The 103538-nt window shown below is 39.3% G+C and carries 87 protein-coding genes, 2 tRNA genes, 2 other RNA genes, 2 pseudogenes and 1 riboswitch (1 of these 94 only partly in view); of the genes and pseudogenes, 67 read left to right on the top strand and 26 right to left on the bottom strand.

The window, feature by feature from the left end:
* Positions 1-1788: the 5' portion of a cellulase family glycosylhydrolase gene (locus EFD62_RS07755; protein ID WP_069195237.1), read on the bottom strand. Its footprint begins 195 nt before the window's first position; 1788 of the gene's 1983 nt are visible here — the first part of the coding sequence; it begins with the start codon at positions 1786-1788; its stop codon lies off the left edge, out of view.
* A 778-nt stretch (positions 1789-2566) separates the two neighbouring features.
* On the opposite strand from EFD62_RS07755, the gene EFD62_RS07760 reads away from it, so the two are divergent.
* The 7 genes from EFD62_RS07760 to EFD62_RS07790 all read left to right on the top strand — a co-directional run bounded on the left by EFD62_RS07760 (position 2567) and on the right by EFD62_RS07790 (position 8640).
* Positions 2567-3085: an RNA polymerase sigma factor gene (locus tag EFD62_RS07760; RefSeq protein WP_069195236.1), complete on the top strand. Its 519-nt coding sequence runs from the start codon at positions 2567-2569 to the stop codon at positions 3083-3085.
* Between the two features lies 1 nt (position 3086).
* Positions 3087-3908, top strand: a complete 822-nt coding sequence (locus EFD62_RS07765; RefSeq protein WP_194087088.1) for a hypothetical protein — start codon at positions 3087-3089, stop codon at positions 3906-3908.
* Between the two features lie 180 nt (positions 3909-4088).
* An RNA gene (gene ffs, locus EFD62_RS07770) (signal recognition particle sRNA large type) lies at positions 4089-4352 on the top strand.
* Positions 4353-4469: 117 nt separating this feature from the next.
* Positions 4470-6110, top strand: coding sequence for a DNA polymerase III subunit gamma/tau (gene dnaX, locus EFD62_RS07775; RefSeq protein ID WP_069195235.1), 1641 nt, complete (start codon positions 4470-4472; stop codon positions 6108-6110).
* 118 nt (positions 6111-6228) lie between these two features.
* Positions 6229-6570: a YbaB/EbfC family nucleoid-associated protein gene (locus EFD62_RS07780; RefSeq protein WP_069195234.1), complete on the top strand. Its 342-nt coding sequence runs from the start codon at positions 6229-6231 to the stop codon at positions 6568-6570.
* A gap of 32 nt (positions 6571-6602) precedes the next feature.
* Positions 6603-7202 carry a recombination mediator RecR gene (gene recR, locus EFD62_RS07785; RefSeq protein WP_069195233.1) on the top strand — a complete coding sequence of 200 codons (600 nt, stop codon included), beginning with the start codon at positions 6603-6605 and terminating at the stop codon, positions 7200-7202.
* 241 nt (positions 7203-7443) lie between these two features.
* The gene (locus EFD62_RS07790) at positions 7444-8640 is read left to right on the top strand and encodes a deoxyguanosinetriphosphate triphosphohydrolase family protein (RefSeq protein ID WP_088262885.1); all 1197 of its coding nucleotides are present in this window, start codon (positions 7444-7446) and stop codon (positions 8638-8640) included.
* Positions 8641-8884: 244 nt separating this feature from the next.
* On the opposite strand, the gene EFD62_RS07795 is transcribed toward EFD62_RS07790, so the two are convergent.
* The 3 genes from EFD62_RS07795 to EFD62_RS07805 all read right to left on the bottom strand — a co-directional run bounded on the left by EFD62_RS07795 (position 8885) and on the right by EFD62_RS07805 (position 16468).
* Positions 8885-11833 (bottom strand): AbfB domain-containing protein, encoded by a 2949-nt coding sequence (locus EFD62_RS07795; RefSeq protein WP_069195125.1) that lies wholly within the window; start codon positions 11831-11833, stop codon positions 8885-8887.
* A 71-nt stretch (positions 11834-11904) separates the two neighbouring features.
* Positions 11905-13683, bottom strand: coding sequence for a family 43 glycosylhydrolase (locus EFD62_RS07800; RefSeq protein ID WP_170176850.1), 1779 nt, complete (start codon positions 13681-13683; stop codon positions 11905-11907).
* A 370-nt stretch (positions 13684-14053) separates the two neighbouring features.
* Positions 14054-16468 (bottom strand): dockerin type I domain-containing protein, encoded by a 2415-nt coding sequence (locus EFD62_RS07805; protein WP_128705935.1) that lies wholly within the window; start codon positions 16466-16468, stop codon positions 14054-14056.
* Between the two features lie 641 nt (positions 16469-17109).
* On the opposite strand from EFD62_RS07805, the gene EFD62_RS07810 reads away from it, so the two are divergent.
* The 7 genes from EFD62_RS07810 (at position 17110) to EFD62_RS07840 (ending at position 25514) form a co-directional block, all read left to right on the top strand.
* The gene (locus tag EFD62_RS07810) at positions 17110-17754 is read left to right on the top strand and encodes a DNA alkylation repair protein (protein WP_069195123.1); all 645 of its coding nucleotides are present in this window, start codon (positions 17110-17112) and stop codon (positions 17752-17754) included.
* Positions 17755-18005: 251 nt separating this feature from the next.
* Positions 18006-18899: an ADP-ribosylglycohydrolase family protein gene (locus EFD62_RS07815; protein ID WP_128705936.1), complete on the top strand. Its 894-nt coding sequence runs from the start codon at positions 18006-18008 to the stop codon at positions 18897-18899.
* A 490-nt stretch (positions 18900-19389) separates the two neighbouring features.
* On the top strand, positions 19390-19758 hold the full coding sequence (locus EFD62_RS07820) for a DUF2089 domain-containing protein (RefSeq protein ID WP_069195120.1): 369 nt from the start codon (positions 19390-19392) through the stop codon (positions 19756-19758).
* Positions 19759-19889: 131 nt separating this feature from the next.
* Positions 19890-21092 carry a DUF4097 family beta strand repeat-containing protein gene (locus EFD62_RS07825; RefSeq protein ID WP_128705937.1) on the top strand — a complete coding sequence of 401 codons (1203 nt, stop codon included), beginning with the start codon at positions 19890-19892 and terminating at the stop codon, positions 21090-21092.
* Positions 21093-21471: 379 nt separating this feature from the next.
* Positions 21472-22335, top strand: a complete 864-nt coding sequence (locus tag EFD62_RS07830; RefSeq protein ID WP_069195118.1) for a hypothetical protein — start codon at positions 21472-21474, stop codon at positions 22333-22335.
* 177 nt (positions 22336-22512) lie between these two features.
* The gene (sigI, locus tag EFD62_RS07835) at positions 22513-23274 is read left to right on the top strand and encodes an RNA polymerase sigma-I factor (protein WP_069195117.1); all 762 of its coding nucleotides are present in this window, start codon (positions 22513-22515) and stop codon (positions 23272-23274) included.
* Entirely contained in the window at positions 23271-25514 is a 2244-nt protein-coding gene (locus tag EFD62_RS07840; protein ID WP_069195116.1) for an endo-1,4-beta-xylanase, read from the top strand. Before sigI ends, EFD62_RS07840 begins: the two co-directional genes overlap by 4 nt.
* An 11-nt stretch (positions 25515-25525) precedes the next feature.
* Here the strand turns inward: EFD62_RS07840 and EFD62_RS07845 are convergent, their stop codons facing one another.
* The 4 genes from EFD62_RS07845 to EFD62_RS07860 are packed head-to-tail and all read right to left on the bottom strand — an operon-like array spanning position 25526 to position 28358.
* Positions 25526-26272, bottom strand: coding sequence for an ABC transporter ATP-binding protein (locus EFD62_RS07845; RefSeq protein WP_128705938.1), 747 nt, complete (start codon positions 26270-26272; stop codon positions 25526-25528).
* A gap of 27 nt (positions 26273-26299) precedes the next feature.
* Positions 26300-27328 (bottom strand): ABC transporter substrate-binding protein, encoded by a 1029-nt coding sequence (locus tag EFD62_RS07850; protein ID WP_069195114.1) that lies wholly within the window; start codon positions 27326-27328, stop codon positions 26300-26302.
* A 6-nt stretch (positions 27329-27334) separates the two neighbouring features.
* A complete protein-coding gene (locus tag EFD62_RS07855; RefSeq protein ID WP_069195113.1) occupies positions 27335-28096 on the bottom strand; it encodes an ABC transporter permease in 762 nt (253 codons plus the stop codon).
* Positions 28071-28358, bottom strand: coding sequence for a thiamine-binding protein (locus tag EFD62_RS07860; RefSeq protein WP_128705939.1), 288 nt, complete (start codon positions 28356-28358; stop codon positions 28071-28073). Before EFD62_RS07860 ends, EFD62_RS07855 begins: the two co-directional genes overlap by 26 nt.
* A gap of 75 nt (positions 28359-28433) precedes the next feature.
* Positions 28434-28540: riboswitch (TPP riboswitch) on the bottom strand.
* A 185-nt stretch (positions 28541-28725) separates the two neighbouring features.
* Here EFD62_RS07860 and EFD62_RS07865 point away from each other — a divergent pair.
* Positions 28726-29274, top strand: coding sequence for an NADH peroxidase (locus EFD62_RS07865; RefSeq protein ID WP_069195111.1), 549 nt, complete (start codon positions 28726-28728; stop codon positions 29272-29274).
* 196 nt (positions 29275-29470) lie between these two features.
* On the opposite strand, the gene EFD62_RS07875 is transcribed toward EFD62_RS07865, so the two are convergent.
* The 4 genes from EFD62_RS07875 to EFD62_RS07890 are packed head-to-tail and all read right to left on the bottom strand — an operon-like array spanning position 29471 to position 34029.
* Positions 29471-30499 carry a sensor histidine kinase gene (locus EFD62_RS07875; RefSeq protein WP_069195110.1) on the bottom strand — a complete coding sequence of 343 codons (1029 nt, stop codon included), beginning with the start codon at positions 30497-30499 and terminating at the stop codon, positions 29471-29473.
* Positions 30474-31175 (bottom strand): response regulator transcription factor, encoded by a 702-nt coding sequence (locus EFD62_RS07880; protein ID WP_069195109.1) that lies wholly within the window; start codon positions 31173-31175, stop codon positions 30474-30476. Before EFD62_RS07880 ends, EFD62_RS07875 begins: the two co-directional genes overlap by 26 nt.
* Before the next feature lie 33 nt (positions 31176-31208).
* Complete coding sequence (locus tag EFD62_RS07885) at positions 31209-33266, bottom strand: FtsX-like permease family protein (protein ID WP_069195108.1); 2058 nt, start codon at positions 33264-33266, stop codon at positions 31209-31211.
* Positions 33256-34029: an ABC transporter ATP-binding protein gene (locus tag EFD62_RS07890; RefSeq protein ID WP_069195107.1), complete on the bottom strand. Its 774-nt coding sequence runs from the start codon at positions 34027-34029 to the stop codon at positions 33256-33258. Before EFD62_RS07890 ends, EFD62_RS07885 begins: the two co-directional genes overlap by 11 nt.
* Positions 34030-34340: 311 nt before the next feature.
* Here EFD62_RS07890 and EFD62_RS07895 point away from each other — a divergent pair, with 311 nt between their 5' ends.
* From EFD62_RS07895 to rsmI, 12 genes are all read left to right on the top strand, one after another.
* Complete coding sequence (locus EFD62_RS07895) at positions 34341-34823, top strand: RNA polymerase sigma factor (RefSeq protein WP_069195106.1); 483 nt, start codon at positions 34341-34343, stop codon at positions 34821-34823.
* Positions 34820-35899: a hypothetical protein gene (locus tag EFD62_RS07900; RefSeq protein WP_235832599.1), complete on the top strand. Its 1080-nt coding sequence runs from the start codon at positions 34820-34822 to the stop codon at positions 35897-35899. Before EFD62_RS07895 ends, EFD62_RS07900 begins: the two co-directional genes overlap by 4 nt.
* A 281-nt stretch (positions 35900-36180) precedes the next feature.
* Positions 36181-38679, top strand: a complete 2499-nt coding sequence (locus EFD62_RS07905; protein WP_128705940.1) for a beta-propeller domain-containing protein — start codon at positions 36181-36183, stop codon at positions 38677-38679.
* Positions 38680-38862: 183 nt separating this feature from the next.
* Positions 38863-39045, top strand: coding sequence for a hypothetical protein (locus EFD62_RS07910; protein WP_069195103.1), 183 nt, complete (start codon positions 38863-38865; stop codon positions 39043-39045).
* Positions 39045-40472, top strand: a complete 1428-nt coding sequence (locus EFD62_RS07915) for an aminotransferase class I/II-fold pyridoxal phosphate-dependent enzyme (RefSeq protein ID WP_128705957.1) — start codon at positions 39045-39047, stop codon at positions 40470-40472. Before EFD62_RS07910 ends, EFD62_RS07915 begins: the two co-directional genes overlap by 1 nt.
* A gap of 24 nt (positions 40473-40496) precedes the next feature.
* The gene (locus EFD62_RS07920; protein WP_069195102.1) at positions 40497-41180 is read left to right on the top strand and encodes a dTMP kinase; all 684 of its coding nucleotides are present in this window, start codon (positions 40497-40499) and stop codon (positions 41178-41180) included.
* A 143-nt stretch (positions 41181-41323) separates the two neighbouring features.
* The gene (locus EFD62_RS07925) at positions 41324-41776 is read left to right on the top strand and encodes a YaaR family protein (RefSeq protein ID WP_069195101.1); all 453 of its coding nucleotides are present in this window, start codon (positions 41324-41326) and stop codon (positions 41774-41776) included.
* 121 nt (positions 41777-41897) lie between these two features.
* Positions 41898-42887 (top strand): DNA polymerase III subunit delta', encoded by a 990-nt coding sequence (gene holB, locus EFD62_RS07930; RefSeq protein WP_069195100.1) that lies wholly within the window; start codon positions 41898-41900, stop codon positions 42885-42887.
* The gene (locus tag EFD62_RS07935; RefSeq protein WP_069195099.1) at positions 42887-43759 is read left to right on the top strand and encodes a PSP1 domain-containing protein; all 873 of its coding nucleotides are present in this window, start codon (positions 42887-42889) and stop codon (positions 43757-43759) included. Before holB ends, EFD62_RS07935 begins: the two co-directional genes overlap by 1 nt.
* 142 nt (positions 43760-43901) lie before the next feature.
* Complete coding sequence (locus tag EFD62_RS07940; RefSeq protein ID WP_069195098.1) at positions 43902-44072, top strand: 4Fe-4S binding protein; 171 nt, start codon at positions 43902-43904, stop codon at positions 44070-44072.
* A 123-nt stretch (positions 44073-44195) separates the two neighbouring features.
* Entirely contained in the window at positions 44196-44945 is a 750-nt protein-coding gene (locus EFD62_RS07945; RefSeq protein WP_128705941.1) for a tRNA1(Val) (adenine(37)-N6)-methyltransferase, read from the top strand.
* A complete protein-coding gene (gene rsmI / locus EFD62_RS07950) occupies positions 44938-45780 on the top strand; it encodes a 16S rRNA (cytidine(1402)-2'-O)-methyltransferase (RefSeq protein ID WP_128705942.1) in 843 nt (280 codons plus the stop codon). The genes EFD62_RS07945 and rsmI overlap by 8 nt, the downstream gene beginning before the upstream one ends.
* A gap of 129 nt (positions 45781-45909) precedes the next feature.
* Here the strand turns inward: rsmI and EFD62_RS07955 are convergent, their stop codons facing one another.
* Complete coding sequence (locus EFD62_RS07955) at positions 45910-46149, bottom strand: AbrB/MazE/SpoVT family DNA-binding domain-containing protein (protein ID WP_069195095.1); 240 nt, start codon at positions 46147-46149, stop codon at positions 45910-45912.
* Positions 46150-46578: 429 nt separating this feature from the next.
* On the opposite strand from EFD62_RS07955, the gene EFD62_RS07960 reads away from it, so the two are divergent.
* Both EFD62_RS07960 and EFD62_RS07965 read left to right on the top strand, forming a co-directional pair.
* Positions 46579-47211 (top strand): nucleoside recognition domain-containing protein, encoded by a 633-nt coding sequence (locus EFD62_RS07960; protein WP_069195094.1) that lies wholly within the window; start codon positions 46579-46581, stop codon positions 47209-47211.
* Entirely contained in the window at positions 47208-47741 is a 534-nt protein-coding gene (locus EFD62_RS07965) for a spore maturation protein (RefSeq protein ID WP_128705943.1), read from the top strand. The genes EFD62_RS07960 and EFD62_RS07965 overlap by 4 nt, the downstream gene beginning before the upstream one ends.
* A 4-nt stretch (positions 47742-47745) precedes the next feature.
* Here EFD62_RS07965 and EFD62_RS07970 read toward each other — a convergent pair whose 3' ends face one another.
* Positions 47746-48795: a DUF2600 family protein gene (locus EFD62_RS07970; protein WP_069195092.1), complete on the bottom strand. Its 1050-nt coding sequence runs from the start codon at positions 48793-48795 to the stop codon at positions 47746-47748.
* Between the two features lie 277 nt (positions 48796-49072).
* Here EFD62_RS07970 and metG point away from each other — a divergent pair, with 277 nt between their 5' ends.
* The 12 genes from metG to dut all read left to right on the top strand — a co-directional run bounded on the left by metG (position 49073) and on the right by dut (position 64907).
* Positions 49073-51031 (top strand): methionine--tRNA ligase, encoded by a 1959-nt coding sequence (metG, locus tag EFD62_RS07975; RefSeq protein WP_069195091.1) that lies wholly within the window; start codon positions 49073-49075, stop codon positions 51029-51031.
* Between the two features lie 34 nt (positions 51032-51065).
* A complete protein-coding gene (locus EFD62_RS07980; RefSeq protein ID WP_128705944.1) occupies positions 51066-51833 on the top strand; it encodes a TatD family hydrolase in 768 nt (255 codons plus the stop codon).
* 95 nt (positions 51834-51928) lie between these two features.
* Positions 51929-52462: a hypothetical protein gene (locus EFD62_RS07985; protein WP_128705945.1), complete on the top strand. Its 534-nt coding sequence runs from the start codon at positions 51929-51931 to the stop codon at positions 52460-52462.
* 301 nt (positions 52463-52763) lie between these two features.
* Complete coding sequence (locus EFD62_RS07990) at positions 52764-53822, top strand: 3D domain-containing protein (protein ID WP_069195088.1); 1059 nt, start codon at positions 52764-52766, stop codon at positions 53820-53822.
* A 134-nt stretch (positions 53823-53956) separates the two neighbouring features.
* Positions 53957-54805, top strand: a complete 849-nt coding sequence (gene rsmA, locus EFD62_RS07995) for a 16S rRNA (adenine(1518)-N(6)/adenine(1519)-N(6))-dimethyltransferase RsmA (protein WP_128705946.1) — start codon at positions 53957-53959, stop codon at positions 54803-54805.
* Positions 54806-55049: 244 nt separating this feature from the next.
* Positions 55050-56408, top strand: coding sequence for a DUF7922 domain-containing protein (locus EFD62_RS08000; RefSeq protein WP_128705947.1), 1359 nt, complete (start codon positions 55050-55052; stop codon positions 56406-56408).
* A gap of 146 nt (positions 56409-56554) precedes the next feature.
* Positions 56555-57100: a zinc ribbon domain-containing protein gene (locus EFD62_RS08005; protein ID WP_069195085.1), complete on the top strand. Its 546-nt coding sequence runs from the start codon at positions 56555-56557 to the stop codon at positions 57098-57100.
* A 901-nt stretch (positions 57101-58001) separates the two neighbouring features.
* The gene (gene celS / locus EFD62_RS08010) at positions 58002-60227 is read left to right on the top strand and encodes a cellulose 1,4-beta-cellobiosidase CelS (protein ID WP_128705948.1); all 2226 of its coding nucleotides are present in this window, start codon (positions 58002-58004) and stop codon (positions 60225-60227) included.
* A gap of 223 nt (positions 60228-60450) precedes the next feature.
* Positions 60451-60861 carry a cell division protein ZapA gene (locus tag EFD62_RS08015; protein ID WP_069196357.1) on the top strand — a complete coding sequence of 137 codons (411 nt, stop codon included), beginning with the start codon at positions 60451-60453 and terminating at the stop codon, positions 60859-60861.
* A 99-nt stretch (positions 60862-60960) separates the two neighbouring features.
* Positions 60961-61845 carry an alkaline phosphatase family protein gene (locus EFD62_RS08020; RefSeq protein WP_069195083.1) on the top strand — a complete coding sequence of 295 codons (885 nt, stop codon included), beginning with the start codon at positions 60961-60963 and terminating at the stop codon, positions 61843-61845.
* The gene (locus EFD62_RS08025) at positions 61842-64355 is read left to right on the top strand and encodes a DUF3656 domain-containing U32 family peptidase (protein WP_128705949.1); all 2514 of its coding nucleotides are present in this window, start codon (positions 61842-61844) and stop codon (positions 64353-64355) included. Before EFD62_RS08020 ends, EFD62_RS08025 begins: the two co-directional genes overlap by 4 nt.
* A 33-nt stretch (positions 64356-64388) precedes the next feature.
* Positions 64389-64907: a dUTP diphosphatase gene (gene dut / locus EFD62_RS08030; protein ID WP_069195081.1), complete on the top strand. Its 519-nt coding sequence runs from the start codon at positions 64389-64391 to the stop codon at positions 64905-64907.
* A gap of 167 nt (positions 64908-65074) precedes the next feature.
* Here the strand turns inward: dut and EFD62_RS17875 are convergent, their stop codons facing one another.
* A complete protein-coding gene (locus EFD62_RS17875; RefSeq protein WP_206659753.1) occupies positions 65075-66370 on the bottom strand; it encodes a copper amine oxidase N-terminal domain-containing protein in 1296 nt (431 codons plus the stop codon).
* 285 nt (positions 66371-66655) lie between these two features.
* Here EFD62_RS17875 and dinB point away from each other — a divergent pair.
* The 4 genes and pseudogenes from dinB to EFD62_RS08055 all read left to right on the top strand — a co-directional run bounded on the left by dinB (position 66656) and on the right by EFD62_RS08055 (position 70652).
* Positions 66656-67854: pseudogene (gene dinB / locus EFD62_RS08040) on the top strand (DNA polymerase IV).
* A 28-nt stretch (positions 67855-67882) separates the two neighbouring features.
* Positions 67883-68122 (top strand): hypothetical protein, encoded by a 240-nt coding sequence (locus EFD62_RS08045; RefSeq protein WP_069195078.1) that lies wholly within the window; start codon positions 67883-67885, stop codon positions 68120-68122.
* A 213-nt stretch (positions 68123-68335) separates the two neighbouring features.
* Positions 68336-70045: a GTPase HflX gene (gene hflX, locus EFD62_RS08050; RefSeq protein WP_456236577.1), complete on the top strand. Its 1710-nt coding sequence runs from the start codon at positions 68336-68338 to the stop codon at positions 70043-70045.
* Between the two features lie 166 nt (positions 70046-70211).
* Entirely contained in the window at positions 70212-70652 is a 441-nt protein-coding gene (locus tag EFD62_RS08055) for an NUDIX domain-containing protein (RefSeq protein ID WP_069195076.1), read from the top strand.
* Positions 70653-70696: 44 nt separating this feature from the next.
* Here EFD62_RS08055 and lepB read toward each other — a convergent pair whose 3' ends face one another.
* A complete protein-coding gene (lepB, locus tag EFD62_RS08060) occupies positions 70697-71263 on the bottom strand; it encodes a signal peptidase I (protein ID WP_069195075.1) in 567 nt (188 codons plus the stop codon).
* Positions 71264-71488: 225 nt separating this feature from the next.
* Between lepB and EFD62_RS08065 the strand changes: the two genes are divergently transcribed.
* Together EFD62_RS08065 and EFD62_RS08070 are read left to right on the top strand one after the other, a co-directional pair.
* Positions 71489-72142 (top strand): YigZ family protein, encoded by a 654-nt coding sequence (locus EFD62_RS08065; protein WP_069195074.1) that lies wholly within the window; start codon positions 71489-71491, stop codon positions 72140-72142.
* A gap of 17 nt (positions 72143-72159) precedes the next feature.
* A complete protein-coding gene (locus EFD62_RS08070) occupies positions 72160-72534 on the top strand; it encodes a CoA-binding protein (RefSeq protein ID WP_069195073.1) in 375 nt (124 codons plus the stop codon).
* A gap of 65 nt (positions 72535-72599) precedes the next feature.
* On the opposite strand, the gene EFD62_RS08075 is transcribed toward EFD62_RS08070, so the two are convergent.
* Positions 72600-73763 carry a sensor histidine kinase gene (locus EFD62_RS08075; protein WP_069195072.1) on the bottom strand — a complete coding sequence of 388 codons (1164 nt, stop codon included), beginning with the start codon at positions 73761-73763 and terminating at the stop codon, positions 72600-72602.
* 261 nt (positions 73764-74024) lie between these two features.
* Here EFD62_RS08075 and EFD62_RS08080 point away from each other — a divergent pair, with 261 nt between their 5' ends.
* Together EFD62_RS08080 and EFD62_RS17770 are read left to right on the top strand one after the other, a co-directional pair.
* Positions 74025-74753, top strand: a complete 729-nt coding sequence (locus EFD62_RS08080) for a YebC/PmpR family DNA-binding transcriptional regulator (protein WP_069195071.1) — start codon at positions 74025-74027, stop codon at positions 74751-74753.
* Between the two features lie 186 nt (positions 74754-74939).
* Positions 74940-75110: a hypothetical protein gene (locus tag EFD62_RS17770; RefSeq protein ID WP_170176851.1), complete on the top strand. Its 171-nt coding sequence runs from the start codon at positions 74940-74942 to the stop codon at positions 75108-75110.
* A gap of 82 nt (positions 75111-75192) precedes the next feature.
* Here the strand turns inward: EFD62_RS17770 and EFD62_RS08085 are convergent, their stop codons facing one another.
* Both EFD62_RS08085 and EFD62_RS08090 read right to left on the bottom strand, forming a co-directional pair.
* A complete protein-coding gene (locus tag EFD62_RS08085; protein ID WP_069195070.1) occupies positions 75193-75411 on the bottom strand; it encodes a DUF378 domain-containing protein in 219 nt (72 codons plus the stop codon).
* Positions 75412-75534: 123 nt separating this feature from the next.
* Entirely contained in the window at positions 75535-76728 is a 1194-nt protein-coding gene (locus EFD62_RS08090; protein WP_069195069.1) for a M20 metallopeptidase family protein, read from the bottom strand.
* A 760-nt stretch (positions 76729-77488) separates the two neighbouring features.
* On the opposite strand from EFD62_RS08090, the gene EFD62_RS08100 reads away from it, so the two are divergent.
* The 3 genes from EFD62_RS08100 (at position 77489) to EFD62_RS08110 (ending at position 80869) form a co-directional block, all read left to right on the top strand.
* Complete coding sequence (locus EFD62_RS08100) at positions 77489-78241, top strand: DUF6873 family GME fold protein (protein WP_069195068.1); 753 nt, start codon at positions 77489-77491, stop codon at positions 78239-78241.
* Positions 78242-78475: 234 nt separating this feature from the next.
* Positions 78476-79393, top strand: a complete 918-nt coding sequence (gene ytxC / locus EFD62_RS08105; protein WP_069195067.1) for a putative sporulation protein YtxC — start codon at positions 78476-78478, stop codon at positions 79391-79393.
* 618 nt (positions 79394-80011) lie between these two features.
* Positions 80012-80869 carry an Asp23/Gls24 family envelope stress response protein gene (locus tag EFD62_RS08110; RefSeq protein ID WP_069195066.1) on the top strand — a complete coding sequence of 286 codons (858 nt, stop codon included), beginning with the start codon at positions 80012-80014 and terminating at the stop codon, positions 80867-80869.
* Here the strand turns inward: EFD62_RS08110 and EFD62_RS08115 are convergent.
* Positions 80862-81638, bottom strand: coding sequence for a DUF6062 family protein (locus tag EFD62_RS08115; protein ID WP_069195065.1), 777 nt, complete (start codon positions 81636-81638; stop codon positions 80862-80864). The two genes, EFD62_RS08110 and EFD62_RS08115, sit on opposite strands and share 8 nt — an antisense overlap.
* 112 nt (positions 81639-81750) lie before the next feature.
* Here EFD62_RS08115 and EFD62_RS08120 point away from each other — a divergent pair, with 112 nt between their 5' ends.
* A complete protein-coding gene (locus tag EFD62_RS08120; protein WP_128705959.1) occupies positions 81751-82638 on the top strand; it encodes a DNA-3-methyladenine glycosylase family protein in 888 nt (295 codons plus the stop codon).
* A gap of 176 nt (positions 82639-82814) precedes the next feature.
* Positions 82815-83030: non-coding RNA, 6S RNA (ssrS, locus tag EFD62_RS08125), on the top strand.
* 64 nt (positions 83031-83094) lie between these two features.
* On the opposite strand, the gene EFD62_RS08130 is transcribed toward ssrS, so the two are convergent.
* Positions 83095-83460, bottom strand: coding sequence for a phage holin family protein (locus EFD62_RS08130; protein WP_069195064.1), 366 nt, complete (start codon positions 83458-83460; stop codon positions 83095-83097).
* Between the two features lie 601 nt (positions 83461-84061).
* On the opposite strand from EFD62_RS08130, the gene epsC reads away from it, so the two are divergent.
* Both epsC and cysS read left to right on the top strand, forming a co-directional pair.
* Entirely contained in the window at positions 84062-84754 is a 693-nt protein-coding gene (gene epsC / locus EFD62_RS08135) for a serine O-acetyltransferase EpsC (RefSeq protein ID WP_069195063.1), read from the top strand.
* 34 nt (positions 84755-84788) lie between these two features.
* Entirely contained in the window at positions 84789-86195 is a 1407-nt protein-coding gene (cysS, locus tag EFD62_RS08140) for a cysteine--tRNA ligase (protein ID WP_069196355.1), read from the top strand.
* Between the two features lie 54 nt (positions 86196-86249).
* On the opposite strand, the gene EFD62_RS08145 is transcribed toward cysS, so the two are convergent.
* The 3 genes from EFD62_RS08145 to EFD62_RS08155 are packed head-to-tail and all read right to left on the bottom strand — an operon-like array spanning position 86250 to position 90115.
* Positions 86250-87500 (bottom strand): Ger(x)C family spore germination protein, encoded by a 1251-nt coding sequence (locus EFD62_RS08145; protein WP_069195062.1) that lies wholly within the window; start codon positions 87498-87500, stop codon positions 86250-86252.
* Positions 87484-88593 carry a GerAB/ArcD/ProY family transporter gene (locus EFD62_RS08150; protein WP_128705951.1) on the bottom strand — a complete coding sequence of 370 codons (1110 nt, stop codon included), beginning with the start codon at positions 88591-88593 and terminating at the stop codon, positions 87484-87486. The genes EFD62_RS08145 and EFD62_RS08150 overlap by 17 nt, the downstream gene beginning before the upstream one ends.
* Positions 88583-90115 (bottom strand): spore germination protein, encoded by a 1533-nt coding sequence (locus EFD62_RS08155; protein ID WP_128705952.1) that lies wholly within the window; start codon positions 90113-90115, stop codon positions 88583-88585. Before EFD62_RS08155 ends, EFD62_RS08150 begins: the two co-directional genes overlap by 11 nt.
* Before the next feature lie 175 nt (positions 90116-90290).
* Here EFD62_RS08155 and EFD62_RS08160 point away from each other — a divergent pair, with 175 nt between their 5' ends.
* The 5 genes from EFD62_RS08160 (at position 90291) to EFD62_RS08180 (ending at position 92935) form a co-directional block, all read left to right on the top strand.
* A complete protein-coding gene (locus EFD62_RS08160) occupies positions 90291-90710 on the top strand; it encodes a Mini-ribonuclease 3 (RefSeq protein ID WP_069195059.1) in 420 nt (139 codons plus the stop codon).
* 152 nt (positions 90711-90862) lie between these two features.
* Complete coding sequence (rlmB, locus tag EFD62_RS08165; protein ID WP_069195058.1) at positions 90863-91705, top strand: 23S rRNA (guanosine(2251)-2'-O)-methyltransferase RlmB; 843 nt, start codon at positions 90863-90865, stop codon at positions 91703-91705.
* Positions 91706-92037: 332 nt separating this feature from the next.
* Positions 92038-92682, top strand: coding sequence for an RNA polymerase sporulation sigma factor SigH (sigH, locus tag EFD62_RS08170; RefSeq protein WP_069195057.1), 645 nt, complete (start codon positions 92038-92040; stop codon positions 92680-92682).
* A gap of 85 nt (positions 92683-92767) precedes the next feature.
* Positions 92768-92841: transfer RNA gene (locus EFD62_RS08175), tRNA-Gly, on the top strand.
* Between the two features lie 18 nt (positions 92842-92859).
* Positions 92860-92935, top strand: a tRNA-Thr gene (locus EFD62_RS08180).
* Between the two features lie 134 nt (positions 92936-93069).
* Here the strand turns inward: EFD62_RS08180 and EFD62_RS08185 are convergent.
* Both EFD62_RS08185 and EFD62_RS17460 read right to left on the bottom strand, forming a co-directional pair.
* Positions 93070-93435: a hypothetical protein gene (locus EFD62_RS08185; RefSeq protein WP_128705953.1), complete on the bottom strand. Its 366-nt coding sequence runs from the start codon at positions 93433-93435 to the stop codon at positions 93070-93072.
* Between the two features lie 46 nt (positions 93436-93481).
* Complete coding sequence (locus EFD62_RS17460) at positions 93482-93631, bottom strand: hypothetical protein (RefSeq protein WP_155522887.1); 150 nt, start codon at positions 93629-93631, stop codon at positions 93482-93484.
* 271 nt (positions 93632-93902) lie between these two features.
* Between EFD62_RS17460 and EFD62_RS08190 the strand changes: the two genes are divergently transcribed.
* The 6 genes and pseudogenes from EFD62_RS08190 (at position 93903) to EFD62_RS18040 (ending at position 103191) form a co-directional block, all read left to right on the top strand.
* Complete coding sequence (locus tag EFD62_RS08190; protein ID WP_069195055.1) at positions 93903-94205, top strand: AbrB/MazE/SpoVT family DNA-binding domain-containing protein; 303 nt, start codon at positions 93903-93905, stop codon at positions 94203-94205.
* Positions 94205-94585, top strand: coding sequence for a type II toxin-antitoxin system PemK/MazF family toxin (locus EFD62_RS08195; protein WP_069195054.1), 381 nt, complete (start codon positions 94205-94207; stop codon positions 94583-94585). The genes EFD62_RS08190 and EFD62_RS08195 overlap by 1 nt, the downstream gene beginning before the upstream one ends.
* 443 nt (positions 94586-95028) lie before the next feature.
* Positions 95029-98469: a helicase-exonuclease AddAB subunit AddB gene (addB, locus tag EFD62_RS08200; protein WP_128705954.1), complete on the top strand. Its 3441-nt coding sequence runs from the start codon at positions 95029-95031 to the stop codon at positions 98467-98469.
* Positions 98470-98497: 28 nt separating this feature from the next.
* Entirely contained in the window at positions 98498-102262 is a 3765-nt protein-coding gene (addA, locus tag EFD62_RS08205) for a helicase-exonuclease AddAB subunit AddA (protein WP_128705955.1), read from the top strand.
* 49 nt (positions 102263-102311) lie between these two features.
* A pseudogene (tnpB, locus tag EFD62_RS18035) lies at positions 102312-102668 on the top strand (IS66 family insertion sequence element accessory protein TnpB).
* A 61-nt stretch (positions 102669-102729) separates the two neighbouring features.
* On the top strand, positions 102730-103191 hold the full coding sequence (locus EFD62_RS18040) for an IS66 family transposase (protein ID WP_235832600.1): 462 nt from the start codon (positions 102730-102732) through the stop codon (positions 103189-103191).
* Positions 103192-103538 lie beyond the last annotated feature (347 nt).

A 103538-nucleotide genomic window follows, 5' to 3' on the forward strand; every position in this document is an offset into this window, starting at 1 on the left:
TTTGAAGTCACCGTTAACATCACCATACTTGAAGGTTTCCGGTGTTACTCCTCCCAGTGGTATTACATGGTCCAGCCCTCTCTTCCACAATGTCGGCTCAATTATTGCGTATTTCTCCTCGTCTACTGTTTTCCAATCTTCAAGCATCAAACCGCCGGTATCGGCAGAATTAGGATTAAAGGCCCAGAAGGTATGATGCAGTTTTTTGTCTGCAATAAAGCTTCCCAAGCATTCAAGCCATTTCACGTTGTTATCGTTGATAAGCTTACCGCCCCACTCTCCGATTAACATAGGTGCAATATTTTCATCAACAATATAATACCAGTTTGGGTACCAGCATTCTTCATAAAGAGTATTAATATCAAAATCTTTTTTAAACCATGGCTGCATATATATGTCCGGCCCGTAATCATGTACAGAATATACAAGCTTGTCTTGGGCAGATAGGGTGACAGGGTGGTGGGCGACTCCTCTTAAGTTCCCGCCCCACCAGTTACAGTATGTAGTAAACTCACCACAGTTGGTGTAATCATATCCGTCCATTGGGTATGCCTCGACACCTTCTACGACGATCAAAAGGTTCGGATTAATTGCGAGTATTTCTTCGGCAATAATTTCGGCAGCTCTTTTCCAATTGTTTGGATCCTCCGAATCATCCCATTTTGCAATGTTCGGACCTGAGTACTTTCCATGGGGCTCATTTTTAAGATCCATTGCAATAACCGTATCATCATCCTTGTACCTTTCGGTAATCCATTTCCAAGCCTCAATAAAATCCTCCATGGTCACATCTTTGTTGTACCAGAGGTTGTCTTGGTATGAATCCTTAGTAGCACCATGCATGTCAAACATAACCTTCATACCGTTTTTCTTCATATGATTTATTGTATAGTCCAGTATGTCGAGACTGCTCAGACCGTCAAGACGTGGGTTCTCGTATGTGCTTACAAAGGAAGTTTCTACATATTCACCGTTTTTCCATTCAAGAATAAGTTCAGCACTGAGGGGGATTCTAAGAAGATTAAAACCTAAGTTCGCCATTAAATCAAGAGAGTCTTCCAGATTGCATTTATTAAGACCGTAAAAACCATTTGCTCCATCAGTTTCGAATCCAAACCAGTTGATGCCTGTAAGGTAAACTGTATTCCCTTTTGAATCCTTAATTAAATTTCCTTCTACATGAAGCCAGTCATCATCGTTTGGCGGCGGTGTCGGTTCCGGCGGTGGTGGTGGTCCCTCTACTCCCCATACCAGTGTGTCCTTATAGTAGAGTGTCATTTTATCATATTCTGCATAATCGGTGAAACTGGGGTCATAAGAATAATCATTGGTTTGATCATAATAGCCGTTTGATATTTTTTTCAGTACCAACTGCATTTGACCGCTGTTGCCACCATCCTTTATGACTCCAGCTCCGCTGGTAAAGCCAATCTCCGCATATCCCAACTCGGGGTGAAATTCTGCAAATATGTTGCTTGACCCTATTGCAGTGTAAAAGCATAAAAGGGTTTCCTCGGTAGCACCTTCTTTTGTGTAATAATACCTCACTTTGAGATCGGCCATATCCACACTTTGACCGCTGTTGTTGTGAATAATTATGTAAGGACGCATGCTTTGATACCTTTCATCTAGCGAACCATCCATATAGTGGATCGATAGGCCTTCTAAAGCAGTTTCTTCAGTAGTGTTACCAGCATTAACGGTAATGAGGCCAAAAAGGCATGAAATAACGAAGACAGAAATTGTTAATACAGATAACAGGCTTTTCTCAGAATGTTTTTGAGCCATTAAAATTAACCCCCCTCACTCCATTCGTTATGGAAAATAAAAAATAAAAATTATGTAAATAGAAATATACGTACTATCTTAATTATATCATTAATATAGTGCTTTAATATAGTGTTTTCAAAACGAATAAATGAGTACTAAATATTATACAAATGATAAGTCCATAGTTATCAGTATGTTGGCTTACGGTATGGTGTAATTAATATAAAAAGTGGGAAATTCTGTGAAGAATTACGAGGATTATTGCGGATTTTTATGAATCAAACTCGTATAATGAATTGGGATATAGGGGTGAGTATAATTAAAAAAGAAAAGCATTAGAGTCAACGGCATTCAACGTGATTTTATTGACTTCCACATGTTGCTATTCGAATTGCATTTTAGTTTTTATCACAATCACGCTTTTTGGCGGCAATAATACTGCGAAAGTCATCTTAAATTTAGCACAAATCATCTATTTATTATAAATAAATCCTTAAATTTTATGGTCTACATTTTTATATAATTTTATCATACATATAGGCGATTTTATATTGAAGTCGTATTTATTTTTATTTTCTTTAGCAGAATGAAAAAGGGATAAGAAGGTGTTCCAACGAAAGTAATCAAATTAATAAATTTTTTCATACCAAAATGAACCGAACAACCATTAAGAGACAATATATTATTGGAGTAGCTATTCCAGATGAAAATTCATCTCTATTGCAATATTGCATTGCAAAATGCTGTAGAAGGAAGAGTTAAAATAAGTTTATGCCATGTGGAGAGGGGATAAACATTGGACAATATAGATATTGATAGCCTGGTGACGTTATACGGTAAAACTGTTTATGGATTCTGCATTAGGCTTGCGAAAGACAGAGATAATGCTGATGACCTGTACCAGGAAACTTTCTTAAAAGCGATGGAACTGAGTACTAAAATTGATGAGAGCAAAAATCCGAAAGGATTTCTTATTTCCATTGCAGTCGGGTTATGGAAGAACAATCGTCGAAAATTTGCCAGAAGGCAAAGAATAGCACCCGAGGGAGAACTGAATGAGGAGGTTGTCAGCAGCGTCATGTGTGCCGATGGTACAACACCGGAAGAGATTGCGATATTAAGAGAACGTTGTGCACAAATACGGGCTGCAGCGGATAAACTTAATGACAAGCTTAGAATACCTCTGTACATGTATTACACTGCGCAAATGTCAGTTGAAGATATAGCAGCAGCGCTTAGGATTCCGCAGGGGACTGTAAAAAGCAGGCTCCATAAGGCACGTGAAAATCTAAAAAATGTCTTGGAGGGTTATTAGTATGGATAGATATGAAGAACTGGAACAATTGCTGACACAAGCTCTTTCTTCGACAGCTGAACCTGATGAAGCTTTAAATCAAAAAATTAAGTACAGAATAAAGGAGAGTAAAACTATGAAACCAGCACGTAAAAGGATAGCAGTTGCTTTTGTTGCCGCCGTAATCTTTATAATGTCGGGCTCCGCATTTGCTGCTTGGAGGCTTTTAAGCCCGAAACAGATTGCCGAAAACCTGGGAGATAAAGCCTTGGCTAAAGCTTTCGATAGTGAAAATGCAGTTTTGATTAACAAATCTGTAACTTCCGGTGATTATATCTTTACACTGTATGGAATCACCTCCGGCACAAACTTAAGTGATTTCAGAAGTTCAATAGAGGATATTCATCCTGACAGGACCTATGCTGTAGTTTCAATTGAAAGGGAAGACGGAAGTCCAATGCCTGAAGTCAGTGATGAAAGTTACGATGAGACTACATTTATTGTTTCACCACTTATAAAGGGGCAAAAACCTTGGCAGGTGAACATATGCACAATGAATGGCGGATACATCGAACGAGTTGTGGACGGAGTCCATTACAGAATAATTGAGTGCGACAGTATAGAGATGTTTGCCGACAGAGGAGTGTACCTTTACGCGGGAACTGGAAGCTTCATAGACAATCAAAAAGTAAGCTACAATGAAGAAACCGGTGAAATTACAATTAATGCGGACAATAAAGAAGCTGGTGTACTTTTTGATTTGCCCCTTGATGTAGAAAAAGCGAACCATGAGAAGGCTGAAAGGTACCTTGAAGAAATATTAAATCCCGCATCTAATCCATAACAAGCAATGACAACGTGGCCGACTGGGAAGGTTAATTACAATAATAGGTAATAGAGTAATAAATATATAGTAATTAAATAAAATAAATGTCTTGAAGTATTATGAATTATTAAGTATAATATATAAGGTCTCCTCTTAATGATTGTCCTTTAAGAGGAATATTGATAAGTTAATATTTGGTCGTGCTAGATGGGGAGGTAGCGGTGCCCTGTACCTGCAATCCGCTATAGCAGGGTTGAATTCCTATAATAGGCTTGCTTCTGTAGGGTCTGCCCTTTGTAAGTGGCAATGAAAATTGGGTCCTGCGCAATGAAAATCTATGAATCCCGTCAGGTTCGGAAGAAAGCAGCGGTAAGTAGTCTCTTTCGTGTGCCGTAGGATTGCCTGATTCGAGCTAACTGCATTGGTTACGCTTATATATGCATGTCGAAAATAGGTGCACGACCAATTATATAATAAAATTTAAGTATATCGAGTTGTCCTAAAAAGCTATTTAAAATTATTAAATAGCTTATTTTATATTAGTCAGCTTTTCGATATGAGGGAGTAGGAGGATGTATTGTGTCGTATCTGGCTTTATATAGAAAATGGAGACCTATGGTCTTTGAAGATGTAGTTGAACAGGAACATGTTGTAAAGACGTTAAGGAACAGCATTTGCTCCGGGCGTATAGCTCATGCGTATCTCTTTTGTGGGACAAGGGGTACGGGTAAAACCACCATGGCAAAAATATTTTCCAGAGCTGTAAACTGTACCGATTCAAAAAACGGTGATCCCTGCAATCAATGTGAGGTTTGCCTGGGAATACTGAACGGAAGTCTTTTGGATGTCATTGAAATAGATGCTGCCTCAAACAACAGCGTGGATAATATAAGGGATCTGAGGGACGAAGTCATATACACTCCTTCAAAAGCCAGATATAAGGTTTATATTATCGACGAGGTTCATATGCTTTCAACAGGGGCATTTAATGCGCTCCTAAAGACTCTTGAAGAGCCTCCTGCCCATGTTATATTTATTCTTGCCACTACTGAGCCACACAAGCTCCCTGCAACTATACTGTCCCGATGCCAAAGGTTTGATTTCAGGAGAATTCCGGTTGAAAGTATTGTAAAGAGGGTTGAGTACATCTCCAAAGAAAGTGGAGTAGAAATACAAAAGGAAGCATCGAAACTGATAGCAAAGCTTTCCGATGGAGCCTTAAGGGATGCCATAAGCATACTGGATCAATGCATATCCCTTGGAAATAAGGAACTGACTTATGAAGATGTCTTATCTGTAGTGGGTCTTGTGACGGATACCTTTATCTCCGAAGTGGTTGATGCCATAAAGAATAAAGAGATAGACAGGGTGTTGCAGGCTGTCGATAAGCTGGTGATGGAGGGCAAGAATATCGGCCAGTTTGTTTCGGAAATGGTGATGTACTATAGAAATCTAATGATTTGTAGCTCGGTATCAAATCCGGAAGATATAATTGACGCTTCCATGGATTCAATTCAAAAGATGAAGCAGCAATGTAAAGGGTTAGAGCGTTTTGAAATTGTGGCCGTGATAAAAGAGCTTTCTTCTTTAGAGGCAGCATTAAAATGGTCCTCACATCCAAGGGTTCTTCTGGAAACGGCGCTTATAAAGCTTTGTGAAAGCAGGGTAGATTTGGGAGATGCCGGCATTTTAGAGAGAATTCAATCGCTGGAAAAGAGTGTTAATGATATCGTTGAAAAGGGTATTGCTGTCCCTAAGAGTGGTTCGGGCGGTTCCAAAAGGGGTGCAGAGTCTGTGAATTCCGATAAAGGGAATTCGGCATCCGGAGCGGAGGAACGTATTGAAAAAAAGAATATTGCCAAAAATGCCAAGGGCATTGAGGCGTGGCAGGAGGTATTAAACGAGTTGAAGGGCAGAGGTAGAATGGCTATATATACCAACCTCCTAGACACCAAACTTGTAGAGCTGAACCCAACTCAAGTGGGGATAGTATTTAAGAATGGCTGCAGCTTCAATAAGATGATTGTTGCAAAGCATGAGAACCTTGAAGTTGTGGAGTCGTGCCTTTGTGAATGCCTTGGTAAAGAGGTTCGGGTAAAATGTCTTGACGAAGAAGATACTGTTGATAACGGCAAAAAAGAGGAAAAAGATGAGCTGATTGAGAAGGCTCAGGATATTGCCGAAAAGTTGGATGTTAAACTGAATATAATTGACGAGTGAATTTGAAAAATTTTACTGGTGTTTTTAGCATATATTAATATATAATGATGATTAGGTATTTTAAAATTCGGATATATGTAATCTGAAGATATAACATAAAATTTGGAGGTAGATTGTAATGGCAAAAGGCGGTTTCCCGGGATTCGGCGGTAATATGAACAACTTGGTAAAGCAGGCTCAGAAGATGCAAAGGGATATGGAGAGAGTTCAGGAAGAGCTTAAGGAAAAAACTGTTGAAGCATCTGCTGGAGGAGGAGCAATTACTGTAGTTGCCACAGGAAAGAAGGATATTAAGGAAATTAGCATCAAACCGGAGGTTGTTGACCCTGATGATGTTGAAATGCTTCAGGACCTCATCCTTGCAGCGGTCAATGAGGCTTTAAGAAAAGCAGATGAAATGGTTTCTAACGAGATTGGCAAGGTTACAGGCGGATTAGGTGGAATTCCCGGTTTGTTTTAGTTGATGTTTACAATGGTAAAGGGTGAATATACATGAGCTTTTATGCTGCACCAATTGCAAGGCTTATAGAAGAATTTGAAAAGCTTCCCGGCATAGGTCACAAGACTGCACAAAGGTTGGCTTTTCATGTGTTGGATATGCCTCAGGAAAAAGTGGATAAGCTTGCAAACGCTATAAGTGAAGCAAAGCAAAAAACAAAATTTTGCTCAGTATGCGGCAATTTGACCGATTCAGATGTTTGCTCCCTATGCAATTCGGAGAAAAGGGACAGTTCTGTAATTTGTGTCGTAGAAGACGCAAGGGATGTTGTTGCAATGGAGAAGATACGAGAGTTTAAAGGGCTTTATCATGTGTTGCATGGGGCGATATCACCGATGCAGGGGATTGGGCCTGAGGATATTAAAATTAAGGAGCTCTTAGCTAGGATAAGGGACGGAAATATCAGTGAGGTCATTATTGCTACAAATCCCAATATTGAGGGTGAAGCTACTGCTATGTATATTTCAAAGCTCGTTAAGCCTTTGGGGATTAAGACCACAAGGATAGCCCATGGAATACCTGTGGGGGGAGACCTTGAATATGCAGATGAGGTTACTTTGGCAAAGGCTTTGGAGGGAAGACGCGAGATTTAGTTGTCTTGTAGATTCGAAAATAAAAATGTTGCAGAGAACATGGTTTATAGGGTTAAGGAATTCCTATAGACCATGTTTTTTATGGTTTTAAGGGTATAATTTATATTACGAAATAATACCGCTTGTTTTGAAAATGGAGTAAGGAATAAATTGAATATTTGAAAAATTCCCACATTCAAAAATATATGTTATATTATGTTGTATAGGACAGACAAGTTATTTTAATCGTGAGGTGATCTATGTGGACCCTGTTATTCATAATGAAGTTTATAATGAGATAATTAAAAATAATTTAAAAAGGGAAAGGATATTATCAAAATATGCTTGCAAAAGTAATAAAGGAATTCGCCGTGACCCGGAACGGGAAAAAATAGAGGACAGGATTAATATTAGGCCTTCTTTTTTCCGTGATGCGGACAGGATAATACATTCCCTTTCCTATACAAGGTATATTGACAAGACCCAAGCGTTTTTTCTTTTTGAAAATGACCATATTACTCATAGAGTTCTGCATGTCCAATTTGTTTCAAAAATAGCAAGGGTTATCGGTCGGTGTTTAAAATTAAATGAAGATTTGATTGAAGCAATTTCCCTTGGTCATGATTTGGGACATGTTCCATACGGACATGATGGGGAAAGATATTTGGACAAAATCTTTAACGAAAAGGCACAAATGTTTTTCAACCATAATGCTCAAAGTGTAAGGTCCTTGATGGAATTGGAAAATGGAGGGCAAGGATTAAATCTAACATTGCAGGTGCTTGATGGTATCCTTTGCCATAACGGTGAAATTCTCGAGAAGGAATATGCACCGGAAACGAATAAAGGTTGGGATAAATTTTTAGAGGATTATGAGAAGTGCTGGACGGAAGCGGACTACAGCAAAAAGTTGCGGCCGATGACGTTGGAGGGTTGCTTGGTACGAATATGCGATATAATCGCATATATAGGACGGGATATTGAAGATGCAATAGCAGTAAAGCTTATAGATAGAAAAGATATTCCTGATGAAGCTGCAAGGGTATTGGGAAATACCAACCGGGTTATTATTGACACACTTGCGAGAGATATAATAGAAAATAGTTATGATAAGCCTTATATTATGTTCTCCGAAGATATATACAAGGCCTTGAGGTTGCTATTGCATTTTAATTATGAAAACATCTATAAAAACCCCGTAAAAATGACTGAAGACGAGAAGATAGAAAGAATGTTTAGGGACCTGTTTGAGTTATATTTGAAGGATTTGGAAACGGAAAATAAAGAATCTTCTATATATAAGTGGTTTCTAAATAGTATGAATGAAGAATATTTAGATAACAATAGCAAGCCAAGGATTGTACTTGATTATATTGCAGGAATGACGGATGACTTTTTTAACAATGAGTTTAAGAGATACGTATTGCCAAGGAGCTATGGGTATTGTATAGAGGGATGAGGGGTTTTTACAGATTGCAATAAAAGTATTGTGATTTTGGAGAAACAGAGAAAATAGAATGTATTTGCTGACAAGCTGTTTTTATCTATCACAAAGGATAATTGCTATTGTGGACAACTGATGATCCAAGTCTTGTAGACGTTACATATAAGAATATTGAAAATACGTGCTGCAAACATAAGAAAGCCTGTTGGAAACTGCTTCAAAGTCTCTAACAGGCTCAGCTTATACCGAAGCATTATTGTTATACCGGGAAAGAATCTATTCTACGCAAAATATACCGTTTTAGCAATGTAAGGTCTGAAGAGTTTACCGAGCCGTCTCCATTGGTATCCGCATTTAAAATCATCTCTCCTGTAAGCGTTAGTCTTCTTAACAAATACCTTTTTAATACTGTTATGTCCAGCGAGTTAATCGCCCCGTCGGCATTTACATCACCTCTAAGTATCGGTGGCGGTGTTGGAGTAGGTGGGGTAACTACTTTTCGGGAAACGGCAGTTTCCAATTCCCATCGGTTCACACTTATAACGCTTCCATGTCTTACTCCCGACGGTACACTGATTCCGGTAACTTTCGTCCAGTTTAAAGCATTTAAATCGTTTGTCTTCCAGCATTCAAAATTACCGTTGTTGGCAAAAAGGTCAACGTACATGTACCAAGAGTCGGAATTATTGTCTTTGAAAACAAAGGGTCCCTCTGTATTGGCCGATGTTATAAAATTGGGGGTAAATACACTAAAGCTCTTGGGAGTCAAGGAGCTTGACTTAGCCGCCTTAATGGATTTTCCCGAAGCCCTCTCGTCCTTGAAAAACAAATAATTCATTCCTTTGTCACTGACAATATGAGCGTCAATTACATCATAGCCGGGGTCAAAAAACACTTCACAGTCACTCACTGTCTTAAAATCTGTTGTATAGTTCACATATATCCGGTTATAATCCGTATTACCCGCCCAGTATATCCCATACTGCTTCCTGCTCTCGTCATAGAATACCTCCGGAGCCCAGGCGTGCATGTTGCTTCTGTTATGTACTTTTATTAAACGCTCGGTAAAGTTTATCAAATCCTCGGATTCCCAATAATGAATATACTGGCTCGTATCTCCCCAATTAGTCCCCAGCATGTCGGTTGCAACTATTCCAAACTTTCCGTCCTGTTTTCTGAAAATATACGGATCCCTAATACCCTTTGTTCCCATTTGTGCATACAAGACTGGCTTTCCGTCGTTTATATTTCTCCAGTGGAGTCCATCTGTACTATAGCAAAGATTGAGCCCATACTCGCCCGGTGCCTGTTTGAAATAAGCCATTATATACCCTGAATCTGTTATAGGCGCAGGAGTATCATCGCTGATTATTATAAAGGTTGCATCCTGCCTGTCCAGATCGGTTGAAATTTTCTCCAGCTTCAACAAGTATCCATAGTGCCTAATATATCTGTCGGGATAATTGTACGACTGAAAAGAAACACAGGAAGGGTCCGCAAGTCCCGAAATCAGTTTAAAGGTTGCATCTTCAGCAAAAATTGCAGTCCCGTCGTTCTTATCCAACCGGAAATCATAATCCCAGTGTCTTAAGTAATATCCCGGATTGTTTACCGATTGAATGGAAACATACCCTTCGCTACTGTTGGCAAGGCCCGGAACCAGCTTCCATTGCGAATCTTCTTCAGGGGTAACATTTTCATCTATCCTTGCATCAAAATCTGCATGTCTTACATATTTATTGGGATAATTATAAGATTGAAGCCTTACCTCCGATACTGATTCAACACCGCCGTCAAGGGATATAACATATGTATTTATCGAATACGGGGGCAAGGTGTCGGAAACAGTTTTATTTGACGCTGTTATATTGCTTTTTGCAAGGCTTAAGCTTGGAGATGTTCTGTAAACCTCCACAGTGCTGTTTACACCTGCAAACCTTGACAGGTTAAATACATAATTTTCGCTGGAGGATTTATTGTCGTTGGTTGCTACAATAACAAGATTCTTTTTATCCGGGCTTATTGCCGCAATTGTTTTTTCATTATTGGCACCTATAATTGTATAACCGGGCCTTATAAACCTGCTGTAATTTGCATGCATATAGAATTTTTCGGTAAGGGTAAAGGTCTGGGCCGCATCATCTACATATATACTACCCCAATTACCCCCGTCTATTATTTGCCAATCCAACCACGCCACACACTGTAATTCTTTCAAGTCGGTAACAATACGCTTTGACAGCATGGTACACGAGTCTGCCATATCGCCGTCAAAATTCAACGGACCGGATTCCGACTGCCAAATTCTAAGCCCTTTGGATTTTGCAAGGTCTCTGAACTGGGCTCTTTTCGAGCCGTGATAAGAATGTACGTTGAGTTGGGACATATAGGACAAAGTGGTTGCATCATAGGATTGAAGCCCTGAAAGACCCGTGTCAATACTGTTTTCATCGGCAGCACTGACAGTTGTCTCGGTCAACCCTTTGGCTCTTAATTTCTCTCCCACCTCTTTTATAATTCTCTGTTGATTGGCGTATGAAAAGGAACAGCCTTCCTGTCTACCACCCGCCGTCCACCAGTTTGCATTGGGTTCATTCATGGGCTCTAAAGTCCTGAATGTAATGCCCCATGAATCTCTGAAATGTTTTACAACCTCAGTAAGGTAATCGGCAAAATCATCATAATAATCGTCTTTTAAGTTATTGGAACCATCGGCGGTTCCGGAAGCACAGCCGCTTTTTGTCATCCAGTAGGGTGGAGAATTGGAAAATGCTTCAAGTATCATTTCCGATTCATAATATTTCCCTCTTTCTATCAGCCGGCTAAGTACGGCCCTTTGAGAGGCATCGGCATTCCAGTTCCACGAACGGTCAGCATTCTGATATCCTTGAATATCCGCATAATCCCTCATATGATTATGACCGGGATCATCTCCGCCGCCGATATTATACCTGAATATATTATAGCCCAGGCCATCGGTCGGACTGACAATTTTCTCAATCAGTTCGTTTCTGTTATCGGCAGACCACCGGCCAATCTGATTTCCCCACCAGCATAGGCTTGCCCCCCAGCCTTCAATGGTTTGATAGGTTGCGTCAGGGTCTATAGTAACAGTTGTTGCAGCACTGGTTATTTGCGGATGCTGAAAACATACTGCCGTTAGGAAAACAAATACGACCACCAATGTAGACTTTTTCAAATTATTCATGACGTCCCTCCCAAAAATTTATTTCAAAATAAATAATAATCTTTTTGACTTTCCAATCTATGCTTCTATATCTAATTTACCCAAGGCAGTGCTTTAATTCTACCTAAAATGTATCTCTTAAGTATTGTCAAATCCGTTGAGTTTATATTTCCGTCCAAATTAAGGTCGCTGACCATTCTCCAGTTTGGTGCCATCGGGACAGTTCTTCCAAGCAAATGTCTTTTTAAAATTGTCAAATCCGTCGAATTGACAGAATTATCTCCGTTTATATCGCCGTAGATTAAGTCATTGGGCGTAGCAGTATTTGTAGGTATTGGTGTTGGTGTTTGGGGCGGGATATATATCACATTTGTTCCGTCAGCAACCGGTATTCCAAAATCCGGTGTACCGTCAGCATTCCAGTTAACTATTTGTGCGCGGGTATGTCTGTTCGGGTCATACAAAGGATCTCCCGTAATATCCCGGTAGTTCCTCGCATGATATACCATAATATCCACTTTCCCATCGGGTGAAGTGGTAAAGGAATTATGCCCGGGTCCGTACTGCCCTGTGGATATATTACTCTGAAATACAGGATTCGGCGATTTGTGCCATGATTTCGGATCCAATAAGTTATCGGTATCGGAGGCAGTCAGCAATCCCATACAATAGTTTGAGTCTGTAGCGCTTGCCGAATAAGTCATAAATATTTTTCCGTTCTTCTTTAAAACAGCAGGGCCTTCATTAACAGCATAACCCACCTTTTCCCATGAATATTGAGGTGACGCAATCATAACCTGGCTTCCGGTTATGGCAAGAGGCCCATTCATTTTGGCAATATAAATATTGCTGTTACTTGCTATTTTAGGGTCTTTCTGAGCCCATACAAGATACCTTGTACCGTTATGTTCAAAGGTGGTTGCATCGAGGGTGAAAGACTCCCAATTGGTCTTTAATTGGCCTTTTTCCACCCAAGTTCCGGTAACAGGATTTGAATCTGAGCATTCAAGGACATACAAGCGTATATCGAAGTAATTAGTGGATGTTCCCGCTGAAAAATAAATATACCATTTTCCGTCAATGAAATGAATCTCCGGAGCCCAGATATGTCCTCCCATAATTCCACTGGAGTGTCTCCGCCAGACTGTAACAGGTGTAGCTGTTGAAAGTCCTTGCAAAGTTTTCGCCCGTCTTAGCTCTATTCTGTCATATTCCGGTACAGATGCCGTCATATAATAATAACCGTCGGTATGCCTGTAAACCCAAGGATCTGCCCGCCGCCTGACTATTGGATTTGTTACAATGACAGAATCATCGGGTTTGTCGGGATCTACAGATGAACCGTCAATCACTCTGAATGTAGCATCCTCTCTGTCAAGACTCGTTACAATTTCATCTAACTTCAATAGGTATTCATAATGTCTAATATATCTGGTAGGATAATTATAGGACTGAAAAGAAGTATATGAAGAATCCGCAAGTCCCGGAACCAGTTTAAATGTCGCATCTTCAGCAAAAATTGCGGTCCCGTCGTTTTTCTCCAACCGGAAATCATAATCCCAGTGTCTTAAGTAGTATCCCGGATGATTAACAGATTGAATAGACACATATTCCTCTTTGCTATTGGCAAGGCCAGGGACCAGCACCCATTGGGAATCTGTTTCGGGAGTGACATTATCATCTATCCTTACATCAAAGTTTGCATTTCTTATGTACATATGCGAATAATTATATGATTGAAGCTTTGCTTTAACACCATCCACACCCGCTGAAGTCAGCGTTATCGAAGGATTACTTGAGTAACACACTGAGGTAGCTAATAGTATCATAACCAAAGCCAATACAATAAATTTTAGAGCCCTCTTTATCATAATTAATCCCTCCCCATTATCTATTTTTCTATATTTAAAGTTTATAATCCCTTCTTTGTCTTCAATCTCACCTAAAAGTCACATTCTCACATTTCTTCCCTCTCCTTCAAAATACGGTCCAATATATGTAATATATAATGATTTGAGAAAAACCCAGAACTACTTTATTAATTAGTTCGTTCTGGGTTTTGGTTTGTGACGTATCCTTGTTATCTGTTGATATTTAATACGTAATAAGACTTTTATTTGGGGGCATGAAAATGCGGATCTATGTACATCCGGATCAACATACCTTAATATATCGGCTATTTCATGACAGTGTTAGCAACTTTCTATGAATTAAGAGTAGGTGTTTTTTACCCGGACAGAGTTAGTTAACATCTGCTGGAAATGCCGATATAATTTTTAATATATACTTTCTCAAATAAGTTAAGTCAGTTGAATTAATCATGCCGTTCCCATCTACATCTCCTGCAATTAAACCTTTTTCATAGGGAAACTCTTTAATATGCTTTAGCAAGTACCGTTTCATATAAGTTATGTCTGTTGAATTAACGAAGCCGTCCCCATTTAAATCTCCATATACAAAATCATTTGGTGGAGTGGGGGTTGGTACTATTCCTCCTTCAAAGGGGGCAGCGATTGTTATCTTATCAATATTCGGTGCATACCCCGATGAGCTGTTATAAAATTTAATTGTATTGTTTCCAGCATCCAAATATACGTCTATTATATCTGTACGATATACATTCCATCCACGGGTGTTGAAGAAATAATGCCCTTTTTCAGGTCCTCCGTTTACACTAATACTTGCATACCTGTCAACCACATTATTATTATAAGAGTGATCACCAAATACTTCAGCGTTTGCAAATTGAACCACCATCCTGTATGTACCTTCTTCCGGAACATTAACGTTGTTAAATTGGAGATAATTATTAGGACCATTTCCAATCCAGCCTACATTTTGTCCACCCGATGCAGCATTATCTTTTTGCCTTACAGCCGCTCCAGACAGTGTATTTGCAGAATCCTCGGCTTCATAGCTTTTAGTGGTACCGGATGTGGATTCAACATCAATATAGTCTATATTTACACAGTCCGATTCATCCGAAGTAAAAGCCTTGAAGTCCAGACGGTTGATACCTGCCTGCAGAAATACCTTGGTAGTAACATTTGCCCATGTATCCCAATTGGGAGTCTGGTTACAAGCTATATCCCTATGGAGCCCGCCGTTCACAACCATCCTTAAATATCTAGTGTTGGGTGATCCTGCGTAAGGACCTGCAGAATATCTCAAGGTTACATTGTAGTATCCGTCTTTTTCAGCAGTTACTACAAAATTGGTGCTTGCATTATTGCTTCCGGCATATCCTTCAACAAAACCTGTCCCGGAATAACCGGTATGGTTACCGTAAGCAACGGTTGCCGTTCCCAAAATCCTCGCATACTCCGCCTCATAACGGTTTTTATTGTTGGTGGGCGACAGATCTGTATTAGGAGTTATTATCATATGGTATGCAGATAACGCTTTCATATTATTGACAGGTACCGTAATCTGCCCGTTGGAAATGGTGTAGTCGGCTTCCTGTATGAAGTATGGCCCACCGGAAGGATTAGTACCGGTATTGTCAACTCCCCAAACAGTTACATGAACCGAGTTTCCAAAGAAGGGGAGCGAATTGAAACCTTTAACAACTACATCGGTACCAAATACGTCAGTGCTTCTCAGTGACCCACCGAAAATAACCCGGGCCTGTTTTTTGTCTGTGTCCAGAGTAGCCAATCCCTGAAGCGATCCGTTCAAGCTGGGTGGAGTTACCTTCACGGTATTTCCTGTAAGCTCTCCATACCATTTATACAGCCACCATGCACCGGTTGCTTTATTGTTCTGAGTTGCAAGGTCATTCAAGGTTCCTGCTGTTGTCCAATAGGCAAGACAAGCATCCACTTTGCTATTTTCAAAGCGTGCTACCCACTGCACGAGATTTCCGGGAATACCTCCATCTACGTTGATCCTACCATATTCGTTTATGTTTATCGGTCTTGGCGAGATTCCGAGGCTTGACTCAATGCTTCTGTAATCATTATAGTGGTTATACCAGTTTGAAAAGAATCCATCATCCAATTCATGCCATGTAACTATATCCGGCAAACAGTTGTTGTTTTTGCAAAAGGTCATAAATTGACGGTAAACCGAGCTGTTGTATACTGCATAGTTAGGTCCTGCAATCTTGGCTGTGGGATCAATGGAACGGATCTTTTGGTACATCATTTTCCACTCGTTACACAATCTATTCATGTTTCCTCTGTACCAAATCCATTCAGGTTCATTAATCGGAACATATACATAGCTGCTGCGGTGTGGATCTGCAACTACCTTTCTGCATATTGTCTCAATTTTTGCAAGATAGTCATTAATACCAAGATCTTCATAGGGCCAGTTCTTGTATATGTCCTGCATCATTATCATAACATACTCTCCACCGGCTCTCAAAAACTGTGGGGCAACATTAAGTGCATCACCGGTAGGATGTTGAAGCCCTTCGGGAGGCTTTTGCGAAATAGATTTCATTCTTAAAGGAACAATCACGTTATCTGAAGGTACGCCTTCGCTACCCATTGCATAAAGCCCGCCAATGGCACCATAATGAATTTTCCCTGTATCTGCTGCCAGGTCTACGGTCATAACTTGGTTTGCAGCATAACTCTTAGGTAAAGATATGCCGCTCATGAGCAGCATGACGGTTAAGAAAATTACACACCACTTTTTTAAATTCCTCATTTTATTCCCCTTCCTTTTTCACTAACTATCCTTATATTTTTAACTTTTAATGCCGCGTTGCACAATTTTACCTAACATTTTCTCTTTCTCTGCGTGCACAAACAGTTCTTATAATGAGTTTTGGTTTATTATGGCAAAATCTCCTGTTATCCCTCCCCCCTTGATTGTATCTTTATAGATGCTAAATAATCTCAATGCTTTATCAAGCCTCCTCTCTGGTCTTTATAATTGTTTTAAACGAATTAACAAACATGAAATGTCCTTATAAATTTATCCCTCCCCCTTTTTTAGCAAAGCACTCATATACTCTTTTTAGGCACTTGTAATTTTGCAGGTAGCAGCAATAAACATATCTTTACTGCCGTAATATTATTTTTATCTAATATTTTTTACCTTTTTAGTTACATATACGAAATGAATATATTTTTTAAGTTGAGAATTTGTACGCCTATTGGACTTTTATTTGAATTGGATAAAAATCAGCAGTATTGTGCATATGTACCTAAAAACGCAATGCTCGATTCATTATATGAAGTAAAATTGGCGGACAAAATAGATAAATATAAATCTAATTTAGTCTACACCTTAAAATACTTTTTTTGGTATAATAATATCAAAAAAGAAATGAAAGTAGGCCTACCATGGATATATTTAAAACTTTCTATGATTCACAGGATGATGAAAATGCTGCAAAAATGTCAGCATATATGAAAAACAAGTTTCCTTTTTTGGGCATACCAAAGCCAATAAGGGCAAAACTCTCCAAGAATTTTTTGAAGCAAAAGAAAAAAGATAAAGAAGTTGACTGGGAGTTTATATTTCAATGCTACGATATGCCGGAAAGGGAGTTTCATTATTTGGCACTGGATTACTTAACCGCCGTTAAAGCTTTGTTGGTTTCTAATGATATAGACAAAATCGAAAAACTTATAATCACAAATTCCTGGTGGGATAGTGTGGACTGCATTGACTCCATTGTTGGACACCTTTGCCTTAAATACCCCCAATTAAAAGATAGTGTTATTCCCAAATGGATTGACAGTGAAAATATATGGCTAAAGAGGATAGCTATCAATTTTCAGTTGGAATACAAAGAAAAGACCGACACAGACATTTTAAGTAGGGCGATACTTAAAAATTGCGATACAGGAGAGTTTTTCATAAACAAAGCCATTGGCTGGGCGTTGAGGGAGTATTCAAAAACAGACAAAGAGTGGGTAAAGCAGTTCATTGCCCATAATAAACTACATTCTTTAAGTGTAAGAGAAGCAAGCAAATATCTTTGAGATTTAGCAAATGTTTGTCGAATTTCACAGAAAAAATATAAGACGGATTTTTGAAAATTCAATAATGGGAAAAGTTGCAGCAAAATAAATGTGTGGTCGTTGGATTGCTTTATGGATTAATATCGGGCATTTGAAGCGGGGAAGGATATAAGTTGTACATAAGGTGTTTAATAAGAGGAAACTAATTTTTGCATATGCTTAAGTAAGGATTGGTATTTCTGTTGAAAGAATTTCAGTATTGGAGGAATCAAATGGATATATATGAACGTATACTAGGAGGACTTTTTGGCGTTGCCTGCGGTGATGCTCTAGGTGGAACGCTTGAGTTTATGTCAGAGGACGAGATTCAAAGAAAACATGGATACTTAAAAGATATTATCGGCGGAGGCTGTTGGGATCTGGAACCTGGGGAAGTAACAGACGATACTATGATGACTATTGCTGTCGCAGAAGGGATCCTGGACAATCCGGAGAATCCTATCGAAGATATCGGAAACCATTTTATTGGATGGTATGATAGTAGCCCCAAAGACATTGGCAACATCATACGAATTGCACTAAGTGAGTATAAACGAAGTGACGACTGGACAAAAACAGCCTATTATGCGCATCAGACAACAGGTGGTAAGAGTGCTGGGAATGGTTCACTTATGAGGTGTTTGCCAGTTGCACTATATTATAGTGATGTTAAGAAAATGCTTGAGATAACTGCTTCCCAAAGCCTGCTTACTCATTATGACCGAAAAGCAACGGATGCTTGCCAGTTCTATAATCTGTTGGTTTATGATTATCTAAATGGAAAGCCAAAAGTACCTGCCATAAGAGAGCATATCGATAATTACCCGGAGTATAAAAAAGTATTCCTAATGTTAAAGAATGAACTGGAGCCTTCAGGGTATGTATTTGATACGCTGATATGTGCATTATGGTGTTTTGTTAACACTTCTTCTTTTGAAGAGGCTGTATGTGAAGCTGCCAATCTTGGAGGAGATGCGGACACTGTAGCTGCTATTACAGGAGGGTTGGCTGGAGTGTATTATGGTTATGATGCCATACCTGATAGATGGAAGGAAAAGATATTGGTAAAAGATCAATTGGTTTCTATTGCAAAGAGGATAATAGTTAAGTATAGGAGTCAAGGGTAATTCGAGGGTATATTAAGGGGAGAATTATTATTTTATCTGTAGAAGATGTAAGTAGCTTTTCATTTTCTTTTGGTTCAATAAAAGACCCGTTACAAGTTGTTGTCATTAAAGAATTCGGCTCTGCGATAGGTGCTTTAATAATTGCACTAATATTAGGTGAAAAAGTAAATAATATTTCTTATACAATAGCAGCATTGATAATTTTCAGGAAAATTAAAATATAAGCCCATGCAACAAAAACTCTTTCATTTTGCCAATTCTTTTTGGATGCGAATGGAGTTTCATTCAAAAATTCAATTAAATATTCTCAAATAATTATTTAAATAAAATAAATATGCAGCAATCTTGATTAAAAAAATTAATCTTTAAATTAATAATATTTATTAAAAGATTGACAATACTAAATATATGTATTAATATATTAAATATACGATGGTAAATTGATGATAAAGCAAACAGGTTCCACATCAATAAAATAAGGAGTGATAATATGGGTAGGGAAGCACTTGGAAAATGCCCGGTTTGCAACAGCGATACAACAATAACAAGGATTACCTGCGATAAATGCCATACGACGATAGAGGGACGTTTTGATTTATGCAAGTTTTGTAGACTAACACCGGAGCAAAAATTGTTCATAGATGTATTTATTAAGTGCAGAGGAAACATCAAAGAAGTAGAGAAGGAACTGGGAGTTTCATACCCCACAGTTAAGAATAAACTTGAAGACGTAGCAAATGCATTAGGTTATAAATCAGAAGAAGAGCCTGTTGAAGAAACAAAGAGAAAGGAAGTTCTTGACAAACTGTACGGCGGAGAAATATCTGTTGATGAAGCATTGGATTTGCTAAAAGGCTAACAGCATAGCAGATTCAAGATATAGATTGGATTGAAGTAGGTCGGACAAAAATAAGATTTGATAGAATGGCGAAAATTAATGTTTGTAAGCTGCAAATATCAGCTTATAAGGAAGAGGAGGCGGTAAGCACTATGTCAATTAGTGAAGAAAAAATGTTTATACTTAAGATGTTGGAAGAGGGGAAAATTTCAAGCGAGGAAGCAGCAAGACTTATAGAAGCTATTGAGCCTCAGAGAGGGACAGCGGACAGTTACAGCAGTTCTAAGCATCAGCAAAAGAAAGCAAATTTTACCGATGAGGTGTCCAAGGTAAAGGATAAATTGAACGAATGGAAGAATGACTTCAAAAAGAATTACAACCAGAAGGACTTTGATAGGGCAGTGGATGAATTCAGCACTAAGGTGGAAAAGTTGGGTAAGGGCCTTGCATATACTACTATTGGGGTGGCTGACAAACTTGTGGATTTTGTAAGTAGCTTTGTGGAAACAAATTCTTTTAATGTGTTTGGGAAATACAAAGCAACAAATAGAGTTTTTGAGACAGCTAACGTAAATGAAGGAATGGAGCTCAGCGTTGAAGCAATTAACGGACATATTCTTGTGAAAAAACATATGGAAAATAAAGTTATCATAAGAACCACAGTAAAAAGCCCGGTGGATAATGCTGATGAAATACTTGACTTTAGCCAGGATGAGAATGGAGTGGCTTTAAAGTGCAATAAAATCGGTAATATCAGTGTATCTCATGAGATATTTCTTCCGGCAGTGAAGTTTAAAAACATCAATCTGGTTACCAAAAACGGCAAGGTATATGTGGAGGATTCAACATCCGAGAATTTTGAGGCGGTTACCAGCAACAGCAATATTGATTTGATGGGTGTTACCAGCGATAAAATTAATGTTTCCACCAAGAACGGAAGAATTAATTTTGGTTATATTATTGGAAAGGACATTAATGTTAACACCATCAACTCCGTAATAGAGATTAGGCAATTAAAGACTACCAACATTAATGCCGTTACGAAAAACGGAAGAATATTTATAGAAAATGTTTATAATCACAATGACGACCCGAATATAAACATGAATTTGAAGACATCGTCCGCAGGTATTAAGGTGAATATGAACGATATGGAAAAGAAAGGGTACAGAGTCAAGGCGCAGACTACCAACGCGGAAATTAACCTTCTTATTCCCGAGATGACCTACCGCAATATAAGCAAGCAGATGGCATCAAATTTTGTGGAGGCAGACAGCAATGGGTATGACGAGTATGTAAACAAGGTAAACATTGTTGCAGAAACGACTAGCGGCAATATTGAGATTGTGAAATAAGCTCTATAAAATATAACTATTATATAAATAAGAATGTTGCAGTAATGGCATGGGAGAGCCTGAATTTGGGCAGCTCCCATGTTTTTTAGCTTTACATAGCAGAAGTCGTCATAAGCAAGCATTGTTCCATCTTTGGCGTTATATCTAGAAAGGGAAATGGGACAATGATATAATAAGGCTAACAGTTGTTGGAAAAGTTTTGTAGGGAGGATAATTTGTGAAGACGGTGGCAATTAAAAAATTGCCATTTCAACCTTCAAATTTTACCTAGAACAAAAAATAAACAGGGTATTTAAACAATAATCAGATAAGCAATAACTTAATAAGTGATATGCAGTTTTGCTTTTTTATGGTAGAATGTTATAAGGGGGGAGAGTTCATGAGGAAAAATACTATAACAAGGTTTTTACATGTGCAGTTGCTGATAATCATATTGTTGATGATATTTTTACCTCTAACAGCTTCGGCAGATATAGGGCCAAAGCCTTCTTTGCATATTATTGCTGAAAATATGCCCGATGGTGTTTGTTATCTTGACTTGCTTGTAAATTATACATTGGAACATGGACGTCCAAACATTTCAGATGAGGCGAAATATGATCCGAAGATGCTGGATATATTGAAAAAATATAATGTTGACGGTTGGCGTCCTGCAATGGTTACAGGCACGAGAGTACCTATGTTTGGTGATATCATATGTGATGTGAAAGACGGGAAATGCACCATGAATTTTACATATGTAGGGGTACCTGACGAATTCAAAATCATAGTAGTAACTGCTGATGGCAGGACTGTCGTTTCCAACGTGGTAAACAGGAAAGCGTTTGATAGTACTGTAAACTTTGATTTTATGACAGGAGAAGCAGCGGAACATTCTGCAATCTTGTCCTACTTCCTTCAATTTCTTTTTACATGCTCAGGAACATTGGTTATTGAAGGAATTGTATTATTGCTGTTTCGATTTAACCTAAAGCGTAACTACAAGCCATTTGTGGCAATTAATGTATTTACTCAAATCCTACTAGGTCTTGCGATATTTACAATGATGTATAGGGAAGGGATAATGGCAGCGTTATGGGTGTATGTGCCTTTTGAATTAATTATATTGATGATTGAAGCCTGTCTATTTGTAAAATTCTTGAAGCAGCATTCCGAAACAAGACGGGTACTGTTTGCCGTAGTAGCCAATATTGTGAGCTTCGCTGTAGGAATTGCATTAATGTTGAATCCGGCATTGTGGTAATTATTTTTACAGTTGTAGAAGGCATTCGACATCACATATCCAATTCACTGACTAAGGAGCACAGACAATATGCAAAATCAGACAGTAAAAGACTAATCATCCTCTGAATGCTGATAATGCGACATAAAACTATTCCGGTTTACGAATCAATATAGGAATAAGGGGTGAAATTAACCAGTGGATTGGCATTCTCAGAGTACAAACGATGACAGGGAACGTACAAAAAAGATTATTATAGAGTTCCTGATGAAAATAAAAACCGGGGATGATTCTGCAAGAGATGAGTTTATCCTGAGGTTTAAGCCGTTTATACTAAAACAGGTATATAAGGCAACTGATAAATATATTGAACCTGAAAACAGCGAAGAGTACAGCGTTGCTCTAATGGCTTTCAATGAAGCTATTAATACCTATGATGAGGGGAAGCATCCTAACTTCCTGGTTTTCTCAGAACAGGTTATTAGTAGAAGGCTTATCGACTATAAGAGGAAGAATTATAAAAATAAGATGGTATATCCCTTTTCTTACTTCGAGAGCGAAGATATCAGGCTAGAAAGGACATTGTCGGATGTCGATGGCACAAGTGCAATTGAAAGAGTGGAATTTACAGATGAAATCAGGCTTTTCAAAACTGAGCTGGCTTCTTTCAACATATCCCTTAAGGATTTACTGTCTTGCACTCCCAAACACAGAGATTCGAGAGAATTATTGATAAATATCGCAAAAAAAGTTGCTGGCAATGAGGGGTTGTATGAGAAGCTTAAAAAGACCAAAAAGCTACCTACATTGGACATTTTAAAGCTGGCAAAAGTCAGCAGACGAACTATAGAAAGAAACAAAAAATACATAATTGCAGTAAGCTTGATATTAAGAAGCAACCTCGAAATCTTCAAGGAATACGCTGGGTGCAGCAAGGAGAAGGAGGTGGATTTGCTGTGATCATAGGAAAAGTAATTGATTTGGATGATAAAACAGCCATTATAATGACTGATGACTTTGCTTTCTTAAATGTGATAAAGACGCCTAAAATGGAAATTGGACTAAAAGTACAGGTTCTGGAGTCGGATATAATTGAGCCCAAACGTTTGCAGCGCAGATATTTGTCGGTTGCTGCCGTTGCTGCGTGCTTTGTGATGGTATTGTCTTTGGTACTGATGTTTATTAATGGCAATACTGCAAGGAAGGATATATATGCGTATGTTAGCGTTGATATAAACCCAAGCATTGAGCTTTCTATAGACTATAATAATAAAATAGCTGAGGCTATGGCATTGAATCAGGATGCCACTACAGTGCTCCAAGAGCTTGAGTTAAAAGGGAAAACGGTAGCAGAAGCTTTGGAGGAAGTTGTACAAAAGAGCAAAGAGTATGGATTTATTGCAAAGGAGAAAGAAAACATAGTTCTCATATCTGCAGCCTGCGATTCTAAAGCGGAAACAGGTTCGGACAGTGAGGATAAAATCGACAAGCTTTTAAATGATGTGAATAAAGTGGTCATTGACTTGAAAGACAGCGGTATAACAGCCAAAGTTTTAAAGCTTACCTCCGAGGAAAGGGAAGTGTCTAAAGAGAAGGATATTTCCATGGGAAGGTATGCGGTATATTTAAAAGCGAAGGAACAGAATGTTGATTTAACTATTGAGACAATAAAGGATGCAGATCTTTTGGATATTATCTCTAAGGTTAGCATTGATGACGAAAATATTGTAGTAGAAAATAATGGAAGGGTAGATACAACAAGTACCGCACCTACAGTGAGTACTGTGCCTTCAGTGGCTGAGACTCCGCTGGCTACACCGGCGAGTGAAAGGGCCGAAGGTCCTGCAGCGACTGAATTTACCGGCAACACACCTACTGCATCTTCGGGTGCGACAGCAGACAAAACAGGCGGTATACCGGTAAAATCGCCACCCGAACAATCTTCGCCACGCGAGTCGGTATTGCCTGATCCAACAGCAACGGTGACGAAACAGAAGGCAACTCCGACACCGAAGACTTCTCCGACACCGATAATGCCGTCATCCGGTATTCCATGGGTTGACAAGTCCAACGAGAAGATAAATCAAATTCGAAAGAGAAATGTGCAGATAAAGATTGTGGACTCTAGCAATAAACCGATAGAAGGAGCTTATGTGGAGGTAACCCAGACCAACCATGCCTTTGCATTTGGCACAGCCATTACTAGAAAAGCAATGTATGATCCAAATTATTCAAAGTTTATAAAAGATCATTTTAACTGGGCTGTGTTTGAAAATGAGTCCAAGTGGTATTCAAATGAAGCTAATATGGGAATGGTGAACTATGCGGATGCGGATTATCTGTATGAATTCTGCCGGAGCAATGGAATAAAGGTGAGAGGACACTGTATTTTCTGGGAGACTGAGGAGTGGCAGCCTCTATGGGTAAGAGGGCTTGATCCGTTATCCCTGCGTTCAGCTCTGGATAATCGTCTGAATAGTGTTGTCGGTCATTTTAAAGGCAGATTCGTTCACTGGGATGTAAACAATGAAATGATCCATGGCAACTTCTTCAAGAGTCGATTAGGTGACTCCATCTGGCCTTATATGTTCAATAAAGCAAGAGAAATTGACCCGGATGCAAAGTATTTTGTAAACAACAATATAACCACCTTGCAGGAAGCAGATGATTGCATAGCTCAGGTAAACTGGCTTAAGTCGCAAGGGGTTCGCATAGATGGCATAGGAGTGCACGGTCACTTTGGTGAGACAGTAGACCGTAATGTTGTTCAGGGGATACTTGACAGACTATCTACCTTGAATATTCCGATATGGATTACCGAATACGACTCGTTTACATCGGATGAATATAAAAGGGCGGACAACTTGGAAAACCTTTATCGTACGGCTTTCAGTCATCCTTCCGTTGAGGGAATTATAATGTGGGGCTTCTGGGAAAGAGTGCACTGGAGGGGAAAAGAGGCGGCAATAGTAAACGACAACTGGACATTGAATGAGGCCGGCAGAAGGTTTGAGTCCTTGATGGAGGAATGGACTACCAAGGCCTACGGAAGCACAGATAGCTTAGGCAGCTTTGGCTTCAGAGGATTTTACGGAACATATAAAGTAACTGTGACGGTACCTGGAAAAGGCAAATTTGACTATACTTTAAATTTGAATCAAGGCAACGGAGCATTTCAGTATACCTATAGAATTCCATAAAGGTATTTTGATTAGAGAAGAGCTTTGAGGAGAATATCTTTATATTCGAGAAATTCCCGGGATGAAAGCATTTCTCTGTTTCTTGGCCGAGGAAATCCTATATCCAGAGTTTTTATGACATGGGCAGGTCTATCGGATAGTACATATACTCTATCCGATAGGAAAACTGCCTCTTCAATGTCGTGGGTTATAAACAGGACGGTCTTTTTATGCTCAATCAGGACCTTCAACAACCATTCCTGCATTTTTATCCGAGTTATTGCGTCCAGGGCTCCAAAGGGCTCATCAAGAAGCATTATATCGCTGTCCATTAAAAAGGTGCGAAGAATACCTGCCCTTTGCTTCATTCCTCCGGATATTTCTCCCGGATAAAAATTTTCAAAGCCTTGAAGACCAAACTCCTTTATGAGATTTTCAACTTCCAATTTTCTGTCCTGTGTGCCGTTTATTTCAAGGGGTAGAATGATGTTTTTGTATACTGTACGCCAAGGCATCAGGAGATCCTTCTGGGGCATGTAACCGAATTGGAAGGAGGAAGCTTTTATGCTTTCTCCATTTACAGTTATGTCCCCTGAAAAGTCCTTTTCAAGGCCTGCCAGAATTCGCAGAATAGTGCTTTTGCCACAGCCGCTGGGTCCTATCAGAGATACAAACTGGTTCTCATAAAGCTCAATATTTAAATTTTTTAAGACCTCAAGGGATTTTTTCTTAGCTTTAAAAGTTTTGCTTAAATTTTCAATTTTTATTTTAGTCCTCATTATCCACCCAAAATATACATAAAATTATTATTTAGCTGTTTGCAGAAAATCATTTGTAAAAGCCTTTTCCACATCTATTGGAGCATCTATAAATTTGTTCTCATACAGCCAATTCATGTACCTTTCCCAGACTTCCTTTTTCTGCATTCCCCAATAGGGAGCATCATCCTGATACTTTGAGGCCAGAAATTGCTGGCTTTTTATCACAAGCTCCCGATCAAGCTCCGGTGCCAATTGAAGAAGGCATTCTGCCGCCTCATCAGGATTTTCTATAGCAAATCTATAACCCTTTTCCGCAGCTCTCATGAATTTTTGTACAAGCTCCGGATTATTATTAATATTATCTTCATTTGTAACGATTACAGGGGTATAGTAGTCAAATACATCGGATAGCTTTCCTAAATCAATATAGTTTAGCTCGACTCCCTTGTTGGTAGCATTAATATAATCCCAGCCTTCAAAAATCCAGGCAAAATCTATTTGGCCGGTTTCGCTTGCTTGAAGGAAATCTGCTGTGCCGGTGGTGAGGATTTGTACCTTGTCCGGGTCTCCGCCTGCATCCCTGACGACCTGCTTTACCATAGCCGCTTCAACCTCTGAACCCCATCCGCCATACTTTTTGCCCTCGAAATCCATTGGAGATACAATTCCCTTATCCTTAAATGACCCAAAGCCGGAGGTATTGTGTTGTATAACTGCTGCCAGGGATACCAGAGGTGCTCCCGAAGAGCGGGCAAAGGTAACGCCCTCCTGATAGCTGATTCCGAACTGTGCTGTGTTGGAGGCTACCAACTGATCGGCAGATGACTCTCCGGGCTGAATTATATCGACATCCAAACCCTCTTCGGAAAAATACCCTTTTATTTTTGCAACATAGATTCCCGTGTGGTTTGTGTTGGGAACCCAATCAAGAACAAAATTGATTTTCTGTTTTCCAGCTCCGGAAGAAGTTCCGTCCGGAGAGGGCGACGGGGTGTTTTCAATGCCACATCCTGTGACCGTAAAGGCAAATATAATTATCAGACATATTGCTGTTAAAATACTTCTTCTTTTCAAAAGCGTTCATCCTTTCACATTCCATTTAATGAATTTCTTTTCAATAAGGCTTATCAATAAAAATAGTAAAATGCTGAAGATTGAAATAATTGCGATGTCTGCAAACATTGCGGCAGTTCTAAAGGATTTCATGGATCTTGTAAGGAAAATGCCAAGCCCGCTTTCAGCCCCGGTCCATTCTGACATAATTGCACCCATAACCGCATAAGCCGCTGCAATTTTTAAGCCGGAAAAAAAGTGAACCAACGCCGATGGAAGTTTTAATTTCATAAATATCTGCAGCTTGCTGGCATTCATGCACATCAGCAATTCTTCAAGGTCTTTGTCATAAGAGCTCAATCCCTCTGTCAGGTTTAAAGCTATCGGGAAAAATACCACAAGAACGCAGACAATCAGTTTTGGTATTAGTCCGATTCCAAACCAAACCGTAATCAAAGGTGCAATAACAATTATGGGTACGGTTTGGGACAAAATCATAAAAGGGTAAAATATGCTGCGAAACAGTTTGAAACTGCTCATAAGCAAAGAAAGTAGGATCGCAAACACTAAACCCAATATAAAGCCTAAAACGGTTTCTGTTATAGTCACCATTGAATGATGAAGCAGAAGATCGCCAGAGGTTATAAATTCATTCAAGATGGCTGACGGAGCCGGAAGTATGTATTCTTTTATATCTCTCGCTCTTGTAAATATTTCCCATATAATAATAAAAACAACAACGGCAATGGATGAATAAAGGGGATTACCGATATTTCGAAATCTTTTCATCCATCGTCACGCCTTCCTTTTTGTAATCGATTTTAACTACAGACAGAACTCTGCTTGCACCCTCCGAAATACATATATCCTGCGCCTTTCTGACAATTTCCAAAAGAGGCTCGATTTCGCCTTCCATGGTAGTCTCCATTGGGCCCACTTCATATTTGACACCACTTTTGGCTATCAAATCAATAGCTTTATCTACAACAGAATATACCTCATTTTCGGGTACACATGGAATAACCTGCAGTGATACATTAACAATTGCCATATCAATACCCTCCTTTCCGATATTTCAATACCCATACGGGTCAAAAACGGCAAAAACCGCCCAACATAGGCGGTTAATACAAATCTACTCATTCCCTACGCTGGCATTACCCAGATCAGGTTATGGGTTGAGGGAAAATCCCTTCTCTCAGCCGGCAAGCGCCAGCACCCCTATGCGGTATTTTATTTTGTCTTTAATAATAACACATAAATCAATGGAATACAACAAGTTGACTAATATATAATTAATTAGTTTTTGTTTAACGTCCAATTGTAAGGGTATATATTAACAAGTGTTAATAGCGCTACCAAAGTACTTTGGTATTTAATAATAAAATTATTGTTTGATTTTATGGAGGTAATAATTCATGAAGAAATTTGTTTGTTCAATTTGTGGCTATGTACATGAGGGAAATGACGCACCGGAGCAATGTCCGCAATGTAAGGCAGCAAAGGAGAAGTTTATTGAGAAGAAAGAAGATGGCTTGCAATGGGCCGATGAACACAAAATCGGTGTTGCTTCAGGTGTTGACCCTGAAATTTTGGAGGGGCTAAGGGCGAATTTTATGGGCGAATGTACCGAAGTGGGTATGTATCTTGCTATGAGCCGTCAGGCAGACCGCGAGGGCTATCCGGAGGTTGCTGAAGCCTATAAGAGGATTGCGTTTGAAGAGGCAGAACATGCGGCTAAATTCGCGGAGCTACTTGGTGAGGTTGTGCATGCTGACACAAAGAAGAACCTGCAACTTAGGGTAGAGGCTGAATATGGTGCTTGCAGCGGCAAAAAGGAGCTTGCTACAAAGGCAAAGCAGTTGAATTATGATGCCATTCACGATACAGTACACGAAATGTGTAAGGACGAAGCAAGACATGGCCAAGCATTTAAAGGACTTTTAGAGAGATATTTCGGGAAATAATAATATAAGCGAAATACAGCCCTTGACAGTTGCTAATCAGCTGTCAGGGGCTTTTACATGTTAAAAGAATGAAATTTCTTGATGAAATAAGCGAAGTGATTAATGATAACGAAGGTATTATTAATCTGCATGATACAATAGATTTACAACTTGCAAGTAAACTATGAATAGACATATAGAATTTGCAATAAATCGCCTAAGAATGTGGGTCGTCTACAATCGGAAAAGCAATTTCCATTGTAAAACCTTTTCCCCATTCGGATTCAACATTCAAAATAATATTGAGATCCTTTGCAATTTCTTTTGCAAGATATAGCCCCATACCCGTAGCTTTTTTTCGCCCATCACCGGAATCGCCTGTAAAACCTTTCTCAAAAATATACGGCAAGTCACAGCTATGTACTCCAATTCCATTATCACCAATAGACAAAACGTAGCTGTGATCGGTCTTAAACGCTTTTATACTTAATTCCGGGATGTTGGTAGTACAGCTATACTTGATAGAATTGCTGATGATCTGACTAATCAAAAAATTCAGTCCTCTTTTATCGGAATATACGAATATGTCGGGAACCTGCATCATAATCTGAAATTGCTTTTCTTCCAGCAAAGGCAGATAATCCTCCAATACTTCCTTGATAAACGTAGAAAGATTTATATGTTCAAACAGATAATCTTTTTGGCTTCCTTTCAATCTGGAATAAAATAGCATTTGATTAATAAACTCCTGCATTCTATTTCGTATATAATCCAGCTTAAACGCAAAATTTTCAGGCAGTTCCTCCCTTCGATTATCCAACAGCATTGTAAGAAGAGAAAGGGGAGTCTTAGTCTCATGAGCCCAAGCCTCTACATATTCCTCATAATCCAATACGCGAGTCAATAGTTGTTCAATGGAATCATTTTTTTCCCGTAGTACCCGTCCTAATAAGAGAATCATTTCCCTCTCTGCATCACTAGATAATTTTAGGAGTGTCTTTTCGTTAAGTTCGTCCGGATTGCTCAAGAAGCTTTCAAAAGCCTGCTCCTTTCTATGTTCATGATAGCAGACCACTACAAACACCACAGAAAACAGAAGGATCGTCGCAAGGATAATAAAGGCCATTAATGAGTAAAATGCCTGTATATCCGCAAGCCATAGGAGGACTGCAGCAAGCCCGTCTACGCATAGCAGCAACAACAGCCAAGGAGCATATCGTTTAAAAATCTTCCAACTTTGATTCATCGGATTTTCCCTCCATGATGAGCTTATACCCGACTCCACGTATAGGAACTATTTTTTGGCGCATTTTCAAACTCATCATTGTCTTTTTCAATCGGGTCAAATTAACTTGCAGAGCATTTTCGTCGATAAACTCGGTTGTTCCCCAAATAGCCAGGCACAAGTCATCCTTGGTAACAATATCCTGCCCTCGCATTAAAAACACTTCCAATAGTTTTCCCTGATTTTTAGGAAGAACAACAGATTGGTTATGAATATACAGTGTATATGTCTGACGGTCCAGCAGGAAATCAGCACCCTCCAAAAGATTGGTACGACCCTCATATCGCTTCAGAACATTTGTTACTCGGGCAAGCAAGCGCTCTTTTCTGCACGGTTTTGTCAAATATTCATCGGCACCCAAATCCAGTGCATGAAGCTCATCCCTCATCTGATCACGGGAAGTCAAAACAAGCACAGGGATTGAACTTTTCTGCTTTATCTCCCTGCAAATCTGAAAACCGCTAACACAGGGAAGATTTAAGTCCAACAAAATGAGATCGGGAGAAAGTGAAAGCAATTGCTCTGTTACATTTTCAAAGGACTTAATGACATCAACTTTGTATCCGGCTTTACACAGCATATCTTCCAATTCCTCTCGCATAAATACTTCGTCTTCGACAATCACAATATACTTCATGCTTTCTCTCCTTTCATCAAAATTGTAGCTTTTTTATTCTTCCCGTTCCGGTACCATGAGTGTTAGAATATAGCGATTGCTGGATTTCTTAACTGCAACCATATAAATATATTCTACCACACAAAGCAACAACATCATAACTGCGGAAATCATCATCATTGTAGAAAGATTACTTTTAGTCCTTGAGGATAATAGTCCGCTGAACAGAGCCCGGACACCGAAAACACTGCTAATTGCCGCAACAACAGTCGGAATACCGAAATACCACTTAATCTGCTTTCCGGCTGAATAGCATAATGTTTCATAGGGAGCTCCCAACCGAACCAAAGTCTTATATCGCCTGCTGGTTTTTTGCTGCCATGTAAGGAATTGAACTCCAATGATAGTATTGGCGATTATTAGAAAAATAATAGCCAAATAGATTGTTATATAGCTAGCAGCAACCACATAAAAGAGTTGCCTACCCATATTTTGTAAATAACTTTCATAGATTAAACCTGCCGCATCCAGCTTTTGATTTGTGTCAGATATAGCATTCAAAAGACTTTTACCGGCAATTTGCTCTGGATCTAAGACAGCATTTAAATAAATATCGTAATCATTTTCTGTAAAACGTTCAAACTCTGCGTCCGGCACAATCAGAGCGAAGGATAATGTGATAGAACGGTCTGTTACAAGGCTGGTACTTTGAACTGTACCGGTCAGCTGATAATTCTCCCCGGAGATTTGTACTTTAGGATTTGCAGATAAAATTCGATTGAGCATTTCTAATTTGGTCGAGGAGATAAACTCGGTATCCATGTAAACGGCTGCCTCGTTCTCCGCCAGTTCAATAGTGTTTTTCCCTGCAATAGACAGCAAACGGTTATAACTTGACTGGGAAATCAAATGTGGATATGTCTGATAACCAAGATTATTCAGGAGAACATTTCTATCATCACTCTCCGGCAGTTGGGCTAAATATTCCATTACAGAATTCATCTGAAACGCATTGTTGCGATCCTCTGCTGATCGGATATATCCCACTCTCATCTCAAACAGCTCGGAAAATAATGAATCTAACCCATGGGATGCTAATGTTTCCTTTACAATAGTGATATCTTGTGAATCACCATCAAATGTATAATCTAAAACATGTTGTTGTGACCCACCATAAAACTGTGCAATGGCCACACCTGCACCAAAGCAGCACAGCCCGGCTAAAATCAACAGGGAGCTAATAGCCAATGTAGTGGAGCGGCGAATGATATTTTCCTGAAGTTGACGGAAGGTAAAGGCCTGCAGCTTTTTATTACTCCCGCTATGCTTTGCTAAAAACCCCATAATTGAACGAAAGCCAAAAAACACTAACAATGTACCTGTAAACCCAAGGATAAGAGTAAGCCCCATTTTACCAACTCCATCCCAAGCCAAGCCTTTGATTGCCATAATATATGCAGCCACTAAGAAGATAACACCAACCGACAAGGCTAAGGCATAAACAATAGAGGGCAAGGCTTTTTTTGTACCTTCCGGCGTTTCCACAAGCAAGGAACCTATCTCCTGACGTGCTATTTTACCGCTGAGGATGAGAAAAGCAATTAGCTTAATGAGGTAAAATCCCACCGCTGTCCATAAGATCGCCTGGAAGGAAATTGAAATTTGATGTCCTATAATACCAAGTCCCACAAGGCGGGCTGTTAGTAAACTGGTAAGCTCCGATAATAAAATTGCAATCGGCAATCCCATCAAAAGTGCCAGCATACTACTGCGAAAATCTTCTGCCAGCAGCATAAAAAATAACTTTGAGCGGCGCATTCCCATCATTAGATAAACACCAAATTCATGTCTCCGCCGTTCCAATTGAAATTTACTGGCAAAATAGATGAGGAAGAATAGAATAAATAATGTCATTCCGTAAAACAGCGGTATCATAGTAAGAAGCTTGTTTACCGCATCGCTTTCCAACTTTGTCAGAAAAATCATAACGTCCTGCTTCGACAACGACAAAATATTATAAAATGCAACAATGGATATCAGAAGGGATGCAAAAAACAATCCATTCTCTTTTCTGCTTCTTTTACTATTACGAGAAACCAAATCAAAGAACATTGGCAGTGCCACCTCCCAGTTGGGCCATAACTTTTAAGATGCGCTCATAAAATGCCTGCTGCGATTCTTCAGGAATATTTCTGCGAAGTTCATGAAAAATCACTCCATCCTGAATGAATAGGATGCGCTTGCAGTAGCTTGCTGCATTGGAATCATGGGTTACCATTAATATAGTGGCATAATGCTCCTGATTTAGACCTAGGAGTTTTTCCATCAGTGATTTTGCATTCTTTGAATCCAATGCGCCCGTGGGCTCATCTGCTAAAATAATACTTGGATTTAGAATTACTGCCCTCGCAGCAGCAACTCTCTGCTTTTGTCCACCGGACATTTGAGAGGGGAATTTGTCCAATACATCTGTAATTTCCAAATACGAAGCAAGCTCCATAATCCGCTTATTGCTTTCACTTTTGGGAACATTATGAAGGGATAGCGGGAGAAGAATATTTTCATGCCCCGTCAAGTTATCCAGAAGTTCAAAATTCTGAAACAGATAACCAATCTGTTTTCCCCTGTAGTCTGCCAACTGAGTTCCTTTGAGTGATTGAACTTCTTTTCCCCGCATAATAATCTTTCCGCTACTAGGTCCGATTACAGTTGCAATGCAATTTAGCAGGGTTGATTTGCCGGAACCGCTGCTCCCCATAATTCCAAGAAATTCTCCCTGCATAACGTTAAATGTAATACCATCCAACGCTTTTGTCTGATTGTCTGACTTTCCATAATATTTACATAAATTTTCAATTTCAAGAATGCTATTCATATCGTATGCCTCCTTTAGCTCCTAAATATATCATAGCATCTATAATTCCAGATAAACACTTACAGTCAATGAAAGTTTCTACCCCGAATCTTTATTTATAAGGTCATTTCAAAAAATATGGATCCATTAGAGTTAGAGACTATACAATGATTTTTACCTTTGGAGAGATGATATGGATGGAATAATTGAATTGGATTAGAGTAAAATACATGAGCTTTTAAAATCTCAAGGGAAATGATAGTATATTTTTTAATTTTAGTGTAGCTTTTTGACCTGCCAAAAGGTATTCATACAAAAAGGAGGTTCAGCTTGTGGGACAAAAATCATTGCGTACGGATGATTGCATGGAAAATGTTATAAAAGTATACTCCACTATGGTTTATCGATTGGCTTTTTCACAAACAAGAAATAAGAGCGATGCAGATGATATTTACCAAGAAGTCTTTCTTCGATACATAAGAAAAAAACCGCAGTTTGAAACAGAGGAACATAAAAAAGCCTGGTTTATTCGAGTTACCATCAATTGCTGCAAGAAAATGTGGGTATCGGCTTGGATAAGAAAAATGGCTCCAATAGATGAAACCATTGTTTTTGAAACGAAGGAAGAAACCAATCTTCACTATGAACTTCAAAAATTGCCTATGAAGTATAGAGCAGTAATACACCTGTTTTATTATGAGGATTTGAGTGTAGAAGAGATTAGTGAAATATTAAATCAAAAACCATCTACTATTAGAACACAGCTTACCCGTGCCAGGTATAAGCTAAAAGAAATTATGAAGGAGGATTTATGATGTTTAGAGAAAAATATCGTATCATGAATGAACAAATTTCCCCTGACCAAGAGCTCGTAGATAAAATTACCCGCTCAATTCCCGGAAATGAAAAAGAGACAAATAAGGGGAAAAATTTAATCCGTAAACCGGTTGCAATTTTGGCAATGCTTTCAGTACTTGTTTTGACCATAACACCTGTAATTGCTAAAAATGCGTCTATTATTTACGGACTCATGTATTATGTAGCTCCTGACGTTGCACAATTTTTTGTGCCTATTCAAAAATCCTGTGAGGATAATGGTATCAAAATGGAGGTTGTATCGGCATATATTCATGATAATGTAGCTGAGATTTATATTACAATGCAAGATCTTGTGGGAGAGCGTATAGACGGGACAATAGACCTTTATGACAGCTACTCTATTAATCGTCCATTTGACAGTTTTGCGACCTGTGAGCTTGTGGGCTATGACGAGACAACAAAAACAGCAACTTTTCTTATATCTATAACAGAGTGGGGCAACAAAAAGATCGTTGGTGATAAAGTGACTTTTTCTGTTAGAGAATTTATCAGTGATAAACGAATATATAATGAGATACCCATACCGGTAGATTTAACTAATATTAGCGATGCACTATCTACAAAGGAAGTCTCTCCTGGCGGTGGTGGAGGTCCTAAAATTGAAGAATATTATCAAAATTATGAAAGTAGAGTTAAAGTACTTGTTCCATCCGCTCCAATGCAATTCCCAGTCGAAGGGATTGACTTTACAGGTATTGGATATATAGATGGAATGCTCCATATTCAAACTTCTGTTGTAAATAATTTGACCAAGGATAACCATGGGTATTTCTTCCTTAGAGATAAGAGTGGAAATGAAGTCCAGTGTATTTATAATGTTAGTTTTAGTGAGAATATTGATACTGACAACCGTGTTCATTATGACGAATATGTATTTGAGATTCCTAAATCAGAGATAGGTCAATACTCGCTTTACGGAACTTTTGTTACCAGTGGATTATATACCAGGGGAAACTGGCAAGTGACATTTCCGCTTGAACAAATGAATGATAAATCTACGCATCCAAATTAGCCGAAACATTATATAAGAAAACAGTAGGATTTGAAGTATTTTGTTTTGCCTTCCATATTGAGGGGGCTTGTGTTACAATAAAACGTGAATCATATATATGTTATAAGTAATAAAGTAAGGATTCTATTTACGACAGGAAGCGAATGAGGATATTAATGTAGATTGGGATTTGGAAGAAACTCAAAGCATCTAGTGCATTGAATCGATAGTATAAAAAAGTGGAACTTTTTTTGCGGAAATTCGTTTTATTAAATATACAGAAAATGAAAGGAGTATTTATTATGAAAAAGGTAATAAATGCACTGTGCATTGTAGTTATGCTTACCTTGGTGGTAATACCTCTAAGCATATCTTTTGCTGACAGTGTGAAAAGTCAGCAGAGTCCAGAGGTTAAGGGCGTGGAGGATAAGAGCATAGATGAAAGATTAAAGGATGCCGTTGCATTGTACATAGGAAGCTCCCAGGCCATTGTAAATAATATTGAAACACAAGTCGATTCAACAAATGCCAATGTAAAGCCTTATATCAAAGACGGCAGAACCCTGGTACCTGTGAGATTTATTTCGGAGAGCATAGGGGCTGAAGTTGATTGGGATCAGCAAAATTCTAAAGTTACTGTAAGGCTGAACAATAAAGTGGTGGAACTTGTTATCGGGAATAAGACCATGAAGGTGGGAGATAAAAACGAAGCGCTGGACGTGGCTCCCGAAATAAGCGAAGGCAGAACCTACCTGCCGTTAAGAAGCCTTGTGGAAGCGCTGGGCAAGAAGGTTTTTTATGACAGAGGGCTTATTGTTATAAGCGACAGAGAAGATATATTTGACGTGTCCAAGGATAAGGGCTTGATTGACGAGGCTATTTCAAGAGTAAACAATCTTCCGGTAGTGGGCTCAATTGAAAACCTTAAAAAGATACTTGAAAATTACAGCTCAGGCTACGAAAGGGGTTGGGGGCAATATGGCGGAACTGACATGGCCGTGGCGGATGCTCCTGCTGCAGAAGCCAAAGTTGAAAATTCCTTGGCCGATGCAGGAGCGTCTATGGAATACTCCACTACGAATGTACAGGTTGAGGGAGTGGATGAGGCTGATGTCGTTAAGACCGATGGCGAATATATATACCAGATAAACCGTGATCGGGTGGTTGTTATCAAGGCATATGATACTGTTGCCGGCAACGCTTATTCAGCCTCCGGAATGAAAATAGAAAGTATCCTGAATTTTGATGATGACAACTTTACTCCAGAGGAGTTATATGTGGATGATGATTATTTAATTGCTATAGGAAGCTATTATCAAAAAGTGCCGATGGATACTTCGTCGAATAAACGCATCGGTGCTGGTGTACTTCCTAAATATATGAGTAAAACTAGCGTTAAAGCAATTGTATTTAATATCAGTGACAAGTCAAAAATTAAGAAGCTCCGAGAAGTAGAGGTCGAAGGATACTATGTTTCCTCGCGAAAGATAGGGTCTGTTCTTTATCTTATTTCAAATATGTATCCAAATATCTATTATATAAATGACGATTACAATAAGGTAACACCGGACTACAGGGATACTGCCGTATCGGATAAATACATTAATATGGAATGCTCCGATATAAGATATTTCCCGAATTCTACGGAATCAAACTTTATGAATATAGCTGCCTTTGATATAAGAGACAGTGAAGAAGTGAATGTTCAGACCTACCTTGGTGCAGGGGAGAACATATATGCATCGAGTGAGAATCTCTATGTATCGGTTACAAACTATAATTACACTCTTTTCGATGTGATGATAACGGCTGATGTGGTAAGTGCAAATGAAGATTCTGCTACTTGGGCAAAACCGGCAGTTGTTGATTCTACTGCCAATAGAGAAACTACAACAGTGTATAAGTTTTCACTTAATGGAGCGAAGGTTACCTACTTGAACAAAGGCGAGGTTCCCGGCAGAATATTGAATCAGTTTTCAATGGATGAAAATAACGGCTTCTTCCGCATAGCTACGACAGTTGGGGAAGTTTGGGGAATAGGAGATAATGTTTCAAAAAACAATATATATATATTGGATGACACCATGACTATCACCGGAAAAATTGAGGATATTGCACCGGGAGAAATGATTTATTCAGTAAGGTTTATGGGAGATAGGGGATATGTAGTAACCTTCAAGACGGTGGATCCTCTGTTTGTTATAGACCTGGGTGATCCTTCAAATCCAAAAATCCTTGGAGCCTTAAAGATACCGGGTTATAGTGATTATCTGCATCCTTATGATGAAAACCATATAATTGGCTTTGGAAAGGATACTGTGGAAGTTAAAGGCAATGCATATTATAAAGGAATGAAAATAGCCCTGTTTGATGTTACCGATGTAGCAAACCCAATACAAAAGTTCTCCGAAATTATTGGTGACAGAGGCACTGAATCTGACCTTTTAAGTAACCATAAGGCACTGCTGTTCTCAAAGAGTAAAAACCTTCTCGCTTTCCCTGTGACAGTTATGGAGGTTAGTGAAGCTATAAAAGACGAGGATTCCCTTGCATATGGAGAGTTTGTTTTCCAAGGAGCCTATGTTTACAATATTGATACCGAAAACGGCTTCAAACTAAAAGGGAAGATTACCCATTTATCTGGCGATGAATATAAAAAATCAGGTTACTACTATAATCATCAAAAGCATGTTGAGAGGATTTTGTATATCGGTGATACCCTTTATACGCTATCTAAAGGAATGGTTAAAGCCCATGAACTTGGCAATATGGAGGAAAGTGGCAGCATAGTTATTCCGTAAAATTAATATAGGACCGGACAGAGCGATGACGGCTTTGCCCGGTCCTATATTTAGTCTTTTGGAATCAAATGAAAGAGGCAAAAAAATTAATGTAAAAGTTAATAATTCATAAAATATTAACTTTTTATTAATATTTTTAGTGGTATAATATTAATAATATTTAGTAATTTGGGGGAACAAAGAATGGAATCTAAAGAGAAGAACAGATTATACAGAGTCTGGCACACAGATAAGAAAACCTGCTCAAAATTCGATACAAAGGAAATCGAAGAAGTACATGCTTCAAGCATTAAGGAAGCAAAGAAGATAGTTACGGAAATGTACCCTGACCATAGGGTAACATCAGCATGGCTGGTTCAAAAATAATGAATATTCCTATATATAATGCATTAAGAAGTTATTCCGACTCATGCCCCACGGTTTTTCATATGCCGGGACACAAGCTTGGGAAAGGGGTACCTTTGTCGCTTTTGAGAGACTTGTATTTGATGGATTTAACAGAAATACCCGGCCTTGATAATCTCTACTGCCCAAACGGGATAATTAAAGAGGCCCAGGAGCTGGCAGCAACGGCTTTTGGGGCCGACAAAACTTTTTTTCTGGTAAATGGTTCAACCTGTGGCATTCATGCGGCAATTATGTCTCTTTGCAACCCCAAAGATAAGCTTATAATTGCAAGGGATTGTCATAAGTCTGCTGTCGCCGGGATGATGCTATCAAGGGCTGTGCCCATATATATAAAGCCGGAGTTTAACAGTTCATTCGGCATACCTTCAATTGTTTTGGAAAAGGATATTGAGAAGGCACTTATAGAAAATCCTGACGCTGTTGGAGTTTACATAACGAGGCCAAATTATTATGGGATATGTTCGGACATAAAGTCCATAAGTGAATTGGTTCATTCATACAACAAGGTACTGATAGTTGATGAGGCGCATGGTGCGCATCTGAAATTTTCAAAAAAGCTTCCGCCCTCTTCTATAGAATACGGGGCGGATATTTGCATTCAGAGTGCCCATAAGACCCTTCCGGCACTGACCCAGGGGGCATACCTTCATGTCAAAGGTAATAGAGTAGATATCGAAAAGCTTAAATTTACCTTGTCTCTTTTGGGTACCACTAGTCCATCGTATATTATAATGGCCCATCTCGATATTGCCCGTGCTGTTATGGAAGCAAGTGGCGAAGAAAACATCAATAGACTGCTCAAAGAAGTAGAAATGCTTGGAAGTGCTCTTTCAGAAAGTGATATTTTACGGGTTCTTTCGGTTGACGATATAAATGGAGGAGAAATCGACAGAACTAGGGTTGTGATTAATGTAAGTAGCACAGGAAAGACAGGTTTTGAAATTGAAAAAATTTTAAGAAATCAATATAATATTCAGGTGGAAATGTCCGATTTATATAATGTTGTATGCATTACTACCATAGCGGATACCCATGAAGACATAAATAGGCTTCGAAGTGCATTTCTTGAGACGGCTGACCGTTCTAAAAATGCCAATGGGCAAGGAGAATTGCCAAAGGAATTACAGATAGACGCGTTTAATATACCGGAGCAAAGGGTTGAACCTGCCGCTATCATGCACAGGGGTTTCATAAGAAGAAAGCTTTACGATGCTACCGGGTGCGTAAGCAGAACAATGATAACTCCTTATCCCCCAGGAATACCTGTAATATGTCCGGGAGAAGTTATCAGTGAAGATATTGTGAAATATGTTATAAAAGTTATTGAAGCCGGCGGTGTGGTAAATGGGGTATCTTCCAGCCTAGAGGTTGATGTGGTCGAATAGCAAAACCATGTAAAGGAGATGCTTATGAAAGGTAAGCTGATAATAATTGAAAGCGGAGCCGATGCCAGCGGAAAAGCGACTCAGACGAAAATGCTGTATGAGCGGCTGGTTGAGGAAGGCTGCAAGGTAAGAAAAATTACTTTTCCGAACTATGACAGTGATTCTTCCGCTTTGGTCAAAATGTATTTAAATGGTGATTTCGGGAGAAACCCCGAAGATGTAAGTCCCTATGTAGCCTCCACATTCTACGCAGTGGATAGGTTTGCATCCTACAAGACAGATTGGGGACAAGCTTATAATGACGGATGGATAATTCTTGCCGATAGATACACTACATCCAATATGGTGCATCAGGCGGCAAAGATAAAGGACATGGAAGAGAAAGAACGTTTTCTTGATTGGCTATGGGATTTCGAGTTTGGGATTTACAAGCTTCCGGTGCCCGATTGCGTTATATTTCTTGATATGCCTCCTGCTTACAGCAAAGAGCTTATGGAAGGAAGGGCAAATAAGTTTACCGGGGACCAGAAAAAGGATATACATGAGAGAAATGATGAATATTTGAGGGAATCCTACAATAATTCCCTGTATATTGCAGAAAAATATAACTGGACCAGGATTGACTGCGTAGAGAATGGAACTTTGAGAAAGATAGAAGAAATTCAAGATAGCGTTTATGAAGCTGTTAGTGGGATAATCAGGCAATAAGGCCTTTGTTGAACTTATCGGCTATAACTATTATAATAGAGTTATACAATACCTTTGTTCATATATGCTAAAGGCGACATTTGATATATTCTCGGCTTTACCGTAGTAAAAAATAATAAGTACTGCAAATGGAGTGAGAGACTATGAAGATTAGTGAAAGCACTAGCAAAACATCAGGTCTGCATGAGATTTCCGGGCAGGAACCAAAGAGGGTGGCCGACAGCAATGGAGCCAACTTTAAAAGGCATTTAAAGGAATTTGATAATCGTAATTGTGAAGAAAGAATCCGTGCTCTGGTAAGTCAGATTGAGGAGCAGGGGAGAAAACTCAGCCAGAAGATAGATGTAAGGGAACTGAAGATTTATAAAAGGCTTATTTCCGATTTTTTGGATGAAGTCTTACACAACTCTCATATGTTTTCAAAGGACAGCTATCTTGACAGAAGGGGCAGATACAAGGTTTATGCCACGGTGAAGAAGATAAATACTGAGCTTGATGAGCTTACAACAGAGGTTCTTAATGCCGAGGGGGACAACATTAAGATACTTCAGAGGATTGAAGACATAAGAGGGCTTGTTTTGGACCTCATGTTATAACACTTAAGTTCAAAGAAAGTTTTTATAAGGGGCGTCTGTTGCCCCGTTATATTCTGTTGCTTAATTATTTGCTAGATTAATCCTGGCGGGTTTTATTATTTTGTTATGGCAGGGGTGTATCGTGAACTTCAATGCAATTATCGGCCAGCAGGATGTAATAGAAGGCCTAAAAACATTAATAAACAGCAATAAAATAGGACATGCATATATATTTTCCGGACCGGAAGGAATAGGGAAGACTACGGTTGCAAAGATTCTTGCATCTATATTGATGTGCTCTGATAATGTAGGTGATGAAAGCTGCGGCAATTGCCAGTCCTGCCGCCTTTTTGAGAATGGAACCAATCCCGATTTCGGTATTTTAGAATGCAAAGGCTCCAGTATAGGAGTTGATGAAATAAGAAATCTGCAGCATGATATATGTGTAAGGCCGCTTTATTCTAAAAGAAAGGTGTATTTGATCCGGGAAGCGGACAGAATGACTGTTCAGGCTCAGAACTGTCTGCTAAAAACCCTTGAGGAACCGCCGGAATATGCGGTTATTATACTTGTTGCATCAAATTATAATGCTCTCTTGGAGACAATACACTCGAGGAGCATTAGGATTGACTTTAAAAAGAATACCTTTGACGAGGTAAAGGAATTTATTACGGCTAGGGCTGGAGGCGACTTTGAACAAGCCGATTTTATAGCCTCATATGCTGACGGAGTGATTGGCAGAGCTCTTGAGCTTATGGAGTCTGAGGGATTTAGGGAGATCCGGGAAAAAGCAATTGATGCGGTGATACGGCTTTCGGGACCCGATCTTGGGGATATGTTCGATATTTCCCTCATGTTTGATGAGAACAAGGATGATATAGATTCCATACTGGATATCATGCTCTTGTTTTACAGAGACTTACTTATAGCTGGGAAGTCTGGAAATGAAAAATTGTTGATTAATTCCGATAAAAAGGATATCATATTAAAGAATACTAATAAGTTTTCTACTGGGAAACTATTGAAGAATATAGATATAATTGAAGAAATGCGTAAAAATATAAAGCAGAATGCGAATTATCAGCTTGCTATACAGGTTATGCTTATGAAGCTTCAGGAGGAAAATGCGTAATGGTAAAGGTGGTTGGAATAAGATTTAAAAAAGCAGGGAAAATATATTATTTTGACCCTGGTGATTTAGAGATAGATTTAAACGAAAATGCAATTGTAGAGACCGCAAGAGGAATTGAGTTCGGTCAGGTTGTAGTGCCAAATACCGAGGTCAGCGAGGAAGAAATAGTTGCTCCTTTAAAGAAGGTTATTCGCATTGCGACAGAGGAAGACAAGGAGCATCATGAAGAGAATGTCAGAAAAGAGAAGGAAGCTTTTGATATTTGTCTTCAGAAAATTTCAAACCACAATCTGGAAATGAAGCTTATTGATGTCGAATATACCTTTGACAACAATAAAATATTATTTTATTTTACTGCCGATGGAAGAGTGGACTTCAGGGAGTTGGTAAAAGATCTTGCTTCAGTTTTCAGAACGAGAATCGAGTTAAGGCAGATTGGTGTGAGGGACGAGGCTAAAATGATGGGAGGACTGGGAGTTTGCGGTCGTGTCCTTTGTTGTAATTCGTTCCTCGGTGAATTTCAACCGGTGTCTATAAAGATGGCGAAGGAACAGGGGTTATCCTTAAATCCCACAAAAATATCCGGCGCCTGCGGAAGGCTTATGTGCTGCTTAAAATATGAGCAGGATGCATATGAAGAAATAATCTCCAGGGTACCAAATGAGGGGGCTATCGTTGAAACTCCTGAAGGTCAGGGGGTTGTAATGTCTATAAGCTTGTTGAAGGAACTGGTGAAGGTAAAGCTTGATCGGGACAATGAAACCGATCTTAAGATTTACAAGGCATCAGATGTAAAGGTAATAAAGAATGTGACCCGTGATGAACCCGATGAAGAAATAGATTTGGATGAATTGAAGCAATTGGAAGATTGATAGTGATTTGGCTAATAATCTGCCTTGGAATAAAAAAAGTGGTTTTCATTCCACAATTTTAGTGGTAGAATTATAAGGTCAGTAGGTTATTTTACTTTTAATGCTTACCTAAGTCAAATTTATATAGGAGGTGTACCATACAATGGCATATTTTATAACTGACGCTTGTATCAGTTGCGGTGCTTGCGAGCCTGAGTGCCCAGTATCTTGTATTTCAGCAGGAGACAGCGTTTATGTAATAGATGCTGACGCTTGTATAGAATGTGGAGCCTGTGCAAATGTTTGCCCTGTTGATGCTCCGGAACAGAAGTAATAGTGTGTCTCAAAGGGGTCGAAAAGGCTATACGCCTTTGTTTGACCTCTTTTTTATGCCTCAAAGCAGGGAGCTTTAGGTTTTAATGTTGATATAAGATGAACGCAGGGGTTTAATTTGGATATGAAATTAAATGAAAATGAAAGAATAGATGATTTGCAGTATAAAGGATTAAGGATTATACAAAAGAAAGACGGCTTTTGCTTTGGGCTCGATGCTGTATTGCTGGCAAATTTTGCAGATGTCAAAAGAGGCGATACTGTAATTGACCTTGGTACAGGCACAGGCATTATATCAATTCTGATTGCCGGTAAAACCGAGGCAAAGTCTGTGACGGGACTTGAGATTCAGGAAGAAATGGCCGAAATGGCTCAAAGAAGCGTAGAGATCAATAATATCACTGACCGTGTAAGAATAGTATGTGGAGATATCAAAGAGAGCGTCGAGATGTTTGGGGCATCACAGTTTAATGTGGTGGTTACAAACCCTCCTTATATGAATCAGGGCGGCGGGCTCTTAAATATCAGCGATACAAAGGCAATTTCGAGGCACGAAATAAAGTGCACTTTGGAAGATGTCATAAAGGCTTCGGCAAAGCTATTGGTGCCTGGCGGACAACTGGCAATGGTTCACAGGCCCGACAGGCTTGTGGATATAGTGTGGCTTATGAGAAAGTACTCCATAGAGCCAAAGTACCTGCAATTTGTGCATCCATCTCCCCGCAAAAAAGCAAACCTACTGCTAATAAAGGGGACAAGACAGGGAAGAGCGCAGCTTAAGATGATGGAGCCGTTGTACGTTTATGATGAAGACGGAAATTATTCCAAGGAGATAGACAATATTTATGGCAGAGAGGTAAGGAACATTGAGTAATAAAGGAATACTGTATCTTGTTGCAACTCCCATCGGAAACCTTGAGGATATAACCTTAAGAGCAATACGGGTACTTAAGGAGGTAGACCTTATAGCTGCCGAAGACACAAGGCAGACTATAAAGCTTCTTAACCACCTTGACATAAAAAAACCTATGGTGAGCTACTATGAGCACAATAAGGTTGTAAAAGGCAATTATCTTATAGAGCAGCTGCAAGAGGGAAAGAGCATTGCTCTGGTCTCCGATGCGGGTACGCCGGGAATTTCAGACCCAGGTGAAGATATGGTCAAGCTCTGTATTGAAAATGAAATACCATTTACCATGGTTCCGGGACCTGTGGCGGCTGTGACGGGATTGGTCTTATCGGGACTTCCCTCGGGAAGATTTGCTTTTGAAGGATTTCTGCCGATGAATAAAAGGGCAAGAAGAGAGCGGATAAATTCATTGAAGGATGAAATACGAACCATAGTTTTTTATGAAGCACCCCATAAACTTGTTTATACTTTGAAGGATCTATATGAGGTTTTAGGAAACAGAAGGATAACATTGGCACGGGAGTTGACCAAGAAGTTTGAAGAGATTTTAAGATGTACTCTAGAAGAGGCTATGGAAAGGTACGAGAGTGAAGCGCCAAGGGGAGAATATGTCCTTATTGTAGAAGGAGCAGATGAGAAACAGATTATGGAAGACAAAAAAAGTGAATGGAATGTCATGAGTATAGCAGAGCACTATCAGATGTACATAGAGCAGGGTCTTCCCAAGAAGGAAGCAATGAAAAAGGTGGCGCAGGACAGAGAAATAAGCAAAAGAGACGTTTACAATGCATTGATCTGAGTATAGTTAGAATTAAAAGCTCGGGATATCGGGGTCCTTCGCTTTAGCCTCTTTCATTTCACTCCAAGAGGCTAAAATAAAAGGGACTCCTAACGAGTCCCTTTTGTGGTCATGCAGATTGTAAAGTTATTATTTCTTTAATTCTCTCATACAGTCAGGGCAAATGTTCTTGCTTTTATAAACTGTAACATCTTTTGCATTTCCGCAGAAGATGCAAGCCGGCTCATACTTCTTGAGTATAATTGTTGCACCGTCAACATAGATTTCGAGTGCATCCTTTTCGGCAATGTCGAGTGTTCTTCTTAATTCGATAGGCAGAACAACCCTTCCTAATTCATCAACTTTTCTTACGATTCCAGTAGATTTCATAATTGATCCTCCTCTAAAAATACAGTATTCGACAAACTTTTCATTTTCATGATACCATAAATGCCAATAATAGTCAACAATATTTTAAAAAAAATTCAATAAAATTGAATAATAATTTGTGGAGAGATTGTAAGTTAATACTAAGGGTATTTTTGTATGATGTCAGAGATAGGCATATAAATACCTTTGAGTTATAATCAAGAAAACAAATAGGAACACTAGGAATTTGATAGACTCATGGTAATAAAGGGTTTTATATCCAGTATATAACTGGCAAATCCTCGAAAAGCTACTTGCTGAAATTCGACAAGTTAATTATAACATAAAAATTGAAATAGGTGGATTAATTAGCAGATGTGAGTGTGGTATATTGTCCGATCAATCCTCATATACATTATTAGTATTAATGACATGGATGAGGCTTAGGTTGTGTTAAATTATATCTGGTTTGCAATGCTTATAATAGGATTTGTAGTCGGCATAATGAACGGAAGGGTTAGTGAGGTTACCCAGGCGGTGGTGGATTCATCAAAAAGTGCCGTGGAGATAAGCATAGGTCTTCTGGGAGTTATGTGTCTGTGGACCGGTCTAATGGAGGTTGCGGAAAAGAGCGGAATCATTAGAGGAATCGCAAAAGCCGTAAGGCCCGTTATGAAGTTTTTGTTTCCGGGGATACCGAAGGAACATCCCGCAGGAGGAGCCATTGTCATGAATCTTGTGGCAAACTTTCTGGGGTTGGGCAATGCAGCAACACCCTTGGGGATAAAGGCTATTAACGAGCTTCAAAAGCTCAATCCCAATAAAGATACTGCTACAAATGAGATGAGCATGTTTCTTGTTTTGAATACGGCCTGTATTCAGTTTATTCCGGCAACGATAATTGCCCTGAGATCTGCAGCAGGGTCAAAGAATCCTACGGAGATTATAGGTACTATATGGGTGGCCAGTATTAGTGCCTGCATGGCAGGAATTATTGCAGCAAAAATATTGTCATCTTTTTTCAAGGCCAAATCCGGAGCCAAAAAAGGGTTGGAAAATAGATTGGGACGGAGGAAAGCATGAACATTGTAAAAGACTTATCTTCTTATGCCATACCTGCATTGTTTTTTGTTATTTTGTGTGTTGGACTATACAGAGGAGTAAAAGTGTACGATGTTTTTCTGGAGGGAGCAAAGGAAGGCATAACTACTGTTTTGAGGATCATACCGCCTCTGGTGGGCCTTATGGTTGCGGTGGGAGTATTCAGGGCCTCGGGAGCGCTGGACCTTTTAGTCTATGTGGTAAAACCGGTTGCTGACCTTTTAAGAATACCAAAGGACGCTTTACCCCTGGTTTTTCTTCGGCCGATTTCCGGAAGTGCATCTTTGGCAATGCTATCGGATATATTCAATGTGCATGGCCCGGACTCTTTTGTAGGGCGCGTGGCATCAACTCTCATGGGCTCTACCGAAACCATATTTTATACCCTTGCGGTATATTTCGGTGCAGTGGGGATTAAAAACATCCGACATACTCTGGCTGCCGCTCTTATAGCTGACTTTGCCGGTATTTTTGCTGCTGTATGGATATGCACAAAGGTTTTCGGCGGGTAATAAATCAAAGCCTGCCGGAAAGTCTCAAGAATTTGTATAGGTTATAGTAAAGGCGCGCCTTTGAGCCGGACTTTTTCATAATATTTGTGCTGGCAAGTCTGTTCATTCCGTAATGTGCTTGAGGCTCTGAGAGATATAATGCAATCATTGTTTCGACTATGGTACTGTGAAATTCTGGGTGTTTGAGACTGTTGCAGCTTTCCAATGCCTTTTCAATAAAAAATAGAATTCTATCTTCACATGCTTTTAAGTTTTTATAGAAAGATGTCAGATTCAGATTGTTATTTTGCATGGACGCATTTGCATTGACAAAGTGGTCAAGCAGTACATGAAGTCCGCAAATCCAAGGGAAATATGCGGCACATATGTTGTTTACTTCTTCTTTGGTGAGATCCGGGTCATGGGCACAGGCAAATAAAACAAATATCAGCAGAGGGGATGCGGATGCAGCAATCATTTCCCCTTTGGATATGCCCACATTTTCGTCGTGATACCTATTGACCCATTCCTCGATTTTCTTATCTCTTGATTCTTTATCCAGGTGAGAGTAGGTCATAAAATCTGAGTACATTTGAATAAACTTCTTTAGCTGAGTTATGACAAGGTTGTATGAAGACAACATAACAACTTGGTCTCTGCACTTTTCTATAAGTTTCGTTATGGTTTCAATATCCTCTCTCTTAAGATGGCCTATGTAGCCGACGGAGATTTTCCTTTTAGGGTCAACGGCATCTCTTAATGAGAGATAAAGGCGGCTGAATAATAGCTCGTTTTTCTCCTTAATATTGCGGCAAGCTAAATTAAGATAATGATCGATAGCCTGAAATGAAACTATAAAATTCAGGGCATTGTCAAGGTCTACACCGGGATAGAGAGCATAAATGCCTGCTTCCCGGGCAGGAAGTTTTTGTATTGATGAGGGGGTGTCCTCTTTTAAATCGTTGTATTCTTCCTTAAAAATCTTATACTCTTTTAAAAGAGCATAGGATTTTGGATATATATCACTAATGCATTTTAGTATGAGCTTAGGACCATGGAAGCATCGAATATTCATAATATTCCTCCTTGTCGATTCCTCAAAAAATCCTCTTTCCATATAAGATCTGCAGTTTTAGTACACCTCAGTTTAAACTTATATAGTTATTCTTCCCATTTTATGCATGTATAGAAGCGATTATGAGAAAATTTGAAAAAATCCATCCTATAATCTGAATTTCCTTGAAAAATGAGCAGCATATATGTATATTAGTATTAATGGCAAGTTTGGAAGGCAATAATAAATCAGAGTATTATTATCGAATAATGCTTTGCTTATATAAGGAGGAAAATAGATGGATAAGAAGACTTTTTACATTACAACACCGATTTACTATCCGAGCGATAAATTACATATAGGACATTCATATACTACTGTTGCAGCAGATGCTGCGGCAAGATACAAGAGGCTTAAGGGTTATGATGTAATGTTTCTGACAGGAACGGATGAGCATGGACAGAAGATAGAGAGAAAAGCCAAGGAAAAGGGAGTTACGCCAAAGCAGTATGTGGATGAAATTGTGGCGGGAATTAAAGATCTGTGGAAGCTTATGAAGATAACCAACGATAGATTTATCAGAACTACTGACAGCGAGCATGAAAAGACCGTGCAGAAGATATTTAAAAAGCTCTATGATCAGGGGGATATTTACAAGAGCGAATATGAAGGATGGTATTGTACCCCCTGTGAATCCTTCTGGACAAAGACGCAGCTGGTTGACGGCAAATGTCCCGACTGCGGAAGGGAAGTGGAATTGACAAAGGAAGAAAGCTACTTTTTCAGGCTTTCCAAGTATCAGGACCGGCTGATAAAGCATATCGAGGAGAATCCGGAGTTTATACAGCCGGTTTCCAGGCAGAATGAGATGCTGAACAATTTCTTAAGGCCGGGGCTTGAGGACCTTTGTGTGTCCAGGACTACCTTTGATTGGGGAATACCGGTGACCTTTGATGACAAGCATGTGGTATATGTTTGGATTGACGCCCTTTCCAACTATATCACTGCCCTTAATTATATGTCTGAGGATGATTCGGATTATCGCAAATATTGGCCTGCAGATGTTCATCTTGTGGGTAAGGAAATAGTGCGTTTCCACACCATTATATGGCCTGCAATGCTCATGGCATTGGGTGAGCCTTTGCCGAAGCAGGTGTTTGGTCATGGTTGGCTTCTTCTTGAGGGTGGAAAAATGTCCAAATCGAAGGGGAATGTGGTGGACCCTGTTGTACTTGTTGAAAAGTACGGAGTTGACGCAATAAGATATTTCCTTTTAAGAGAGGTTCCTTTCGGGTCGGATGGGATATTTTCAAATGAAGCATTAATAAACAGGATTAATTCGGATTTGGCAAATGACCTGGGCAACCTTGTGAGCAGGACCGTTGCCATGATTGATAAATATTTCGGAGGAAGTATACCCCAAGAAAGACAATCGGGGGACTTTGATGACGACCTTATAAAAACTGTGATGGATACACCTCAAAAGGTGGAGGAACTCCTTGACCGGATGCAGTTTAGCATGGCACTTACCGATATCTGGAAGGCCATTTCGAGGACCAACAAGTATATCGACGAGACCATGCCTTGGGTATTGGCAAAGAGTGAAGAAAACAATGCAAGACTTGCCGGAGTTTTGTACAATCTTGCGGAAAGTATTAGGATGGTTTCCATACTTATACAGCCATTTATGCCCGAAACCCCCGAAAAGATATGGCATCAACTAGGAATAAATGACAAGAAGTGTGTGGAATGGGAAAGTGCTAAGCAATGGGGAGGATATCCCGAAGGAGCCACTGTAAACAAGGGCGATGTCATATTCCCGAGAATTGACATCAAAAAAGAGATGGAAGAGCTGGAAAAACTTACTTTGGCAATAGCTGAAAACAAGGAAGCACCAAAGAAGGAAGAAGACCAAAAGGAGACGGCAAAGGATGAATTTATTAGTATAGAGGATTTTGAAAAGATAGACTTAAGGGTTGGAAAGGTCCTTGAGGCAGAGAAGGTGGAAAAAGCCGATAAGCTGCTGAAGCTAAAGATTGAGGTAGGCAATGAAATCCGGCAGGTGGTATCGGGGATTGCAAAGCATTATTCTCCGGAAGAAATAAAGGGCAAATATGTTGTGCTGGTTGCAAACTTAAAGCCGGTTAAGCTTAGGGGAATAGAGTCCCAAGGAATGATCCTTGCTGCTTCGGATGACAAGGAATTGGTACTGGCGACGATTGACAAGGAGATAGACAGCGGAGCTAAAGTTCAGTAGTTGGCTTTAAAACTATGGAAGATGGAGAACAACTATGCTTTTCGATTCACATGCGCATTATGATAATCAGAGATTTGATGAAGATAGATTTGAAACAATAAAAAAGGCTTATGACAGCGGTGTTACGTATATTTTGAATGCTGCTGCCGACATGGCTTCTTCGGTGGAAACCATTTCCTTGACCCGGGAATTTGAGTTTGTTTACGGGGCCGTAGGAGTTCATCCCCATGCTGTGAGTGAGATGAACGACAATGACATTGCTACCCTTGCAAACTTTACAATGGAGGATAAAATTGTTGCAATTGGGGAGATTGGGCTTGATTATTATTACGATTATTCACCTAGGGAGCAGCAGAAACTTTGGTTTGCGAAGCAGATAAGCCTAGCGCGGAAGCTAAATCTACCCATAATTGTTCATGACAGGGATGCCCATAAGGATGTTTTGGACATAATAAAGTCCGAACAGGCCAAAGATGTTGGAGGAGTATTCCACTGCTATTCGGGAAGTGTTGAAATGCTCAGAGATGTACTGGAAAATAACTTTTGCATTTCTGTGGGAGGAGCGCTGACTTTCAAAAACGCAAAAAAGACTGTTGAAGTGGTAGAACATGTACCGCTAGACAAGCTTTTGATAGAGACCGACTGTCCCTATCTTACTCCCGAACCCCACAGAGGAAAGAGGAACGACTCCAGCTATGTCAGACTAGTTGCAGAAAAGATTGCTAAGATAAAGGGAATAAGCTTTGAAGAAGTAGCGGAAGCCACGATGAATAATTCAAAAAGGCTTTTTAATATCAAATAATTAAAATATTGACATAATACTATTATCACCAATTTACCTTCGGCACATATAATGATATTGAGTTAAGAAGAATATTGACCGGAGGTAAATTTTTTATGGAAAAGAAGTATAGAAAAGAACCTGTTGAAATACCGCCTGAGATAACAGAAACTGCCGGGGCCAATCAGATGCCGGAAATGGATATAATGCAAGAAGCACAGCCAATGAATGAAGTTCCTTATGTTCCGCAGGTACAGCAAGCGGAAATGGGGCAGATGCCCTGTATGCAGCAAATGCCTTGTATGCAGCAAATGCCGCAGATGATGATGCCCATGGTTTGTTGTCCTTTGTTGATTGGTATGCATTGCCCGATGATGTCTATGGATTATTCAACAATGCCTCAAATGATGCCACAAGCAATGCCACAGGCAATGCCACAAGCTATGCCACAAGCCATACCACAAGCAATGCCGCAGACAATGCCCCAGGCTATGCCGGAAACTATGCCACAAGTGGTATCACCAAATCAATATGTGCCAGGCCCTTGCGGTAGTCCATATCCTACACAGCATATGCATAATCCATGTGGATGCGGCTCTGATATGTACGAACATAATATGTATAATCCAATGAGGCCGGGTTATTATTAATGTGCAGGCAATTCATGATGGCGAAGCTTGTTAATTGAAATAGGAGTACTTAGAATATAAGCGGGTAAAAAATTTACCTGCTTTTTGTATAAATATATTAATGTTGTATGCCGATGATACACAAGAAGTATTTGGTGAATTTCAACAGTTTGTTTTGCGAAAGGGAATAGTGGGTATAATGTGTAGGAGGTCAGGCAATAATTAGATGTATATGATAATAATGTATAGGGATTTGACAAAGATAAGTATTTCAAATAAAATACCCATAGTCCCTTAATATTTTGAACAGGAGGTGTTGAAGTTGTCGCCACTTCTTAAAAATATTAAAAGGTATGTTTCATTTAAATTATTAGCAGTTGCAGTTATTGCATTTGTAGTTGCTGTGATGGCAGGGGTAGGAGTATATTACCGCTGTCAGAAGGAAGTAGTTATAAATCTTGATGATAAGCAATTTGTTGTCAAGACGATGAAATCTACCGTAAAAGAAGTATTGAAGCAAAACGGGATAAATCTTGATGAGAATGACTATATTAGTCTTCCGCTTGATACAAAGCTGCAGAGCAAAAAAGATAATGTCATAAATATAAAAAGTGCAGTACCTGTTACAGTAATTGCCGATGGGCGCGAAATTCAACTGATGACTTCAAAACAGACAGTCCGGGAAGCTCTCCAGGATGACCTGATTAACCTTACACATTTGGATCGGGTTGAGGGAGCCGACCTTGATGACGAAATAGTCAAGGACATGAAGCTGAAAGTTGTCAGAGTAAAGAAGGAACTTGTAAGTCAAAACGAAATTATCCCATGTGACGTAATTAGAAGGGAAAACGACAGCATGGACAAGGGAGATTTCAAGGTAGTCAAGGAAGGCAAAGATGGAGTAAGAGAAAAGGTATACATGGTTTCGTATGAGGATGGAAAGGAAGTAAACAAACAGATTTTGAGCGACACTGTTGTTTCAAGTCCCGAAACCAAGATTGTAGAGTTTGGCACTATCCTGAATTATACTACCGCCAGAGGAGAAAAATTCAGGTATAAAAAGGTAATGACCATGAACGCTACAGCTTATACTGCATCCTACGAGGACACCGGAAAGACCCCGGATCATCCGGAGTTCGGAATTACTTATACCGGAGTCAGGGCAAGAAAAGGGATTATTGCCGTAGATCCAAAGGTTATACCTTTAGGAACGAAGGTATATATAGAGGGATTAGGAGATGTACCTGACTACGGGTATGCTGTTGCAGCAGACATTGGAAGTGCTGTAAAAGGCAATCTTATCGATCTCTATATGGACGATAGACAAACGGTTAAACGCTGGGGCGTAAAGAAAGTAAGAGTCTACATACTTTATGATTGATTTTATATAATACTACGTAATAATCTTTGTATATTTTTAAAGGGACTGAATTTGGGCCGGGATTAAATGTCCCGGCTTTTTAAATTTTAGGTATTTATGGAGTAATTAATAAATTTTTTTCTGGAGTTGAAACAATGGGAGCAAATACTAAAGAAATGATTCGAAAATATAATTTGAGGTTGACAAAATCCCTGGGACAGAATTTTCTTATAGATGATAACGTTGTTAAACGGATAGTTGAGGCCGCAGGGATAACGGATAATGATCTGGTGATTGAGATTGGTCCGGGGGTAGGCAGTATGACGGTGGAATTGGCCCAAAGGGCCGGGAAGGTCATTGCCGTGGAGATTGATAAGAGGCTTATACCGGCTTTAAAAGAAAATCTTAGTGCATTTTCAAATGTGGAGATCATTAATAAGGATATAATGGATGTAAATATAGATGAACTTTCGGGTGGCAGGCAATTTGGCAATATCAAGGTGGTTGCAAATCTTCCGTACTATATAACCACACCTATTATCATGAAGCTTCTTGAGGAAAAAAATGATATAAACTTTATGATTTTCATGGTCCAGAAGGAAGTGGCTCAAAGAATGGTTGCGGCACCGGGAAAGAAGGACTATGGAGCCTTATCCGTTGCCGTTCAGTATTACACGAAGCCGGAGAAGGCGTTTGATGTGCCTCCCCATTGCTTTATCCCTCAGCCGGAGGTGGATTCTACTGTTATAAAGCTGAATGTAAATGAAACTCCGCCGGTAAAGCTCATGGATAAAGACTTCTTTTTTACGGTGGTGAAAGCTGCTTTTGGCCAGAGGAGAAAAACATTGGTAAATGCGCTGTATAATTTTAAAGGTTTACAGAAGACGAAAGAGGAAATTAAGGAAATATTAAACCAACTGGGCATCGATGAAAATGCAAGGGGAGAAACATTATCGATTTTGCAGTTTGCAGAGCTCTCAAATCTACTTTTTAAAAGTATTTAATATCTTGTGCAATATATCCTGTGTAAGTGAAAAATCCAATATATAGGGAATAAACCGTTAATACTTTCAATCTTTTAAGAGTGTAAACGGTTTATTTTTTTATTTATTATCATATATATAATTATGAACTCGGAAATATGAAAATTCATTTAAAAATGCGCAATAATTTCTGCAGTCGTAAAAAGTCTGTTGTATATGGGCGGTAAGCAATTCATTTCAGTCTTATAGAGGAGGGGGCAACAAAATGGATAATAGATTTAGATACCACAGATCATTTTTAATATTTACCCAGGAGGATTCAAGAAATGGGGAAGGGGGAGAACCATCGGGATATGTGAAAATAGAAATTAGGGATGGCAAGGGAAGGCTAACTTGCCAACTGTCAAATCTCAAGGGAAACAATGAAGCAGTCTATAAGCTGTATTTAATAAAGGCTGATGAATCGAGTCTCAAGGCGGTTTGTCCAGGTTCTATTCCTTTAGAGAAGGGGAAAGGTGAATTAAATTGGAGCTTTGACCCGGCAAACATTGGCGGAAATGGTCTAAGGGTTGAGGACATAAATATTGCGGCAGTTATTCTTGACAACAACGATGGCCAGTACATAGACAATATCCTGTGTCCTCTTGCGGCATATAAAAATGGGAAAATCGAGTGGAGACAGAAGATGAAGAAGTTTTTGAACAAACAAAGGACAGATGAAAGGCAGAGAACAGAAGAAAGACAAAGAACAGAAGAAGAGGTATTGATAAAAATACATCCTGAGATAGCGGATGAAAGTAAAGAGATGGATAGGGATATTACAAGCAAATACGAAAATGTGGTTCAAAGTATATATAAAAAAGAGGAAAAAAAGAACGGTACGGATACTATGATCAAAGATGAACACCGGATTGATAATAAGCTGCAGGAATCGGGGGAAAGTGGAGACGAGAATAGGAAAGAGGAAGTAGAGAATGTTGAAATATACGCAACGGAAGAGGTGAGAGAAGAAGAAAAACTGCTTATAAAAGATAAAGTGAAGGATGAGACCGATAGTATTAGGGCCAATAATAAAAATGTTGATGGAGTCTGTAATGAAGATGATCAAGAAAGAAAAAATGAGGTTAAGGATGAAGTTAAAAGTCAAGCAAAGGATACTTCTGGAGACAAGGTTGAAATTAAAGCTGAAGTTAAAGCTAAAAAAGATGTTTGTGATAATATAAGTTTTGAGGAATTGGTAGCCAAATTCGATAAATGCTTTGAAAAGTGCAATCCGTTTATGGCGGGCAGAAAGGACTACAGATGGTGGAAGATAGCAAGCCCCGTTCATTTAAACAATATATTATACCAAATGAAAATTGATGTACCTATACTTTTTAACCCTTTGGTGCTTATGGCTCACTTTAAATACAGGCATTTGCTTGTAGGGATTTATGAAGACAAAACGAGGAATCTTCGTTATGTTGTCTGTGGTGTTCCCGGGGTGTATTGGGTTGACGAAAAGCCCTTTGGAAAAATGTGCAGATGGGCTCAGGTTGATGGAAATATACCAAAATACGGGGCATTTGGGTATTGGCTTGTTTATATAAATCCTAATACAGGAGAGATATTAAATATAGGTTAGCAGAGTTTTGTTAGATATTTTAATCATGATATTAAAATAATTAATAAATAAATTAAAAAAATTCACAAAAACTATTGGATTTTTTTATGATATGGTATATTATATATAGTGTAAGTTATCTAGGGGGAATAAAGGAGGTACATAGAATGGAATTCATTAAGGATTTTACAAGGAAAGTTACTGACACAGCCAAGGTTGCGGCAAAAAAATCCAGTGATATGGTGGAGATTACCAAGCTGAATTTCAATATTGGATCAGAAGAGGATAAGATTAAAAAAACTTATACACAAATAGGAGAAATAGTATACCACTCTTATGAAAAAGGTGAAGAAATTCCTCAGGATTTAAAAGAGCTCTGTGAAAAAGTTGTGGCTACCAAGAAAAGCATCGAAAAAATGAGACAGCAGATTCTCAGTCTGAAAAACATAAAGATCTGTCCCACATGCAAAGAAGAGCTCCCGGAAGAGGTTGCTTTTTGCCCCAAGTGTGGCACAAAACAGGAAGTAGTTGTGCCGGTTGTTCAAGAAGAAAAGGCAGAAGATAATGTCGAGAATAATGCAGAAAGCGATGCGCAAATTAATGTTGAGAACAGCGCAGAAAATAATGCAGAAAATAATGTAGAAATTATTGAAGTGAATGATGCAGAAAACATCGATAACGAATATCAAGTCGAGGAAGATGTAGAAAAATAAAGTTTTATTATCCCTTCACAAAATATTTTTGGTCTATGGCTTTTAACGGTGCCATAGGCTTTTTTATCTTTGGACGGGCAAGATCACTGCTGTTTGCACCTGTGATACTATTAAAATTAGACTAGGACAATATAAATTTTATGACTTGCATACAAACTCAATGTGTATTATAATTAAGATACGAAATAAAATAGCAATAATTGACTAAACTATTTTTGCAATGGGGGTATGATTAATTATCGTACAATATACGACATATCTGTTGATTTTAGAAAAGAACACAAGGTCTTCAGGTATCTCTGTACTGTTGTTTAACCTTTGAGTTTTTCTTTTAGCCCCCTCAAAAAAAAATATTTTTTCGAAGTTATATATTGGGATATCAAGGGATATCAATTTTGGACCGAATTGAAGGTCATTGAAAACTGAATATACTAAAATGCTTTACTTAATTTGGCTGCATTTGCTGTTAGGTTTCACCAGTCTATTTAAATTCCCATGATAAAGGTGTATTTATTGTAGTAATAACTTGGCACGTACATATTCCAGTATTTGCAATATTCCTTGTTCTAAGCAGCAATTATCTTTAAAACCTTTCAGTATTATCTTTGTGGCAATCCGTCTTTTATACATCCTTTTTAGCAATAGATACTATTTTGTGTTAAATGCAAGGCTAATTTAAGTAAAAAGCATATTGATTATGATTCTTTTTGTTATGTTATTAACACAAGTTTATTGTGTTGAAATAAGAAGTTTTTAAGTCCAGCTTAGTTCTATGATGGAAGTAATGCGTGAAAATGTATCTGCAAAAAGGGGGAATGGATGAATTGCGGGTAAGTTGCATTATGACATCATATAACTTAAAAAGAATAAAAAGTATATTTGAAAGGGGAAGAAGCAGAGAATGGTAAAAAGTAGAAAAATCTCTATTCTATTAGCAATTGCAATGCTGGTATCCATAATGATACCTTCAACAGCATTGGCAGGCCCGATAAAGGCACCTACACCGGGTGGAACATCTTATGAGGATCTTTTCCTCGAATTCTATGACATGATTAAAGATCCTAGAAACGGATACTTTAGCTCAGATGAGGGAATACCTTATCACTCAATTGAAACACTGATTGTTGAAGCACCGGACTACGGTCACGTTACAACCAGTGAAGCTTTCAGCTACTATATCTGGCTTGAAGCAATGTATGGACAATTCACAGGCGACTGGTCTGGAGTTAAAGAGTCATGGCAAGTTATGGAGGATTGGATAATTCCTGACAGCACAGAACAGCCGGGTATGGCAATGTATTCACCAAACAGCCCTGCTACATATGCTGCTGAACACGATGATCCTAAATACTATCCTTCAGAATTGATGTTTGATAGTGTAAGAGTAGGAACTGACCCAATACACAACGACCTCACATCTGCATATGGTCCTGACATGTACCTGATGCACTGGTTGATGGACGTTGATAACTGGTATGGTTTCGGTACAGGAACCAGAGCAACATTTATAAACACCTTCCAAAGAGGTGAACAGGAATCAGCATGGGAAACTATTCCTCATCCGTCAATAGAAGAGTTCAAGTATGGCGGACCTAATGGATTCCTTGATTTGTTTACAAAGGACAAATCATATTCCAAACAGTGGCGTTATACAAATGCTCCTGACGCAGAAGCCCGTGCTATACAGGCTGCTTACTGGGCAAACAAATGGGCAAAGGAACAGGGAAAAGCATCTACTCTTTCTTCTGTTGTAACAAAAGCTACTAAAATGGGTGATTTCTTAAGAAATGATATGTTCGATAAGTACTTCATGAAGATCGGTGCACAGGATAAGACTCCTGGTACTGGCTATGATAGTGCTCACTACCTCATGGCTTGGTATACTTCATGGGGTGGCGGAATCGGTTCACAATGGGCATGGAAGATAGGTGCCAGCCATATCCACTTCGGATATCAGAACCCATTCCAAGCATGGATAAATGCAACACAGTCCGAATTTGCTCCTAAGTCATCCAACGGTAAGAAAGACTGGACAACAAGCTTAGACAGACAGATCGAATTCTATCAGTGGTTGCAGTCAGCTGAAGGTGCTATAGCTGGTGGTGCTACTAACTCATGGAAAGGTAGATATGAAAAATATCCTGCAGGCAAATCAACATTCTATGGTATGGCATACGTTCCACATCCTGTATACGCTGACCCAGGAAGTAATGAATGGTTTGGTATGCAGTGTTGGTCAATGCAGCGTATGATGGACCTCTATCTTGAATCTGGAGATTCAAGAATTGAGCCACTGGTTAGAAAATGGGCTGAGTGGGCAATGAGCGAAGTTAAGCTGTATGAAGATGGAACATTTGCAATTCCTAGCAACCTTGGTTGGTCAGGAGAACCGGATACATGGACCGGAAAATACACTGGCAACCCGAATTTGCACGTGACAGTAAATACTTATGGCACTGACCTTGGTGTTGCTGGTTCATTGGCAAATGCTCTCGCAACTTATGCTGCAGCTACAAGGAAATGGGGAACACTTGACACAAGAGCAAGAGATATGGCTGCTGAATTGGTTAACCGTGCATGGTATAACTACTACTGCGAAGAAGGAAAAGGTGTTGTTACTGAAGAAGCTCGTGGCGACTACAAACGCTTCTTCTCACAGGAAGTATTTGTTCCAGCTGGCTGGAGCGGAACTATGCCAAATGGTGACAAGATTCAGCCTGGTGTGAAATTTATAGACATCCGTTCAAAATACAAACAGGATCCTGACTACAATAAGGTATATCAAGCATATCAAAGAGGAGAAGATCCTGTATTGAACTACCACCGTTTCTGGCACGAAGTTGACCTTGCAGTTGGTATGGGTGTATTGGCTACATACTTCCCAGAGTTGACATATCAAATACCTGGTGAGGGTGGTCCTGGCAACGATCCAACATACGGTGACTGTAATGAAGACGGTAAAGTTACTTCAACTGACCTTACAATATTGAAGAGATATCTTCTGAAAATGGATGTAAAGATAAATCTTGAAAATGCTGATGTAAATAGAGATGGTAAAGTTACATCAACAGATGCAACAATATTAAAGAGATTCCTTACTAAGATTATAAAAGAGTTACCATTATAATAAATAATTTCAGATGAATTTCAAAGGGCCGGCTTTTGCCGGTCCTTTTTATAATGTCACTTCCTGGGGAAATTATACATGCCATAATGTTCCCGCAGAATTCTTAATATATTCGCTAAAAACCAATGATTTTTGTGCCGAAATATTGTATAATATATAATAATGTGTCCTTTTTTGATGAGATGAGTTGCAGGAGTTTGTAATGTGCAAAGGAGCTGATGGTATGGCGGAGAAAAATAAGGTGGAAGTCAGAATAGCAGGTAAGGATTACACACTGGTTGGTATTGAGTCCCAGGAGTATATACAGAAGGTAGCGCTATATATAGACAGAAAGATGAATGAAATCATGAGGATAAACAGCAAACTCAGTACTTCAATGGCATCGGTGCTTACTGCTATTAATGTTGCTGACGATTACTTCAAGGCACATGAAAATGTTATCAGCTTAAGTAAGGAACTAAAAAGCGCAAATGAAGAGATTGAAAGGTTAAGAGAGGAAAATCGAAGGCTTACCAACGAAAATGCCGTAATCAGCAATAAAAACACCAATTATCAACTGGAATTGGCAAAAAGAGAAGCAGAATTAAATGAGGTGCGAAACACCCTTGAGAAGTCGACTAGGGCCAGAATTTAGTATATAGGGGTCGCCGATAATAGCAGGGAAGCGTAAACAGCGCTTCTTTTTACTTAGCCTCTTGGAATCTTTTTATTTTTTTACAGGGGGTGTCTAACCATGAAAATGATATTCATCTTTATAGACGGTTTTGGTATTGGAAAGGCTGATGCATCGGTTAATCCTCTGGCTAATCCCGAACTCGTAAACCTAAACTATATACTTCATGAGGCAGGGGCAATTCCTACGGATGCGTGTCTTGATGTACCCGGATTGCCTCAGAGCGCTACGGGACAAACAACCATATTTACCGGCCAAAATGCTCCAAAGGTGCTGTCGAGACATTTGCATGGGCAGCCTACAGTTACACTGAAGAAGATGATATTTGCCAACAATCTCTTTAAAGAACTCCTGAAAAGAGGGTATTCTGTGACTAATTCAAATGTTTACAGAACAGCCTATATCAGCAAAATCAAAGATCCTAAGGAGAGAAAGTATCGTCCTTCGGTCACGACCGTAATGACCCTTTCTAGCGGATTAAATCTTAGAACTGTGGAAGAATATATAGCTGGAGAGGGCGTGTATCATGACGTCACCGGGACGATTTTGAGAAATGAAGGTTATGTAAAGGACCTCATTACCCCTCAAGAAGCGGCGCAAAGGCTTTACAATGTTAGCCGGAAATATGATTTTACGCTTTTTGAATATTTTGAGACAGACATAATAGGACACAAGATGGAAATGGAGACGGCGATAGAAAAGTTAAAGACTCTTGATGCCTTTATTGGTGAGCTTTTGAGGCTTTACGACGAGAAAGAAGATATTATATTTATTACAAGTGACCATGGCAATGTTGAAGACATAACGATAAAAACTCATACATTTAATAAGGTACCTACAGTTATTCTAGGGAAAGTACCTAAGAATGTGGAGATAAAAATAAATTCGTTGACAGATATCATGCCGACAGTATTAGATATTTTTGATTCAAAGGGAGAACTATGATAGGAGATTTTAAACCGGAACTGCTGGCACCTTGTGGAGACTGGGAGGCTTTTATGGCGGCTGTCGAAAACGGTGCCGACGCAGTATATATGGGTGGAAGGCTGTTTAATGCAAGGCAATTTGCATCTAACTTTGATGAAGGCAAATTTAAAGAGGCAATACATTATGCCCATGCAAGGGATGTAAGTGTATATCAGACCATGAATACCCTGATAAACGACAATGAGATGAAGGAAGCATTAAGGGCATTGGAGCAGTCCTATCTTGCAGGGATTGATGGGGTAATAGTCCAGGATATTGGGCTGGCAAATTTGATTAGAAAGCTATACCCAGACCTTCCGCTTCATGCCAGTACTCAGATGACAATATACAACTTAGAAGGCGTAAGGCTAATGGAGGAACTGGGATTTAAAAGGGCTGTACTTGCAAGGGAGTTATCGTTGGAAGAAATAGAAAATATTTCAAAAAACACCCCTTTGGAAATAGAAGTGTTTATTCATGGGGCACTATGTGTCTGCTATTCGGGACAGTGCCTTATGAGCAGCATTATTGGAGGAAGAAGCGGCAATCGTGGCAAGTGTGCCCAGCCGTGTAGGCTGCCATATCAACTTTTGGGCTCCGGTGAAGAAAGCGATCCTTCCGAGAGGAAGTCGGACAGAGGATATTTCTTGAGCCCTAAAGACCTCTGTTCTGTTGAGGTTTTGGATAAGCTTATAAATGCCGGGGTAAAATCCCTCAAAATTGAAGGCAGAATGAAAAGTGCGGAATATGTAGCTACCGTTGTAAGGGTATACAGAAAATATCTTGACAGACTGCTCAAAGAACCGGATGACTATGGTGCAAGTATCGAAGATAGCGATATAAGGGACCTTACCCAGATATTTAACCGGGGAGGACTCTCCAAAGGATACCTGGAAGGAAAAGCAGGAAGAGATATGATGAGCTTTGAGAAGCCGAAGAACTGGGGAATATACTTGGGAAGAGTAATATCCTATGATAAGGTTTCGGAGACTGCTAAAATAAAGCTTGAAGAGTCCCTAAGCCTCGGAGACGGAATTGAGGTATGGAACAACGAGGATGAAAGCCCGGGAACAATTGTAACGGCAATTCGGGTAAACGGCAAGGCAGTGACAGAAGCAAAGGTGCATCAGGTGGCCGAAGTAAGAAGCATTAAGGGCAGAATAAGCAAAGGAAATAAAGTCTATAGGACATCGGAGAAAAAACTGAATACTTTTGCTAGAGAATCTTTCACAGGAAAGTCGATAAGGAAGATTCCGATTGAAGGAAGGCTAAGCGTAATAAGCGGCAAACCTGTATCCATTACCGTAAAGGATTATGCGGGAAATGTGGTTGAGATCGAATCGGAATATATCCCTGAGCAAGCATTGACAAGTCCCCTTACCGAAGAAAGGGCTATTAAGCAGGCCGCAAAAACCGGGCAGACTCCTTTCGAATTTAGCAAATTATCTGCCGATGTAGATAAGGATCTGTCTGTGCCCGTAAGTGAAATCAATACCCTTCGGCGTCGTGCTTTAGAGCAGTTGGAAATCAAAAGGTCGGACAGATATTCCCACAGAAAGCGCTCTAATTTGCAAGAAAAATCGGAAGATATGCTGCATTTCCCGGGAAATAGTCGAAATAGGGAAAAGGATTTAAAAATTTCCGCATGTTTTTACAAGGATATAGATGGGGTGGAATATGGTAGCCTTGGGGCAGACAGGCTCTACCTTCCTTTTAGCATGCTCATGAAGGAAAAGGAGGAAGGAATTTTACGCCTTAAGGGAAATGGGGAGCTATTTGTATTTATTCCCCCAATAACCAGAGGAAATTATGACGAACTGATAAAGTCCAGGCTCGATAGCATTGTGAAGATGGGAGTCGACGGAATTCTTCTGGGGAATCCCGGATCAGTAGAATATGCGAGAGCTTTCCCGGACATTCGTGTTATGGGGGATTATTCATTAAACATATTCAACAGCATTTCAATAAAGGCTCTTAGGGATATGGGATTTGATGGGGCCTCTTTATCTCCTGAGCTTAATCTGAATCAGATAAAGGATCTGGAGAAATTTCCCGAATTTACAGAGGAAGTACTGGTATACGGAAGAATACCCCTTATGACCAGTGAGTATTGTCCTGTTGGGAGCATAAAGGGCAATTTCGGGAGAAATTCGAGATGCAATTTGGCATGCAAGGATAAGAACTTCCACCTGGTGGATAGACTGAACATGAAGTTTCCTGTACTGTGTGACAGGATTGACTGCAGAAGTATGATTTTTAATGCAAAAGTATTGCTGCTTTCAGATAGTATTGATAGAATTAGGGCATCGGGTGTTGACATGATAAGGCTCAATTTTACGGACGAGAGCCCGGATGAGATTAAAGATATAGTACAGATGCACCGCAAACTTGTGAATGGTGGTCAGAAGACTTTAGATTCCTATAAGCAATTGATTGGTAAAATAAAAGACAGAGGTTTTACAAAGGGACACTTCACAAGGGGTGTCTAGTGCAATGAAAAGGCTTTATGTGGAGGTAATTGAATGTCAAATAATGTTGAGGTGTTTTTGGAAATATGCAGAGAAGGAGCAGTAATACCGAAGTATGCAAAACAATGGGATGCGGGCATGGATATATGCGCGGCCGAAGATGTAATTATAAGCCCCGGGGAAACGGTAATAATTCCAACAGGGCTTAAGGTGGCCATTCCTGAGGGCTATGAAATACAGGTTCGACCCAGAAGCGGCATATCATTAAAAACGCCGCTACGAATCTCAAATTCGCCGGGTACTATTGACAGCGGCTATCGGGATGAGATAGGGATAATCGTTACAAATACATCGGCGGTATCTTGCAATGAAGATACTTCTTCCGACCTAGAGGAGCTTACTATTGACAGTAAGGGGAATAAACAGGGTGTATATAGGATTTGTAAGGGGGACAGAATTGCACAAATTGTGCTGCAGTATGTTCCGCGGATTCAGTTCAAAGTAGTGGATTCGGTAAAGGAAATAGGTAGCGACCGCGGAGGCGGGTTCGGGTCTACCGGAGTACGGGAATAATAATAACTTTTTTACACTATTATATTTCATTTAAAGAGGTTTGCAAAAAGCTCAAAGGATCAGGGGTGACCTTTGAGCTTTTTGCAATATATAAGTTTTAATTCTGCCAAAGGCGCATAAAAAGGTTGGATTTGTATGCTCTCCGGCAGTTGTGGGACTTGCTTGTATCAATCATTGTCGACATCTTCAATTATAATTGCACCGGTTTCCTCGTCCCATTCAATATCTTTGTTCAGTATTGTAGAGATGAACCTTAGTGGGACCATAGTCCTGTTATCTACCAATTGAGCAGGAACATCTATCTCAACCATTTTACCGTTTACAACAACGATATTGCTGTCAAGGGTAATTTCTATCGAAGTTGTCGTTGTTTTGCCATATACCGATTCGGAAACGGTTTTCTTAATATTAACAGTCTTCGTCTCGGAATACCATTCAACTGTCGCTCCAAGGGCATTGGTGACAGCTCTGACCGGTATAAGAGTCCTTCCGTCTTTGATTACAGGAGGAACGTCAAATTCTATATCCTCGCCATTCACAAATACGGGTATCAATTTATCATTATTTTTCTTTTTCAATTTGCTTAGCTCTTTTATAAGTGCCTTTCTTGCATGCTTATTATTATGTTTGGCTTTGAGCTCCTTGCGGAAAGCCTTGATTAGCTCATCGACGTCAATATCATCTTCGTCATCATCGTCAATTATAACGGCGCTTAGCTCTTCATCCCATTCCACAGATTGTTTTAAGACCTGTGCAATAAATCTCAATGGAACCATGGTTCTGTTGTTTACCAACTGTGCAGGAACATCAATTTTTACCTTTTCGCCGTTAACGATAACTATATCGCTATCGAGATTAATTTCAATAACAGTTGTTGAAGCTCCGTATACCGAGCTATACACAGCCTTTGAGACAGTAATGGTCTTTGATTTTTCGTCCCATTCAACTGTAGCTCCAAGGGCATTGGTGACTGCTCTAACCGGTATAAGAGTTCTTCCGTCTTTGATTACAGGAGGAACGTCAAACTTTACATCTTTACCTTTAACAAAGAGAGGGATAGAATTATCATTTTTGCTTCTTTTCTCATTAACAGCTTTTTTAATTTCTTCTCTTTTCTGTTCTTTGGTTTTATGTACTTTTTTATCGGCCTTTTCTTTTCCTTTTTCATCCTTTTGTTTATCAGTTTTTACCTCATCGGTCTTTTTGTCATCAGACTTTTTGTCATGAGGTTTTTTCTCCTCAATGCTTTCCTTTTCAGTCTTTTCCTGCTTTTCTTTTTCCTTTTCGTTTTTATCTTTTTCAGCTTTCTTATCGGAGAAATTATCCTTTTTGGACTCATCCCGCACTTCTATTTGGGCATTCTCCTTTTTTGTCACATTTTCATCTTTTTTTGCAAGAGCGACAAAGCTACTTGAAGTCAATACCAGGAGAGCTGAGATAACTACGCATAAAAACTTTTTCATTTAAAGGCCTCCTTGAATTTTGTATTTTCGGAATTTCATTCAACCGTTTGAAAAGGTTGGGTGCCGCATGTATGGCATAGGTTGGCGTACATGCAATTTTGTCTGATATAATAATTTTCGAATAAAATTAAAAGAATTTTGAGGTATTTTTTAAATTATTTTGCCGTAAAGTTTTACTATATATTTTGCAATAGACCTTTTGGATTAAAACGGGCTTTACAATTGTAAAGGATTGCATTATAATATAACTACGAACAAATGTTCGATGTAAGAAGGTGGAATTAAATGAAGAGGGTAATTCTGCATTGTGACCTTAATAATTTTTATGCCAGTGTGGAATGCTTATATAATCCTGAGCTTCGCGACAGGCCCGTTGCAGTATGCGGATCGGTAGAGGATAGGCATGGAATAGTGCTTGCCAAAAACTACGAGGCAAAGAAGTATAAGGTAATGACGGGAGAGACCGTATGGGAGGCAAAAAGCAAGTGCCCCGGGCTGGTTACGGTAAGAGCCAATCATTCCTTGTATCTTAAATTCTCAAGATATGCCCGCCAAATTTACGAGTATTATACCGACCAAATAGAATCCTTTGGGTTAGATGAGTGCTGGATGGATGTCAGTGAAAGTTCGTTACTTTTTGGAGACGGACCTAAGATAGCCAATGAGATAAGGAAGAAAATAAAAAGAGAGTTGGGAGTGACGGTTTCCATCGGGGTAAGCTATAATAAAATATTTGCAAAGCTTGGGTCTGACATGAAAAAACCTGATGCAGTTACGGTTATTACAGAGGATAATTTTAAAGAGAAAATATGGGGGCTTCCGGTGGAAGATCTCCTTTATGTGGGGCGCTCAACAAGAAGGAAACTCAATAATCTGGCTATTTTTACTATCGGAGATTTGGCAAATTGCCATTTGGAATTTCTTATAAAGCAGTTGGGGAAATGGGGATATACCCTATGGAACTTTGCAAACGGCTATGACACCAGTCCTGTCGCCAGAAATGATTGTGAAATAGCGATAAAGAGTATAGGCAATTCCCTTACCACTCCGAGGGATCTCACCAATAATGAAGATGTCCGGATTTTGATATATACGCTTTCCGAAAGCGTGGGAGAAAGGCTTAGAAGTCACAATCTTAAGGGCAGGACCGTCCAGATAAGCCTAAAGGATCCGGGGCTTCAAAGCTTAGAGCGGCAGGGGCAGCTTGACTTACATACATATATTACATCTGAAATTGCAGCAAAGGCGTATGAAATATTTTTGAAATCCTGGGATTGGTCAAAGAATATAAGGGCTCTGGGAGTCAGAGTGACGGATCTCGTTGAAGCAGATACCTGCACGCAGATATCTCTGTTTTTAGATGACGCAAAAAGGCAAAAGCTTGAGATGATTGATGAATGTGTGGATAGAGTTCGGGAGAGATTCGGACATTATTCGGTGCAGAGGGGAATTTTGCTTCAATACAGGGATTAAACAGGTTTTAAAAGTAATCTGTTAAGGAAGTGGTATCTTGTGGGAAAGGTGTTTGTAGATACTATTGTAAAGTTTACAAGGGAAGGAGATAAAATTCCTCTGGAGATAGTATGGGACGATGGACGAAAGTTTCAGGTAGACAGGGTTCTTGATATAACAAGGGCGGCATCCCTAAAAGCAGGGGGGAGAGGAATAAGATACAAATGCAGAGTGAAGGGAAAGGAAATATACTTGTTTTTTGATGATGATAAATGGTTTGTAGAAACCGAGAATAGATGAATTATTGCCGGATAAAATAAAATAATATTCTATTTGGAGGAGAAATGAAGACAAGAGAGAATATAAAAACAAGGTTCGGAAGATATATTCAGCAAACATAAAGAATTGAGGTGAGCATTTATTTATATAAAGGGCAATACAGATTCACTCAAATCGGCAGTTCTGAAAGAAATCGAGGAGCTGTTTGATATACAGGGCTCAAGGGATGAGTTTTTGCCATCGGGGCTTGCAGCAAAAATGGCAGAATTGACAGGAAAAATCAATCGTGAAATAGCGGTGTATATAAACAGAAAGGGAAATGTAATTGATGTAAGTGTGGGAGACAGCAGCACTGTTTCGCTTCCGGAGGTAGAGGGAAGAAGGGACTTGGCACACCTTTTGGGGATAAGATGTATCCATACTCATCCTAACGGTGAAGGAATAGTTTCTCTGGTGGATATAAACTCACTGGTGAAGCTGAGATTGGATGCCATGGTGGCGATCGGAGCGAAAGACGGGCAGATAACGGAAGTGTATGCAGCCCTGCCCATGAGAGATGAAAAAGGGAATTTGGGCAAATCCGTCGTATACGGGCCGTTTGGCGGGGATGACAGAAGAATAAATTATCTGTGGGACATAATATTTGAGGCCGATAAGCTTAAAAGTACGGCAGTATACTTAAATGAGAGTGATAGTGAAAGAGCCATATTGGTTGGACTTGAGACATCGTCAAAAGCTCTTGTAGAGGGGAAAAGCGAAGGGGAAAGATCTCTAGATGAGCTGGAGGAATTGGCATATACAGCTGGAGCGGTTGTTTTGGAAAAAATAATTCAAAAAAGGCCTGTCAAGGACCCGGCATTTTTTATCGGAAGAGGAAAGGTGGAAGAGCTTTCCCTCATACGCCAGGCTGTTGATGCCAATTTGATAATCTTTGACGACGAGCTTTCGGGAGCTCAGGTAAGGAACATTGAAGAGGTGACAGGAGTAAAGGTCATAGACAGGACCACTTTGATTCTCGACATATTTGCCAAGAGAGCTCGCTCACGGGAGGGAAAGCTTCAGGTAGAACTGGCACAGTTAAAATACAGGGTGTCAAGGCTTATAGGTCTTGGGACTCAGCTTTCAAGGCTCGGAGGAGGCATAGGAACAAGAGGACCGGGAGAGAAGAAGCTGGAGGTTGACAGAAGGCATATAAAGAAGAGAATAGGATTCCTTGAGTCACAGCTCAGGGATGTGGAAAAGAGAAGGAATTCGCTTCGGGAAAGCCGGTCAAGAAACGCTATACCCACCATTGCTTTGGTAGGTTATACAAATGCAGGTAAGTCCACCCTTATGAATAGATTGTGTGAGAGTGATGTCCTGGCGGAAAACAAGCTATTTGCGACCCTCGACCCCACCACAAGAAGTTTTAGCCTTGCGGAGGGAAGAGAAGTGCTTCTCATTGACACCGTAGGCTTTATAAGAAAGCTTCCCCATGAGCTGGTGGAGGCATTCAAATCAACACTGGAGGAAGCAGTATTTGCGGATATGTTGATTCATGTGGTGGATGCTTCCAGTGAAGAGGCGGAGGAACAGGTAAAGGTTGTGAACAGCATTCTTGAGAGCCTTGGTGCAGCAAGCAAACCTGTTATCATGGCCCTCAACAAGATTGATGCAGTAAAGGACAGATCAAGACTTGCAATACTGAATCCAAAGGGCAAGATATTTGAAATATCTGCTGCTACAGGACAGGGAATTGATGATATGCTCGAAGGTATCAGAGAAATATTGCCCGAGGATGAAAAAGAGATAAGACTTTTTATACCCTACAGCGACGGATGGGTTATACCCTATATCTATCAGAACGGAAAGGTACGTGAGCAAATTCACGGTGAGTCAGGTACCGAAGTAAAAGCTTTGATCAAAAAACGGAAGATAGAACCTATCAAGGAATACATATACTGATAATGCGGATTTTGATAGGGAGATAAAAACCATAATTTCCTCATAGTTCGAATAAAGACTACCACTAAAGTATTATAATATATATATATGAAAAATCTTCTAATATATATGGAAGTTTTACGAATATGTATTATATATAAATCAAATTATGAAAGGGGTTTTTATTATGCTGATGAGGAGCTTTGCAGGTGGAGTGGTGTTCTCGGGAGACAAAGTCCTTCTTCTTAAAAATGAGAGGGATGAATGGGTGCTTCCGAGGGAGGTAATGCACGATGGAGAACTTTCAAGTGAAGTAGCATTAAGAAAAATCAGGGAAGAGTCCGGTATATTACCCGAAATTGTATTCACAGCAGGACAGACAAATTATGAATTCTCATCTACAACATGTAAAAAACCCTTCTGCAACAAAACGACATGGTATATTATGGAATCCCTTAACGAAGAAAATAAAATAGAAAAGAGCAGAACTGGATTCATGAGCTTTGTTAAAATTGACGAAGCCATGAATCTTATTAATTCAGGCTATGACAAGTCGTTGGTGAGTCTGGCATATAAAAAATACCGAGAAATGGTGCAGAATAAAGAGTACGAGTACGCTTTTAATTAAGACTGTAAAAAGTGAAGGGGCCAGATAGCCCCTTCACAAAAAACTTAAAACTTAAAAACATACTTACCTATTATATGATCTAAAGGAATAGGTCCAACCATCCTGCTGTCATAGCTGTTGTTTCTGTTGTCTCCCATTACAAAAACATGGCCTTCCGGCACGATTATTACCTCATCGGAAGAATAAAGCATAGGTTCCTTTATATAAGGTTCATCCAGTGCAATACCGTCTCTGTAAACCTTTCCGTCCTTGAATTCAAGCTTGTCTCCGGCCTTGCCTATAACTCTCTTGATCCAGAAAATTTCATCAATCTCCTTATTGAAACGATAGGAAATAGCGTTGTACCTGAGGCTGTCCACTATATCATCGGCAATGCTGCGGGGTCTGTCTAGCCGTTTATCCAAGATAACAATATCTCCATAGTCAGGCTCAAATCCCAAGGTATGAACCAGCTTATTTACTATTACACGATCATTGCTATGCAAAGTCGACTCCATAGAAATCCCTTGAACCATGGTGGGCTGTAGAATAAAAATTGTAATTGAGAGACCAAAAACGATGGCAAGAAGAATATGGGCAGTCCAACTTAAAATTTCTTTAATAATTTTCACAATATATTCCTCCTTAACAGAAGTTGACTTTTCTATCATTTTGATAATATTATACATCATTTAATGTGCATTTTTCCACTATATATTTTGAGATAAAGATTTTCCATTGAATTTTGATATTGTAATATATAATCGAAAAACTATAGAGTAAGAAACTATATAATGTTAAAATATAGATGATGAAAAAGATTTGAGAGTACAATAATCAAAGCAAAAAGGTGGATAATGTTGGATAAAGTATATAAAACAGTATTAAACCATGCGGTGTATGAAATTGAAGAAAAGAAATCCAGATTTATAGCATCGGTTAAGCCGATATCAACCGAAGAAGAGGCAATGGAGTTTATTGAAGGATTAAAATCAAAGTACTGGAATGCCACGCATAATGTTTACGCCTACTATATTGGTGGGAAGAATATTATACAGAAGTTTAGTGATGACGGAGAACCGTCGGGGACTGCCGGACTTCCCATGCTTGAAGTCATAAAGAGAATGGAGCTTCGAGATTTGGTGGTTGTAGTAACAAGGTATTTCGGAGGTACTTTGCTTGGGGCTGCAGGGCTTATACGGGCATACAGCAAAAGCGCTTCAATGGGTATAGAAGCAGCCGGAATAGTGACAAAAAAGCTTTGCAGAGAGGTAAATATAGTTTTAGAGTATACCCTGTTTGGGAAAGTTCAGAATATCCTTATTTCCGAGGGCTTTACGATAAAAGATGTTATATACGAACAGGATGTGGAGATAATAGTATTTGTTCCGAACGACGAGGTCGAAGCTTTTGTGGATATGATCAATGAAGCAACAAACGCAAGAGCAATTATTCAGAAGGGAGACAGTTGCTACATTACATTGGACTCCCAGGGAAAAATTATATTATAGATTGAGGAGGTAGTGCTATGCTGGAGGAAAAAATGCTGGAGAAAAAAGTTTGGGCTGTTATAGGCGCCAGTGATAATCCGGAAAAGTATGGAAATAAGATTTATAAGAAGCTTAAGTCAAAGGGATACACAGTATATCCTGTAAATCCCAACTATGAAACTATTGAGGGTGACAGATGCTACAGTGATTTGTCATCTCTTCCGGAAGTTCCGGAGGTTATTGATATGGTGGTTTCGCCAAAACGGGGCAAGGAAGTTATAGAAGAGGCTTCACGACTTGGAGTGCAAAATATTTGGCTTCAGCCGGGTACACATAACAATGAAATTATGGAGCTTATTGACAGCAAGGGATTAAATGCTGTTCAGGCCTGTGTCCTTGTGGCTTTGAGATAGAGCGGTTATAATAAGCTTTTGAAATTGCTGAGCTATAAATTGCGTCTGGTGGAAATTCCGGGATTTTATGGGGCTATCGAGTATATATCGGAAAATTCGATATTGATAGCCTCAATTATTTTGCTCTGGGAATTCTGCCTGCTGGGATCATGCCATTGACTCTCTTCGCAAAGGTGGATGGGCATTGATATTATAAACTCGCTTCCCTTATTTTCTTCACTTCTTACCCTGATGGTTCCATTGTGAAGGGCAACAAAGGACTTTACAATGGAAAGACCTATGCCGCTTCCGTCAATCTCTGCAGTGAGATCGTTATTTACTTGACGATAGCGCTCAAAAACAGCCGCTTGCATATCCTGAGGTATTCCTATGCCTGTATCTTTAACTTTAATAATCACATTATTGAATTTATTTGCTACTTTTACTGAGATTTTGCCCCCTTCATTGGTAAACTTGATAGCGTTGGATAAGAGGTTTAGAAGTATTCTTTCAATTTTGTCAACGTCCACAGCAGTTATAATTTCCTCATTGAGGGTATCAAACTCCAAAGTCAACCCTTTTTGCTCTACATAAGGGATTACGGAGCTGGTTATGTCTTCCACCAGATATACGATATTGCAATTTACCAGATTTGTCTTGATGTAGCCGGAATCAATGCGACTAAGATCGAGGATATTGTTTATCAACCTCAAAAGCCTGTAACAGTTCTGCTTTATGGTAACCAAATGTCGAGTTGATTTTCTGCGGTCATTCCCGTCAAGAGGATATTTTTGACTGATAAGCTGTATAGCCCCGAGAATAACACTTAAGGGGGTTTTTAGCTCGTGGGACATGTTGTAAAAGAACTCTGACTTTTGACTGCTTGTTTTTATAGTTTTCTCATAGAGTGAGGTAAGGTTTCGAATTAGCTCATTCTTTTCTTCAAGCTCACGTTGATGTTGTTTTTTCAAATTTTCAATATCATCAATATTTTTTGAAGAAATATCACTCAATTTCTTATTGGCATATACCACAACCAGTATAAGAGCAACAAAAATCAGAACCTCCAATATAAGGATAAAAATGCTTTGTGCCAGCAGCAGGTCAAGGAGGGCACTATCATCTGCAGGAGCTTTGTTAGTTGTCTCGTACATAAATGAAATAAAACCAACACTTGCAATAACTAAATGTGCAAGCACAGAATATATTACAATCCTCGTGCATGTACTGATATAAGGTTTACTGTTCATAGTACCAACCCTTACTTTATAATAAGTATGATTTCATATATTTTTTACATAGAATAATATAGGGCTATATACATAAAATGTCATACCTATTTTATACAATAAAAACAAATATGTAAATACATTTTTGGCATTCATGACAAAAAAACTTCGAATTCAATCAGAATACCTTTATAAAATAGACTTTTAATATTATAATTTATAAAGGACAAAACTATATCGGTTTTATGTAGTTATTTATATATATCGTTAAGGAGGTATTTTATGTCAGGACATTCAAAATGGGCTAATATAAAACATAAAAAGCAAAAGACAGATGCTCAGAAGGGAAAAGTATTTACAAAAATCGGAAGGGAAATAGCTATAGTCGTAAAACAAGGGGGACCCGACCCCGAAGTCAATTCAAAGCTCAAGGACGTTATAGCCAAGGCAAAAGCTGCTAATATGCCCAATGATACTATCATGAGGAGTATTAAGAAGGCGGCAGGTGACGTTGATTCAGCCAACTATGAGGAAGTAACATATGAAGGTTATGGCCCCGGTGGTGTAGCTGTTATTGTTGAAGCCATGACGGATAACAGAAACAGGACGGCGGGTGATGTTAGGCATTTCTTTGATAAATTCGGAGGCAATCTCGGTACATCGGGCTGTGTGTCCTTTATGTTTGACAAAAAGGGCGTAATACTTATTGAGAAGAGTGACAAGGTTAAAGAAGATGACCTTATGATGAGAGCTTTGGACCTTGGGGCGGAGGATTTCTCCACCGAGGAGGAGTATTTTGAAATAATTACATCGCCGGAGGATTTCTCAAATGTGAGAGAAGGCCTTGAACAGGATGGTTATGATTTTGTCGAGGCTGAAGTTGAGATGGTTCCCCAGACTATGACTACACTGACCGATCAAAAGCAGATTGATTTTATGGATAGGCTCATTGAAAGCTTGGAGGATCTGGATGATGTCCAGAACGTTTATCACAATTGGGATGGCGAGTAGAGATTTTAAATACCAGGGGATTTTTTGCTTACCTTCCTGTATTGCCTGAGGTTTAGGCCATACAGGAAGGTGCTTTTTTGAGATATATTCCCAAATTCAAAAAAATATCTATTCAAATTTCCCAAAGTATTAACAAGAGGAAAAATTTTTGATATTATATATGCGTTGAGGAAGGAGAGGATAGTTTTGAGCAATATGGTTTATGATATTCTTGAAAGTCAGATAAAAAGTGAGATCGACAAGAGTATTCAAAGACTGGGAGTCAAAACATATGATGTTTCGATTGACGCAGATGTATGTTTGAATATTAAGGTTGTTCTTGTTTCGAATGAAGTGGAGATTAAAAATATAAGTTAGAAGGTTTATAACTATCACGAGGGAATAATTTAAAAAACCAGGTGCCCTTATAGTAGAGCTTAAGGCACCTGGTTTTCTATACTTAGGCTTTATTATCCACAGGAGCTGATTCTCTAAATAGCAAGCTTATGCTATATAACCCTGCAATACCTACTATTGAATATATTGTCCTTGTAATAAATGAGCCTACACCAAACAAACTTGCTACTAGGTTATAGTCAAACAGTCCAACCAAAAGCCAGTTTAGTGCTCCGATTATAACTAAAGCCAAAGCCAGTCTATCCAAAGGTGTTCTATCCATAATTACAACTCCTTTTTATCAAATTAAGCTTTATATTAAATTATATCTGTATTATTACCGACGAAAAATTAAAAATTCATAGCAAAAAATGAATTGGAATAAAAGTAAAAAGGAGGAAAAATATTATCCCAGAAAATCCAGAACACACTGGGATAATATTTGCATTCCAGTACTTATGCAGTTTTCGTCAAGATTGAATCTGCTGGAGTGAAGGTTGTGGAAGTTCTCATCGCAAGGATTGCTACAGCCCAAATTAAAGATCGCACCAGGGACTTTTAGGGTATAATATGAAAAGTCTTCTGCCAGCATAGAAGGCTCGGGTTTTTCCAGTACATTATCTTTGCCTATGATTTTCTTCGATGCATTTGAAATAAGCTTTGCAATTTCGTCGTTATTTATAACCGGAGGATAGCTCAGATCATAATTAAAAGAGAAGTCTGCTCCCTCTGCCGATGTTATTGAGGCAATTATAGATTGCATTTTAGCATATATTTCATCGTGGGTTTCCCTATCAAAAGCTCTGACAGTACCTTTAATAAAAGCCTGTGAAGGAATTACATTATAGGTATTGCCTGCTTCAAAGCATGTTATGGACAGGATAGCGCTTTTAAAGGGGCTAAGGGTCTGTGTAATAGTCTTTGGAATAATTGAGGAAAACATATTTAAAATATTAACACCTATGGATATAGGATTAATGGATTTATGGGGTTGTGCTGCATGTCCCCCCTTACCCTTAATGACTATGTCAAAATCGGCGGGAGAAGCCATCACAGGGCCTGTACCGATTGAAATTTGGCCCGACTTCAAAAGCGGAGAAACATGAAGGGCAATTATCGCATCGGTTGAAGGATTGTCCAGTACGCCTTCATTAATAATGAAATCAGCTCCACCCAGGCCCTCTTCAGCCGGCTGGAAAATAAACTTAACATTGCCGGATATTCTATCCCTAAAGCCGGAAAGTATCTTTGCCACTCCTAATGCTATGGCAGTATGGGCATCATGGCCGCAGGCATGCATAACATTTGGGTTTTGGGACACATACTCAAAATCATTTTCCTCGGCAATCGGCAGTGCATCCATGTCAGCTCTTATTGCAATTGTCTTGCCGGAGCTTTTGCCCTCAAGGACCCCGACAACACCGGTTTTGGCTATGTTTGTATAAACCGTGAAACCAAGGTTTTCTAAAAAATCCGATACGATGGAGGAGGTTCTATATTCATGAAAGCCCAATTCGGGATGTCTATGAATATCCCTTCTTATACGGATAATATCATCTATTATTTGAGAGGATCTCTCATTTATTTCTAAAGTGTACATTTTTTATCACCCTATTTAATATGTAGTAAGCACCATAGATTTTGTGGAAGCTCATATATTTAAAATATATATTAATTCTCAAATAAGTGCAAGTAAATGGGGATTTTGGCAAGGAGATATAAAAAAATAGGAAGAACAAGGCATGCACCTTGTTCCTAAATTTCTCTTACAGTACGCTTTGACACTTTCTCTTCGAAGAAAACACAGTCAGGGGAGACTGAAGCTGAGTTTTTTGTGACACTATCAAGTGTACACTTGCCATCCTGTTGGTGAACACAATTTGACGAGCAGTTGATAGTTGTCATAATATCACTCCCGTTAGAAAGAGTATTGTTAAATCGGTTGCAAACAATAAAATAGGTCTGATAATATTGTACCCATAAAAGAATTAATTATTAATTTCGCAAAAAAAAGCTCGGGACACCGAGTCCCTTCGCTTTTGCCTCTTTCATTTCATTCCAAGAGGCCAAATAAAATCCGCACCTTTTGTAAAAGGTGCGGTTTATTTGAACAACCGCCGGTTTTTTTAATTGTCCGGCAGTTAGTAGCGAACATATGGCAAAAAAGCAAATATTTATTAATAATATATTTTACGTCCTGTTTGTCTAAAATAGTATATAATTTTATAAGTAAGAAGGACTAATATTTAAGATATTTTATATTATGAATATAAAAAAAGAATTGTGATAACTTGATAACTTTTTTTATGATTACTTTATGTAAGGTTGAGGATTTTTAAGAATATAGAGCAGGTGAGTTGATGAATTACATAAATATGCCCAATATCCCCGAAAAAAGTGTTCGTCTTGCCATGGTGGACGGAAGAATCAGCACCTCTTTGGAGGCTGGATTACAAGGGAAGGGTATTGAACTGATTAAGACAAAACCACATTTGGGGCTTTACCCGGCTATTTCATATCATCCCGATGCTATATTTCATCATTTGGGGGAAAGAAAGATTGTATATGCCCCCGGAGCGGACGAAGGCGTTCTTGGTGCCCTTTCGGCCAGAGGATTTTTGCTCATAAAGGGAGAAACGGAGCTTGGTCCAAGATACCCTGGAAGTGTTCACTATAACGCAGCCAGAGTGGGAAACCTTGTATTTCACAACACCAAATATACTGACAGGGTTCTTAAGAACAATTTGATTGAAATGGATATAGAGTTGGTACATATAAAACAAGGTTATGCAAAGTGTGCAATATCTGTTGTGGATGAAAGTTCTATAATAACCATGGATATAGGCATTGCCAAGGTAGCTGAAAAAAAAGGGATTGATGTACTGGTTATAGAAGAGGATGCCATATTGCTTCCGGGCTTTAATAATGGATTCATAGGAGGATGCACCGGGCTTATTGGCAAGGGAATGTGGGCTGTTGCAGGCAATGTCCGAAATCTTAAATCTTATAAGAGGATAGAGGATTTTCTTTTGAAAAAAGGTGTCGAGATAGTTTCGCTCTTCGATGGTCCTGTGGTGGACATAGGCACGATAATACCGCTTCTTACAGATTGAAATAGCAGTGAATTTAAGGCTAAGACCTTTTAATCCCTTTTGTAACTAACTATACTTATTTGCATATAATATACTATAAAAATATGTATGAATGTTTGGGTAATAATATGCTAGGTTTCAATTTGATAATAAAATGTTGGAAATTGAGAAAATTGTGCCATAAATTGTATATATTGCTTACTGCATACAACAAATTGCTAAGACATATACTACGTTTGAAGGGATGTGAAGTTGATGCAGTTTCTTTGTATTGGGGTTAATGAACATGCAGACAGTTTGAAAAACTGTTTGATAAATGAATTATCCCGAAATAATAAGAAAAATAGAAATTACCTAGTAAGAGATGTTGTCGACTCGGAAGGCTCAACTTCAATTATCTGTACCTTTGCAGATGGTGATGCTCCTTCGGATATGGATTCTCATTTATATAATGAATTGGTTTTAAATGTTTCTACTGCATTAGCGACTTTTATTATTGATAAATATGAAGAAAAATTGATATATAGAATAATAAATTGCAATTATGGTTATTTTACTCAGGTAGAAAGGAAGGAAATACAAAGGCTTGCCCTTGCAATTATAAAAAATGAGGAAAGAAACCTATTAAACAGCTTTTTTCAGATCCGAAGAAAGAACATTATAATAAAAAGGCTGCTGGAGTATTTTGAATGCTCAAACAGTGTTATACTGGATGGCTTTGTAAATTTTCGTCTGAAGGATTATATGAAAGATCTTGAAGAAATAGTTGATAAAGCTATGGATGATTTCCTTATGGAGAGGGAATATAGGGAGTTTATCAGGCTTTTAAGATATTTTGTAGATATACAGGAACCAAAGTTCAATGCTGTCCATATTATTGTAGGCTATGACAATAAGTATATACTCCTCGACGAAAACAAGAATGAAATAACCAATGATTGTCTTCAGGAGTTTATGAACGACATACCCGAAGGAGAAATCAATTATGACGACCTTCTTGTAAGTTTTCTTATTACTATGGCACCAAGGAAGCTTTTGATACATGGCGCTAAATCCTTCAGAAACAAGGAGCTTCTTGAAACCATTAAAAATGTTTTTTGGGGCAAGGTTGTCATATGTTCCGAATGTGAATTATGCATAGTAAACATGGTAAGAAGTGAGAATAAAAGCTAAATCAAAACATTAGCCAAGTAGAATGGGTCGAAGAGGCCCTCTTTTTTTGATAAAAAATTACAGGAAAACAGAAATAGTACTAATTTCCTTCAAATTTTTTTGCCGTACATATTGACAATATACAATCAAATGATACAATATTCATATAATACAATATGATGTATATAAGTGTTATTTGTTGTACATAATATAGAAAGTGGTAAGTCCTCTATTGTAAGATGCTTTTAAGAAGATTGGCAAGAGATTAAACTTTGTAGCAATTTTTAAGCAAATAATATAACTTTTCTTTATACTAATGACTAAAAATATAAGATACCAAGGATTAGAAGACTTAAAAGCAAAAGATGACAAGTAAAAAAACTAAAGAAAAATATCCGGGATAAAAGAGAGTAGATATACTCTCTTTTCCCTGTTTTGGGGGAAATAATTTTATAAGGAATAATATCTACACTACCTCTTTAAACTAGAATCGCTTTCTTTTTGCCTCATGCAATTATGAAAGGGAAATTTGCCCTCATTGTAATGGAGGACGGTTTTGTGGTAAAATTGATTTTAATATAAAGGAAAAGTTGTACTGTTTATTGAATTGGAGTTTTGGAAGTTTGTGGAGGTATAAACTTGAGAGTTGTTGGATTTGTAGGACCAAGCGGGACTGGTAAGAGCCATAGAGCTGTATGGGTTGCGCGGGAGCGAGGAATAGACTTTATTATTGATGACGGTCTTCTTATAAGAGGCGCACAGATCATCGCAGGGACTTCTGCCAAAAAGGAAAAAACAAAAATAAGCTCTATTAAGAGGGCTCTGTTTACAGATGATGAGCATGCAAATGATGTGAAGACGGCTATAAGGCAATACAATCCTGAAGGGATACTTATTCTCGGGACATCGGATGGTATGGTTGAAGCCATAGCAAAGCGTCTGGAGTTCCCGGAGATAAGTGAAAAGGTTTATATACAACAGGTGGCAACGGATTTTGAGATAAAGCAGGCGCTTACCACAAGAAAGGAACAGGGAAAGCATGTTATTCCGGTGCCCACTTTTGAAATAAAAAAAGACTTTTCAGGGTATTTTCTTGACCCTCTGCAGATATTTAGAAGGAAAGGGAAAGGGAGCTTTCAGCTAATCGGCGAGAAATCTGTTGTTCGCCCTACTTTCAGCTACCTTGGCAACTATACTATTTCCGACTATACCATATATCAGATAGTGGATTATGTTGCTTCAAACATTGAAGGAGTAAATAAAATATCAAGGTTCAGGGTGGAGAATCATCCTGAGGGTATATATATTGAAATGGACCTTGTGCTGGTGTATGGTTGCCGGATAAAGTCTCTTTTAAGAGAGGTCCAAAAAAAGGTAATTGATGAAGTTGAAAAGCTTACGGCGCTCAATATAAAAAGCCTGAACCTTACGGCAAAAAGCCTTGTTTTAGATCCCCAGAAGGTTTTGGATGCGAGGCGGAGCGATTGGGCTACTTGAGGTTGCAAAAGCCCACCAGCTTTTGAATACTTCTTAACAGTGCATCTTTTGAGTTGCCCCAGGGAGCGTCATTATTACGGTAGTCAAACTTTTTTGTAAACCAGTTTACCTCTTGCTGAATTCGTTCCAAGTTTTGCACCTGCATAGAGAGCAGATTGTCTACAAATATGGCGGTTTCCTTTGGATCAAGATACTTTTTTGCGCCTTCGAGAAGAACTTTTAGATGCTTGAGACAAAATCCCTTGCGGCTGTGAAACAGGTCTTTGAAGTCGTTCTCTTTAAAATAAAGATATAAAATTACGTCTATATATCTGTCCATGGTATGGTTGATTCTTGTGCAAATGGTACAGGAGTTCTCAAGCTTACTTAAGTGTTCAATCAATTCATCTACAAACTTGCGGGTTTCGGTTTGCTTTGAAGAGAGCTTGCCCGACAGGTTTTTAATAAAAGAGACATCGGAATCCTTTTTAAGCTGATCTTTTTTGTCCTCATAATTTTTTTTGAGTCGTAAGTTCTGTTCGACCATATGGGTATCAACAATCAGCCCTAGACCTAAGCGGTTTGCCTGGGTGTTGTATAAAAGCTCAAAATGCCTTTTGCAAAAGCCGTTTTCATTTGTCTCCATTCTTCCTTCAGGCTCCATCAGGAAAGGTCCTAATACGTATTCAACGTTTTCGTCCTCCAACTTTTTTTCAAGCACGCACAAGGGACACTCGCAATCGGTGTTAAATGCATCGGTTACAGGTATTGTGTATATTTTTTCTTTCATGACAATTTCCTTTCAATGTTTAATGGGGAGAAATCTTTTTATTTAAATTATAGCAGAAAAAGAGGGTATTATATATAAATAAGATAAAAAATTATTGAGGTACGGTGAGAATATGGAATACAAGGGATATAAAATTGAGCATAAGGACAACAAGGTCATTGTTGAGGGGGTATTGGATTTTGACCCTGTCCATGTATTTGATTGCGGGCAGTGCTTTAGGTGGATAAAACAGCTTGACCAAAGTTACACAGGAGTCGCATATGGCAGGGCAATAAATGTAAAGTGCCAAGATGCAATTTTGGAATTGTCAAATACCGATATAGAGGATTTTAAGAATATATGGTTTGATTACTTTGACCTGGGAAGGGACTATTCGTACATTAAAGAGAAAGTAATGAAGGATGAGATAATGAAGGAGGCAGTAAAATTTGGCTCCGGGATAAGGCTTCTTAAGCAGGATATATGGGAGACATTGATATCTTTTATCATCTCCGCCAACAACAGGATACCCCGGATAATGAAAACTGTGGATGAAATATCTCGGACTTATGGCCGTGAAATAGAGATGGACGGAGGAAAGTATTATGCGTTTCCCGGTATCCAGGAGCTTTCCGGCGCAACCCTGGAAGGACTCGAACGCTCCGGAGCTGGGTTTAGATGCAAATACATAATGAGTGCAGCAAGGGTGATTGATGAAGGTCAAATAAGCCTTGGGTCTGTTGCTTCTATGGATATTTCCGATGCAAGGAGCTATTTGATGAAATTTCAGGGAGTGGGTCCTAAGGTTGCAGACTGTACACTATTATATAGCGGTACGAAATATGATGTGTTTCCCACCGATGTGTGGGTAAAAAGAGTGATGGAGGAGCTGTATTTTAAAAGGGAAGCAAGTTTTGGAGAAATACAGGAGTTTGCCCGGGATTATTTTGGTGAATATGCGGGATTTGCTCAGCAATATCTTTTTTATTATGCTAGACAAAACAGAATTGGCGCTAAATAAGAACGGAGGCTATTTTACGAACACAAATTGTAAAACTAATTATAATTTTGATTTATTAAGCATTTGATAGTTTAATTATAATATCCTCGACTCAGTAGCTTTAAATGTGTATTGTATTGTTTGTTTTTTTAAGTGGCGTGATGTTATAATGTGTTTGTAAGTAAGTGAATAGAAACTATAGCCTGAAATGTTCGGAGTATCCTATTATTTTGAACCTACATTTGACATAAGGGAGTTTGGAGTTTAAAAGCAGGATGTCAGGCCACAAGTTAATTCCGACACATATCTTTAAGATACGTGCAACGGCAGTGGAAGGCTGAGGCTTTTAACAGGACACCCACCTAGCTTGGGCTAGGTGTCAAAATATAGGTGAACGGCATTTTGGGTATAATTATAATAAAGGGTCTCTGGCAAAACCAGAGACCTTTTATTATAGTTATTATTTAATACTTACTCTTACATAGCTCTTCCTGGGATTATAGCATCAATTATACCGTAAATCAATGCACCTATTAAAGCACCGAGCAGAGTTACGCTGTAGCCTGAAACGAAAAACTGGGTGATATATATTATTACCGCTGCCAGTATAAAGCCCGTAATTCCTCTTCCAAAAGGGGTAGCATTTACACCGAGGAACCTTAATGCAACATAGTCAAGTGCTGCAAGAACAACCGCTCCTAAAATAAGTGGCCAGAAACCTGTTATTGAAAAGCCTGGGGTTAAAGCTGCTGTGACTGCAAGTACAACTGCTCCCACTACCAGCCTTATGAGGAAATGGATTATACTGAAACCCTCTGCCCTGGCATTGTTATAATTTGCCATAAGTTCACTTCCTTTCTCCTTGTTATTAATATTATTTGCTTTAAATTACTTAATTTCAGTGGACAAATTTATATTTTGCTTTATCATTTATATTATGAATTAATAACATTATAATTATTCAAATCGGGCAAACTATAGTTTATGCATCGACAAAAATACAAGCGCTGTATTTACTTCAGATGATGTATCTGGTAAAATTGATTTGACAATTTTAAATAAGATAAAAATAGTGATTGAGTAGAGTATCCTATAGAAGATGGGGCCATCCTTATAAGAGAGGAACTGTCAATGGCTGAAAGCGGTTCTTAAGGTAATGGATAGGAGAAGTGCACTCATGAATTTGAAAGCTGAATTCCATACGCGATATTTGTAATTCTGCTATGGGCAAGTAGGTTTTCACGGAAGACGCACCGTTATGCAAATGAGATGGATTATTCCAAATTAGAGTGGAACCGCGGTTTGCCTCGCCTCTATGTTTTATAGGGCGAGGTTTTAATTTGTACAGGCATAGAATTACCATATAAATTTCTATAATATAACCTAAGTTTATGTGGTAAATATAAATCATATTGAACAATTAGTTTGGATGTGAGGAGTAAACATGTTTAAGCAGTTTATGGAGGATGCAAAATCGATTGCTCAAAGGGACCCGGCAGCAACAAGCGTATTGGAAGTTATATTTTTATACTCGGGATTCCATGCGGTTTGTTTTCACAGGGTTGCCCACTGGTTTTACAACAAGAACATGTGTCTTATAGCCCGGTTTATTTCACAGTTAAGCAGATTCTTGACAGGCATCGAAATACATCCCGGGGCCAAAATCGGCAAAGGACTGTTTATAGACCATGGAATGGGTGTGGTCATAGGAGAGACAGCCGAGGTGGGGGACAATTGTACAATTTACCACAATGTTACCCTTGGGGGAACCGGCAAGGATAAGGGAAAGAGACATCCCACCATAGGAAACAACGTGCTTATAAGTACCGGAGCAAAGGTGCTAGGCCCGTTCAAAGTGGGAGACAATTCACGGATTGGAGCCAATGCAGTGGTTTTAAGTGAGGTTGAACCGAATACTACAGTGGTTGGGGTACCGGGCAGAGCAGTTAAAAGGGGAGATCAGAAGATTGTACCTTCTATTGAGTTGGATCAGATACATATCCCTGACCCGGTTGCTCTGGAATTGTGCAAGATAAAGCAGAGACTGGAGAGTTTGGAGAAGGAGCTTTCCCAAAAACAGCACGAACCTGAAGGTACGAAAGAGAAGAGTGTATCTCAAGAGATATATGAAGGATAATGTGAATTGGAGTAAGGAAAGGAGATAGCAGATGATGAGACTTTATAATACTTTGACCCGAAGAAAAGAAGAGTTTCGCCCTATTGATGAAAAGGAAGTTAAAATGTATTCATGCGGGCCTACGGTTTACAACTATTTCCACATAGGAAATGCCCGTCCGTTTATTATATTTGATACCTTAAGGAGGTATTTTGAATACAGGGGTTATGACGTGAAGTTTGTGCAGAATTTTACCGACATAGACGACAAAATGATAAAGCGGGCAAATGAGGAAGGCATAACGGTAAAGGAGTTGGCAGACAAGTATATAAATGAATATTTTTTGGATGCCAAAGGTTTGGGGATAAAAGAAGCCACTGTCCATCCAAGGGCAACGGAAAATATAGATGCAATAATTGAGCTGATTAAAAAGCTTGAGGAGAAGGGCTTTGCCTATAATGTAGATGGAGATGTGTATTTTAACGCCAAAAGCTTCGAAGAGTACGGCAAGCTGTCCCATCAGTCATTGGATGACCTGGAGCTCGGCTCAAGAATTGACGTCAACGAAAGAAAAAAGGACCCTATGGATTTTGCGTTGTGGAAGGCTCAAAAGCCGGGGGAGCCTGCGTGGGATAGTCCATGGGGAAAGGGAAGGCCGGGCTGGCATATTGAATGCTCTGCCATGGCAAATAAGTATCTTGGAGAAACAATAGACATCCACAGTGGTGGGCAGGACTTGGTATTTCCTCACCACGATAATGAGATTGCCCAAAGTGAAGCCGCGAACGGCAAGCCCTTTGCCCGATATTGGCTTCACAATGGTTTCATAAACGTAGACGGTGAAAAAATGGCAAAATCAAAGGGTAATTTCTTTACAGTAAGGGATATTGCAAAGACCTTTGACTATGAGGTAATAAGGTTCTTTATGCTTTCCGCTCATTACAGGAGCCCCATAAATTTCAGCGCCGAGCTTCTTGAACAGTCAAAAAACGGACTCGATAGGATATACAACTGCATTGACAATCTTGAGTACCTTATAGAGCATGCACCGATTGAGAAGATGACAGAAGGTGAAAGGGAGCTTCAAAAGAGACTTCTTGGGATTAAGGATAGATTCATTGAAGCTATGGATGATGATCTTAATACGGCAGATGCTATTGCTGCGGTGTTTGACATTGTAAAGGAGGTCAACACCAATATAAATGCAACTACCAATCCCTCAAAAGAAATCATCGAGTACTCGAATTCACTGATTAAAGAGCTAGGAGGAGTACTGGGGATTGCCCAAAAGAGCAGGCAAAAGAGTATCGATAGTGAAATTCAAGAGCTTATAGATAGAAGACAACAGGCAAGGAAGGAAAAAGATTGGAAGACAGCTGATGAGATAAGAGATAAGCTTAAGGAAATGGGAATAGTGCTTGAGGACACTCCGCAGGGAGTAAAATGGTCAATAAAACAGTAAAAATAGCAAAATGAAAGAATCAAAAGCGAAGGGACTCGATGTCCCTAGCTTTTGCTATTGAATATTTCCTATCTGCTTTATGTCTACCTTTACATTTACCTCGGTTTTGACATTGGGGTAAATGTCACGCCACTTGTTTTTAACCCTATCCCAGTACCCAGGCTCCTTGGTTTTTAGAACAGTTCCAAAATTTAAAGCATCTACCTCCATGTTCTGCATTTTTTCTATTGTTTCGATACACCGATCTTTTATTGATTTCTCAAAGGCCTTTTTGGCTTCTTCCAGAAAATCTGCGTCAATTCTTTCGGTGAGTGGGTGATTTACGCCCTCCGCATAATTTCCTTCAATATTTATGTCTATCTTAAAAGCGATATCATCGCCCTGGACTATAGGGGTGATTTTGGTCTTTGCTTTGATTACTTCAAGGCTCATTACACCATCCTTAGCATCATGCTCATCGGCTACAAACTCTGAAGTAAAAATGCCGCCTATAAACACATTGTGGAACATTTTAATAACCTCTGCATCTTGGCCTTCTGCCCATCCAACCATTTTGTCCTTTTTAAATAAAGCAGCACCTTTATTCAGTATCTCATCTTGGGTCACTTTTATGGCGGGAAGATGGAAGTCTTCGCCGGAATATATAGATTGAATAGCTTGGCCAAGGTCTGTCCAGTGTATTATCTCTGCATTTATCCTTGCATTTTGTGACGTTTTGGCAAGATATATTGAAGCATAGTCTTCAATCCTTGGTATAACGTTAAGTACGTCCTTTGCATTCCCATCTGTTATAAATAGTTTTGTCCTGCTTCGCATCTCGGGATCCCGAATAAAGAAATCAAGAGCATTCTCAAGGCCTTTTCTTGCAACCTTTTCCGAAATAACAATGACCTGAAGATGCTCGTAATAGGGGACTAAATTAGTTCTTGTCGCAATCGAGTGGTTTATTTCTATAAAGGAGTTGCCCACCTGAGTGATATCCCATGTCTTGATGGCGCGGGATTCTGAAGTGCCTCCTATCTGGGTGTTGGGAAGGGTGGCATGCTTTATAATGGGTATCTGAACTGTCATGGCATAGGTGGGGGTACCCGTATGAACTTCTGTACTGGTTTCAAACATTTTTTCTTGCTCGTTCTGCGAAGTATTTTGATCATTTTTTGGGTCTTCGGGAAGCGGGGGATACTCATCAATAGCAATGCCGAGTATATATGCACGGTTCTCTATATCTATAGAATCCCAGCATCCGGTAAGAAAAATAATCAGGCTGCAAATTATAATTAATATGACTCTATTTTTTCGATTCATTCTTTGCTTTTCTCCTTTTATTTATTAGAGTAAGTAAAAGAATTAACGGTACAAAACCAAAACTAAATATGAGTGCAAGGGTATCGAATATATCCATGAGATTGGTTGCCTGCAGTTGATTCTTGGGGTATAGGGTAATAGCAAGAAGGAGAGGTATGTGGGCATAAGTAACATACTTTTCATGCTTCGGTTTTATACTGAAAAGTACGCAGAAATTCCTCACAGACGCAAAGGTGTAAATCCCAACAGATGTAAAGACCGCGGGTACCCAGATTAATACCATGAAAGCCTCAAGTCTTTCAAAGAAAGAACCTCCCACTTCTATTGACTTTGATAAAAATAGAGTAGGGAAGGAAATTCTTTCTATCAATTCCGGCACAAAACTTAGAACTGTTGCAAGAGTGAGAACTATATATAGTATAGAGGAAATACAAAAGCCTGCGCAGAACCATTTAAATGCTTTTTTGGGTTCGTTTATATATTTCATTACATATGAGAAGGAACTATAGCCGGAGATTGCACCAAAAGCAGGCAAACTTCCTTTAACGGTATTCAGCATGTTGTTATGGAGTACCGGCATAATATGAAATTTCCGAAACTCCGTAGAAGAAAGTGCAATAAGAAGGATGAGGCTTATGACGAAAAATGGATAGAGTATGTCTGCGACACCTGCGATTGCACCAATGCCCTTTGCAACAATAGCTAAAAGAAATATTATCAATACAAGGGATATTACAAATATTGGAGTTCTGTCCAGTAGAAAATTTTTTAGAGCGAAGGAGAAGACTCTTAGTGACAATCCCATATCAATTAAAATATATGCCATGATGGGTATTATAAGGAGCCGGCCTACCCAATTACCTGCCTGAGCAATTACTATTTCGGCAAAGTCAAGACCCGGATTTAGTCTTATCAGATTATACAGAAGAACTGCGGAGATTACTCCGACTATTGTGCCAAGAAACATTGAAATCCAAGCATCATGCTTTGCTATGGATGCCAAATTCCGTTGGAAGGTAAGTATGCTTACACCCATCATAGTCGAGGAAACTATTGGAAGCATTTGTACCGGCAGGAGTCTGTTATTTTCCATTTTTCGAGTTCCCCTTTCTTTTAGTTTCGTATGATGAATGGAGGTATTCCGGGCGGTTTTTCAGAAAGAATTGGGGTGCAACAAATATGCTATCCTTCCAGTCTTTGAATCTGTATGGGGTAATTGGCTCCATAAATCCTATTCCAAAGCTTCTTAAGGAACACATGTATCCTAAGAGATACAAAACTCCCAAGGATATTCCGAAGGCTCCTAAGATAGCTGCTAATATCATGAAGATTATTCTTAAAACCCTGGTGGAAAGACTTAGACTGTAGTTGGGTATTGCAAAGGATGAAATTGCTGTTACGGATATTATGATAACCATAATTGGACTTATAATGCCGGCTTCTACGACGGACTGTCCGATTACCAAACCTCCTACAATTGAAACGGTTTGGCCAACAACTTTCGGAAGTCTGATTCCGGCCTCTTGCAAAATTTCAAGGGTTATTGCCATGAAGAGAGCCTCAAAAAAAGCATGCATTGGTACCCCAACCCTTGCTCCGGTTATGGAAAGAAGCAGGGTAGTGGGAAGCATACCCGGATGAAAGGACGTAACGGCTATATATATTGCAGGCAGAAAAATAGAAATTAATAATGAAAGATACCTTATAGTTGTTATGGCGGTACCAATAAACAAATTTTCATAGTAATCGTCAGGACTCTGCATGAGGTTTGACAGAGTGACCGGGGCAATGAGCATACCTCGGGAGTTGTCATATATTACGCCAACTTTTCCTTCCAAAAGGCATGAAACTGCCTTGTCGGGTCGTTCAGTCCACTGAATGAGGGGAAATATTGAAAAAGGCTTGGGGCACATAAGGTCCATAAGCTGTTCGCTGCTTACTATATCATAATCCTTAACAGAGTTTAATTTGCTTCTAACTTCTGTCGCAATTTTGTTGTTGACAGTTCCTTTGATATAAATCAAGGCAGCTTTGTTATTGGTTTGTTTGCCCATATGGATAATTTCTACATAAAGGTTAGGATTTTTCAGTCTTTTTCTTATCAAGGCCAAATTATCCTTGAGGCTCTCGATAAATCCTTCATTAGGCCCTTTGACAGCGGGCTCGGTTTGAGGTTCTTCAATACTACGCTTTGGCAAGCTCTGAGTATTAATTAAAAGCGCCTTAGAAGAGCCTTCGATTAATAATAAGGTTTTTCCTTCAAGGATTCCTTTGGACATTTCATCAAGGGTGTATACTTCATCTACTATATCTCCATACAGCATATAATCCTTTATAGTCTCAAGGATTGAGGCATAATCACTATTTGTAGGCCATTCGAAGGAATTTGACATTATCGGCTTTATAATATGATCCTGAACCATGTATCCATCTACTAAGTTATCAATAAATACTATGGCTATATCAACATCTTTGCCCCCTACCTTAAATCTTCTTTCCCTGATATCCGTGCTGTTGTTCATAAAGTTTTTCAAAGTGGCTATTTTATTCTGGATACTATTATAGGAATTCACATCTACGTTTTTTTTGCTTGTTCTTTTCTTATATATAGACATAGTAAATTATCCCTGCTTTCGTAAATCATCTTCAATTTAGTATTACCTTTTTTATGATTGTTATGAAAACAAGGGAAAGAAACTTTAATTGTTTATATTTACTAGATTAGTGGAATGTTATATAATGTATTAATCTCATTGAGTATATATTTTTATTTGAAAAAAGGTTGTTTGGATGATTGAATTTTTTAATAAAATGACAGGTGAATTTAGTTATAAACCGGAGGAAATAAATCAATTGTCACCTTTGGTGCTTGCGTATATAGGTGACGCTGTATATGAGGTTTTTATCCGTACAATGCTTGTGAGTGAAGGAAATGTGCCGGTACATGTTCTCCACAAGCGTTCTATTGCTTTTGTTAAGGCCAAGGCACAATCAAATATTATACACAGGATAATGCCTTCTCTGACAGAGGAGGAGCTTAGTGTTGTCCGCAGGGGAAGAAATGCCAAATCAGCCACGATACCGAAAAACGCGGATGTTGCAGAGTATAGGTATGCTACTGGTTTTGAGTCTTTGATAGGGTTCCTTTATTTAAAAAAAGACTATGAGCGATTGACAGATATATTGCAAAGGGCTATTTCGGAAAATTGACAGGCTTTGCGGATTTTTGGACGTTGTTTTGCAAGGTGAAATTGGGGTAAAATTGAATTTTTTTGAGAAAAATAAAAGAAGATTGCATTTTACGTACTTAAAATCGAGCTTTTCAACGAATCTATAATTATGAGGGAAGGTAACAAAAGATTATGAGCAATTTTGAGAAGAAAGATTATAAGAGAGCAGGAGTTAAGCCGAAACGTCGGTCCGAAGTGAAATTCAACGATAGGGAAGAACATAAGGATGACTTGAGGGAGGACCTCGACAAGCTTGAAGGGCGAAATTCCGTACTTGAGGCGATAAAAGCCGGAAGGACGATAAACAAGATTATAGTCCAAAAAGGAGAAAAAGAAGGATCGATAAGACATATTATTGCGCTGGCAAGAGAGAGGGGAATAGTAGTTCAGGAAACCGACAGGTCAAATCTTGATAAAATTTCAACCACTCATGCACACCAGGGGATAATTGCTTATGTTTCTTTCAAGGATTATGTTGAGGTTGACGATATATTAGAGAGTGCGCAGTCAAAAGGAGAAGACCCTTACATTATAATTCTTGACGGCATTACCGATGCATATAATCTTGGCTCTATATTAAGGACTGCTGATGCGGTTGGAGCTCATGGAGTAATTATACCCAAAAGGAGAGCAATAGGTCTTAATGCTGCAGTTTCAAAGGCTTCGGCAGGAGCAATAGAATATGTTCCTGTGGCGAGGGTGACAAATATTTCCCAGACAATAGAGTATCTGAAGAGGAGAAATATATGGGTTGTGGGGACCGATCTTTCCGGAGAAAAGTCTTTTTTCCAGTCCGATTTAAAGGGGCCTGTGGCTCTTGTTATTGGAAGTGAAGGAGAAGGAATGGGAAAACTGGTTACCGAAAAGTGTGACTTTATAGTTAATATTCCTATGAAGGGAAAAATATCGTCATTGAATGCAGCGGTCGCAGGGGCTATAATTATGTATGAGATTCAAAGACAAAGAAATTTTTAATATAAATTAAAAATTGCTTATATAGAACAAAATTAAACTGCCGATAACTATATAGAGAGGTTTGTATATGAGAATTTTTTAGATAATAGAATTAAGTTGCAGCATCGGGTTATACGCAGTCAGAATAGTTGTGAGCTGTAGAGGTATAATAAACTATTATGTTAGATATAAACTCTTACTTGCCTAAGAACTTGTTTTATACTTGACAGGATAAGAGAGTTTTTATATAATCGTGATATGTATGCCTTGCCGTTCGCCGTGCTTTCTATTAGTCTATTCTATATATCAAGCCTTAAAATTTTATAGTTTTCATTAGTCAAGGGGGCGATGTTTTGAAGTCAAATGTGCAAATTGATTCAGTAAAGACTTTTAGCACTATGAACGATGAAGAAATAATTGAAGATAGCCGAGCCGGTGATGACAGGGCCCTCGAGTATTTAATCAATAAGTATAAAGGTTTCGTTCGTGCAAAAGCAAGAACTTATTTTCTTATTGGGGCAGATCGTGAAGATATTATTCAGGAAGGAATGATTGGGCTTTACAAAGCTATAAGGGATTTTAGGAAGGACAAGCTTTCTTCTTTCCGCGCGTTTGCCGAGCTCTGTATAACAAGGCAGATCATAACTGCAATAAAGACTGCTACCCGGCAGAAACACATACCCTTAAACTCTTATGTCTCGCTCAATAAGCCTATTTTTGACGAGGAATCGGATCGTACCCTCATGGATATTATCAGTGAGGAAAGCATAAACGATCCGGAAGAAATGGTTATAAACAGGGAAGAGTTTTCGGGCATTGAGGCTAAGATGGGAGAGATTTTAAGTAGCCTGGAGTGCGAAGTGCTCACTTCTTATCTCCAAGGAAAATCTTACCAGGAAATTGCTGTTGAATTGGACAGGCATGTAAAGTCGATAGATAATGCGCTACAGAGAGTAAAACGTAAGTTGGAAAAATATCTTGAAGAATCAAGAACATAATTTGATTTAATTGGTGATTTTGTACTGGACTATTTTAATTAATAGTGGTATAATACTTCTTGCTTTAAGAAATAAATATTCTTAAGCGGGTGTAATTCAATGGTAGAATATCAGCTTCCCAAGCTGACTGCGTGGGTTCGATTCCCATCACCCGCTCCAAAAAAAGTATTTTTATATGCCCTCATAGCTCAGTAGGCAGAGCGCATCCATGGTAAGGATGAGGTCACCAGTTCGATTCTGGTTGAGGGCTCCAGTGAAATCAAGGGTTTCAGGACTTCGGTCTTGAAGCTCTTTTTGAATTTTACCCCTACCGGGATTTTTTCAAGGCGGTCTGGACTATTTGGGGATATTATGTTTAATTTAATATTCTTATGAATGGTGTTTGTATCATTTATCTATAGACTCAGTATTGCTGAGTTTGTTACGGATAATACAGAATATAGCAACTCCCATTATCAACAGGCCTGCCAGTGTAAGCCATATCCAGAGAGGTACTGTAATAATAAACCGTATTACCCGGATTAACAAGCTTACAACTGAGAACAAAACAATAAAGACAACCAACCTTATAATCCAGTGCAATATAGAGCCGCTTGTCCTTCCACTAATGATATCATTTCTATACAATGACCCTACGATATTCCACGCTACAGCGAAAGCTATAAAGCCAACAAGAGCCATCGCTATATAGTTATATAGAACATTATCAAAAAGAGTATATCCATCTGTTAACCATTCGAAAATTGCTTTCATTATTTTCACATCCTTTACAATAACTATTATTGATTTATTTAACTATTTAATCTTCTGGAAGGTAGATAATTTCTTTAAACTTATCATGTACTTCCTTCATATAATCTAAAAATTCTTTAACAGTGGGTTTGTCGATTTTGTTTTTAGCGGTAAAGTCTTTGCATATTTGAGGTGCATATTTAAGTATTTCAATCACTTCATCATCTTCTAAAAGCTTAATTTTTTCTGGGAATTCTACTGAAATTGTTATATATTATCCATGAATGCAAAAAAAGAGTGATTATATGGATGAATTGGCATAGTGTAAAAACCTCAAATAAAACTACGATTTTCAAACTTCTTTTAGGACTACTGTTGATAAGATTATAAGAAAATCACAGAAAAAGTAATGCGTTGCTTGATAAAGGTATCATTTTAAATAAAAAAGTATATACTATGTATATACTTTTTTATTTAAAGGTGATATAATGGATTCAAGGAAATATTTAAAAAACGAGATGAATCAAACGAAGGAGGGCGATTACATGTCTACAGTTATTGCCCAAAAATGGGGTAACAGTTTGGGAATACGTATCCCGAAAGAAGCTGCTGAGAGGCTTGATATTAGTCAAGGTTCTGAGATTGAATTGTATGTTACTGCGAACGAAATCACATTAAAGCCGAAGAAATTACGAAAAAAATACACATTAGAAGAACTGTTGTCACAAGTTTCTCCTGAAAATCGGCATGAAGAGATTGACTTTGGAATTGAAGGACGTGAGTTAATCTAATGGAAAATGTACCTGGAAGAGGAGATTTAATTGTTTTAAATTTTAATCCACAAACTGGACATGAGCAAGCGGGAAGAAGAAATGCTATTGTTTTATCACCTGAAAGATTTAATGAAGTAACAGGATTTGTAGCTGTTTGCCCGATTACCAGCCATAAAAAAGGGTATCCCTTTGAAGTGGAATTACCAAGTGAGGGAATAATTCCTGATGATGGTTATCCAATAAAAGGGGTGATTCTGACTGATCAAGTAAAATCGTTGGATTGGAGAGCTCGTAATCTAAAAATATTAAAAAAATATGACCCAAATGATGCTCAAATTGAAAAAATAAATGCAATAATTGAGGATTGTTTAGCGAAAATAGCAACATATCTTACATAGCTGTTTCTCTTTTTAATCAAAGAGAATGTCTGGATCTTCGGATATAAGAATTCAAAAATCTCCTTCTTGGCAAGAATTATAGAAGATGTTTAAGGAGGAGATTTTTTATGACAATATTCATAAAAATAACAATTCCTGTAAAATTAAATGACTGGGGTACATTTATCATATTGTGCTAAAATATGGGATGAGGGGTTATGGGCAAAAATAGCTGATGGAAATGATATGCACTATAATTAGAGTATTATCAGAATAACATTTTTACCAAGGGTATTTTGCGATGCCAGTTGCGGACGCGGTACATCATTATAAAAAAATGGCTTCATAACCTTTTTTTAACACGGTCGAGCATTAGAAGCCAGTATAACACTTTTAAAAAAATATATGATAAAATAAACTTGCAAACATTTAAACACAATACATGAATATCGAGGTCAGAGCATATGAGCTTGAGATTTATATATGGCAGGGCGGGCAGCGGGAAAACCCGTTTTTGCCTTGATGAGATAAAATCAAGAATTACTGCTAAAGCCACACATCCGCTGGTTCTGCTTGTTCCCGAGCAGTTTACTTTTCAAGCGGAAAGAGACCTTATCAGCGTACTTGGAACAGGAGGAATCCTGAAGACCGAGGTGCTGAGCTTTCGCCGTATTGCTTACAGAACATTCAATGAAGCGGGCGGTATTACCTATCCCCATATCCACTCGGCAGGCAAATGCATGATTCTTTACAGGATTTTGGACAAAATGAAAGATAGCTTTAGAGTGTTTTCCAAAGCTGCTGACCGGCAGGGATTTGTCAATACGTTGTCCACTCTTATTACAGAGTTCAAAAAGTATAATGTCACACTGGAAGATTTGGAGAATGTGAGTAGAGAGCTTGAAGAGGACAATCCTGTAAGGGAAAAGCTTATGGAGCTTACTCAAATATTTGACCTGTTTGAAAAGACCATTGCGGAAAGATACAGGGATCCGGATGATGACCTGACTCTGGCATCAAAAAAACTTGACTCCACTTCCCTTTATGACGGTGCTGAAATCTGGATTGACGGCTTTACCGGCTTTACTCCCCAGGAGTATGAAATAATAGGACAGCTTATGAAAAAAGCGCAGAGGGTTAACGTTAGCTTCTGTACCGACTGCTTGGATGGGGATTTGAGCGATACTGATATCTTTTTATCCATTAAAACCGCATACAGAAAGCTTGTAAAAATATCAAAGGAAAATGGTATTCCTGTGGAGCCTTCGGTTATTTTGATCAATAAACCATTGTTTCGTTTTAGCAAAAGCCCGGAGCTTTCCCACCTTGAACAGTATCTTTATGCATATCCGTATAAAACATATAATGAAAAAACCAAGGATATATCCCTCTTTTCTTCGGTCAATATTTTCTCTGAAATTGAAGCCTGCGCCAGGGACATTATCAGCCTATGCCGAGACAGGGGAATTCGCTACAGGGAAATTGCCGTTGTTACCGGAAACCTTGACGGCTATGAGAAGCTGATAGAAGCCATTTTTGCCGAGCACGGCATTCCATGCTTTGTTGACAGGAAGGTGGATATAGTTAATCATCCCTTGGTACGGTTAATTATGTCCATGCTGGATATTTTCATTGAAAATTGGTCGTATGAAGCGGTGTTCCGCTATCTCAAAACAGGTTTGACCGGCATAGACCAAGGGAGTATCGATCGCTTGGAGAACTATGTCTTAGCCTGCGGTATCCGGGGCAGCCGTTGGACTGAAGAGAAAGAATGGAAAATGGTTCCTGAACTAATTCCAAACGAAAAAAGCCGTGAAGAAGCAAGGGACCTGCTTCAAGACATAAACCGCATCAGGGCACAGGTCTTAGCACCGCTGATGGAATTTAGGAAGAAAACCAGAGGCCGGAAGAAAGCCTCCGATTTCTGTGCAAGCCTTTATGACTTCCTTTGTACCCTTGGAATTCCCGAAAGGATAGAAGACAGCATTGAGAATTTCAGAAAAAGCGGGAATCTGAGCCTTGCCAATGAATATTCCCAGGTCTGGAATATAGTAATGGAGGTCTTTGACCACACAGTGGAGGTTATGGGGGATGAAACCTTTGGAATCGAACGATTTGCCAATATACTTGAAATAGGATTTGGCGAATACAAAATCGGGTTAATTCCTGCATCCTTGGATCAGGTGCTTGTTGGAAGCATAGAACGCTCCAGAAGCCACGAAATCAAAGCCCTTTATATTTTGGGAGCCAATGATGGGGTGTTTCCGCCTGCAGTAATAGAAGAAGGAATTCTTTCGGATCAGGACAGAGCCGTACTTAACAATGCGGGGATTGAACTTGCCAGCGATACAAGAACTCAGGCCTTTGACGGGCAACACTTGGTATATAGAGCATTGACCACTGCCGGAAATTATCTAAGAATCAGTTGGTCAATTGCAGACCATGAAGGAAGGACCTTGCGGCCTTCCTTGGTTATTTCCCGGATTCGAAAGCTGTTTGCCGCCATCACGGAAACAAGCAACATTCTTTCTTCCAATTCTGTATCGCAAGAAATGGAGCTTTTATCCTGCAGTACTCCTGCCTTTAAGTCCATGGTATCAGCTTTGCGCCAAAAAGCGGACGGAAAAGAGATAAAGCCTTTTTGGCAGGAAGCATACCGCTGGTTTGCCGCTCAGGATGAATGGAAACAGAAATGTCAGGCAGTACGATTAGCCTTCCAATATAAAAATCTGGCTCGGCCGATAAGCCGTGATAAGATTGCTGCACTTTACGGAGAGCCGGCTGTTTCCAGCGTATCCCGGCTGGAAAAATACACTGCCTGTCCATTTGCTTTTTATGTGCAATATGGGCTTGGGGCAAGAGAAAGGCAAGTATATTCTTTGCGTCCGCCGGATGTAGGCACTTTCATGCATGCTGTCATTGAAAGGTTTTCCAGGATTGTTTCGAAAGGAGATATTTCTTGGAGAAATTTTGACCGCCAATGGTGCAGTGAGATGGTTTCGGAAATCGTGGATGAAATGCTTAAGAAAATGCAGGGGTCGGGAGTCGCCGCCTCCAGAAGATATACAGCCCTTACAGTAAGGCTCAAGCGTGTAGTGACAAGGGCAGTGTGGCTTATTGCCGAGCATATTCGCAGAAGCAGTTTCGACCCGGTGGCATATGAAGTTGGTTTTGGAGAAAATAGAAAGTATCCGCCAATTATAATTGAGCTTGATTCCGGTGAAAAAATCTGCCTGACAGGAAGAATTGACAGGGTGGATGCGCTGAAAACCGAGGACGGCACCTATTTGAGGATAGTAGACTATAAATCGGGCAGCAAGGATTTTAGGCTGTCGGATGTATTCTATGGACTGCAGATTCAATTGATTACCTATCTAGATGCCATCTGGGAAAATGATGATATAGATGCAGATAGGCCGACACTCCCCGGGGGTATGCTGTATTTTAAGATTGACGATCCCATTGTCAAGGGAAACGGCAGAATGACTGAGGAAGAGATTGAAAAAGCCATTATGAAACAGCTCAAGATGAGAGGCCTTTTGCTTGCTGATGTGAAACTGATAAAGCAAATGGATAAAAGCATTGAAGGGACTTCCGTGATTATACCTGCCACTGTCAATAAAGACGGGGAGCTCGGAAAGAACTCTTCTGCAGCCACGATAGAGCAGTTTAAGCTCCTTCGCAAATATGTGAGAAAGCTGTTGAAAGATTTGTGCAGTGAGATGATGGAGGGAAATGTATCTATAAATCCGTATAAAAAGAAGGGCACTACATCCTGCAAGTATTGTAGTTTCCTGCCGGTGTGTCAGTTTGACACTACGAATAAGGAAAACTCTTTCAAATTCCTAAACGATAAAAAGGATGATGAGGTATGGAGTCTTATGGCACAGGAGGAAGAGAACTAATGCTTTTGAGTAAAGGTGGATTTTTAGAATGAGTGAAAATACCAAATGGACCGACGAACAAAGGGAGGCCATCAAAGGAAGGGAAAAGAACCTCTTGGTGGCTGCGGCGGCAGGTGCAGGAAAAACTGCGGTACTGGTGGAGAGGATTATCCAAAAAATCACTGATGAAGAGAATCCAATGGACATTGATAGGCTGCTGGTAGTTACATTTACCAATGCTGCCGCCACCGAAATGAGGGAAAGGATTGGGGAAGCTATCTCCGAGAGATTGGAGAATAATCCCGGTTCGGCTAATATTCAGAGACAACTTACGCTGCTGGGAAAAGCAAGTATTACCACCATCCATTCTTTTTGCTTGGAGGTAATACGCAGCAATTTCCAGCAAATCAACATAGACCCGGGTTTTCGGATTGCAGATCAAACTGAAAGCCAGCTTATGAAACTGGAAGCCCTGAATGAAGTGTTTGAAGAACAGTATGAGAATGAAAATACTGATTTTTTTGAGCTTTTAGAATGTTACGGAGGTAACAGGGACGATAAAGAGCTTCAGGATATGGTGCTAAATCTCTACGACTTTATCCAGAGCAGTCCATGGCCGAAAGAATGGCTGGAAAAGATGACTAAGAGCATGAATATCCCCGATGGAACGGACTTCGGGAAGACCCTTTGGGGTAGTGTGCTTCTGACCTCGGTAAAGATTGAACTTGAAGGTTTGAAGGAAATGATAACCCGTGCGCTGGAGATATTGAAGAAGGCTTCCAGCCTGGAGAAATATCAGGCTGTCTACATGGAGGACCTTGCCAATATTGAGGCGATGTTGAAGCTATTAAATGAAGACAGCGATATGCAATGGAACAGGGTTTTTAACGCATTCCAAGGCATTGAGTTTGCAACACTGCCCCGCTGCGGTAAGGGGGTTGACAAGGATAAGCAGGAAATTGTAAAGAAAATCCGGGACGATGTAAAGCAAAGGATAAGAAAGCTTCGGGAAAAGGTAATTACATCTGTTTCCGATGAGATTATCAATGATATGAAAACCTTGTACCCAAAAATGAAATGTTTTGCAAGCTTGGTAGAGTTGTTGACGGAAAAATATGCCAAGAAGAAAAGCCGTAAATCTGTGGTGGATTTTAATGACCTGGAGCATTTTTGCCTGGAAGTTCTGACAGAGAAAAAAGAAGATGGAAGTATAATGCCTTCTAAAACGGCCATTACATACAGGGAGCGTTTTGCAGAGATTTTGGTGGATGAATACCAGGACAGCAATCTGGTGCAGGAGACTATCATCAGCATGATATCCAAAGGAGATACCGATAGCCCCAGTGTATTCATGGTGGGGGACGTTAAGCAGAGCATTTACCGTTTCCGTCAGGCCAGACCCGATTTGTTTCTGGATAAATACAACACCTATTCCATGGATAAGGGTGAGTTCTGCCGTAAAATACTGCTTTTTAAGAATTTCAGAAGCCGTAGTGAAGTGGTTGATGCCGTCAATTTCTTGTTCAAGCAGATTATGTCGGTTGGAGTGGGGGAACTGGATTACACCGATACCGAAGCCTTAAATTCGGGAGCGGTATTTGATGAAAACAACAGAGAAGACATGACGGTTGGAGGAGAAGCGGAGCTTCATCTGATACAGACGGGTAGCAGAGAGGATATTTCTGCGTTTGAGAATGAAGGCGAGGAAGGGCAGCAAGATGAGGGCCAAGGAGAAGAGGATGAGGAAATGCTGGACAATGTCCAGTGTGAAGCAAGGCTAGTAGCCCGAAGAATTCTTGAACTAATGAAGCCGGATAAAGAAGGAAGATATTTTGGTGTTTTTGACAAGGAAAAGAAGGAATACCGTAGGGTGGAATACCGGGATATTGTAATACTTTTGCGGACCACAAGGAACTGGGCGGAGGTTTTTGTGGATGAACTATCCATGATGGGAATACCGGCTTTTGCAGATACCGGAACGGGGTTTTTTAAGACAGTGGAAGTCCAGGTGGTACTGTCCCTTTTGCAGATTATAGATAATCCTTTGCAGGACATTCCTTTGCTTTCGGTGCTGCGTTCACCGATTGTCGGCTTTACCACCGATGAACTTGCGGAATTGAGGCTTGTGGACAGGAAGGCACTTTTGTTTGATGCATTGAAGAAACTGGCGGAAAGTGATGAGGGCGAGACGGCACAAAAAGCCTCTGTGTTTCTTGAGAGCCTTCAAAAGTGGAGGGAAATGTCGCTGTATATGTCCACTGACCGATTGTTGTGGCAGCTTTACAATGACACCGGCTATTACAGTATAGTGGGAGCCATGTCGGCCGGGGAACAGCGACAGGCAAACCTGAGGATATTATTTGAGCGGGCGCGGCAATTTGAAGAAACCAGCTATAAAGGGTTGTTCAATTTCATAAACTTTATCGACAAATTGAAAAGCAGCAGAGGCGATATGGGAAGTGCAAAAATCTTGGGTGAGAATGATAATGTGGTGCGCATCATGAGTATCCATAAAAGCAAAGGGTTGGAGTTCCCAGTTGTGATTGTTGCAGGCTGTGGAAAGAAATTTAACTTACAGGATATGAATAAAAGCGTCCTTTTGCACCAAGAACTCGGGTTTGGGCCGGATGTGGTGGACCACAAGTTGAGGCTGTCATGGCCGTCGGTGGCAAAACAAGCTATAAGGGAAAGGATTAAGGCTGAAACCCTTTCGGAGGAAATGAGGATACTGTATGTCGCTCTGACCAGAGCTCGCGAAAAGCTTATTATCACCGGAGCTGTCAAAAATGCACGTAAAGCGGTGGAAAAGTGGTCCGATTGCGCATCAGTCCAAGAGAGCAAACTTCCGGCCTATGAGGTGCTAAAAGGTGCCAATTACCTTGATTGGATAGGGCCTGCGATTTTGAGGCACAAAAGCTGCAGCGGACTTAGGGACTGTGTGGAGAACGCCAATTTCCGCGGTATGCTCATTGATGACTCTTTAGTGTGGGATGTAAAAATATGGGATAAAAGCGATGTGCAAAGTAGCAGGATTTCACAAGAATTGGGAGAAAGTGAATTTGTGAAGTGGCTCGACAGCTTGGAAGTAGCGGAAGAAGAACCCTCGGAATTGGTAGAAGAAACAGCAAGAAGGCTAAGCTGGAGTTATCCTTACGCCAAAGCTTCCAAAGTGCCTGCAAAGGTTTCGGTGACGGAGCTTAAGAGGCGTTATAACGAGATGCTTTCGGAAGATGCGATGGCTTTTCCGGAGTACCAGCCGGTTTTGGTAAAGAAGCCAATGTTTCTGGAGGAGAAGAAGGGCCTAAGCTATGCAGAAAAGGGGACTATACTTCACTTTGTCATGCAGCACTTGGATTATAGCCGGGAGGATATTGAAGCTCAGATTGAGGATATGGTGGCAAGACATTTGTTGACCGATCAGCAAGCACAGAGCGTGGATGCAGGTAAAATCCGGCGCTTTTTGAAATCCCCTCTTGGAAAGAGAATGCTGGCTTCAAGAAGTATAAATCGGGAGGTGCCGTTTAATATCGAGATACCCTGTCATGAGCTGTATATGGATATGGAAGGTGAGGCCTGTCACAGTGAGACACTTCTTCTTCAGGGTGTTATAGACTGCTACTTTGAGGAGCCGGACGGCATCGTGCTGGTGGATTACAAGACTGACTATGTGTCCCCAGGGAATGTTGAGATGATTAGGGAGAGATATAGGGTGCAGATTCTCTATTATGCCAGGGCGCTGGAGATGCTGACAGGGAAGAGGGTTAAGGAGAAATATATATATCTTTTCTGGAATGGAGAAGTTCTGGAGTTTTAATAGATAATGTATGATGGATGGAACAGTATAAGTATTCTTTTGAAGAATAATGGAGGTAAAATGGAACGAAAAACCTGTGTATCTTTGCGGAAGATTATCGGATATGATAAAATCAATCAATTGCCTGATAACACTTGTGCAAGAGAGTTTTTCCCTTGACCCGTTTGCTGATGCACTGTTTGTGTTCTGTAACAGAGATAGAAACAGGATAAAAATTTTGGAATGGGATTAAGACGGGTTTTGGCTGTACTTTAAGCGATTGGAACGAGGGCGGTTTCGTTGGCCAACAGAAGGGGATTCCGCCACAATGATTCTTGATGTAAATGAATTAGCTTGCCTTATTGACAGTGCCAGATTAGAAAAAAAGCTTAGCCGAAAGGAAGTTTTAGAGCGTCAAATTTCATAAAAATATTTAAAAAAGTGTGTAAAATCTAGATTATATGTAAATTTTATGGTAATATTATCCCATGAAGAGGCAAGAAGTTTCAGTAGAAAAATTACTTGATATAATTGAAGAAAAAGAGCGAAGGATTGCTGAATTGGAACAACAAGTTCAATGGTTTATGGAACAAATACGCCTTTCAAAGCGTAAACAATCCGGTGCATCCAGCGAACAAACAAAGATTGAGCAAATCAATCTTTTTAATGAAGAGGAAGAGAGTCACGATTTAGCTATTTCCGAGCCACAAAGGATAGAAGTATTATCCAAACAGGAAAGAATGACCAAATCCGATATTATAAAAGGAGCTTTAAATAAATATTTTACTGACCATGAAAAGAAATGCAGACTATACGAATTAGGTGAAGAATTGTTTCACCAATTTGGTAGTGGAAAAGGTGATTTGACTGAGTCATATAAGAAGAAACTGAGAGAAAAAAATATAAGAGAAGAAGAGGTTAAAGATGATAAATTTTATGAAGCTGTTTAAGAATTTTTAGAATCCGTGATATAAGAATCTTTAACCTTCTTAGTTTATTGAGGTAATGTAAATAATTTTGTGTATTGGAATTTTTACAATCCTTCTTAGCAAGAAATTTTGAATTTTTGAAGTTTACAGAATGTTACCTTAAATCATTTCTTCATTATATATTATTGCCAGTTTTGCCGAGTTTTATACATAAATTTGATTTAATTTGGACATAATTGTATATAATAGGGTATTCTGTCCTTTTTCTCACCGCTTTTAATTTTGTGAGGTCTAGCCCGTCCGGCGATGAGGACGAGCCCTTGAGGGCGGTGGGGGTGAATGCTTTTAAATGTAGTTCTCTAATCTAC

The organism is Acetivibrio mesophilus (assembly GCF_004102745.1).
Classification (GTDB): domain Bacteria; phylum Bacillota; class Clostridia; order Acetivibrionales; family Acetivibrionaceae; genus Hungateiclostridium; species Hungateiclostridium mesophilum.

What these genes read in the sequence shown, in the direction of transcription:
- EFD62_RS07765 (WP_194087088.1), top strand. Translation starts at nt 3,087, where the DNA reads ATGGATAGATATGAAGAACTGGAACAATTGCTGACACAAGCTCTTTCT.
- EFD62_RS07780 (WP_069195234.1), top strand. Translation starts at nt 6,229, where the DNA reads ATGGCAAAAGGCGGTTTCCCGGGATTCGGCGGTAATATGAACAACTTG.
- recR (WP_069195233.1), top strand. Translation starts at nt 6,603, where the DNA reads ATGAGCTTTTATGCTGCACCAATTGCAAGGCTTATAGAAGAATTTGAA.
- EFD62_RS07795 (WP_069195125.1), bottom strand. Translation starts at nt 11,833, where the DNA reads ATGAATAATTTGAAAAAGTCTACATTGGTGGTCGTATTTGTTTTCCTA.
- EFD62_RS07800 (WP_170176850.1), bottom strand. Translation starts at nt 13,683, where the DNA reads ATGATAAAGAGGGCTCTAAAATTTATTGTATTGGCTTTGGTTATGATA.
- EFD62_RS07805 (WP_128705935.1), bottom strand. Translation starts at nt 16,468, where the DNA reads ATGAGGAATTTAAAAAAGTGGTGTGTAATTTTCTTAACCGTCATGCTG.
- EFD62_RS07810 (WP_069195123.1), top strand. Translation starts at nt 17,110, where the DNA reads ATGGATATATTTAAAACTTTCTATGATTCACAGGATGATGAAAATGCT.
- EFD62_RS07815 (WP_128705936.1), top strand. Translation starts at nt 18,006, where the DNA reads ATGGATATATATGAACGTATACTAGGAGGACTTTTTGGCGTTGCCTGC.
- EFD62_RS07820 (WP_069195120.1), top strand. Translation starts at nt 19,390, where the DNA reads ATGGGTAGGGAAGCACTTGGAAAATGCCCGGTTTGCAACAGCGATACA.
- EFD62_RS07825 (WP_128705937.1), top strand. Translation starts at nt 19,890, where the DNA reads ATGTCAATTAGTGAAGAAAAAATGTTTATACTTAAGATGTTGGAAGAG.
- EFD62_RS07830 (WP_069195118.1), top strand. Translation starts at nt 21,472, where the DNA reads ATGAGGAAAAATACTATAACAAGGTTTTTACATGTGCAGTTGCTGATA.
- EFD62_RS07845 (WP_128705938.1), bottom strand. Translation starts at nt 26,272, where the DNA reads ATGAGGACTAAAATAAAAATTGAAAATTTAAGCAAAACTTTTAAAGCT.
- EFD62_RS07855 (WP_069195113.1), bottom strand. Translation starts at nt 28,096, where the DNA reads ATGAAAAGATTTCGAAATATCGGTAATCCCCTTTATTCATCCATTGCC.
- EFD62_RS07860 (WP_128705939.1), bottom strand. Translation starts at nt 28,358, where the DNA reads ATGGCAATTGTTAATGTATCACTGCAGGTTATTCCATGTGTACCCGAA.
- EFD62_RS07865 (WP_069195111.1), top strand. Translation starts at nt 28,726, where the DNA reads ATGAAGAAATTTGTTTGTTCAATTTGTGGCTATGTACATGAGGGAAAT.
- EFD62_RS07875 (WP_069195110.1), bottom strand. Translation starts at nt 30,499, where the DNA reads ATGAATCAAAGTTGGAAGATTTTTAAACGATATGCTCCTTGGCTGTTG.
- EFD62_RS07880 (WP_069195109.1), bottom strand. Translation starts at nt 31,175, where the DNA reads ATGAAGTATATTGTGATTGTCGAAGACGAAGTATTTATGCGAGAGGAA.
- EFD62_RS07885 (WP_069195108.1), bottom strand. Translation starts at nt 33,266, where the DNA reads ATGTTCTTTGATTTGGTTTCTCGTAATAGTAAAAGAAGCAGAAAAGAG.
- EFD62_RS07890 (WP_069195107.1), bottom strand. Translation starts at nt 34,029, where the DNA reads ATGAATAGCATTCTTGAAATTGAAAATTTATGTAAATATTATGGAAAG.
- EFD62_RS07900 (WP_235832599.1), top strand. Translation starts at nt 34,820, where the DNA reads ATGATGTTTAGAGAAAAATATCGTATCATGAATGAACAAATTTCCCCT.
- EFD62_RS07905 (WP_128705940.1), top strand. Translation starts at nt 36,181, where the DNA reads ATGAAAAAGGTAATAAATGCACTGTGCATTGTAGTTATGCTTACCTTG.
- EFD62_RS07910 (WP_069195103.1), top strand. Translation starts at nt 38,863, where the DNA reads ATGGAATCTAAAGAGAAGAACAGATTATACAGAGTCTGGCACACAGAT.
- EFD62_RS07915 (WP_128705957.1), top strand. Translation starts at nt 39,045, where the DNA reads ATGAATATTCCTATATATAATGCATTAAGAAGTTATTCCGACTCATGC.
- EFD62_RS07920 (WP_069195102.1), top strand. Translation starts at nt 40,497, where the DNA reads ATGAAAGGTAAGCTGATAATAATTGAAAGCGGAGCCGATGCCAGCGGA.
- EFD62_RS07925 (WP_069195101.1), top strand. Translation starts at nt 41,324, where the DNA reads ATGAAGATTAGTGAAAGCACTAGCAAAACATCAGGTCTGCATGAGATT.
- EFD62_RS07935 (WP_069195099.1), top strand. Translation starts at nt 42,887, where the DNA reads ATGGTAAAGGTGGTTGGAATAAGATTTAAAAAAGCAGGGAAAATATAT.
- EFD62_RS07940 (WP_069195098.1), top strand. Translation starts at nt 43,902, where the DNA reads ATGGCATATTTTATAACTGACGCTTGTATCAGTTGCGGTGCTTGCGAG.
- EFD62_RS07945 (WP_128705941.1), top strand. Translation starts at nt 44,196, where the DNA reads ATGAAATTAAATGAAAATGAAAGAATAGATGATTTGCAGTATAAAGGA.
- EFD62_RS07955 (WP_069195095.1), bottom strand. Translation starts at nt 46,149, where the DNA reads ATGAAATCTACTGGAATCGTAAGAAAAGTTGATGAATTAGGAAGGGTT.
- EFD62_RS07965 (WP_128705943.1), top strand. Translation starts at nt 47,208, where the DNA reads ATGAACATTGTAAAAGACTTATCTTCTTATGCCATACCTGCATTGTTT.
- EFD62_RS07970 (WP_069195092.1), bottom strand. Translation starts at nt 48,795, where the DNA reads ATGAATATTCGATGCTTCCATGGTCCTAAGCTCATACTAAAATGCATT.
- metG (WP_069195091.1), top strand. Translation starts at nt 49,073, where the DNA reads ATGGATAAGAAGACTTTTTACATTACAACACCGATTTACTATCCGAGC.
- EFD62_RS07980 (WP_128705944.1), top strand. Translation starts at nt 51,066, where the DNA reads ATGCTTTTCGATTCACATGCGCATTATGATAATCAGAGATTTGATGAA.
- EFD62_RS07985 (WP_128705945.1), top strand. Translation starts at nt 51,929, where the DNA reads ATGGAAAAGAAGTATAGAAAAGAACCTGTTGAAATACCGCCTGAGATA.
- rsmA (WP_128705946.1), top strand. Translation starts at nt 53,957, where the DNA reads ATGGGAGCAAATACTAAAGAAATGATTCGAAAATATAATTTGAGGTTG.
- EFD62_RS08000 (WP_128705947.1), top strand. Translation starts at nt 55,050, where the DNA reads ATGGATAATAGATTTAGATACCACAGATCATTTTTAATATTTACCCAG.
- EFD62_RS08005 (WP_069195085.1), top strand. Translation starts at nt 56,555, where the DNA reads ATGGAATTCATTAAGGATTTTACAAGGAAAGTTACTGACACAGCCAAG.
- celS (WP_128705948.1), top strand. Translation starts at nt 58,002, where the DNA reads ATGGTAAAAAGTAGAAAAATCTCTATTCTATTAGCAATTGCAATGCTG.
- EFD62_RS08015 (WP_069196357.1), top strand. Translation starts at nt 60,451, where the DNA reads ATGGCGGAGAAAAATAAGGTGGAAGTCAGAATAGCAGGTAAGGATTAC.
- EFD62_RS08020 (WP_069195083.1), top strand. Translation starts at nt 60,961, where the DNA reads ATGAAAATGATATTCATCTTTATAGACGGTTTTGGTATTGGAAAGGCT.
- EFD62_RS08025 (WP_128705949.1), top strand. Translation starts at nt 61,842, where the DNA reads ATGATAGGAGATTTTAAACCGGAACTGCTGGCACCTTGTGGAGACTGG.
- dut (WP_069195081.1), top strand. Translation starts at nt 64,389, where the DNA reads ATGTCAAATAATGTTGAGGTGTTTTTGGAAATATGCAGAGAAGGAGCA.
- EFD62_RS17875 (WP_206659753.1), bottom strand. Translation starts at nt 66,370, where the DNA reads ATGAAAAAGTTTTTATGCGTAGTTATCTCAGCTCTCCTGGTATTGACT.
- EFD62_RS08055 (WP_069195076.1), top strand. Translation starts at nt 70,212, where the DNA reads ATGCTGATGAGGAGCTTTGCAGGTGGAGTGGTGTTCTCGGGAGACAAA.
- EFD62_RS08065 (WP_069195074.1), top strand. Translation starts at nt 71,489, where the DNA reads ATGTTGGATAAAGTATATAAAACAGTATTAAACCATGCGGTGTATGAA.
- EFD62_RS08070 (WP_069195073.1), top strand. Translation starts at nt 72,160, where the DNA reads ATGCTGGAGGAAAAAATGCTGGAGAAAAAAGTTTGGGCTGTTATAGGC.
- EFD62_RS08075 (WP_069195072.1), bottom strand. Translation starts at nt 73,763, where the DNA reads ATGAACAGTAAACCTTATATCAGTACATGCACGAGGATTGTAATATAT.
- EFD62_RS08080 (WP_069195071.1), top strand. Translation starts at nt 74,025, where the DNA reads ATGTCAGGACATTCAAAATGGGCTAATATAAAACATAAAAAGCAAAAG.
- EFD62_RS08085 (WP_069195070.1), bottom strand. Translation starts at nt 75,411, where the DNA reads ATGGATAGAACACCTTTGGATAGACTGGCTTTGGCTTTAGTTATAATC.
- EFD62_RS08090 (WP_069195069.1), bottom strand. Translation starts at nt 76,728, where the DNA reads ATGTACACTTTAGAAATAAATGAGAGATCCTCTCAAATAATAGATGAT.
- EFD62_RS08100 (WP_069195068.1), top strand. Translation starts at nt 77,489, where the DNA reads ATGAATTACATAAATATGCCCAATATCCCCGAAAAAAGTGTTCGTCTT.
- ytxC (WP_069195067.1), top strand. Translation starts at nt 78,476, where the DNA reads ATGCAGTTTCTTTGTATTGGGGTTAATGAACATGCAGACAGTTTGAAA.
- EFD62_RS08115 (WP_069195065.1), bottom strand. Translation starts at nt 81,638, where the DNA reads ATGAAAGAAAAAATATACACAATACCTGTAACCGATGCATTTAACACC.
- EFD62_RS08120 (WP_128705959.1), top strand. Translation starts at nt 81,751, where the DNA reads ATGGAATACAAGGGATATAAAATTGAGCATAAGGACAACAAGGTCATT.
- EFD62_RS08130 (WP_069195064.1), bottom strand. Translation starts at nt 83,460, where the DNA reads ATGGCAAATTATAACAATGCCAGGGCAGAGGGTTTCAGTATAATCCAT.
- epsC (WP_069195063.1), top strand. Translation starts at nt 84,062, where the DNA reads ATGTTTAAGCAGTTTATGGAGGATGCAAAATCGATTGCTCAAAGGGAC.
- cysS (WP_069196355.1), top strand. Translation starts at nt 84,789, where the DNA reads ATGAGACTTTATAATACTTTGACCCGAAGAAAAGAAGAGTTTCGCCCT.
- EFD62_RS08145 (WP_069195062.1), bottom strand. Translation starts at nt 87,500, where the DNA reads ATGAATCGAAAAAATAGAGTCATATTAATTATAATTTGCAGCCTGATT.
- EFD62_RS08150 (WP_128705951.1), bottom strand. Translation starts at nt 88,593, where the DNA reads ATGGAAAATAACAGACTCCTGCCGGTACAAATGCTTCCAATAGTTTCC.
- EFD62_RS08155 (WP_128705952.1), bottom strand. Translation starts at nt 90,115, where the DNA reads ATGTCTATATATAAGAAAAGAACAAGCAAAAAAAACGTAGATGTGAAT.
- EFD62_RS08160 (WP_069195059.1), top strand. Translation starts at nt 90,291, where the DNA reads ATGATTGAATTTTTTAATAAAATGACAGGTGAATTTAGTTATAAACCG.
- rlmB (WP_069195058.1), top strand. Translation starts at nt 90,863, where the DNA reads ATGAGCAATTTTGAGAAGAAAGATTATAAGAGAGCAGGAGTTAAGCCG.
- EFD62_RS08185 (WP_128705953.1), bottom strand. Translation starts at nt 93,435, where the DNA reads ATGAAAGCAATTTTCGAATGGTTAACAGATGGATATACTCTTTTTGAT.
- EFD62_RS08190 (WP_069195055.1), top strand. Translation starts at nt 93,903, where the DNA reads ATGGATTCAAGGAAATATTTAAAAAACGAGATGAATCAAACGAAGGAG.
- EFD62_RS08195 (WP_069195054.1), top strand. Translation starts at nt 94,205, where the DNA reads ATGGAAAATGTACCTGGAAGAGGAGATTTAATTGTTTTAAATTTTAAT.
- addB (WP_128705954.1), top strand. Translation starts at nt 95,029, where the DNA reads ATGAGCTTGAGATTTATATATGGCAGGGCGGGCAGCGGGAAAACCCGT.
- addA (WP_128705955.1), top strand. Translation starts at nt 98,498, where the DNA reads ATGAGTGAAAATACCAAATGGACCGACGAACAAAGGGAGGCCATCAAA.
- EFD62_RS18040 (WP_235832600.1), top strand. Translation starts at nt 102,730, where the DNA reads ATGAAGAGGCAAGAAGTTTCAGTAGAAAAATTACTTGATATAATTGAA.